This is a genomic window from Ramlibacter agri (assembly GCF_012927085.1).
Taxonomy (GTDB): domain Bacteria; phylum Pseudomonadota; class Gammaproteobacteria; order Burkholderiales; family Burkholderiaceae_C; genus Ramlibacter; species Ramlibacter agri.
The window spans coordinates 1,118,475-1,230,662 of the sequence record NZ_JABBFX010000002.1 but is presented as its reverse complement, the minus strand read 5'-3'; the positions used below and the strand labels follow the sequence as shown (position 1 = coordinate 1,230,662).

At 68.9% G+C, this 112,188-nt stretch carries 105 protein-coding genes (2 of these 105 running past the window's edge); 47 read left to right on the top strand and 58 right to left on the bottom strand.

The window, feature by feature from the left end:
- The 10 genes from HHL11_RS24350 to nagZ form a co-directional block, all read left to right on the top strand.
- Positions 1-1,008, top strand: the 3' portion of a protein-coding gene (locus tag HHL11_RS24350; RefSeq protein WP_169421141.1) for a DegQ family serine endoprotease. It extends 555 nt beyond the left edge of the window; only the last 1,008 of its 1,563 coding nucleotides appear in the window; its start codon lies off the left edge, out of view; its stop codon occupies positions 1,006-1,008.
- Positions 1,009-1,522: 514 nt separating this feature from the next.
- Entirely contained in the window at positions 1,523-3,334 is a 1,812-nt protein-coding gene (gene lepA, locus HHL11_RS24345; protein WP_169421140.1) for a translation elongation factor 4, read from the top strand.
- 3 nt (positions 3,335-3,337) lie between these two features.
- Entirely contained in the window at positions 3,338-4,303 is a 966-nt protein-coding gene (gene lepB, locus HHL11_RS24340) for a signal peptidase I (RefSeq protein ID WP_169421139.1), read from the top strand.
- Between the two features lie 26 nt (positions 4,304-4,329).
- Entirely contained in the window at positions 4,330-4,686 is a 357-nt protein-coding gene (locus tag HHL11_RS24335; RefSeq protein WP_169421138.1) for a DUF4845 domain-containing protein, read from the top strand.
- A gap of 2 nt (positions 4,687-4,688) precedes the next feature.
- On the top strand, positions 4,689-5,378 hold the full coding sequence (gene rnc / locus HHL11_RS24330) for a ribonuclease III (RefSeq protein ID WP_169421137.1): 690 nt from the start codon (positions 4,689-4,691) through the stop codon (positions 5,376-5,378).
- Positions 5,375-6,316 (top strand): GTPase Era, encoded by a 942-nt coding sequence (gene era / locus HHL11_RS24325; protein ID WP_169421136.1) that lies wholly within the window; start codon positions 5,375-5,377, stop codon positions 6,314-6,316. Before rnc ends, era begins: the two co-directional genes overlap by 4 nt.
- Positions 6,313-7,059 (top strand): DNA repair protein RecO, encoded by a 747-nt coding sequence (gene recO / locus HHL11_RS24320; protein WP_169421135.1) that lies wholly within the window; start codon positions 6,313-6,315, stop codon positions 7,057-7,059. Before era ends, recO begins: the two co-directional genes overlap by 4 nt.
- A gap of 55 nt (positions 7,060-7,114) precedes the next feature.
- Positions 7,115-7,867 (top strand): pyridoxine 5'-phosphate synthase, encoded by a 753-nt coding sequence (locus HHL11_RS24315; protein WP_169421134.1) that lies wholly within the window; start codon positions 7,115-7,117, stop codon positions 7,865-7,867.
- Positions 7,864-8,265: a holo-ACP synthase gene (acpS, locus tag HHL11_RS24310; protein ID WP_169421133.1), complete on the top strand. Its 402-nt coding sequence runs from the start codon at positions 7,864-7,866 to the stop codon at positions 8,263-8,265. The genes HHL11_RS24315 and acpS overlap by 4 nt, the downstream gene beginning before the upstream one ends.
- Positions 8,262-9,350, top strand: a complete 1,089-nt coding sequence (gene nagZ, locus HHL11_RS24305; protein ID WP_169421132.1) for a beta-N-acetylhexosaminidase — start codon at positions 8,262-8,264, stop codon at positions 9,348-9,350. The genes acpS and nagZ overlap by 4 nt, the downstream gene beginning before the upstream one ends.
- A 143-nt stretch (positions 9,351-9,493) precedes the next feature.
- Here nagZ and lysS read toward each other — a convergent pair whose 3' ends face one another.
- A complete protein-coding gene (lysS, locus tag HHL11_RS24300; protein WP_169421131.1) occupies positions 9,494-11,020 on the bottom strand; it encodes a lysine--tRNA ligase in 1,527 nt (508 codons plus the stop codon).
- A 94-nt stretch (positions 11,021-11,114) separates the two neighbouring features.
- On the opposite strand from lysS, the gene HHL11_RS24295 reads away from it, so the two are divergent.
- The 16 genes from HHL11_RS24295 to HHL11_RS24220 are packed head-to-tail and all read left to right on the top strand — an operon-like array spanning position 11,115 to position 27,517.
- Positions 11,115-12,572 (top strand): lipid II flippase MurJ, encoded by a 1,458-nt coding sequence (locus tag HHL11_RS24295; protein ID WP_169421130.1) that lies wholly within the window; start codon positions 11,115-11,117, stop codon positions 12,570-12,572.
- Between the two features lie 9 nt (positions 12,573-12,581).
- Positions 12,582-13,388 carry an aldolase/citrate lyase family protein gene (locus HHL11_RS24290; protein WP_169421129.1) on the top strand — a complete coding sequence of 269 codons (807 nt, stop codon included), beginning with the start codon at positions 12,582-12,584 and terminating at the stop codon, positions 13,386-13,388.
- An 8-nt stretch (positions 13,389-13,396) separates the two neighbouring features.
- Positions 13,397-13,939 (top strand): sugar transferase, encoded by a 543-nt coding sequence (locus HHL11_RS24285; RefSeq protein ID WP_240980376.1) that lies wholly within the window; start codon positions 13,397-13,399, stop codon positions 13,937-13,939.
- Positions 13,940-13,941: 2 nt separating this feature from the next.
- The gene (asnB, locus tag HHL11_RS24280; RefSeq protein WP_169421127.1) at positions 13,942-15,729 is read left to right on the top strand and encodes an asparagine synthase (glutamine-hydrolyzing); all 1,788 of its coding nucleotides are present in this window, start codon (positions 13,942-13,944) and stop codon (positions 15,727-15,729) included.
- An 8-nt stretch (positions 15,730-15,737) separates the two neighbouring features.
- Entirely contained in the window at positions 15,738-16,976 is a 1,239-nt protein-coding gene (locus HHL11_RS24275; protein ID WP_169421126.1) for a hypothetical protein, read from the top strand.
- Between the two features lie 3 nt (positions 16,977-16,979).
- Positions 16,980-17,966 (top strand): NAD-dependent 4,6-dehydratase LegB, encoded by a 987-nt coding sequence (locus HHL11_RS24270; protein ID WP_169421125.1) that lies wholly within the window; start codon positions 16,980-16,982, stop codon positions 17,964-17,966.
- Positions 17,959-19,116, top strand: a complete 1,158-nt coding sequence (locus tag HHL11_RS24265) for a LegC family aminotransferase (RefSeq protein WP_169421124.1) — start codon at positions 17,959-17,961, stop codon at positions 19,114-19,116. The genes HHL11_RS24270 and HHL11_RS24265 overlap by 8 nt, the downstream gene beginning before the upstream one ends.
- Positions 19,113-19,730, top strand: coding sequence for a NeuD/PglB/VioB family sugar acetyltransferase (locus tag HHL11_RS24260; protein ID WP_169421123.1), 618 nt, complete (start codon positions 19,113-19,115; stop codon positions 19,728-19,730). Before HHL11_RS24265 ends, HHL11_RS24260 begins: the two co-directional genes overlap by 4 nt.
- On the top strand, positions 19,727-20,749 hold the full coding sequence (neuB, locus tag HHL11_RS24255; protein ID WP_169421122.1) for an N-acetylneuraminate synthase: 1,023 nt from the start codon (positions 19,727-19,729) through the stop codon (positions 20,747-20,749). Before HHL11_RS24260 ends, neuB begins: the two co-directional genes overlap by 4 nt.
- Positions 20,746-21,444: a WbqC family protein gene (locus HHL11_RS24250; RefSeq protein ID WP_169421121.1), complete on the top strand. Its 699-nt coding sequence runs from the start codon at positions 20,746-20,748 to the stop codon at positions 21,442-21,444. Before neuB ends, HHL11_RS24250 begins: the two co-directional genes overlap by 4 nt.
- Positions 21,441-22,613 (top strand): UDP-N-acetylglucosamine 2-epimerase, encoded by a 1,173-nt coding sequence (gene neuC / locus HHL11_RS24245; protein WP_205964539.1) that lies wholly within the window; start codon positions 21,441-21,443, stop codon positions 22,611-22,613. Before HHL11_RS24250 ends, neuC begins: the two co-directional genes overlap by 4 nt.
- Complete coding sequence (locus HHL11_RS24240) at positions 22,610-23,269, top strand: class I SAM-dependent methyltransferase (RefSeq protein ID WP_169421120.1); 660 nt, start codon at positions 22,610-22,612, stop codon at positions 23,267-23,269. The genes neuC and HHL11_RS24240 overlap by 4 nt, the downstream gene beginning before the upstream one ends.
- Positions 23,266-23,934 carry a PIG-L deacetylase family protein gene (locus HHL11_RS24235; protein WP_169421119.1) on the top strand — a complete coding sequence of 223 codons (669 nt, stop codon included), beginning with the start codon at positions 23,266-23,268 and terminating at the stop codon, positions 23,932-23,934. Before HHL11_RS24240 ends, HHL11_RS24235 begins: the two co-directional genes overlap by 4 nt.
- A gap of 9 nt (positions 23,935-23,943) precedes the next feature.
- Positions 23,944-24,993, top strand: coding sequence for a sugar phosphate nucleotidyltransferase (locus HHL11_RS24230; protein ID WP_169421118.1), 1,050 nt, complete (start codon positions 23,944-23,946; stop codon positions 24,991-24,993).
- Entirely contained in the window at positions 24,990-25,700 is a 711-nt protein-coding gene (locus HHL11_RS24225) for a cytidylyltransferase domain-containing protein (protein WP_169421117.1), read from the top strand. The genes HHL11_RS24230 and HHL11_RS24225 overlap by 4 nt, the downstream gene beginning before the upstream one ends.
- Positions 25,697-27,517 (top strand): polysaccharide biosynthesis protein, encoded by a 1,821-nt coding sequence (locus HHL11_RS24220; protein WP_169421116.1) that lies wholly within the window; start codon positions 25,697-25,699, stop codon positions 27,515-27,517. The genes HHL11_RS24225 and HHL11_RS24220 overlap by 4 nt, the downstream gene beginning before the upstream one ends.
- Before the next feature lie 13 nt (positions 27,518-27,530).
- Here the strand turns inward: HHL11_RS24220 and HHL11_RS24215 are convergent, their stop codons facing one another.
- Positions 27,531-28,190: an LON peptidase substrate-binding domain-containing protein gene (locus HHL11_RS24215; RefSeq protein ID WP_169421115.1), complete on the bottom strand. Its 660-nt coding sequence runs from the start codon at positions 28,188-28,190 to the stop codon at positions 27,531-27,533.
- A gap of 26 nt (positions 28,191-28,216) precedes the next feature.
- Here HHL11_RS24215 and HHL11_RS24210 point away from each other — a divergent pair, with 26 nt between their 5' ends.
- Positions 28,217-28,759: a YggT family protein gene (locus HHL11_RS24210; protein ID WP_169421114.1), complete on the top strand. Its 543-nt coding sequence runs from the start codon at positions 28,217-28,219 to the stop codon at positions 28,757-28,759.
- A gap of 147 nt (positions 28,760-28,906) precedes the next feature.
- Here the strand turns inward: HHL11_RS24210 and accD are convergent, their stop codons facing one another.
- From accD to HHL11_RS24040, 34 genes are all read right to left on the bottom strand, one after another.
- The gene (accD, locus tag HHL11_RS24205) at positions 28,907-29,779 is read right to left on the bottom strand and encodes an acetyl-CoA carboxylase, carboxyltransferase subunit beta (protein WP_169421113.1); all 873 of its coding nucleotides are present in this window, start codon (positions 29,777-29,779) and stop codon (positions 28,907-28,909) included.
- A 70-nt stretch (positions 29,780-29,849) separates the two neighbouring features.
- A complete protein-coding gene (gene trpA / locus HHL11_RS24200; RefSeq protein WP_169421112.1) occupies positions 29,850-30,662 on the bottom strand; it encodes a tryptophan synthase subunit alpha in 813 nt (270 codons plus the stop codon).
- A complete protein-coding gene (gene trpB / locus HHL11_RS24195) occupies positions 30,659-31,912 on the bottom strand; it encodes a tryptophan synthase subunit beta (RefSeq protein ID WP_169421111.1) in 1,254 nt (417 codons plus the stop codon). The genes trpA and trpB overlap by 4 nt, the downstream gene beginning before the upstream one ends.
- The gene (locus tag HHL11_RS24190; RefSeq protein WP_169421110.1) at positions 31,890-32,588 is read right to left on the bottom strand and encodes a phosphoribosylanthranilate isomerase; all 699 of its coding nucleotides are present in this window, start codon (positions 32,586-32,588) and stop codon (positions 31,890-31,892) included. Before HHL11_RS24190 ends, trpB begins: the two co-directional genes overlap by 23 nt.
- Complete coding sequence (gene truA, locus HHL11_RS24185; protein WP_169421109.1) at positions 32,585-33,367, bottom strand: tRNA pseudouridine(38-40) synthase TruA; 783 nt, start codon at positions 33,365-33,367, stop codon at positions 32,585-32,587. The genes HHL11_RS24190 and truA overlap by 4 nt, the downstream gene beginning before the upstream one ends.
- 54 nt (positions 33,368-33,421) lie before the next feature.
- Positions 33,422-36,325, bottom strand: a complete 2,904-nt coding sequence (locus tag HHL11_RS24180; RefSeq protein ID WP_240980375.1) for a FimV/HubP family polar landmark protein — start codon at positions 36,323-36,325, stop codon at positions 33,422-33,424.
- Positions 36,326-36,605: 280 nt separating this feature from the next.
- Positions 36,606-37,754 (bottom strand): aspartate-semialdehyde dehydrogenase, encoded by a 1,149-nt coding sequence (gene asd / locus HHL11_RS24175; protein WP_169421107.1) that lies wholly within the window; start codon positions 37,752-37,754, stop codon positions 36,606-36,608.
- A gap of 84 nt (positions 37,755-37,838) precedes the next feature.
- Positions 37,839-38,930 (bottom strand): 3-isopropylmalate dehydrogenase, encoded by a 1,092-nt coding sequence (gene leuB / locus HHL11_RS24170; protein WP_169421106.1) that lies wholly within the window; start codon positions 38,928-38,930, stop codon positions 37,839-37,841.
- 151 nt (positions 38,931-39,081) lie between these two features.
- A complete protein-coding gene (gene leuD, locus HHL11_RS24165) occupies positions 39,082-39,726 on the bottom strand; it encodes a 3-isopropylmalate dehydratase small subunit (protein WP_169421105.1) in 645 nt (214 codons plus the stop codon).
- A 2-nt stretch (positions 39,727-39,728) separates the two neighbouring features.
- On the bottom strand, positions 39,729-39,851 hold the full coding sequence (locus HHL11_RS24160; RefSeq protein ID WP_169421104.1) for an entericidin A/B family lipoprotein: 123 nt from the start codon (positions 39,849-39,851) through the stop codon (positions 39,729-39,731).
- A gap of 26 nt (positions 39,852-39,877) precedes the next feature.
- Positions 39,878-41,299, bottom strand: coding sequence for a 3-isopropylmalate dehydratase large subunit (gene leuC, locus HHL11_RS24155; RefSeq protein ID WP_169421103.1), 1,422 nt, complete (start codon positions 41,297-41,299; stop codon positions 39,878-39,880).
- Between the two features lie 25 nt (positions 41,300-41,324).
- A complete protein-coding gene (locus HHL11_RS24150) occupies positions 41,325-42,269 on the bottom strand; it encodes a LysR family transcriptional regulator (protein WP_169421102.1) in 945 nt (314 codons plus the stop codon).
- A gap of 101 nt (positions 42,270-42,370) precedes the next feature.
- Positions 42,371-43,933 (bottom strand): DUF6519 domain-containing protein, encoded by a 1,563-nt coding sequence (locus HHL11_RS24145; protein WP_169421101.1) that lies wholly within the window; start codon positions 43,931-43,933, stop codon positions 42,371-42,373.
- A gap of 30 nt (positions 43,934-43,963) precedes the next feature.
- Positions 43,964-46,153: a hypothetical protein gene (locus HHL11_RS24140; RefSeq protein ID WP_169421100.1), complete on the bottom strand. Its 2,190-nt coding sequence runs from the start codon at positions 46,151-46,153 to the stop codon at positions 43,964-43,966.
- Positions 46,150-49,371 carry a putative baseplate assembly protein gene (locus HHL11_RS24135; RefSeq protein ID WP_169421099.1) on the bottom strand — a complete coding sequence of 1,074 codons (3,222 nt, stop codon included), beginning with the start codon at positions 49,369-49,371 and terminating at the stop codon, positions 46,150-46,152. The genes HHL11_RS24140 and HHL11_RS24135 overlap by 4 nt, the downstream gene beginning before the upstream one ends.
- Positions 49,372-49,380: 9 nt before the next feature.
- Positions 49,381-51,921, bottom strand: coding sequence for a putative baseplate assembly protein (locus tag HHL11_RS24130; RefSeq protein WP_169421098.1), 2,541 nt, complete (start codon positions 51,919-51,921; stop codon positions 49,381-49,383).
- A 15-nt stretch (positions 51,922-51,936) separates the two neighbouring features.
- Complete coding sequence (locus tag HHL11_RS24125) at positions 51,937-52,293, bottom strand: GPW/gp25 family protein (RefSeq protein WP_169421097.1); 357 nt, start codon at positions 52,291-52,293, stop codon at positions 51,937-51,939.
- Between the two features lie 7 nt (positions 52,294-52,300).
- Positions 52,301-52,648 (bottom strand): hypothetical protein, encoded by a 348-nt coding sequence (locus tag HHL11_RS24120; protein ID WP_169421096.1) that lies wholly within the window; start codon positions 52,646-52,648, stop codon positions 52,301-52,303.
- A 12-nt stretch (positions 52,649-52,660) separates the two neighbouring features.
- On the bottom strand, positions 52,661-53,203 hold the full coding sequence (locus tag HHL11_RS24115; RefSeq protein ID WP_169421095.1) for a phage baseplate assembly protein V: 543 nt from the start codon (positions 53,201-53,203) through the stop codon (positions 52,661-52,663).
- On the bottom strand, positions 53,200-54,327 hold the full coding sequence (locus HHL11_RS24110; protein ID WP_169421094.1) for a hypothetical protein: 1,128 nt from the start codon (positions 54,325-54,327) through the stop codon (positions 53,200-53,202). Before HHL11_RS24110 ends, HHL11_RS24115 begins: the two co-directional genes overlap by 4 nt.
- A gap of 6 nt (positions 54,328-54,333) precedes the next feature.
- Complete coding sequence (locus HHL11_RS24105; RefSeq protein ID WP_169421093.1) at positions 54,334-54,660, bottom strand: LysM domain-containing protein; 327 nt, start codon at positions 54,658-54,660, stop codon at positions 54,334-54,336.
- An 11-nt stretch (positions 54,661-54,671) separates the two neighbouring features.
- Entirely contained in the window at positions 54,672-55,328 is a 657-nt protein-coding gene (locus HHL11_RS24100) for a hypothetical protein (protein ID WP_169421092.1), read from the bottom strand.
- Complete coding sequence (locus tag HHL11_RS24095; RefSeq protein ID WP_169421091.1) at positions 55,325-56,587, bottom strand: eCIS core domain-containing protein; 1,263 nt, start codon at positions 56,585-56,587, stop codon at positions 55,325-55,327. Before HHL11_RS24095 ends, HHL11_RS24100 begins: the two co-directional genes overlap by 4 nt.
- Complete coding sequence (locus HHL11_RS24090; protein ID WP_169421090.1) at positions 56,584-64,752, bottom strand: eCIS core domain-containing protein; 8,169 nt, start codon at positions 64,750-64,752, stop codon at positions 56,584-56,586. Before HHL11_RS24090 ends, HHL11_RS24095 begins: the two co-directional genes overlap by 4 nt.
- A complete protein-coding gene (locus HHL11_RS24085; RefSeq protein WP_169421089.1) occupies positions 64,749-65,012 on the bottom strand; it encodes a hypothetical protein in 264 nt (87 codons plus the stop codon). The genes HHL11_RS24090 and HHL11_RS24085 overlap by 4 nt, the downstream gene beginning before the upstream one ends.
- The gene (locus HHL11_RS24080; protein WP_169421088.1) at positions 65,009-67,132 is read right to left on the bottom strand and encodes an ATP-binding protein; all 2,124 of its coding nucleotides are present in this window, start codon (positions 67,130-67,132) and stop codon (positions 65,009-65,011) included. Before HHL11_RS24080 ends, HHL11_RS24085 begins: the two co-directional genes overlap by 4 nt.
- Positions 67,129-68,442, bottom strand: a complete 1,314-nt coding sequence (locus tag HHL11_RS24075) for a Pvc16 family protein (protein WP_169421087.1) — start codon at positions 68,440-68,442, stop codon at positions 67,129-67,131. The genes HHL11_RS24080 and HHL11_RS24075 overlap by 4 nt, the downstream gene beginning before the upstream one ends.
- Positions 68,439-69,263 (bottom strand): hypothetical protein, encoded by an 825-nt coding sequence (locus HHL11_RS24070; protein ID WP_169421086.1) that lies wholly within the window; start codon positions 69,261-69,263, stop codon positions 68,439-68,441. The genes HHL11_RS24075 and HHL11_RS24070 overlap by 4 nt, the downstream gene beginning before the upstream one ends.
- Positions 69,260-69,994, bottom strand: coding sequence for a T4 family baseplate hub assembly chaperone (locus tag HHL11_RS24065; protein ID WP_169421085.1), 735 nt, complete (start codon positions 69,992-69,994; stop codon positions 69,260-69,262). Before HHL11_RS24065 ends, HHL11_RS24070 begins: the two co-directional genes overlap by 4 nt.
- Positions 69,995-70,016: 22 nt before the next feature.
- Positions 70,017-70,541 carry a phage tail protein gene (locus HHL11_RS24060; protein ID WP_169421084.1) on the bottom strand — a complete coding sequence of 175 codons (525 nt, stop codon included), beginning with the start codon at positions 70,539-70,541 and terminating at the stop codon, positions 70,017-70,019.
- Between the two features lie 19 nt (positions 70,542-70,560).
- Positions 70,561-72,138, bottom strand: coding sequence for a phage tail sheath family protein (locus HHL11_RS24055; RefSeq protein WP_169421083.1), 1,578 nt, complete (start codon positions 72,136-72,138; stop codon positions 70,561-70,563).
- Positions 72,139-72,176: 38 nt separating this feature from the next.
- Positions 72,177-72,419, bottom strand: coding sequence for a hypothetical protein (locus HHL11_RS24050; RefSeq protein WP_169421082.1), 243 nt, complete (start codon positions 72,417-72,419; stop codon positions 72,177-72,179).
- A 175-nt stretch (positions 72,420-72,594) separates the two neighbouring features.
- Positions 72,595-73,587 (bottom strand): sigma 54-interacting transcriptional regulator, encoded by a 993-nt coding sequence (locus HHL11_RS24045; RefSeq protein ID WP_169421081.1) that lies wholly within the window; start codon positions 73,585-73,587, stop codon positions 72,595-72,597.
- Between the two features lie 224 nt (positions 73,588-73,811).
- Positions 73,812-74,576: a PIG-L family deacetylase gene (locus tag HHL11_RS24040; RefSeq protein ID WP_169421080.1), complete on the bottom strand. Its 765-nt coding sequence runs from the start codon at positions 74,574-74,576 to the stop codon at positions 73,812-73,814.
- Positions 74,577-74,757: 181 nt separating this feature from the next.
- Here HHL11_RS24040 and HHL11_RS24035 point away from each other — a divergent pair, with 181 nt between their 5' ends.
- Positions 74,758-75,234, top strand: coding sequence for a BON domain-containing protein (locus tag HHL11_RS24035; protein WP_169421079.1), 477 nt, complete (start codon positions 74,758-74,760; stop codon positions 75,232-75,234).
- Here the strand turns inward: HHL11_RS24035 and HHL11_RS24030 are convergent.
- From HHL11_RS24030 to HHL11_RS23980, 11 genes are all read right to left on the bottom strand, one after another.
- Positions 75,182-75,700, bottom strand: a complete 519-nt coding sequence (locus tag HHL11_RS24030) for a hypothetical protein (protein WP_169421078.1) — start codon at positions 75,698-75,700, stop codon at positions 75,182-75,184. The two genes, HHL11_RS24035 and HHL11_RS24030, sit on opposite strands and share 53 nt — an antisense overlap.
- Before the next feature lie 17 nt (positions 75,701-75,717).
- Positions 75,718-76,767, bottom strand: coding sequence for an extracellular catalytic domain type 2 short-chain-length polyhydroxyalkanoate depolymerase (locus tag HHL11_RS24025; RefSeq protein WP_169421077.1), 1,050 nt, complete (start codon positions 76,765-76,767; stop codon positions 75,718-75,720).
- Between the two features lie 81 nt (positions 76,768-76,848).
- Complete coding sequence (locus HHL11_RS24020; protein ID WP_169421076.1) at positions 76,849-77,217, bottom strand: VOC family protein; 369 nt, start codon at positions 77,215-77,217, stop codon at positions 76,849-76,851.
- 68 nt (positions 77,218-77,285) lie between these two features.
- Positions 77,286-77,978, bottom strand: a complete 693-nt coding sequence (locus HHL11_RS24015; protein ID WP_169421075.1) for a helix-turn-helix transcriptional regulator — start codon at positions 77,976-77,978, stop codon at positions 77,286-77,288.
- A gap of 92 nt (positions 77,979-78,070) precedes the next feature.
- Positions 78,071-79,381: a citrate synthase gene (gene gltA, locus HHL11_RS24010; RefSeq protein WP_169421074.1), complete on the bottom strand. Its 1,311-nt coding sequence runs from the start codon at positions 79,379-79,381 to the stop codon at positions 78,071-78,073.
- Positions 79,382-79,400: 19 nt separating this feature from the next.
- A complete protein-coding gene (locus tag HHL11_RS24005; protein WP_169421073.1) occupies positions 79,401-79,694 on the bottom strand; it encodes an FAD assembly factor SdhE in 294 nt (97 codons plus the stop codon).
- A 14-nt stretch (positions 79,695-79,708) separates the two neighbouring features.
- A complete protein-coding gene (locus HHL11_RS24000; protein WP_169421072.1) occupies positions 79,709-80,413 on the bottom strand; it encodes a succinate dehydrogenase iron-sulfur subunit in 705 nt (234 codons plus the stop codon).
- Positions 80,414-80,461: 48 nt separating this feature from the next.
- Positions 80,462-82,270, bottom strand: coding sequence for a succinate dehydrogenase flavoprotein subunit (gene sdhA, locus HHL11_RS23995; protein ID WP_169421071.1), 1,809 nt, complete (start codon positions 82,268-82,270; stop codon positions 80,462-80,464).
- 6 nt (positions 82,271-82,276) lie between these two features.
- Positions 82,277-82,642 (bottom strand): succinate dehydrogenase, hydrophobic membrane anchor protein, encoded by a 366-nt coding sequence (gene sdhD, locus HHL11_RS23990; RefSeq protein WP_169421070.1) that lies wholly within the window; start codon positions 82,640-82,642, stop codon positions 82,277-82,279.
- A gap of 10 nt (positions 82,643-82,652) precedes the next feature.
- The gene (gene sdhC / locus HHL11_RS23985; protein WP_169421069.1) at positions 82,653-83,084 is read right to left on the bottom strand and encodes a succinate dehydrogenase, cytochrome b556 subunit; all 432 of its coding nucleotides are present in this window, start codon (positions 83,082-83,084) and stop codon (positions 82,653-82,655) included.
- A 99-nt stretch (positions 83,085-83,183) separates the two neighbouring features.
- Positions 83,184-83,966 carry a GntR family transcriptional regulator gene (locus HHL11_RS23980; protein ID WP_169421068.1) on the bottom strand — a complete coding sequence of 261 codons (783 nt, stop codon included), beginning with the start codon at positions 83,964-83,966 and terminating at the stop codon, positions 83,184-83,186.
- Positions 83,967-84,124: 158 nt separating this feature from the next.
- On the opposite strand from HHL11_RS23980, the gene HHL11_RS23975 reads away from it, so the two are divergent.
- Genes HHL11_RS23975 through acnB form a run of 5 tightly spaced genes read left to right on the top strand, consistent with a single transcriptional unit; the run spans position 84,125 to position 90,078 of the window.
- Positions 84,125-85,111 (top strand): malate dehydrogenase, encoded by a 987-nt coding sequence (locus tag HHL11_RS23975; RefSeq protein WP_169421067.1) that lies wholly within the window; start codon positions 84,125-84,127, stop codon positions 85,109-85,111.
- Between the two features lie 12 nt (positions 85,112-85,123).
- Positions 85,124-85,900: a trans-aconitate 2-methyltransferase gene (tam, locus tag HHL11_RS23970; RefSeq protein ID WP_169421066.1), complete on the top strand. Its 777-nt coding sequence runs from the start codon at positions 85,124-85,126 to the stop codon at positions 85,898-85,900.
- Positions 85,897-86,889, top strand: coding sequence for an HpcH/HpaI aldolase/citrate lyase family protein (locus tag HHL11_RS23965; protein WP_169421065.1), 993 nt, complete (start codon positions 85,897-85,899; stop codon positions 86,887-86,889). Before tam ends, HHL11_RS23965 begins: the two co-directional genes overlap by 4 nt.
- A gap of 21 nt (positions 86,890-86,910) precedes the next feature.
- Positions 86,911-87,459, top strand: coding sequence for a hypothetical protein (locus HHL11_RS23960; RefSeq protein ID WP_169421064.1), 549 nt, complete (start codon positions 86,911-86,913; stop codon positions 87,457-87,459).
- A 27-nt stretch (positions 87,460-87,486) separates the two neighbouring features.
- The gene (gene acnB, locus HHL11_RS23955; RefSeq protein ID WP_169421063.1) at positions 87,487-90,078 is read left to right on the top strand and encodes a bifunctional aconitate hydratase 2/2-methylisocitrate dehydratase; all 2,592 of its coding nucleotides are present in this window, start codon (positions 87,487-87,489) and stop codon (positions 90,076-90,078) included.
- A gap of 54 nt (positions 90,079-90,132) precedes the next feature.
- On the opposite strand, the gene HHL11_RS23950 is transcribed toward acnB, so the two are convergent.
- A complete protein-coding gene (locus tag HHL11_RS23950) occupies positions 90,133-91,002 on the bottom strand; it encodes an amino acid ABC transporter substrate-binding protein (RefSeq protein ID WP_169421062.1) in 870 nt (289 codons plus the stop codon).
- A gap of 304 nt (positions 91,003-91,306) precedes the next feature.
- Between HHL11_RS23950 and sbmA the strand changes: the two genes are divergently transcribed.
- Positions 91,307-92,311, top strand: coding sequence for a peptide antibiotic transporter SbmA (sbmA, locus tag HHL11_RS23945; RefSeq protein ID WP_169421061.1), 1,005 nt, complete (start codon positions 91,307-91,309; stop codon positions 92,309-92,311).
- On the opposite strand, the gene HHL11_RS23940 is transcribed toward sbmA, so the two are convergent.
- Complete coding sequence (locus HHL11_RS23940; RefSeq protein ID WP_169421060.1) at positions 92,308-93,129, bottom strand: helix-turn-helix domain-containing protein; 822 nt, start codon at positions 93,127-93,129, stop codon at positions 92,308-92,310. The two genes, sbmA and HHL11_RS23940, sit on opposite strands and share 4 nt — an antisense overlap.
- Before the next feature lie 135 nt (positions 93,130-93,264).
- Here HHL11_RS23940 and serC point away from each other — a divergent pair, with 135 nt between their 5' ends.
- From serC to HHL11_RS23920, 4 genes are all read left to right on the top strand, one after another.
- Positions 93,265-94,338: a 3-phosphoserine/phosphohydroxythreonine transaminase gene (serC, locus tag HHL11_RS23935; protein ID WP_169421059.1), complete on the top strand. Its 1,074-nt coding sequence runs from the start codon at positions 93,265-93,267 to the stop codon at positions 94,336-94,338.
- Positions 94,331-95,512 (top strand): phosphoglycerate dehydrogenase, encoded by a 1,182-nt coding sequence (locus tag HHL11_RS23930; protein WP_169421058.1) that lies wholly within the window; start codon positions 94,331-94,333, stop codon positions 95,510-95,512. Before serC ends, HHL11_RS23930 begins: the two co-directional genes overlap by 8 nt.
- An 82-nt stretch (positions 95,513-95,594) precedes the next feature.
- The gene (locus HHL11_RS23925; RefSeq protein WP_169421057.1) at positions 95,595-98,456 is read left to right on the top strand and encodes an aconitate hydratase; all 2,862 of its coding nucleotides are present in this window, start codon (positions 95,595-95,597) and stop codon (positions 98,454-98,456) included.
- Positions 98,453-99,640, top strand: a complete 1,188-nt coding sequence (locus HHL11_RS23920; RefSeq protein WP_169421056.1) for an FAD-dependent monooxygenase — start codon at positions 98,453-98,455, stop codon at positions 99,638-99,640. Before HHL11_RS23925 ends, HHL11_RS23920 begins: the two co-directional genes overlap by 4 nt.
- Here the strand turns inward: HHL11_RS23920 and HHL11_RS23915 are convergent.
- From HHL11_RS23915 to HHL11_RS23895, 5 genes are all read right to left on the bottom strand, one after another.
- Positions 99,637-100,425 carry a hypothetical protein gene (locus HHL11_RS23915; RefSeq protein WP_169421055.1) on the bottom strand — a complete coding sequence of 263 codons (789 nt, stop codon included), beginning with the start codon at positions 100,423-100,425 and terminating at the stop codon, positions 99,637-99,639. The genes HHL11_RS23920 and HHL11_RS23915 overlap by 4 nt on opposite strands.
- A gap of 108 nt (positions 100,426-100,533) precedes the next feature.
- Positions 100,534-101,382, bottom strand: a complete 849-nt coding sequence (gene kynA, locus HHL11_RS23910) for a tryptophan 2,3-dioxygenase (RefSeq protein ID WP_169421054.1) — start codon at positions 101,380-101,382, stop codon at positions 100,534-100,536.
- 1 nt (position 101,383) lies between these two features.
- Positions 101,384-102,646 carry a kynureninase gene (kynU, locus tag HHL11_RS23905; RefSeq protein ID WP_169421053.1) on the bottom strand — a complete coding sequence of 421 codons (1,263 nt, stop codon included), beginning with the start codon at positions 102,644-102,646 and terminating at the stop codon, positions 101,384-101,386.
- Positions 102,643-103,278, bottom strand: coding sequence for an arylformamidase (gene kynB / locus HHL11_RS23900; RefSeq protein ID WP_169421052.1), 636 nt, complete (start codon positions 103,276-103,278; stop codon positions 102,643-102,645). The genes kynU and kynB overlap by 4 nt, the downstream gene beginning before the upstream one ends.
- Positions 103,279-103,351: 73 nt before the next feature.
- Positions 103,352-103,672, bottom strand: coding sequence for a YkgJ family cysteine cluster protein (locus tag HHL11_RS23895; protein WP_342593265.1), 321 nt, complete (start codon positions 103,670-103,672; stop codon positions 103,352-103,354).
- Positions 103,673-103,752: 80 nt separating this feature from the next.
- Here HHL11_RS23895 and HHL11_RS23890 point away from each other — a divergent pair, with 80 nt between their 5' ends.
- Positions 103,753-104,139 carry a hypothetical protein gene (locus HHL11_RS23890; protein ID WP_169421051.1) on the top strand — a complete coding sequence of 129 codons (387 nt, stop codon included), beginning with the start codon at positions 103,753-103,755 and terminating at the stop codon, positions 104,137-104,139.
- Positions 104,140-104,250: 111 nt separating this feature from the next.
- On the opposite strand, the gene HHL11_RS23885 is transcribed toward HHL11_RS23890, so the two are convergent.
- Entirely contained in the window at positions 104,251-104,709 is a 459-nt protein-coding gene (locus HHL11_RS23885; RefSeq protein WP_169421050.1) for a hypothetical protein, read from the bottom strand.
- A gap of 110 nt (positions 104,710-104,819) precedes the next feature.
- On the opposite strand from HHL11_RS23885, the gene HHL11_RS34730 reads away from it, so the two are divergent.
- Genes HHL11_RS34730 through HHL11_RS23870 form a run of 3 tightly spaced genes read left to right on the top strand, consistent with a single transcriptional unit; the run spans position 104,820 to position 106,732 of the window.
- Positions 104,820-104,936, top strand: coding sequence for an NAD(P)-dependent oxidoreductase (locus HHL11_RS34730; RefSeq protein WP_169421049.1), 117 nt, complete (start codon positions 104,820-104,822; stop codon positions 104,934-104,936).
- Positions 104,933-105,826: an NAD(P)/FAD-dependent oxidoreductase gene (locus HHL11_RS23875; protein WP_169421048.1), complete on the top strand. Its 894-nt coding sequence runs from the start codon at positions 104,933-104,935 to the stop codon at positions 105,824-105,826. Before HHL11_RS34730 ends, HHL11_RS23875 begins: the two co-directional genes overlap by 4 nt.
- A 24-nt stretch (positions 105,827-105,850) precedes the next feature.
- Positions 105,851-106,732 (top strand): ion transporter, encoded by an 882-nt coding sequence (locus tag HHL11_RS23870; RefSeq protein ID WP_169421047.1) that lies wholly within the window; start codon positions 105,851-105,853, stop codon positions 106,730-106,732.
- A gap of 30 nt (positions 106,733-106,762) precedes the next feature.
- Here the strand turns inward: HHL11_RS23870 and HHL11_RS23865 are convergent, their stop codons facing one another.
- Positions 106,763-107,149 (bottom strand): DUF488 domain-containing protein, encoded by a 387-nt coding sequence (locus tag HHL11_RS23865; RefSeq protein ID WP_169421046.1) that lies wholly within the window; start codon positions 107,147-107,149, stop codon positions 106,763-106,765.
- A gap of 57 nt (positions 107,150-107,206) precedes the next feature.
- Here HHL11_RS23865 and HHL11_RS23860 point away from each other — a divergent pair, with 57 nt between their 5' ends.
- A complete protein-coding gene (locus HHL11_RS23860; protein ID WP_169421045.1) occupies positions 107,207-107,473 on the top strand; it encodes a YciI family protein in 267 nt (88 codons plus the stop codon).
- 3 nt (positions 107,474-107,476) lie between these two features.
- Here HHL11_RS23860 and HHL11_RS23855 read toward each other — a convergent pair whose 3' ends face one another.
- Complete coding sequence (locus HHL11_RS23855) at positions 107,477-108,811, bottom strand: NAD(P)/FAD-dependent oxidoreductase (RefSeq protein WP_169421044.1); 1,335 nt, start codon at positions 108,809-108,811, stop codon at positions 107,477-107,479.
- A gap of 55 nt (positions 108,812-108,866) precedes the next feature.
- On the opposite strand from HHL11_RS23855, the gene HHL11_RS23850 reads away from it, so the two are divergent.
- The gene (locus tag HHL11_RS23850; protein ID WP_240980374.1) at positions 108,867-109,874 is read left to right on the top strand and encodes an LLM class flavin-dependent oxidoreductase; all 1,008 of its coding nucleotides are present in this window, start codon (positions 108,867-108,869) and stop codon (positions 109,872-109,874) included.
- Here HHL11_RS23850 and HHL11_RS23845 read toward each other — a convergent pair whose 3' ends face one another.
- Positions 109,875-110,282: a response regulator gene (locus tag HHL11_RS23845; protein WP_240980424.1), complete on the bottom strand. Its 408-nt coding sequence runs from the start codon at positions 110,280-110,282 to the stop codon at positions 109,875-109,877. It lies immediately after the preceding gene.
- A gap of 81 nt (positions 110,283-110,363) precedes the next feature.
- On the opposite strand from HHL11_RS23845, the gene HHL11_RS23840 reads away from it, so the two are divergent.
- From HHL11_RS23840 to egtB, 3 genes are all read left to right on the top strand, one after another.
- The gene (locus tag HHL11_RS23840) at positions 110,364-111,383 is read left to right on the top strand and encodes a methionine synthase (protein ID WP_169421042.1); all 1,020 of its coding nucleotides are present in this window, start codon (positions 110,364-110,366) and stop codon (positions 111,381-111,383) included.
- A 112-nt stretch (positions 111,384-111,495) separates the two neighbouring features.
- Positions 111,496-111,897: a hypothetical protein gene (locus HHL11_RS23835; protein WP_169421041.1), complete on the top strand. Its 402-nt coding sequence runs from the start codon at positions 111,496-111,498 to the stop codon at positions 111,895-111,897.
- 52 nt (positions 111,898-111,949) lie between these two features.
- Positions 111,950-112,188: the 5' portion of an ergothioneine biosynthesis protein EgtB gene (egtB, locus tag HHL11_RS23830; protein WP_169421040.1), read on the top strand. The gene runs 1,024 nt beyond the window's last position; 239 of the gene's 1,263 nt are visible here — the first part of the coding sequence; the start codon lies at positions 111,950-111,952; the stop codon falls past the right edge of the window.

The following is a 112,188-nucleotide window of genomic DNA, read 5'->3' as shown; positions in this document are numbered from 1 at the left end:
GACGTGGCGGTCGTGAAGATCGAAGCCACCGGCCTGCCGGCCGTGCGCTTCGGCGACGTCAGCAAGCTGAAGGTGGGCGAATGGGTGATGGCCATCGGCTCGCCCTTCGGCCTGGAGAACACCGTCACGGCGGGCATCGTCAGCGCCAAGGGGCGCGACACCGGCGACTACCTGCCCTTCATCCAGACCGACGTCGCGATCAACCCCGGCAACTCCGGCGGCCCGCTGATCAACATGCGTGGCGAGGTGGTCGGCATCAACAGCCAGATCTACTCGCGCTCGGGCGGCTTCATGGGCATCTCCTTCGCGATCCCGATCGACGAAGCCACCCGCGTCGCCGAGCAGCTGCGCGTGAGCGGCCGCGTGCAGCGCGGGCGCATCGGCGTGCAGATCGACCAGGTCTCGCGCGACGTCGCCGAATCGCTGGGCCTGGGCCGCCCGCAGGGCGCGCTGGTGCGCAGCGTCGAGACCGGCTCGCCGGCCGACAAGGCGGGCGTGGAAGCGGGCGACATCATCACCAAGTTCAACGGCCAGGTGATCGACCGCGCGACCGACCTGCCGCGCCTGGTGGGCAACACCAAGCCGGGCAGCCGCGCCAATCTCACGGTGTTCCGCCGCGGCGGCACCCACGACCTGAACGTGACGGTCGCCGAGTTCGAGGCCGACAAGCCCGCCATGCGGCCCGCGCGCGCGACGCCGGAGGACAAGCCCAAGGCTGCGTCGCCCGCGGCTGCCTCGCTGGGCCTGACCGTGAGCGAACTCACCGATGCGCAGAAGCGCGAGCTGCACGTGAAGGGCGGCGTGAAGGTCGACTCCGTCACCGAGAGCGCGCAGCGCGCCGGCATCCGCGAGGGCGACATCATCGTGGCGATCGGCAACACGGACATCAACAGCGTCAAGGAGTTCGACGCCGTGATCGCCCGCGTCGACAAGAGCAAGGCCATCCCGGTGCTGCTGCGCCGGGGCGAGCTGGCCACCTACCTGGTCATCCGGCCGGCCCGGGGTTAACCCGCAAGCGAAATCCGTAAAGCCCCAGGCCCCGAGTCGGGTTTGGGGCTTCGCTTTTGGGGCACTGGTCAAAAAAAGACAGGCGGCAGAAAAAAAGTGGTGAGCGGTTTCTCCCAGGCTGCTGGTTGGCAGGCGCTAACTTGAAGCCGTCCTTAACAACGCCAGCGGATAGAATCTGGGGCAAGACGCCGGTATTGAGGCATATCGAACTGGCCACTCACCACGATGCGAGATGGTTTTGGGCTATCCCCGGCACATCCACAAGCGGCCCACAACTTGTCCAAAAGAAGACAGGTCGATTTTGTTGAAAAGCTGTGGATAAGACACGCGTGGCCCGCCTGCAACGGCCCAGTTGGAGAGACCCGTCGGGTGTACGCCCGGGGCTTTTTGCCTACAATGAAGCTCCAACTATCGCAGTTGCCATAGATTGTTGGTTTAGGGCGCGTCACCTTCAGGGCGCGCCCTTTTTTCTTTGTGCGCGCCTTTTGAATCAATCACTTGAACGTTCCCGTTGATGAATCACATCAGAAACTTTTCGATCATCGCGCACATCGACCACGGCAAATCGACGCTCGCTGACCGCTTGATCCAGCGTTGCGGCGGACTCTCCGATCGCGAGATGGAAGAGCAGGTGCTCGACTCGATGGATCTCGAAAAGGAGCGTGGGATAACCATCAAGGCGCAGACCGCTGCGCTCACGTACAAGGCGCGCGATGGACAGGTCTACAACCTCAATCTGATCGACACGCCGGGCCACGTCGACTTCTCGTATGAAGTCTCGCGCTCGCTCTCCGCATGCGAAGGCGCATTGCTCGTCGTCGATGCGAGCCAGGGTGTCGAAGCGCAGACCGTGGCGAACTGCTACACCGCTCTCGAACTCGGCGTCGAAGTGGTGCCGGTCCTGAACAAGATGGACCTGCCGCAAGCCGACCCCGAGAACGCGAAGGCGGAAGTCGAGGACGTGATCGGCATCGACGCGAGCAACGCGATTCCGTGCTCGGCGAAGACCGGCATGGGCATCGACGAGATCCTCGAGGCGATCGTCGCGCGCATCCCCGCGCCCAAGGGCAATCCACAGGGGCCGCTGCGCGCGATGATCATCGACAGCTGGTTCGACAGCTACGTCGGCGTCGTGATGCTGGTGCGCGTCGTGGACGGCCGCCTCGCCAAGGGCGACCGCATCAAGCTGATGGCGACCGAAGCCACCTACGAGGCCAACCAGCTCGGCGTGTTCACGCCCTCGAACGTGCAGCGCGAGTCGCTGGAAGCGGGCGAGGTGGGCTACATCATCGCCGGCATCAAGGAACTGCAGGCCGCCAAGGTCGGCGACACGGTCACCATGATCAAGGCCGGCACCGGCGGCGCGGCCTTCACGGCAACCGAGCCGCTGCCCGGCTTCAAGGAAATCCAGCCGCAGGTGTTCGCCGGCCTCTACCCGGTGGAGGCGAACCAGTACGACTCGCTGCGCGACAGCCTGGAGAAGTTGAAGCTCAACGACGCGTCGCTGCACTACGAGCCGGAAGTGAGCCAGGCGCTCGGCTTCGGCTTCCGCTGCGGCTTCCTGGGCCTGCTGCACATGGACATCGTGCAGGAACGCCTGGAGCGCGAGTTCGACCAGGACCTGATCACCACCGCGCCCAGCGTGGTCTACCAGGTGCTGCGCGGCGACGGCGAAGTGCTGATGGTGGAGAACCCGTCCAAGATGCCGGACCAGGGGCAGATCCAGGAGATCCGCGAGCCGATCGTGACCGTGCACCTGTACATGCCGCAGGAATACGTGGGCGCGGTGATGACGCTGGCCAACCAGAAGCGCGGCGTGCAGTTGAACATGGCCTACCACGGCCGCCAGGTGATGCTCACGTACGAGCTGCCGCTGGGCGAGATCGTGCTGGACTTCTTCGACAAGCTGAAGTCGGTGAGCCGCGGCTACGCTTCCATGGACTACGAGTTCAAGGAATACCGCGCCTCCGACGTGGTGAAGGTCGACATCCTGCTCAACGGCGAGAAGGTCGACGCGCTGTCCATCATCGTGCACCGCAGCCAGTCGCAGTACCGGGGCCGGGCGGTCGCCGCCAAGATGCGGGAGATCATCAGCCGCCAGATGTTCGACGTGGCGATCCAGGCCGCCATCGGCGCCAACGTCATCGCCCGCGAGAACATCAAGGCGCTGCGCAAGAACGTGCTGGCAAAATGCTACGGCGGCGACATCACCCGCAAGCGCAAGCTTCTTGAAAAACAAAAAGCTGGCAAGAAACGCATGAAGCAGATCGGCTCGGTCGAAGTGCCTCAGGAAGCGTTCCTGGCCATCCTCCAAGTCGAAGAATAGAACATGCCTTTCCTCACTGCCGCCGTTCTGGCGGCCTTCGTCGGTTATGCCGGCGCCTGGTACTTCGAGATGATCGAAGGCAACTTCGCGCTGCTGCTGTTCCTGGCCACCATCGTCACCGGCCTGTACTGGCTGGCGGAACGCTTCTGGTACCTGCCGCGGCGCGAGCGCGCGGCGGCGCAGCTGGAAGCCAGCGCCGCCGAGCGCAACACGCGCCTGGCTTCGCAGGGCATCGCCCCGGTGGAACCGCAGGTCGCCGAGGCCAGGCAGAAGATCCTGGCGCAGCCCTGGTGGCTGGATTGGACCGCCGGCCTGTTCCCGGTGATCCTGTCCGTGTTCGTGCTGCGCTCCTTCGTGGTCGAACCGTTCAAGATCCCGTCCGGGTCGATGATGCCGACGCTGCTGGTCGGCGACCTGATCCTCGTGAACAAGTTCACCTATGGCCTGCGGCTGCCGGTGTTGAACACCAAGCTGACCGAAGGCACGCCGCCCAAGCGCGGCGACGTGATGGTGTTCCGCTACCCGCCCAAGCCGAGCCTGGACTACATCAAGCGCGTGGTGGGCGTGCCGGGCGACACCGTGGCTTACCTGAACAAGCGGCTGACCATCAACGGCCAGCCGGTGCCGGTGTCCAACCCGCGCGAGTTCCTGGATAGCGACACCATGCGCTACCTGAAGCAGTTCGACGAGCAGCTCGGGGAGCGCAAGCACAGCATGCTGAACGACGACGAGCGGCCCGCCTTCGTGCCCGGCGTCGAGGACTTTCCTTACCGGGACAATTGCAAGTACAGTGTCGAGGGGGTCGTCTGCAAGGTGCCGGAGGGGCACTACTTCATGATGGGCGACAACCGGGACAATTCGCTGGATTCGCGGTACTGGGGCTTCGTCCCCGACAAGAACATCGTCGGACGGGCGTTCTTCATCTGGATGAACTTCGGCGACCTGAAGCGCATTGGCTCGTTCAAATAATCAAGACACGTTGGAGAGGGTGAGCAATGGCAGGCAAAGCTAGGCAGAGGGGCATCTCCTTTTTTACGCTGATCTTCATCATCGCCGTGCTGGCGGGCGTGGGCCTGCTCGCGGCGCAGGCATTCCCGACGGTGGTGGAGTACCAGGCGGCGCTGAAGGCGATCAACAAGGCCAAGGAAGGCTCCACGGTCATCGAAGTGCGCAAGATCTTCGACAAGGCGGCGGACGTCGACAGCATCACGTCCATCAAGGGCGACGACCTGGAGATCACCAAGGTCGGCGACGAGATCCAGGTGTCCTTCGCCTACGACAAGGAATTCCACATGTTCGGCCCGGCCTACATGGTCCTGAAGTACCGGGGCACCTCGAAGCCCGGCCGCTGACCTTGCCCGAGCCCGATTCGCTGCCGGCGCTGCAGGGGCGCCTGCAGCACCAATTTTCCAACCCGCGGCTGCTGGCGCGGGCCCTGACCCACCGGAGCTTTTCGGCCGAGCACAACGAGCGGCTGGAGTTCCTGGGCGATTCCGTCCTCAACCTCGCGGTCGCTTCCCTGCTTTACGAAAGCCTGCAGTCGCTGCCCGAGGGCGACCTGAGCAAGGTGCGTGCTTCCCTGGTCAAGCAGGAGCCTCTGCACCAGCTGGCGCTGGGCCTGGGCCTGCCGCAGCTGCTGAAGCTGGGGGAGGGCGAAGCCAAGTCCGGCGGCTACAAGCGGCCGTCCATCCTGGCCGACGCCCTGGAGGCCATCATCGGCGCCGTCTACCTGGACGCGGGCTACGCCGCGGCCGAAGCGCTGGTGCGGCGCCTGTTCCAGGACGTCGAGCTGAAGCCCTCCATCGCCATCGCGGCCAAGGACGCCAAGACCGAGCTGCAGGAACTGCTGCAGGGCCACAAGATGCATCTGCCCGTCTATCGCGTGGTCGGCACGCTGGGCGCTGCCCACAAGCAGACATTCGACGTAGAGTGCGAGGTGGGCGAACTGGGGCTGGTCGAACGCGGCATCGGAGCCTCGCGCCGGGCCGGCGAACAGGCGGCCGCGGCGGCCATGCTGCTGGCATTGAAATCAAGGCTGAAATGAGCGAGCAAGGCGAAACAACGAGCGCCCCCGATAGCGCGGGCGCGGGGCAGCGCTGTGGCCTGGTGGCGATCGTCGGCAAGCCCAACGTGGGCAAGTCGACGCTGCTGAACGCCCTGGTGGGCCAGAAGATCAGCATCACTTCGCGCAAGGCGCAGACCACGCGCCACCGCATTACCGGCGTGCGCACGCAGGGCCAGACGCAGTACGTCTTCGTCGACACGCCCGGCTTCCAGACCAAGCACAGTTCGGCGCTGAACCGCTCCCTGAACAAGGCGGTGACCGGCGTGGTGGGCGACGTCGACGTGGTGCTGTTCGTCGTCGAGGCGGGCAACTTCACGCTGGCCGATGCCAAGGTGCTGGCGCTGCTGAAAGCGGGCATCCCGGCCATCCTGGTGGCGAACAAGCTGGACGAGGTGCACCGCCGCTCGGAGCTGGCGCCCTGGCTGCGCGACATGCAGGAGCGGCACCCGTTCGCCGAGTTCATGCCGATGTCGGCCAAGAACGGCAAGGACATCGAGCGCCTGCTGGAAGTCTGCTCCAGGTACCTGCCCGAGCAGCCCTGGTGGTACGGCGAGGACGAACTCACCGACCGCAGCGAGCGCTTCCTGGCCGGCGAGATGATCCGCGAGAAGCTGTTCCGCCTGACCGGCGAGGAGCTGCCCTACACCTCCACCGTCATCATCGACAAGTTCGAGGAAGAGCCCAGCCCCAAGTTCGGGCGCATGGTGCGCATCGCCGCGACCATCGTGGTGGAGCGTGACAGCCACAAGTCGATGATCATCGGCGAGGGTGGCGAAAAGCTGAAGCGCATCGGCACCGAGGCCCGCCAGGAGCTGGAAAGGCTGATGGAAGCCAAGGTGTTCCTGCAGACCTTCGTGAAGGTACGCACCGGCTGGGCGGACGACGAGGCCCGCGTGCGCAGCTTCGGCTACGAATGAAGCGCATCGCGGACGAACCCGCCTTCGTCCTGCACCGCTACGACTGGAGCGAGTCGAGCCTCATCCTCGACCTCTTCACGCGGCACTTCGGCCGCATCGCCGTGGTGGCCAGGGGCGTCAAGAAGCCCAGCTCCAGTTTCCGGCCCGTGCTGCTGCCCATGCAGCCGTTGCACGTGGCCTTCGGCGGCGACGCCGAGATCCGCACCCTGAAGTCGGCCGAGTGGCTGGGCGGGCAGGTCATGCCCTCCGGCGACCAGCTGCTGTCCGGTTACTACCTCAACGAGCTGCTGCTGCGCCTGCTGGCGCGTGACGACCCCCATCCGGCGCTGTTCGACGCCTACGCCGCCACCGTGCGGGTGCTGGCGGGCGAGGGCACGGAACACGCCCTGCAGCCGGCCCTGCGCGCCTTCGAACTGCTGCTGCTGCGCGAGATCGGCCTGCTGCCGACCCTGGACCTGCAGACGCTCACCCTGGCACCTCTAGCGGACGACCAGCGCTACAGCCTGAGGCCCGAAGGCGGCCTGGTGGAGAACTTCGACCCGGACAGCCGCGGCAGCCTCACCGGCGCCCAGTGGCGGGCCCTGCAGGCGGCCCTGGACGACCCGGCGCCCTTCAACGCGACCTTGCAGCTGGCCGCCCATGCCGGCGAGCTGAAGACGCAGCTGCGCGCGCTCCTCCACTACCATTGCGGCGTCGCCACGCTGCGCACCCGCCAGCTGATGATCGACCTCCAGGCCTTATGAAGCCAGCACGGCCGCCCGAAGGGCTTCGCGCCACAATGCGTAGCATTGAGGCCTCATGATGCTTACAGCGCTTTCCGTCAACGTCAACAAGGTCGCCCTGGTGCGCAACACGCGCCACCTGGGCATCCCCAGCGTCACGCGCGCCGCGCAGCTGTGCCTGGAGGCCGGCGCGCACGGCATCACCGTGCACCCGCGGCCCGACGCCCGCCACATCCGCGCCGATGACGTGCGCGAGCTGCACGTGCTGCTGAAAACCTCCTGGCCGCAGGCGGAGTTCAACATCGAGGGCAACCCCTTCCACAACCTGATGGACTTCGTGCGCGAGCTGAAGCCGCAGCAGGTGACCTTCGTGCCGGACAGCGAAGGCCAGTTCACCAGCGACCACGGCTGGAACCTGAAGCAGGACGCCGGGCGTGTGCGCCCCCTGATCGCCGAAGCCAGGGCCCTGGGCGTGCGCGTCAGCCTGTTCATGGACGCCGACCCCGAGCAGATGGCGCTGGCGAAGGCCGTCGGCGCTGACCGCATCGAGCTCTATACCGAACCCTATGCCGCAGCCTGGGGCACGCCGCGCCAGCAGGGCGAGCTGGATCGCTTCGCCGCCGCCGCCCGCGCCGCGCTGGCCGCGGGCCTGGGCGTGAACGCCGGCCACGACCTGAGCCGCGACAACCTGCCGGACTTCGTCCGCGCCGTGCCTGGCCTGCAGGAAGTCTCGATCGGCCACGCGCTGGTTGCCGATGCGCTGGAGCTGGGCTACGCCGAGACGGTGCGCCAGTACCTGCAAGCCATCGAGCGCGGCGCCGCCAAGTGATCTACGGCATCGGCACCGACATCTGCGACGTCCGCCGGATCAAGGAATCGCTGGCGAAGCACGGTGACCGCTTCGCGCAGAAGATCCTGAGCGAAGCGGAGCTCGCCACCTGGCGCGCCCGCAGCGCCCGCTGGCCCGAGCGCGGCGTGCGCTACCTGGCCACCCGTTTCTCGGCCAAGGAAGCTTTCAGCAAAGCCGTGGGACTGGGCATGCGCATGCCCATGACCTGGCGCAACTGCGAAGTGGGCAAGCTGGCGAGCGGCAAGCCCGTGATCGTGCTGCATGGCGCCCTGAAGGACTGGTGCGAGGCGCGCGGCCTCACGGCCATGGTGAGCGTCACCGACGAAACCGACTACGCGGCCAGCTTCGTGGTCGTCGAACAGAAAGAGAAACCATGAGCGAACACGCCCCCGTGATCATCGACGTCGCCGGCCTGGCGCTGAGCGCCGCCGACCGCCGCCGCCTGGCCCACCCGCTGGTGGGCGGCATGATCCTGTTCGGCCGCAACTGGCAGGACCGCGAACAATTGTCGGAACTGTGCGCCGAGATCAAGTCCATCCGCGGCGACCTGCTGATCTGCGTGGACCACGAAGGCGGCCGCGTGCAGCGCTTCCGCACCGACGGCTTCACCCACCTCGCGCCGATGCGCGCCTTCGGCGAGCAGTGGATGCGGGACGCGAAGGGCAGCGAAGGCAGCGGCGCGATGAACGCCATGGCTGCGGCCACCGCCGCCGGCTATGTGCTGGGCGCGGAGCTGCGCGCCTGCGGCGTGGACTTCAGCTTCACGCCGGTGCTGGACCTGGACTTCGGCGCCAGCTCCGTCATCGGCGACCGCTCCTTCCAGCGCGACTCGCGCGTGGTGACCGCGCTTTCCCGTTGCCTGATGCAGGGCCTGCTGCAGGCGGGCATGGCCAACTGCGGCAAGCATTTCCCCGGGCATGGCTACGTGCGCGCGGATTCGCACCTGGAGATTCCCGAGGACGATCGCGAACTGGAAGAGATACTGGGCGACGACGCCCGGCCCTACGAATGGCTGGCGACGGCGCTGACCAGCGTGATGCCGGCCCACGTGATCTATCCGCGGGTGGATGGCCGGCCAGCCGGCTTCTCGCATCGCTGGCTGAACGGCATCCTGCGCGAGCGCCTGCATTTCGACGGCGCGATCTTCAGCGACGACCTGAGCATGGCCGGCGCCCGCCAGGTCGACGGCCGCGAAGTGACTTACACCGAAGCTGCCGTCGTGGCGCTGGAAGCAGGTTGCGACATGGTGCTGCTGTGCAACGAGTCGGTGAACAGCCCGGGCGGCACGGCGATCGACGAGATGCTGGATGGCCTGGCGCAGGCGCAGGAAACCGGCGATTGGCAGCCCAGCGAGGTGAGCGAACAGAGGCGCCTGGCCCTGCTGCCGGTCACGCCGCCGTCTTCGTGGGACGCCTTGATGACGGAGCCGCGGTATATGCGGGCGCTGCAACTGCTGCCCTGAAGGAAGCCGGACTTCCGAACGCAAAGGGCGCAAAAGGGCGCAAAACGCGCAAAAAATTCAAAGCTGTTTTTTGCGTCCTTCGCGCCCTTTTGCGCCCTTTGCGTCCCGGAAGTTCGGAAGTTCGGAAGTTCGGAAGTTCCCCCTCAGCCTTCGCGGCGCAGCGCCGGGAACAGGATCACGTCGCGGATGCTGCTGCTGTCCGTCAGCAGCATCATCAGGCGGTCGATGCCGATGCCGCAGCCGCCGGCCGGCGGCATGCCGTATTCCAGCGCCCGGACGAAGTCGTGGTCGAAGAACATCGCTTCGTCGTCACCGGCGTCCTTGGCGCTCACCTGCGCCTGGAAGCGCGCGGCCTGGTCCTCGGCGTCGTTCAGCTCGGAGAAGCCGTTGCCGAACTCGCGGCCGGTGATGTACAGCTCGAAGCGCTCGGTGACTTCGGGGCGCTCATCGTTGGCGCGCGCCAGCGGCGAGATCTCGGTGGGGTGCTCCATGATGAAGGTCGGCTGCCACAGCTTCTCCTCCACCGTCTCCTCGAAGTACATCACCTGCAGCGAAGCCAGCGAGCGGCCGGACAGGCGATCCTTCTCCTCGGACTTCCCGAGCTTGCGCAGCTGCTGCACCAGCCAGTCGCGGTCGTCGACGTTCGCGCCGGCTTCGGTGTGCTTCAGGATCGCTTCGCGGATCGTCAGGCGCTCGAAGGGCTGCGCCAGGTCCACCGGCTTGCCGCCGTAAGTGAGCTGCAGCGTGCCCACGGCCTTCTGCGCGGCGTCGCGCACCAGCGCCTCGGTGAAGTCCATCAGGTCGCGGTAGTTCCAGTAGGCCGCGTAGAACTCCATCATCGTGAACTCGGGGTTGTGGCGCACCGAGATGCCTTCGTTGCGGAAGTTCCGGTTGATCTCGAACACCCGCTCGAAGCCGCCCACCAGCAGCCGCTTCAGGTAAAGCTCCGGCGCGATGCGCAGGTACATCTCCTGGTCCAGCGCGTTGTGGTGGGTGATGAAGGGCTTGGCGTTGGCGCCGCCGGGAATCGGGTGGAGCATGGGCGTCTCCACTTCCAGGAAGTTGTGCTGCACCATGAAGTCGCGGATGCCGGAGATCGCCTTGCTGCGCGCGATGAAGCGCTTGCGGGCTTCTTCGTCCGTCATCAGGTCGACGTAGCGCTGGCGGTACTTCTGCTCCTGGTCCTGCATGCCGTGGAACTTGTCCGGCATCGGGCGCAGGCTCTTCGTCAGCAGGCGGATCGACGTGGCGTGCAGCGACAGCTCGCCGGTGCGCGTCTTGAACATCTTGCCCTCGGCGCCGACGATGTCACCCAGGTCCCAGCGCTTGAAATCGGCATAGGCTTCCTCGCCCACCGCGTCGCGCGTCACGTAGATCTGGACGCGGCCGCTGGCGTCCTGCAGGGTGGCGAAGCTGGCCTTGCCCATCACGCGCTTGAGCATCATGCGACCGGCCACCTTGGCCACCATGCCCTCAGCTTCCAGCTGCTCGGCGGCCTTGGCGCCGTGGGCGCCGTGCAGCGCGGCGGCCTGGTCGCCCGGCTTGAAGTCGTTGGGGAAAGCCGGGCCCGCGCCCTGTTTGTGGGCCTCGCGCAGCGCTTTCAGCTTCTCGCGGCGTTCCGCAATGAGCTGGTTCTCGTCGGTGGGCGGGGTGGTTTGCTGTTCGGACATGCTGGGAGCCGGACGTGCCGGCGCGGGGTGGGCGGAACCCTCCATTGTAGTTTTTGCCCGGCGAGTCGCTCGCCGAGCTCGATAATCCCCACCCATGTTCCTCAAGGCCGGCCTTCTCTCCCTCTGCCTGCTGCTGGCGAGCCGCCTGCTGGGCCTGCTGCGCGAGACGACGCAGGCCGCGGCTTTCGGCGCCACGGGCCTGGGCGACGTCGCCGTCCTGATGCTGACCCTGCCGGACTGGCTGGTGGGCGTGTTCGCCAGCGGCGGCCTGGCCTACGTGCTGTTGCCGGCCTGGGCGACCCTGAACAAGGGCCAGATCGCCGCCAGCCAGCGCCGCGCCGGCCACGGCCTGGTGCTGGCGGGCTGCGTGGCGGCCACGTCCCTGGCGGCTGCCAACCGCCTGGCGGTCGACTGGCTGGCCGGCGGCCTGCCCAACGAGCTGCTGTCGCCCGCGGCGCGGGCCTTGCTGTGGAGCGCCGGCGCCGTGCCCTTCGCGCTGCTGGCGGCGCTGTGGGCGTCGCGGCTGCAGTTCGAACGCGACTTCCTCGGGCTTTATGCCGCCAACCTGGTGGTCAACGTCGTCCTGATCGCCACGCTGTACCTGGTCGCGCGCCATGTGAGCGGCGCGCCCCTGGTGGCGGTCGACCGGCTGGGTTGGGGCCTGATGGCCGCCATGCTGGCGCGGCTGGTATGGCTGTCCTGGCGCAACCGACGTTTCTCGCGCTCGATCCCGCAGGAGGAGGGCGCCGACCTGCCGCCTACGCCGATCTGGTTCTGGGCCATCGCCGCTGCCGGCCTGCCGCTGGCGCTGCCCTTCGCCGCCCGTTCGCTGGCCTCGGACCAGGGGCCAGGCGCGCTGGCCACGTTCAACTACGGCTGGAAGCTCGCGGAGCTGCCCCTGATGCTGGCGATCCAGCTGGTCGCCACGCTGGCTCTGGGCCCGATTGCGTCGGCGCTGGCGCGCGCGTCCTCGCGCGAACAGGCGGCCAGCGTCATCCGGCGCGGCTTCGCGCTGTCCTGGGTGCTCGCCTGCGCCTGCGCGGCGGGGCTCGTGGTGGCGGCGCCGGCCCTGGCCCGGCTGCTGTTCGGCTGGGGCCGCATGCAGCCCGAGGCCTTGCAGGACGTGGCGACCTGGGGCCGCATCGCCGCCTGGGGCCTGCTGCCGCAAGCCTTGACCGCGATCGCGCTGACCATCCTGGCCGCGCAGAAGCGCATGCGGGCCGCCGTCTTCGCCTATGGCTTCGCGCTGGCCCTGCTGCTGGCCTACGGGCCGCACGAAGGCGGCCTGCTCATGGCCTGGCTCAACGTGCTGTTCACCGGCATCTGCCTCGTCACGCTGGGCGCCGTCGGTGGCGGCCTGCGGCTGTGGCTGCCCTGGCGCGCGCTGGTCGTCGGCGGCGTATGCCTGCTGGCGGTCTACATCCTGTTCCAGATCCTTGGCGTGCCGGAGCAACTGCCCTGGCAACTCGTTGCCGGTGTCGTTGCCGGCGTCGCGGTGCTGGCCGTCAGCTACGCCCTGAGCCCGGACCTGCGCGCATCCCTGCGGCGATAATTCCGCCACATGCTCGAGCTGATCCAGATCACCAACGATCCGGCGTTTGCGCAACGCTGCGACGCGTTGGGCGGCTTCCGGCTGTTCGTCGACCTCGAGCGCACAGGCAAGGCCGAGCGCCAGGCCGGCCGCAACACCTTCATCAGCACGCATGGCCTGGAAGACGTGGGCCGCGTGAAGCGCACCTTGCGTGCCTCGCGCCTGATGGCGCGCGTGAATCCCCTGCATGCCGGCAGCGCCGCCGAAGTGGCCGGCGTGCTGGCGCAGGGCGCCGATTGCGTCATGCTGCCGATGTTCACGCAGGCGGCGGAGCTGGCCGAATTCATCCGGATCGTCGATGGCCGCGCGCCAGTAGTGGCGCTGCTGGAGACCGCCGGTGCTCTTGCGACCGTCGAAGACTGGGCCGGCCTGGCTGGCCTGCAGGAGGTCTATGTCGGCCTCAACGACCTGCACCTTTCGCTGGGCCAGCGCTTCATGTTCCAGCCGCTGGCCGAAGGCGCGGTGGAGCGCGTGGCTCGCATCGCGCAGGCGCGCGGCAAGCGCTTCGGCTTCGGCGGCATCGCGCGTGTGGACGAAGGCCTGCTGCCGGGGCGCGACGTGCTCGGCGAGCACCTGCGCCTGGGCTCCGGCGCCGTGATCCTCTCGCGCACCTTCCACGGTGGCAACGCGGAAGCGGTGTTCGAAGACGAAGTGGCCGCGCTGCGCAGCGCCGAGGCGCAGCTGGCGCTCCGCAGCCCGCAGCAGGTGCAGGCGGACGCCGAACGCGTCCGCGCCACCATCGCGCGCATCGCCACCGAGCTCGCCGCGCGCGCATGAAGCGGGCCATGGACGTCCTGCTGGCCGCAATCGCGCTGGTGCTGCTGTCGCCGGTGCTGCTGCTCGTGGCGCTGGCCGTGGCCCTGGAAAGCGGCTGGCCGGTGCTGTTCAAGCAGCAGCGGGTGGGGCAGGGCGAGCGCGAGTTCGGCATCTACAAGTTCCGCAGCATGGTCAAGAACGCGGCGGCGATCGGCCCGTACCACACGTCGGCGAACGACCCGCGCATCACCCGCGTGGGCCGCTTCATCCGCCGTACCAGCCTGGACGAACTGCCGCAACTGCTGAACGTGCTGAAGGGCGACATGAGCCTGGTCGGCCCGCGCCCGGACGTGCCAGCGCAGCGTGCCCTGTACACGCCGCAGGACTGGCGCCTGCGCTGCAGCGTGCGACCGGGCATCACCGGCCTGGCGCAGGCGCTGCTGCGCTCCGAGGCAACGACCGAGCAGCGGCGGGACCTCGACCTGCGTTACGTGCGCGAACACAGCGTCGGCATGGACCTGCGCATCATGGCGCTGACCGTGGGCCGGCTCGCCGGCAAGGGAAGCAACTAGCCATGTGCGGCATCTTCGGCTACTGGGACCGGCAGCGGCGCGCCCTCTCGCCCGAGGACCTGGCCGCCATGGGCGAGCGCCTGCGGCACCGCGGGCCGGACGACGCCGGCATCGCCTCGCAGCCGGGGCGCGGTGTCGCGGTCGGCAACCGGCGCCTGTCCATCATCGACCTCGCCGGCGGCCACCAGCCCTTCGTGTCCGACGACGGCCAGGTCGCCGTGGTGCAGAACGGCGAGATCTTCAACTACGTGGAACTGGCGGCCGAACTGCGCGCCCAGGGCGTGGCCCTGCACACGCATTCGGACACCGAGGTCATCCTGCGCCTGTACGAGCGGGAGGGCATCGCCTGCCTGCGCCGGCTGAACGGCATGTTCGCGATCGCGATCGACGATGCGCGGGAAGACGCGGTCTACCTGGCGCGCGATCGCATCGGCGTCAAGCCGCTGTACTTCCACGACGACGGCCGGCGCATGCTGTTCGCGTCCGAGCTGAAGGCGCTGCGCGCCGGCGGCCTGCAGCCGGCGCTGGACCTGGAAGCAGTCCACCACTACCTCACCTTCAACTACATTCCCGCGCCCTGGACCATCTGGCAGGGGGTGAAGCACGTCATGCCTGGCTGCTGGATGCGCTTCACGCGCAGCGGCGTGCACAGCGAGCGCTGGTGGGACCTGTCGGCGCAGCGCGAGCAGGACCACGACTTCGGTGCGTGGGCCGAGGAGTTCCTCGCCATCCTCGACGATGCGACCCGGATCCGCCTGCGCGCCGACGTGCCCTGGGGCGCCTTCCTTTCCGGCGGCGTCGATTCGAGCACCATCGTCGCCCTGATGGCGCGCCACGTGAAGGAGCCGGTCAAGACCTTCTGCATCGGCTTTGCCGACCCGCGCTTCGACGAGTCGCGCTATGCGGCGGAGGCGGCGGCGCGCTTCGGCTGCGCCCACACCATGGAAGTGGCGGAGCTGAACATGCTGGATCGCTGGCCGCAGGTGCTGTACCACCTGGACCAGCCGCATGGCGACGCTTCCTTCATGCCGACCTTGCGCGTGAGCGAGCTCGCAGCGAAGCACGTGAAGGTGGTGCTCACCGGCGACGGCGGCGACGAGCTGTTTGCCGGCTACGAGAAGTACGAGGATTTCTTCGCGCGCCCAGAGGCGGCCGCGATGGACGAAGAAGCCTTCCGCCGTGCCTATTTCGATTCCATCTCGCTGTTCGCGCCGCAGGACAAGCAGTCGCTGTACCGGCCCGAGGTGGCGGCGCAGCTGGCCGGCATCGACAGCTACACCGTCGCGGCGCGGCCCTGGTTCGAGCAGGCGGCGCATTACGACCGCGTGAACCAGGCGCTGTACCTGGACATGCAGCTGCTGCTTTCGGGCAACAACCTGGTCAAGCCGGACCGCATGGGCATGGCGGTGTCGATCGAGGCGCGCACGCCCTTCCTCGACTGGCGGATGATGGAGTTCGCCTTCCGCGCCCGCGGCGCCACCAAGCTGGCGGCCGATGGCGACAAGAAGCACTGGTACAAGAAGGCCGTGGAGCCGCTGATCGGCCACGACCTCGCCTACCGGAAGAAGCAGATGTTCACGGTGCCGGTGGGCGAGTGGTTCCGCAAGGAGAGCTATCCCTGGCTGGCCGGCCTGCTGCAAGGCAGCCCGCTGCTGCAGCGCCTGTTCCGCCCGGCCGCCGTGCAGGGCCTGCTGGAGCGGCATCGCGAAGGCAAGGCCAACCACACCCGCGAGTTGCGCGCCCTGGCGGCCCTGGCCTTGTGGGATCACGGCGAAGGGGGTGCCGGATAATCGGCCGCATGCCGGTCCCCAAGATCCTGTTCGTTGCCTATGGCGGAGCCCACATCCAGATGGTGCTTCCCGTGGCGCGGGCGCTGGGGGAATCGGGGCTGGCCCAGCCGGTGATCCTGGGGCTCACCACCGCGGCGGCCGCCGTGCGCGAGGCCGGCCTGCCGCTGCTGCAATTCAAGGATTTCCTGGCGCCCGCGGACCACGAGGCGCGCCGCTGGGGCGAGCAGCTGCTGGGGCAGACCGCGAACGCCGCCATCGAGCGCGAGGAATCGATCGCCTACCTGGGGCTGTCCTTCGCCGAACTGGTCGCGCAGCACGGCGAGGCCGGGGCCTTGCGCGAATACGCCGAGAAAGGGCGCCACAGCTTCCTGCCCGTGGGCGTGCTGCGGCGCGTCCTGCAGGAGGTGCAGCCCGAGCTGCTGGTGAGCACGGCCTCGCCGCGCGCCGAACAGGCGGCTTTCCTGGCGGCGCGGGAGCTGGGCATCCCTTCGCTGTGCCTCATCGATTCCTTCATCGAGCGCGACGCGGCCGCGCGCTTTGCCGCGCCCGGCTATGCCGATGCGATCTGCGTGCTGAACGAGCACGTGAAGAAGGTGCTGGTGGAATGCGGCGCAGCGCCGGAAGCCGTGCACTGCACGGGCAACCCCGCCTTCGACGTGCTGCGCCAACCCGCGAGCCGGTCTGCCGGCCGGGCTCTGCGCGAGAAGATGGGCTGGGGTGGCAAGCGCGTGGTGCTGTACCCGGTGCAGGAATTCCCGGCCTACCACCCGGTCGCAGGCGCCTGGGGCGGCACCGACCTGCCCGGGCAACTGCGCGCGGCCTTGCTGGCGTGGGCAGCGCCGCAGGAGGATGTGGTGGTCTGCATCCGGCCGCGGCCGGGTGACGCCTCGCACCGGCTGGAGGACCAGCCGCGCCTGCAACTCACCGGCGGGCCCGACTGGCCCTTGCCGCCCCTGCTGAACGCGGTGGACCTGGTGGTGACGGTGAATTCGACGGTAGGCATCGAAGGCGGCCTGGCCGGTGCGCGCGTCATCCGCGTCCTGGGGACGCCCTGGGACGCGGAGACGCCCTGGGAGCGTTTCGGCCTGGCCGACGGCGCGGTGGATTTGCCGCGGCTGGCGCCGGCGCTGGACGCCGTGAGCCGCCTGCCGCGGCGGGACGCGACTGGCGACGCGCCGCTGGCGACCGCGGCGGTGCTGGGAGTGGTGCGGGACATGCTGCGCGCGCAGCGCGCGGGAGGACAGTAGGACATGGGCAAGGCAAAGGCATTGGTGACGGGGGGCGATGGCTTCATCGGCTCGCACCTGGTGGAACTGCTGGTGGCGTCGGGCTACGACGTGACGGCGCTGGCGGTCTACAACTCGAACAACGACTGGGGCTGGCTGGAGACGGTCGATTGCCGCGACCGCATCCGCGTGGTCAGCGGCGACGTGCGCGACCCGCACTTCTGCCGCACCCTGGTCGCGGGGCAGGACATCGTCTTCAACCTGGCGGCGCTGATCGCGATTCCCTATTCCTACGTCGCGCCGGACAGCTACGTCGACACCAACGTCAAGGGCACGCTGAACCTGTGCCAGGCGGCGAAGGAGCACGGCGTGAAGCGCTTCATCCAGACCTCCACCTCCGAGGTCTATGGCAGCGCCCTCTACGTTCCCATCGACGAGAAGCATCCGTTGCAGCCGCAGTCGCCGTACAGCGCCAGCAAGATCGGCTCCGACGCGATGGCGATGAGCTTCCACTACGCCTTCGGCCTGCCGGTGACGGTGGCGCGGCCGTTCAACACCTACGGGCCGCGCCAGAGCGCGCGGGCCGTGATCCCGACCATCATCACGCAGATCGCCGCCGGCCGCACCCGCATCGAGCTGGGCGACACGCGGCCCACGCGCGACTTCAACTACGTCGAGGACACCTGCCGCGGCCTGCTGCTGCTGGCCGAATGCGAGGCGGCCATCGGCAAGACGGTGAACATCGGTTCCAACTACGAGATTTCCGTTGGCGACACGCTGGAGACCATCCGTCGGCTGATGGGTTCCGAGGTGGAATTCGTATGCGATCCTGCCCGCCTGCGGCCCGAGAACTCCGAGGTCCAGCGCCTCTGGTGCGACAACACGCTGATCCGCAGCCTCACGGGCTTCGAGCCGCGGTACACGCTGGAACAGGGGCTGGCGCGCAGCATCGAATGGTTCCGCCAGCCTGCCAACCTCACGCGCTACAAGGCTGATCTCTACAATGTCTGAGCTCCGGGCGCCGCTGCGGGAACTGCTTGCCTTCGTGCGCGAGCTCTATGGCGCCGCCGGTCCCATTCCCCTGCACGCGCCGGTGTTCGCCGGCAACGAGAAGCGCTACCTGGCAGAGTGCATCGACACGACCTTCGTGTCCTCGGTCGGGCCTTTCGTGGACTGCTTCGAGCAGATGATGCAGGACATCACCGGCGCGAAGTACGCCGTCGCCACCATGAACGGCACCGCGGCGCTGCACATGGCGCTGATCCTGGCCGGCGTGACGGACGGCGACGAGGTGATCACGCAGCCGCTGTCCTTCGTCGCGACCTGCAACGCGCTGGCCTACCAGCGGGCGCAGCCGGTGTTCGTCGACATCGATCCCGACACCTTGAGCCTGTCGCCCGCGGCGCTGAAGGAATTTCTGGAAAGCCGTTGCGAGCGCGTGGCCGGCGCCTGCCGCCACCGCGAGACCGGCCGCCGCATCGCCGCCGTCGTGCCCATGCACACCTTCGGCCTGCCGGGCCGCGCGCAGGAACTGGCCGAGATCTGCGAACGCTGGCACCTGGTGCTGGTCGAGGATGCCGCCGAGTCGCTGGGCTCCACCATTGGCGGCCGCCACACCGGCACCTTCGGAAAGCTCGGCACCTTCAGCTTCAACGGCAACAAGACGGTCACCAGCGGCGGCGGCGGCGCGGTGGTCACCGACGACCCGGCGCTGGCACGGCGCGCCAAGCACCTCACCACCACCGCGAAGGTGCCGCACCGCTGGGATTTCTTCCACGACGAGGTCGGCTTCAACTACCGGCTGCCCAACCTCAATGCGGCGGTCGCGTGCGCGCAGCTGGAGCAGCTGGAAGGCTTCCTGGCGAACAAGCGCGCGACGGCGCAGGCCTATGCGGCGCGCTGCGCGCAGCTGGGGATTCCGTTCGCGCAGGAGCTTGCGGGCACCCGTTCCAATTTCTGGCTCAATGCGATCCTGGTCGACGACGCCGCGGAACGCGACGCCTTCCTGCAGGCCGCCAACGACGGCGGCATCCAGGCGCGGCCGGTCTGGCAGCTGATGCCGGAGCTGCCGGCTTTCGCCTCGGCGACCTGCGGGCCGCTGGACCACGCGCGCGCGGCCGCCGCGCGCATCGTCAACCTTCCCAGCAGCGTGCGGCCATGAAGATCGTTCTGGTGGGAGGCGGCGGACATTGCCTGGCTTGCGCGGACGTCATCGCGGCCGCCGGGCGCGAGGCCGCCGGCGTGCTCGATGCGCGCGAGGGCACGGCGCCCGCGGGCCTGGCCTGGCTGGGCGACGACCGCTGGATGGCATCGCCCGAAGCCGCGGCCATGGAATTCATCGTCACGGTGGGCCAGACCGGCAGCGCCGACCTGCGGCGCCGCCTGTTCGAGCGCATCCTGGCCGCTGGCCGGCCGCTCGCCACCGTCCGTTCGCCGCATGCCGTGATCGGGCGCGAGGCGCAGCTGGGCGCGGGCAGCATCGCCATGCACCGCGCCGTGCTGAACGCGAATGCGCGCGTGGGGCGCAACTGCATCGTGAACACCGGCGCGATCGTGGAACACGACGCGGTGGTGGCGGACCACTGCCACGTCTCCACCGGCGCCATCCTCAATGGCGGCGTGATCGTGGAAGAGGGCGTGCTGGTGGGCAGCGGCGCGGTGGTGCTGCAAGGTCTGCGCATCGGCGCCGGCGCGATCATCGGGGCCGGCGCGGTCGTCACGCACGACCTGCCGGCCGGAACCTGGGTCGGCGTGCCCGCAAGGAGGCAGGCATGACGCCCTGGGACCAGAAAGTTTTCGTGATCGGCGAGGCCGGGGTCAACCACAACGGCGATCTCGGCATGGCGCTGCGCCTGGTCGACGCCGCCGCCGATGCCGGCTGCGACGCGGTCAAGTTCCAGACCTTCCGGGCCGAGGCGCTCGTGACCCGCGCGGCGCGGATGGCCGATTACCAGCAGGCGAACACCGGCCGCGCCGAGACCCAGTTCGAGATGTTGCAGCGCCTGGAGCTGAGCCAGGAAGCGCATCACAAGCTGCTCGCGCATGCGGCCAGGCGCGGCATCCTGCTGTTCTCCACCGCCTTCGACCTGGACAGCGTGGAGTTCCTGGCGAGCCTGAAGCTGCCGCTGTGGAAGATCCCGTCCGGCGAGATCACGAACCTGCCTTACCTGGAGCGCATCGGCCGCCAGCGCCAGCCCGTGATCCTGTCCACCGGCATGGCGAACCTGGCCGAAGCGGCGCAGGCGCTGGACGTGCTGCTGGCCCAGGGCTGCAGCCGCGAGCAGGTCTGCGTGCTCCACTGCAACACCGAATACCCGACGCCCTTCGGGGACGTGAACCTGCGCGCCATGGCGCGCATGGGCGAGGCGCTGGGCACGGCCTATGGCTACTCGGACCACACGAGCGGCATCGCCATCGCCTGCGGCGCCGTGGCCTTGGGCGCGCGCTGCATCGAAAAGCATTTCACGCTGGATCGCAACTTGCCGGGCCCGGACCACGTGGCGAGCCTGGAGCCGGCGGAACTGGCCGCGATGGTCGCCGGCATCCGCGCGGTGGAAGCCGGCCTGGGTGACGGCATCAAGAGGCCTTCGCCCAGCGAGGCCAAGAACGTGGCGGTGGCCCGCAAGTCCATCGTCGCGGCGCGCGCGATCGCCGCGGGCGAACTGCTGGACGAACAGAACCTGACGGTGAAGCGGCCGGGCACTGGCATTTCGCCGATGCGCTGGCATGAAGTCGTGGGACGCCGCGCGCAACGCGACTACGCGGCCGACGAACCGATCGAGCCCGGCGCATGATCGTGTCCATCCACCAGCCCGGTTACTTTCCGTGGCTTGGGCTGCTGCACAAGATCGCCGGCAGCGACACGCTGGTCGTCATGGACGAAGTGCAGCTGAGCGACAGCCTGTACCAGCACCGCAACCTGTTCCTCACGGCGCAGGGCGAGGCGAAGTACCTGTCCATTCCGTTCGTGCGCAAAGGCTACCTGCAGCGGCGCTTTCGCGACATCGAACTGGCCGACCCCGCCTGGGCCCGCAAGCACCGGGATTTCCTGCAGGCCAATTACCGGCGCCACCCGGCCTATGGCGAAGTGATGCCCAAGGTCGAAGCCTTCCTGGCGATGCCCCATGCGACACTGTTCGACGTGGTGTTCGCTTCGATGCGGCTGGCGCTGGAGTGGCTGGAGATCCCGACCCGCCTGGTGCTGCAAAGCAGCCTGGACTACGACCGCGCCGCGAAGCGCGGCGAGCTCGTCGTCGCCCTGGCGCAAGCCGCCGGCGCGAGCTGCTATCTCTCCGGCACCGGGGCCCAGGCCTACCAGGACGAGTCCGCTTTCGGCTCCATGGCCCTGCGCTACGATCGCTTCGTGCATCCCGAGTACCCCCAGAAGAACGCTGCCACCTTCGTGCCCGGCCTGTCCTGCCTGGACCTGCTGTTCAACGTCGGTTGCGAGCGTGCGCGCAGTTTTCTCGGCGTGGAGGAAGCGGCGTGAAGAAGATCCTGGCCATCACCGGCATCCGGTCCGACTACGACCTCATGAGCGCGCTGTACCGGCGGCTGCAGGCCGATCCGCAGGCAGATCTGCGCCTGCTGGTCGGCGGCGCGCATCTCTCGCGCACCTACGGGCACAGCATCGACCAGATCCGCGCCGATGGCCTGCAGGTGCTGCTGGCCGTCGAAAGCCTGATCGATTCGGACACGCCGTCCTCGCGGCTGAAGTCCGCGAGCATCCTGCTGCAAGGCGCCATCGATGCCGTCGCGTCCTGGCAGCCCGATGCCATCGTCTACGCCGGTGACCGCGAGGAAGTGTGGATAGGCGCGATGCTGGGCGCCTACCTCGAGATCCCGACCGTCCATTTCTACGGCGGCGACCACACGATGAGCGGCTACGTGGACAACCCGGTGCGGCACGCGGCCTCCAAGCTCTCCACCTACCACCTGGTGGCCGTCGAGGCCCATCGCCAGCGCCTGCTGCGCCTGGGCGAGCCCGACGAGCGCATCCGCGTGGTCGGCAACCTGTCGCTGGACAATTTCCGTGCCCACCGCGCGATCCCGCGCGAACAATTGCAGCAGCGCCTCGGCCTGCCGGCGGCGCTGGGCGACTACGCGCTGGTCATGTTCCACCCGGACCCGGTGGAGCGAGACATCGCGCCGCAAGTTCTGGGACGCATGCTCGACGCACTGGCGGCACACGGCCTCGGCGCGGTGGTCGGCTACCCCAATTCGGATCCGGCCAATCGCGGCCTGGTCGAGGCCATCGAGCAGCGGCGCGACCAGCCGCGCTTCTTCGCCTACCGCAACCTCGAGCGCGACGATTTCCTGTCGGTCTACAAGAACGCCCGCCTCATCATCGGCAATTCGTCCTCGGGCATCCTGGAGGCGGCCAGCGTGCCGCTGGCGGCGGTCGACGTGGGCGTGCGCCAGCGGGGCCGCCTCGCCGGTGCCAACGTCGTCTTCTGCGATGCCGATCGCGCCGCGATCGATGCCGCGATTGCGCGCGTGCTGTCGCCGGCGTTCGGTGCGATCGTCGCCCAGGTCGTGAACCCCTATGGCAGCGGCGATGCCAGCGAGCGCGCCGCGCAATTCCTGTTGCACACCGACCTGCGCGCGCTGCGCCCCAAGACCGAAGACCCGCTAGTCGCGGGCGGAAGGAATCCATGAGCGCCGCCGCCCACAACGCCCAGGTCTGGGAGAACCTCTACGCCACGGGCCGCAACGACCTGCGCTACCCGAACGAGATGCTGGTGCGGCTGGCCGCCGGCCTGCTGCCTTCGTCGCAGCCGGTGCGCGTGCTCGATTACGGCTGCGGCACCGGCGCCAACACGGCACACCTGGCGAGCCTGGGCCATGAAATGCATGGCACCGAGGTCTCGGCCAGCGCGCTGGAGATCGCGCGCGCCCGCCTGCAAGCCGCGGGGCGCGAGGCGGCGCTGCGACTCGTCACGCCGGGCGCGCCGCTGCCCTTTGACCATGGCTTCTTCGATGCGGTGATCGCCTGGCAGGTCATCTACTACAACGACCGCCAGGGCTGGGCCGGCGCGGTCTCCGAGATCGAGCGGGTGCTGCGTCCCGGCGGGATCGTGCTGGTGGCGACGGCCGCGCCCGGGGACGTGTCCCAGCGCGAAGCGCAGCCGCTCGGCAACTCCATGTACCGCTCCGAGGTCACCGGCCAGGCCGGCTGCACGCTCACCATTCCCGAGCGTGAAGAACTCGACGCGCTGTTCCCCGGACGCACGCTGGACGTGGGCGAGTACCTGTTCCGTTTCGGCCCCCGGCAGGCGCATCACTGGATCATCAGCTACCGGACGCCGACATGACGACACGAACCCTGGTGGTCGCCCCCCATCCCGACGACGAGATCCTCGGTTGCGGCGGCACGCTGCTGCGCCGGCGCGCCGAAGGCGGCGAGGTCGACTGGCTGCTGGTGACCGGCATGTCCGTGGCTGCCGGCTGGCCCGCCGAGCGCGTGCGCCAGCGCGATGAAGAGATCGCGCGCGCTGCTTCGATGGTGGGCTTTCGCAAGGTGGTGCAGCTGGGCCTGCCGCCCACGCGGCTCGATGCCGCGCCGCTGGGCGACCTGGTGGGCCGCATCGGCGACGTCATCCGCGACTGCCAGCCCGACGAGATCTTCGTGCCTTCGCCGGCCGACGTGCATTCCGACCATCGCGTCGTGTTCGACGCGGTCAGCAGCTGCACCAAGTGGTTCCGCTACCCGTCGGTGCGCCGCGTGCTCGCCTACGAGGCGCTTTCCGAGACCGACTTTGCCCTGCATCCCGACATCGCCTTCCGCCCCAACGTTTTCGTCGACATCTCGGGCCAGCTCGAACGCAAGCTGGAGATCCTGCGCGTCTACGCTTCCGAATTCGCGCCGCATCCCTTCCCGCGCAGCGAGGAAGCCGTGCGGGCGCTCGCCCTGCTGCGCGGCGCCGCGTCCGGCTTCGCCGCGGCCGAGGCTTTCCAGCTGCTGCGTGAGCGCAGCTGAGGGGCAGACGTGAACGACTGGCGCCAGACCCTGCTCGAACCCGAGCGCACGGTGCGCGAAGCGATCGCCTGCATCGACCGCAGCGCCTTGCAGATCGCGCTGGTCGTGGGGCCGCAGCAGCGCCTGCTGGGGACCGTCACGGACGGCGACGTGCGCCGCGCCATCCTGCGCGGCTCCTCGCTGGACGCGCCGGTGAGCGAAGTGATGAACAAGGCACCCACCGTGGCGCAAGCCGGCGAGGACCTGCGCACGCGGCTGCCGGAGTTCCGCACGCGGCAGATCCATCGCATCCCGATCGTGGATGCGGCGGGCAGCGTCGTCGGCCTGCAGCTGCTGGAGGAGCTGGCGGCGCCGCAGCAGCGTGACAACTGCGTCGTGTTGATGGCCGGCGGCCTGGGCGCGCGGCTGCGCCCGCTGACCGACGAATGTCCCAAGCCCATGCTGCGCATCGGCGAGCGGCCGATCCTGGAAACCATCCTGCTCGGTTTCATCGAGCAGGGCTTCCACGACTTCTACATCTCCATCAACTACATGGGCGAGATGGTCCGCTCGCATTTCGGCGACGGTTCGCGCTGGGGCGTGCGCATCCGTTATCTCGAGGAAGACCAGCGCCTGGGCACGGCCGGTGCGCTGTCGCTGCTGCCCGCGCGGCCGCAGCTGCCTTTCTTCGTGATGAACGGCGACATCCTCGCCAAGGTCAACTACCAGGCGATGCTGGACTTCCACGCCCATGCCGGCGCGTCGGCTTCGGTGGGCGTGCGCCAGATCACGCACGCCATCCCCTACGGCGTGGTGCGGCTGGACGGCCACAAGCTGGTCGACATCGTGGAGAAGCCGCAGGAGAAGCTGTTCGTCAGCGCCGGCATCTACCTGCTGGCGCCGCAGGTGCTGGACCTGGTGCCGGGCGGCAGCTACTTCGACATGCCGACCTTGCTGCAGGCCCTGGTGGGGCGCGGCGAGCTCACCGCGGGCTTCCCCATCCACGAGTACTGGCTCGACATCGGGCGCATGGAGGACTATGCGCGGGCGCACGAGGATTTCGGGATGACCTTCCAGTGATCGCGGGACGCTCGGTCCTGGCCTTGATCCCGGCGCGCGGCGGCTCCAAGCGGCTCCCGCGCAAGAACCTGCTGCCCTTGGGCGGCGTGCCGCTCATTGGCTGGTCGATTCGCAACGCGTTGGCGCTGCCCGAAGTCGACCAGGTGCTGGTGTCCACCGACGATGCGGAGATCGCCGACACGGCGCGCGAGCTCGGTGCCGACGTGCCCTGGCTGCGGCCGGCCGAACTGGCGACCGACACGGCCTCGTCCAACGACGCCATCCTGCACGCGCTGGACCAGTGCGCCGCCGCGGGCCGCCCGCACGACGTGCTGCTGCTGCTGCAACCCACCTCGCCTTTCCGCGACCCCGCGCAACTGGCCGAGGCGCTGGCGCTCTGCGCAAGCTTGAATGGCGCGCCGGTGGTCGGCTTCGCGCCGGCGCGCTCGAACCCGGCCTGGTGCTTCACTCGCCAGGCGGACGGCAAGGTGCGCCCCGTGCTGGACGCCGACGGTACGCGAAAGCGCTCGCAGGACCTGCCCGAAGTGCTGGAGATCAGCGGCAACTTCTACGCGATCGGCGTCGACGTGTTCCGCCGCGAGCGCAGCTTCTTCACGCCCGAAACGCGGGCGCTGGTAAGCGAACAGCGCGAGCTTGCGCTGGACATCGACGACGCCTTCGACTGGCTGGTGGCGGAGGCGGTCGCGGCGCGCCGGCCGGCGCCATGAAGGCGCCCTGGACCTGGCGCAGCCCGGTGCCCGCGTTGCTGGCCGTCGACCTGGCGCTGGTGGCGCTGGCCTGGTGGCTGGCCTTCTGGCTGCGCTTCAACCTCGACGTGCCGCCGGAGTTCGCCGCGCTGGGCCTGCGCTCCACGCCGCTGGCGCTGGTCGCCTATGGCGTGGTGCTGCTCGCATTGCGCGTGCATCGCCACGTCTGGAAGTACACGAGCCTGCCGGAACTGCGGCGCCTCGCGGCCGCGGTGGGCCTGGGCGCGGCGCTCACGGCGGTCAGCGTGCTGATGGTGCGGCTGCCGCAGTTTCCGCGTTCCGTGCTGCTGCTGCATCCGGTGCTCGTGGTGCTGTTGCTGGGCGCGGTGCGGGCCGGCTGGCGCTCGCTGGTGGAGCGTACCGAGCGGCTGGCCGGCGGCGCGCGGCCGCTGCTGGTGCTCGGCTCGCTGCAGGACGCGGCCGGCGCCTTGCGCGCGCTCAAGGGCTCGTCCAACTGGCTGCCGGTCGGCATCCTCACGCCGCTCGCCAGCGAGCGCTGGCGCTCGCTGCAGGACATCGCCGTGGTCGGGACCCTCTCCGAGCTGGCGCAGGCGGCCACGCGCTCCGGCGTGCACACGGCGCTGGTGGCCAGCCCGGTCGGCTCGGACGCGCGCCGCCAGGCACTGCAGCTGGCCGCCGAAGCACGCATCACCTTGCTCACCTTGCCGCGGCCCGACGAGTTCCTGCGGGCCGAAGGCTCCGCGGGGCTGCGCAAGATCCAGCTGGAAGACCTGCTGGGGCGGGCGCCGGTGGCGCTGGATGCCGAGAACCTGGCCGAGATGTTCTCGGGCCACGTGGTGGCGATCACCGGCGCGGGTGGCTCGATCGGTTCCGAGCTGTGCCGCCAGGTCGCGCGGCTGGGCGTCGGGCGGCTCGTGTGCATCGACATCTCCGAGTACGCCATCTACCAGCTGGAACAGGAGCTGCGCCAGGCCCATCCGCAGATGCAGGGCGTCTACTACACGGCCAACATCCGCGACGAGGCGCGGCTGCGCGCGATCCTCGACCAGCACCGGCCGGCCGTGGTGTTCCACGCCGCGGCCTACAAGCACGTGCCGCTGATGGAGGAGCACAACGAGGTGGAGGCGCTGCGCACCAACGTGCTGGGCACGCTGAACGTCGCGCGTGCGGCCGCCGCCTGCGGCGCCCGGCGCTTCGTGATGATCTCCACCGACAAGGCCGTGAACCCCACCAACGTGATGGGCGCCAGCAAGCGGCTCGCCGAGATGGTGGTGCAGGCCGTGGCCGCGCGCGAGCCGCGCACGGATTTCGTGTCGGTGCGCTTCGGCAACGTGCTGGGCTCCAGCGGCTCGGTGGTGCCGCTGTTCAACGCGCAGATCGCGCGCGGCGGGCCGGTGACCGTCACCCACCCGGACATCGTGCGCTACTTCATGACCATTCCGGAGGCCGCGCAGCTGGTGCTGCAGGCCGGCCTGATGGGCCGCTCGGGCCAGATCTTCGTGCTGGACATGGGCGACGCGGTGAAGATCGTCGAACTCGCGCGCATGCTTATCCGCCTGCACGGCAAGACGGAGGAAGAGGTTCCCATCAGCTACATCGGGCTGCGGCCCGGCGAGAAGCTGTTCGAGGAACTGCTGGCCAACGACGAGACGACGGAACCGACGCCGCACGCGAAGCTGCGCATCGCGAAGACCAACGGGGCTCTGCTTGGGGTCGAAGAAATCGTCCGGTGGGTCGACCAGGCGGGACCGCAGCCCGATGCGCGCGCGCTGCGCGACTGGCTGCAGGCTCAGGTGCCGGAGTACAAGCCGCGCTAGCGGCTGGCGCCGCTCAGGTGGTGATGCCGGTGCGGGTGAGCACGTCGCTCACCAGCTCCAGCCGGACCAGCGGGTTGTCCAGCTCCATCAGGCGCTGTTTCAGGCCCACGGGCAAGGGCAGCAGCTCGCACCAGCGGTTGGCCACCCAGCCGCAGTCGTCCAGCTTGAAAGGCGGCTGCAGCGGCATGGGGCCGGGCTGGTCGGCCTTCAGCTGCAGCGACTGGATCAGGCGGTTCAGCGCGTCGCTGGTGGGCTGCAGGTCCTCGGGGATGGGCACCGCCATGTCTGGCGCCATGCCCTCGACGTCGGCGACCCAGAGGCCGTGCTTCAACTGGTCGCTGGAGGTGATGCGGAAACGCTGCGCGCCGGTGGCGCGCACCAGCATCAGGCCGGCCTGCGGTTGCTCGAAGTCGAGGATGGTGGCCAGGGTGCCGACCGGCGCGAAGCTTTCGCTGGCGCCCGGCGTGCGCACCTCGTTGCCCTGCGTCAGCGACACCACGCCGAACGGCGCGCCGGCCTTGCGGCACTTGGCGATCATGTCCAGGTAGCGGACCTCGAAGATGCGCAGCGACAGCAGCCCGTCCGGGTAGAGCACGGCGCTCAGAGGAAACAGGGGCAGGGACTGCAGGGTAAGGGCGGCGGGCACAGCGGTTCCAGTGGCTGCCGCTATCATCCCACGACCCAGCTGAACCTGTGGCCATGCTGTTCAAAATCATCAGTTTCCTGCTCGACGTTATTGGCGGCCTCCTCGGAGGCGCCTGCCTGCTGCGGCTGTACATGCAGTACCAGCGCATTCCCTTCGGCAACCCGGTGGGGAGGTTCGTGTTCGCGCTCACGGACTGGCTCATCCTGCCCTTGCGCAAAGTGCTGCCCAAGACGCGCTGGATCGACCTGTCCAGCCTGCTGGCCGCCTACCTGATCGAGCTGGCGCAGTTCGGCATCCTGTGGGCGATGGGCTATGGCCGCCCGTCCGCGATCCCGGTGGAGGCGCTGTTCGGCCTGGTCCGGCTGGCGATCTCGGGAATGATCGGGCTGGTGATCGTCTATGCGATCCTGTCCTGGGTGCAGGCCGACTCGCCGATCGTCGACGTCATCGACCGCCTGTGCGCGCCCTTGCTGCGGCCCTTCCGCCGCCTGATCCCGCTGGTGGGCGGCTTCGACCTGTCACCGCTGGCGCTGCTGGTGGTGCTGCAGATCTGCACTTTCCTGCTGGCGGGGCTGCAGGACGCGGTGCTGCGCTGATCGCGATCGCCGCGGGGACTTCCGGAACGCAAAGGTCGCAAAAGCGCAAAGGACGCAAAAGACTCCTTTGAATCTTTTGCGTCCTTTGCGGATCCTTTGCGTCTTTTGCGTCTTTTGCGTCTTTTGCGTCCGGAAGTTCGGAAGTCCCTATTCCACCGCGTCCGCCGGCTGCCGTTGCAGCATCGCCAGCACGTTGGCCACAGTCTTGCGGAGTTCGCGGCGGTCGCAGATGAAGTCGACCGCGCCCTTTTCCTGCAGGAACTCGGCGCGCTGGAAGCCTTCGGGCAGTTTCACGCGCACGGTGGATTCGATCACGCGCGGGCCGGCGAAGCCGATCAGCGCCTTCGGTTCGGCGATCACCACGTCGCCCACGAAGGCGAAACCGGCGCTCACGCCGCCCATGGTGGGATCGGTCAGCACGCTGATGTAAGGCAGGCCCTTCTTGGCCAGCTTGGTCAGCGCCGAATTGGTCTTGGCCATCTGCATCAGCGACAGCAGGCCTTCCTGCATGCGCGCGCCGCCGGTGGCGGTGAAGCAGAGGAAGGGCACCTTCTGCTCGATGGCCGTCTCGACGCCGCGCACGAAGCGCTCGCCGACCACGCTGCCCATCGAGCCGCCCATGAAGTCGAACTCGAAGGCCGCCGCCACCAGGCTGATGCTGTGCACCGCGCCGCCCATCACGACTAGCGCGTCGGTCTCGCCGGTGTTTTCCAGCGCTTCCTTCAGCCGCTCGGGGTAGCGGCGGCTGTCCTTGAACTTCAGCGCGTCGACCGGCAGCACTTCCTGGCCGATCTCGTAGCGGCCTTCGGGGTCGAGGAAGGAGTTCAGGCGCGCGCGGGCGCCGATGCGGTGGTGGTGGCCGCAGGTGGGGCAGACGTTCTGGTTCTGCTCCAGGTCGGTCTTGTACAGGACCGTCTCGCAGCTCGGGCACTTGATCCACAGGCCTTCCGGCACGCTGCGGCGTTCATTGGGATCCGTATGCTGGATCTTGGGCGGCAGCAGTTTTTCCAACCAGCTCATCGTCTCTCCTGGGTTTCCGTTCAGAGGGGACAGAGCAGGCGCTTCGCTCCCCTGGTCTGTCCCCTGGACATTATCTATCGTCCAGCGCCTGCCGGACTTCGCGCAGGAAAGCGCCGAGCGCTGTAAGCACCCGCTCACGCGGTTCATCTTCCACGACCTGGATGACCTTGGTGCCGATGATCACCGCGTCAGCCACCCGGCCGATGCTTTTCGCGGTGGCAGCGTCGCGGATGCCGAAACCGACGCCGACGGGAATCTTCACGTGCTGGCGGATCCGGGGCAGGGCCTGTTCGACCGCGGAGGTGTCGAGGTTGCCGGCGCCGGTGATGCCCTTCAGTGAAACGTAGTACACGTAGCCGCTGGCGATGCGCGCCACCTGCTGGATGCGTTCGCTGGTGCTGGTCGGGGCCAGCAGGAAGATCAGGTCCAGGCCGTTGGCCTTCAGCTCCGCGGCGAAGGCTTCGCATTCCTCCGGCGGGTAGTCAACCACCAGCACGCCGTCGACGCCCGACCCGGCGGCGTCGCGGACGAAGGCATTGCGGCCGTGCGTCAGGTCGTAGCGCTCGATCGGGTTGGCATATCCCATCAGCACCACGGGCGTCTTGTCGTCGCCCTGGCGGAAGGTCTTCACCATCTCCAGCACGTGTGCCATGCCGATGCCGAAGGTCAGCGCCTTCTCGCCGGCGCGCTGGATCACCGGGCCGTCGGCCATCGGGTCGGAGAAGGGCACGCCCAGCTCGATCACGTCGGCGCCCGCGGCCACCATGCCGTGCATCAGCTCCGGCGTGATGTCGGCAAAGGGGAAGCCGGCCGTGATGTAGGGGATGAGGGCCTTGCGCTTTTCATTCGCGAGGCGCTCGAAGGTGGCGGGGATGCGGCTCATTGCTTGGGCCCTCCCTTCAGCGTGAGGCCACGCATGGAAGGCCGGTCGTAGAAGTCCACGCCGGCGAGGTCGGCCACCGTGCCGATGTCCTTGTCGCCGCGGCCGGACAGGTTCACCAGGATGCTCTGCTCGGGCTTCATCGTCTTCGCCAGCTTCATCGCGTAGGCGATGGCGTGGCTGGATTCCAGCGCCGGGATGATGCCTTCGGTGCGGCACAGGTAGTGGAAGGCTTCCAGCGCCTCGGCGTCGGTGATGCCCACGTATTCGGCACGGCCGATGTCCTTGAGCCACGCGTGCTCGGGGCCCACGCCGGGGTAGTCGAGGCCCGCGCTCACGCTGTGCGTCTCGATGATCTGGCCGTTGGCGTCCTGCAGGATGTAGGTGCGGTTGCCGTGCAGCACGCCGGGCGAGCCGCGTTGCAGCGAGGCCGAGTGCTTGCCGCTGTCCAGCCCTTCGCCCGCCGCTTCCACGCCGACCAGGCGCGTGTTCTCGAACGGGATGTACGGGTAGAAGATGCCCATGGCGTTGCTGCCGCCGCCGACGCAGGCGACCACCGCATCGGGCTGGCGGCCGTTGTTGAGGCCGGGCATCTGCTCGATCGACTCGGTGCCGATCACGCTCTGGAAATCGCGCACCATCATCGGGTAGGGGTGCGGTCCCGCCACCGTGCCGATGATGTAGAACGTGTTCTCGACGTTGGTGACCCAGTCGCGCATCGCCTCGTTCAGCGCGTCCTTCAGCGTCTTGCTGCCGCTTTCCACCGGCACCACGCGGGCGCCCAGCAGGTTCATGCGGTAGACGTTGGGGCTCTGGCGCTTGACGTCGTTGCTGCCCATGTAGACCACGCATTCCAGGCCGTAGCGGGCGCAGATGGTGGCCGTGGCCACGCCGTGCTGGCCGGCGCCGGTTTCGGCGATCACGCGCGGCTTGCCCATGCGCCTGGCGAGCATGGCCTGGCCGATCACGTTGTTGATCTTGTGGGCGCCGGTGTGGTTCAGGTCTTCGCGCTTCAGGAAGATCTGCGCGCCGCCCTGTTCGCGACTCATGCGCTGCGCGTGGTAGATGGGCGAGGGCCGGCCCACGAAGTGCTTGAGCTCGTACTCGAACTCGCGCAGGAACTCGGGGTCGTCCTTGAACTTCGCGTAGGCGTCGCGCAGCTCGCGGATGGCGTGGGTCAGCGTTTCGCTGGCGAAGGTGCCGCCGTAGATGCCGAAGTGGCCGGCGGCGTCAGGTTGCTGGTAAGAGGGCATGGGGAGACTCTGCAAGAAGCTGGTCGGCGGCACGCACGGCCGCGACGAACCGATGGATCTTCTCCGGGTCCTTCACACCTTTCGATGCTTCGACGCCGGAACTCACATCAACGGCCAGCGTCCGGAAACGCGGCCGTACTTGCACGATGCCATCGCCCACGTTTGCAGGTGTGAGCCCACCAGACAAAACGGCGTGACAGTTGACGCTTGGTGGAAGCCGTGACCAATGGAATGCTTTCCCGCCCCCGCCGTAGCCCTCGACGTGGGCGTCGAGCAGCAGGGCCTGGGCCTGTGGGTGTTCGGAGGCGAATTTTAGCAAGTCGAAGGGCGAGGCCTCGTCCAGCGGGATGCGGGCGGCGCGCAGGTAGGGCCGGCCGGCGCTCAGGCAGTCCGGCTCGCTTTCGTCGCCATGGAATTGCAGGGTGGCGGTGGGCACCTGGTCGACGGCGGCCTTGATCGCGTCCAGCGACGCGTTGACGAACAGCAGCACCGGCGTGACGAACGGCGGCAGCCGGCGCGCCAGTTCGCCCGCGCGCTGCGGCGTGACGTAGCGGGGGCTCTTGGGGTACAGCACCAGGCCGATGGCATCGGCGCCGGCTTCGACGGCTGCGTCCACGTCCTGTTCGCGCGTCAGGCCGCAGATCTTGATGCGGGTGCGTGGATGGGCAAGGGTCATGGCAACCAATGATAGGCGGGCACTTCCTTCGGCAGGCCCCAATGGTCTTCGTAGACCGGGCCCAGGAAGTACAGCCCGTCCGGGGAGAAGGTGGGGGCGGCGGCGTCGCGGCTCTTCGCTGCCAGCACTTCCCTCATCCAGCCCGGCGGCTGCAGGCCCTGGCCCACGACCAGCAGGCAGCCCATGAGGTTGCGGATCATGTGGTGCAGGAAGGCGTTGGCCTCGAACTCGAAGCGCCAGTACGGCCCGTTGCGGCTGATCTTCACGGGCTGCAGCGTCTTCACCGGGCTCTTCGCCTGGCAGGCGGAGGCGCGGAAGGAGGTGAAGTCGTGTTCGCCGACCAGGTGCGCGGCCGCTTCCTGCATCGCCTCCAGGTCCAGCGGCCGGAACACCCAGCCGGTCCGTCCGGCTTCGACGCTGGGGCGCACCGGCGACTCCAGCAGCACGTAGGCATAGCGCCGCGCCTTGGCACTGGCGCGCGAGTGGAAGGCGTCGGGCACGGGCCTGGCCCATTGCACGGCGATGTCGGGCGGCAGGAAAGTGTTGGTGCCGCGCACCCAGGAGAACTCGGCCCGCTGCACCTCGGTGTCGAAGTGCACCACCTGCATGAGGCCGTGCACGCCGGCATCGGTGCGGCCGGCGCAGATGGTGTTGACGGGGCGGGCGGCGAACCGCGCCAGGGCGGACTCGAGGTGGTCCTGCACGGTGCGGCCCGACGGCTGGCTTTGCCAGCCGTCGTAGGCTTGTCCGTTGTAGCTGATGCCGAGAGCCAGCCTCATGGTGATGCCGCGTCCTCGCGCGGTGCGCAGCGGAGCTGCGCACCCTAAGTGAACTCAGCCGATCTCGGCGAGCAGCTTCTGCGCCCGCGACTTCAGGTCACCCGAGGCTTCGGCCAGCACTTCCTCGGCCAGGCTGCGGGCGCCGTCGGCGTCGCCGATGGCGTTGAACTCTTCGGCCAGGGCCAGCTTGGTCGCCAGCGGGCTGTCCGCGGCGCCGACGTCGGGCGAGCCACCCAGGTCCATGACGGGCAGCGGCTCCAGCGCCGGCATGGCCGGGGCTGCAGCAGGCGGCGCCTTGGGTGCGGCGGCCGCCGGCGCGGGGGCCGGTGCCGGTGCGGAACCGGGCAGGTCCAGCGACAGCGAGCCGAGGTCGAACTCCATCAGGCCGTCGGCCGGCGCAGGGGCCGGAGCGGCCTTGGGCGCGGGCGCCGGAGCCGGCGAGGGCTCGAAGTTCAGGCTGTTCTCGTCCAGCGTGAGGCCGGGGGCGTCGAGCCGGACCGGTTCCAGAGCGGGCGCCGGCGCCGCGGGCGGCATGCCGAAGTCCATTTCCAGCGGCGGCACTTCCGCCGGCGCGGGCGCCGGGGCAGGGCGCGCCACCAGCGCGGGGGCGGCGGCTACGGGTGCAGGTGCGGGCGCCGCCGGCTCGTCACCGAGGGAAAAATCCAGGTCGAGGTCCAGGTCGCCCGCCGGCGCCGCGGCTTGCGGCGCGGGTGCGGCGGAGATGGGCTGGGTCGAACCGAAGGCAGCGGCGCCGGCCGTGGCCGCCGCAGCAGCCGCGGCTGCACCGGCGCCAGGCTCGCCGCCCGGGCGGTACATCGGGTTGGACGCATCCAGCTCGCGGCCCAGTTCGGTGATGTGGTCCCACTCGGGACCGGTGCCGTGCGTGAGGTTGTAGGCCTCGGCGGCAACGGTCTCGAAGGCCTTGGCGTCGCGGCGCTTGGCGTAGATCTCCAGCAGCTTGGCATGGATCGCCACGCGCTGCGGGTTGATGCGCAGGGCTTCCTTGAGGATTTCCTCGGCCTGCAGGTCGCGGCCGTAGGCGAGGTACACGTCCGCTTCGGCCACCGGGTCGACGTCGCCGGCCGCGTCGAGCTGGCTGGGCGAGTAGACCATCGAGGAGCCGGTCGGGTTGTTGGCCTCGGCCGTGTCGATGCGCTGGCCACCGCTGGCGCCGAAGAAGGAATCGGGCTGCAGGCGGCTTTCCAGGAAGGAACTGTCGACCGCGGCCGTCTTGCGCTTCTGGCGCATCTTGTAGAAGCCCAGGCCCAGCAGGACGGCCAGCAGGCCGACGCCCAGCGCGGGCACCAGCGGGTTGTCCAGCACGTCCTCGAGGAAGCTGGGTTCCGGTGGCGGGGGCGGCGACGGGGCCTTCTTGGCCACGGGCTTCGGCGCGGGAGCCGGGGCCGGGGCAGGCGCCGCAGCGACGGGGGTGGCTTCGCCGGCAGCCGGTGCGCTGGCGGCTGCAACCGGAGCGCTGGCGGCGGAAGTAGCGGGAGCGCTGGGCGCCGAGGCGGCGGAGGTCACGGCCGCAGCGGCAGGCGCGGGAGCCGGAGCAGCGGCCGGCGCGGACGCAGGCGCTGCCGGCGTCACGGCCGCCGCGGAGGCGACGGAAGCGGGCTTGGCCGGCGTGGCGGCAGCGGCGACCGACGCGGGATGGGCAGCAGGCGTCGCGGCGGCAAGCACGGGCGCCGAAGCGGCACGGCCGGCCGGCGTGGTCGCGCCAGGAGCGGAAGCCGGACGCGCGTTGGTGGCGACACCCGCGGGCACGGTGACGCCGGGACCCGACTTCGCGCCGGCGCCACCGGGCGCAGCGCCCGGGGTGGTGCCGGTCAGGCGGTTCAGGTCCTGGATGTTCTTGTTCAGCTCGGCGACGCGGTTGGAAGCGTCCTGCGCGGCGCGTTCCTTGGCGATGCGGTCGGCGCTGCCCTTGCCTGCGACGGCGCCCTTGGACAGCGTCAGCTTGTCGGGCGAGCCGGTCTGGGCTTTCTTGTCCTCGACCTGCGCCTGCACGCGGCCGGAGGCTTCGCGCTGCGCGGCGGGGGTCTTCGCCGCCGGCAGGCCTTCGGCCAGGCGGTGGCGGAACTCGTTGAAGTCGCGGCTCTGCGCCACCAGGGTCTGGTGGGCGTCCGTCGGCTGCACCTGGCTGGCCTGCTCGTTGCTGGGCATGTCCAGCACGGCGCCGGCCTTCAGGCGGTTGACGTTGCCATCGACGAAGGCGTCCGGGTTGGAGCGCAGCAGCGCCACCAGCATCTGGTCCAGCGAGATGCTCGCGGGCTTGTTGGCCGAGGCGATCTTGCCGGCGGTGTCGCCAGCCTGCACGGTGACCTTCTTGCCTTCGCCGCCGCCACCACCGGTGGAGGGTGCGGGCGTGGTGGCCGCGCGCGGCGCCGGTGCTGGGCTGGGCGTGCTGGAAGCGGTGCCGGTGCCGGCGCGCGGCGCGGGCGCGGCCGGAGCGGGCCGAGCAGCGGGCGGCAGCGGCGTGCCGGCGGCCGGGGCGGTGCCGCGCGAAGGCGCGGGCGCCACCTGGGCCTGCAACGGCGCAGCGGGCTGGCGCTGGCTCGGCGGATCCAGCAGCAGCGTGAAATCACGCTGGATGCGGCCGGAGGACCAGCTCGCTTCCAGGATCACGTCCACGAAGGGATCCGTGGTCGGGCGGTCGCCCGCCAGGCGCAGGAAGTAGCTGCCGTTGGGACGGCGCTGCAAGGTGATGTTTACGCCCTGCAGCGACGGGCTCAAGTCCACGCCTCGGGACTGGAACACTGTCACCGGCGCGATGTTCGCCTTCAGCGACGACACTTCCTCCGCCGTGATCTCCGGCAGGTCGATGTCGGCGCGCAGGGGTTCTCCCAGCGCGGATTGCACGGTGACGCGGCCCAACGCCAGGGCGAGGGCATCGGGCGCGAAAGTCAGGGTGAGTGCTGCCGCGAGGGCCAGCGCGGACAGCCGAGCCTTGGGCATGCTCATCATTTTTGGCGTCCCCACTGCTCGTTCTGCAGGCAGTCTTGTTCTCTTCATTCGGCTGGTCGCCTCGAGGGCTAAATTCGAAAAAGTACCTTAGCAGCAATGTCTTAGACTGACAAGCTGAGACACCTCTTAATGTCCGTGGAACGCTGTGACACTTCGTACACGGCAGTAGGCTGTTGGCGCGGAACAACGCGCCGTAACGCCGTGATACAGGTGGCCTGCCAGCAAAAAAGCGGTCCGCGGACCGCTTTTTCGTGAGGCCGGAAGCGCCCTGTTACGCGTCCAGCAGGATGCGCAGCATGCGGCGCAGCGGCTCCGCCGCGCCCCACAGCAGCTGGTCGCCGATGGTGAAGGCGCCGACGTAGTCCGGGCCCATCGCCAGCTTGCGCACGCGGCCCACCGGGATGTCCAGCGTGCCGGTGACGGCCACCGGCGTCAGGCCCTGCATGGTGGCTTCGCGGGTGTTCGGGACGACCTTCGCCCAGGGGTTGTCGGCGGCGATCATGGCCTCGATGTCGGCCACCGGCACGTCCTTCTTCAGCTTGAAGGTCAGGGCCTGCGAGTGGCAGCGCATGGCGCCCACGCGCACGCAGAAGCCGTCCACCGGGACCGCCCGGGTGCCGAAGCCTTCGCCCTGGCCCAGGATCTTGTTGGTCTCGGCGCCGGCCTTCCACTCTTCGCGGGAGACACCGTTGCCCAGGTCCTTGTCGATCCAGGGGATCAGCGAGCCACCCAGCGGCACGCCGAAGTTCGCGGTCTCTTCGCCGGTCATGGACTGCTGGCGCGCCAGCACCTTGCGGTCGATCTCCAGGATGGCCGACTTGGGGTCGTCGAGCAGGCCGCGCACCTCGGCATTGAGAGTGCCGAATTGCGTGAGCAGTTCACGCATGTGTTGCGCGCCGCCGCCGGAAGCGGCCTGGTAGGTCATGCTGGTCATCCACTCGACCAGGCCGGCCTTGTACAGCGCGCCCACGCCCATCAGCATGCAGCTGACGGTGCAGTTGCCGCCGATCCAGTTGCGGCCGCCCTTGGCGAGGGCGTTCTTGATCACCGGCAGGTTGACCGGGTCGAGGATGATGACGGCGTCGTCCTTCATGCGCAGCGTGGAGGCCGCGTCGATCCAGTGGCCGTTCCAGCCGGCCGCGCGCAGCTTGGGGAACACCTCGGTGGTGTAGTCGCCGCCCTGGGCCGTGATGACGATGTCGCACTTCTTCAGTGCGTCGATGTCGAAGGCGTCCTTGAGCGTGCTCTCGTTCTTCGCCTGGGCGGGCGCCTTGCCGCCGGCATTGGAAGTGGAGAAGAAGACCGGCTCGATCAGGCCGAAGTCGCCTTCGGCCTGCATCCGGTCCATGAGGACCGAGCCGACCATGCCGCGCCAGCCGACGAGGCCGACCAGCGGTTGTTGTCCGTTCGAGAGTTTCATCGCGTCGCGCCTTTCAGTTTTGAAAACTTTCCTTTGCTCCCGGCTCGTCGAGCCGGGAGAAGGCGCGCGACGAACCGGAGCTAGCTAGCTCTTAATGGTCTTCTTCGTGGTGATCGCGGCCACGACGGCGTCGCCCATCTGCTGGGTGCCGACTTTCGTGGTGCCTTCGGAATGGATGTCCGCCGTCCGCAGCCCTTGCGACAGCACGTCCTTGACCGCAGACTCGATACGGTCGGCGGCCTGGGGCTGGTTGAGGGAGAAGCGGAGCATCATGGCGGCAGACAGTATTGTAGCCAAAGGATTCGCAATCCCCTTGCCGGCGATGTCGGGCGCGCTGCCGTGGGACGGCTCGTACAGGCCCTGGCTGGTGGCGTTCATGCTGCCGGAGGGCAGCATGCCGATGGAGCCGGTCAGCATGGATGCCTCATCGGACAGGATGTCGCCGAACATGTTGCCGGTGACGATGACGTCGAAGGACTTGGGCTGCTTCACCAGCTGCATGGCGGCGTTGTCCACGTACATGTGGTCCAGCTTCACGTCCGGGTAGTGCTGGCCCACTTCCGTGACCACGTCCTTCCAGAACTGGAAGGTCTCCAGCACGTTGGCCTTGTCGACCGAGGTCACCTTCTTGCTGCGCTTGCGCGCGGCCTGGAAGGCGACGTGAGCGATGCGCTCGATCTCCGGGCGCGAGTAGCGCATGGTGTCGAAGGCCTCCTCGGCGCCGGGGAAGTGACCGTCGACGGCCGTGCGGCGGCCGCGCGGCTGGCCGAAGTAGATGTCGCCGGTCAGCTCGCGGATGATCAGGATGTCCAGGCCGGCGACCAGTTCCGGCTTCAGGCTGGAAGCGTGGGTCAGCTGCTCGTAGCAGATGGCCGGACGGAAATTGGCGAACAGGCCCAGGTTCTTGCGCAGGCCCAGGATGGCCTGCTCGGGGCGGAACTGGCGTTCCAGCTTGTCGTACTTCCAGTCGCCGACGGCGCCGAACAGCACGGCGTCGGCTTCCTTGGCGAGCTTCAGCGTGGCTTCGGGCAGCGGGTGGCCATGCTTGTCATAGGCGACGCCGCCGACGTCGGCGGTTTCCATCTCGAACTTCAGGTCCAGGACGTTCAGGACCTTGACCGCCTCGGTGACGATCTCCTTGCCGATGCCATCGCCGGGCAGGACTGCGATTTTCATGGGTGTTCTTTCTTGAAGACGGGATCGGACTTCCGAGCGCAAAGGGCGCAAAAACTACGCAAAGGTCGCAAAAGAAGAAAACGACTTTTGTTGAGTCCTTTTGCGACCTTTGTGAAACCTTTGCGTCTTTTGCGTCCGGAAGTCCCGGTATTTAAAGCGTATGCGCCAGCCAGGGCTTGGTCGCCAGGCGCTCGGCTTCGTATTGCTTGATGGTGTCGGCGTGGCGCAGGGTCAGGCCGATGTCGTCGAAGCCATTGAGCAGGCAGTACTTGCGGAATGGCTGCACGTCGAAGGCGATCTCCTCGCCCTGCGCCTTCACGATCACCTGGCGCTCCAGGTCCACCGTCAGCTCGTAGCCGGGGAAGGCCGCCACCTCGTCGAACAGCTGGGCCACCGTGGCTTCGGGCAGCACGATGGGCAGCAGGCCGTTCTTGAAGGTGTTGTTGAAGAAGATGTCGGCGAAGCTGGGCGCGATCAGCGCGCGGAACCCGTACTGCTGCAGGGCCCAGGGCGCGTGTTCGCGCGAGGAGCCGCAGCCGAAGTTCTTGCGCGCGATCAGGATCGACGCGCCCTTGTAGCGCGGCTGGTTCAGCACGAAGTCCGGGTTGGGCTTGCGGTCGGCCAGGACCGAGTCCGGCTCGCCGTGGTCCAGGAAGCGCCACTCGTCGAACAGGTTGTCGCCGAAGCCGGACTTGGTGATCCGCTTCAGGAACTGCTTGGGAATGATCGCGTCCGTGTCGACGTTTTCGCGATCCATCGGGGCAACGAGGCCCTTATGAACAGTGAACTTATCCATGATTATTTTTTGGCGGCGCTCTCGAGCTTTTCGCCTGCCTTCTGCACGTCCTGGCCGAAGCCGCGGACGGTGTTGCAGCCGGCGAGAAGAAAAGCGGCGGCAAGCAGGACAGCGATCGATTTCATGAGAGCACTCCTAAAGTGGTGTGGGTTCAGGCAAAAGCCCGGATGTCGACGAAATGCCCGTGCACGGCGGCGGCGGCGGCCATGGCGGGGCTCACGAGGTGGGTGCGGCCGCCGGCGCCCTGGCGGCCTTCGAAGTTGCGGTTGCTGGTGGAGGCGCAGCGCTCGCCCGGCTCCAGCCGGTCGGCGTTCATGGCCAGGCACATGGAGCAGCCCGGCTCGCGCCATTCGAAGCCCGCAGCCTGGAAGATCTTGTCCAGGCCTTCGCGCTCCGCCTGTTCCTTGACGACGCCCGAGCCCGGCACCACCAGCGCCGCCTTGACGTTGGAGGCGACCTTGCGGCCCAGTTTCTTCACCACGGCGGCGGCGTCGCGCAGGTCCTCGATGCGGCTGTTGGTGCAGGAGCCGATGAACACCTTGTCGACGAAGATGTCGTTCATCGGCTTGCCCGGTTGCAGGCCCATGTAGGTCAGCGCGCGCTCCATGGCGTTGCGCTTGTTCGGGTCTTTTTCCTTGTCCGGGTCCGGCACGCGGCCGTCGACGGTGGTCACCATCTCCGGCGAGGTGCCCCAAGTGACCTGCGGCACGATCTGTGAGGCATCCAGCTTGACCACGGCGTCGAACTTGGCGTCCGCGTCGGAGAACAGCGTGCGCCAGTAAGTGACGGCCTGGTCCCACTCCACGCCGTTGGGCGCGAGCGGCTTGCCCTTGACGTAGGCGAAGGTGGTCTCGTCCGGGGCCACCAGGCCGGCGCGCGCGCCCGCCTCGATGGCCATGTTGCAGACGGTCATGCGGCCTTCCATCGTCAGGCCGCGGATCGCGGAGCCGGCGAACTCGATGGTGTAGCCGGTGCCGCCGGCGGTGCCGATCTTGCCGATGATGGCCAGCACGATGTCCTTGGCGGTGATGCCGGGAGCGAGCTTGCCGTCCACCTGCACCAGCAGGTTCTTCGCCTTCCGCTGCAGCAGCGTCTGGGTGGCCAGCACGTGCTCCACTTCGGAGGTGCCGATGCCGTGCGCCAGCGCGCCGAAAGCGCCGTGGGTGGAGGTGTGCGAGTCGCCGCAGACGACCGTCATGCCGGGCAGGGTCGCGCCTTCCTCGGGGCCGATGACGTGGACGATGCCCTGGCGCTTGTTCAGGAACGGGAAGTAGGCGCCGGCGCCGAACTCCGCGATGTTCTTGTCCAGCGTCGTGACCTGCTGCTTGGAGATCGGGTCCTCGATGCCGTCGTAGCCGCGCTCCCAGCCGGTGGTGGGCGTGTTGTGGTCGGCGGTGGCGACCACGGAACTGATGCGCCAGACCTTGCGGCCGGCCTCGCGCAGGCCTTCGAAGGCCTGCGGGCTGGTCACTTCGTGCACCAGGTGGCGGTCGATGTAGAGGACGGCGGTGCCGTCTTCCTCGGAGCGGACGACGTGCTCGTCCCAGATCTTGTCGTACAGGGTGCGTCCCATGGGGGCTTTCCTTTGGAGAGAAATTCTATGCGGCGAGAGGCTGCTGCTCCTGCGCGCGGGCCCGCAGGTGGTCGACCAGCAGGCGCGCCGTGAGCGGCAGGGTGGAGAAATCGCGGGCCACGAGGCGGATGTCGCGCCGGGCCCAGTCGTCGGTGAGGGCGACGCATTCGAGCTCGCCCGCCCCGTTCATGAGGGTGAAGGCGCGGCGCGGCATCACGCCGACGCCGAGGCCGTTCTGGATCATCCGGCCCATGGCGTCGAGGCCGGTGACGTGGATGCGCAGGCGGATCGTGCGGCCGGCGGCCGCGGCGGCCTCGCGCATCGCGAGGTAGATCGAGCTGTTGGAGTGCAGGCCCACGTGGTCGAAGTCCAGCGTGTCCTCGAAGGCGACCGCCTTCTTCCTTGCCAGCACATGCTGGCGCGGCACGATCAGCACCAGTTCGTCCTGCCGGTAGGGCAAGGTCTGCAGTTCGTGGCCGTTGTTGCCGCTCGTGACGTTACAGATGCCCAGGTCGGCCGCGCCTTCCTGCACGGCGCGGACCACCTCGGTGCTGAGGTGCTCCTCGAGGTCGATCTTGACCTGCGGGTGCGCCTGGCTGAACGAGCCCAGGTCCTCCGGCAGGAACTGCACGATCGCCGAGATGTTGGCGTGGATGCGCACGTGCCCCTTGACGCCGTCGGCGTACTCGGAGAGCTCCGCCTGCATCTTCTCCAGGCTGAACAGCACCGAGCGGGCGTGGTGCAGCAGGCTTTCGCCGGCCGGCGTGAGCTTGACGCCGCGCGTGTGGCGATAGAGCAGGGGCGTTTCCAGCGTCGCTTCCAGGTCCGACAGGCGCTTGCTCACCGCCGAGGCGGCGATGAATTCGCGTTCGGCGGCGCGGCCGATGGAGCCGAGCTCGCAGACAGCGACGAAAAGCTGCAGCGAGGTCAGGTCGATCCGGCGGGCGAAGGAGCGTTCGGAGGGGCGCATGGCGGCTCGGGCATCGCCGTGGGCGATGGCGAACCGCGATTTTCGCAGGAAATGAATGCCCCGCCATCGCGATCCACGATGGCGGCCTTCTTGGAGGGCAGCTATTTCCGCTTCGTGGCGCCGCTCTTCGGGCGCACGCGCGGCTTGGGGGCCTGCTTCGGCCGCACCACGTCCCGGTTCGCCAGGGCGCAGGAGTTGATCGAGCGCAGCTGGCACAGGCAGGAGGACGACACGCTCAGGCGGTTGTCGGAATTGCCGCCGACGAAGCCCAGCGGCGCGTAATGGTGCTGGGTGCCGGCCGGCGGCTCCGATTGCCATTCGACGTCGCCGCTGCTCGCCACGGTGTGCGGCCACTCGATGCTGCCGGTGGCCACCCGCGCCGGGATCAGCCAGTAGTCGCCGCTGCGGTAGCTGCCTCCGGCCGTGAACTGCACCTGGATGCCGTCTTCCAGCGTGATCCAGTTCGGCTGGGTGTCGCTCGCCTCCAGCAGCGGCACCGCGCCTTGGTCCAGCGTGATGTCGTCGGTTTCCGCCTGGTCCCAGCGGCGCACCTTGGCATGCGTCATCGAGGCGGTCAGCGCGATCGACCCGTCCGCCGGGATGCTCGCCGGGTCGACGCTGAGCCGGTCGCCATCCACCTTGACCAGCTTCACCAGCAGCCCCGGCTCGCCGGAGAAGTCGTTCGAATCGGCCGCCAGCTCGACCCAGGTGCCGGCGGTGAAGCCCCGGCTGCTGGCGACGAGCAGGTCGTTGCCCTCGGTGCCCAGCCAGCGGGTGGCGACGCTGCCGTTGTCGCGCGACCACTTGAAGGTGGGTGAAACGCCGGCGGCGCTGCCGCGATGGATTTCGACCCGATAGAGCTGGTTCTCGGCGCCGCGGTACAGGGCGTCGGGCGCGATCGAGCACGGGTCCTTGATCTGCTGGCCCGGGTCGAGCCGGGCGACCATGTGGGCATCGCTGAGGCCCGTGAGTGCATCGAGTCCGGCGGTGCAATCGTTGCCGCTCTGGCCATTGGCTTGCGAGAGTCCGTTCAGGTCCTGCTGCAACTGGTCGAGGCGTGCCTGCAGCACGGCCCGTTCGTCGTCGGTGAGGTTGGGATCCTGCAGCTTCTGCTGCGCCGCGTCGCGCTCGTCGCCCAAGGTCTTGAGGAGCGTGTCGCGGGCGAGCGCGCGCACCTGCCAGACGACCTGCGCGCGCGAGCAGGTGTCCGGCCCGCCCAGCGCCGGCTCGCGGATGCTGTCGTCCTCGATCGCGCTCACGTGGCGTTCCCAGACGTCGAGGTAAAGCCAGAAATCCTCGCCGCTTTGCGAGGCCAGCCGCTGCAGCAGCGGGTCGTCGTCGGCCGCGGTGAAGTCCGGCTGCGCGGCGTAGTCGCAGTCGCTGTCGTTCTCCACCAGGATGCCGTCGACGTAGTAGCGGCCGGCGCCTATCGTCAGGTGCGGATGGCTGGCGTCGGTGGTGTCCAGCGCCAGCTGGAAGCCCAGGTTGTCGGCCGGCCCGCCGCAGGGGCCGATGAGGTCGCGCGCCAGCGTGCGGATCACGTGCAGCAGGATCGCGCCCTGTTCGTTCGGATCGGCGTCCAGCGTGACACGGCCCTGCTGCAGCAGCACCTGGCTGAAGTGCTTGCTCGGATCGAAGCCGATGCGTGAGAAGTCGCCCTTCATGTCGCGGTCCCTTTCGGTGTCTGGTGTGCGTCAGTTCGCGAAGAACAGGCCGACGTCCATGCCCGCCGGCGTGTATTCCGCGAGCCGCGCCCGCAGGTTGGCCGCGCGCTGCGGCTGGAAGAGGTCGTGGTAGGCCCCCATCTCGGATTCGTCGTCGGCGCCGCGCACGATCTCGATGGCGCAGTCCGCGCCGAGCTGCGCATAGGCCGGCGCGCCGTAGCGGCGCGCGGTGTACTGCGGCGTGACGCGCAGGCTCTCGTTGGCGATCTCCGCCTGCTGCTTGGCCGCGTCGTCGGTGATGCGTTCCTTGACCGCGGCGATGACGCCATCCGGCTGGCAGCGGTAGCGGCGCGGCGTGCGGCATTCCACCGGCACGTAGCAGAAGCGCATGCAGCCGACCTGCCGGCGCGCGACGTTCACGCAGCCGCTGAAGACGCTGTTTTCACCGAGCGCCATCGCGTGCACGTCGACGATGCCGAACACGGTGCAGCGCGCGATGGCCAGCGTGACGTGCGCCCAAGCGCCGCCGGCGGCCGCGATGGCCTGCCGGTCGTCCGCGGTGGCGTCGAGGATGCTGTCGGTGATGCACAGCGGGATCGGGTCGAGCGCGACCTCGTCCTCCTGCACCTGGATCGCGCCGATGATGCTGTGCTCGATGGTCACGCGCGCGCGCACGCCGGACAGCTCCAGGCTGGGCTCCGAGGGGCGCTTGGGTTCGCAATCGCAATCGATCGCCCAGCCGGGCACCAGCGTGCAGTGGCGGATCGCCAGTTCGGCGCCGCAGACGCTGGCCGGCGCGCCGTCCTCGCCGGCCCCGACCACGCTGATCGGTCGGCCCGTGACGATCAGGCCGTCGAAGGCCATGCGGCTGGCGTTGCCCAGCGTGACGCTCAGGGCGTCGGGCAGGTCGGTCTGCCAGTCGATCAGCCGCAGCACCGGCCGCACGCGGACGCCCGCGCGGATCTGCAAGGTCTGCGAGTCGGCCAGCGCAACCTGCAGCGGTTCGACGTAGACGCCGCTGCTGGTGATTTCGATGACCGCATGCATCGGGTTGTCCGCCCGCCAGCGGGCCAGGGCATCCTCGATGCGCTTGCAGTCTTCGTCATCGCCGACGCGATAGAGCGTGAACGCTTCCGCCGGGTCGAGCAGCGGCCGCTCGTACTCGCCGCCGCCGATATCCGCCGGGAAACCGTACTGGTAGCTGACCCGCACGCCGCGCTTGGGCAGTTGCCCGGGCGGGAAGGCGAGCCGGCCCAGTACCGGGTCGACGGCGATCTTGCCGCGCGGCGGCACGTAGACCCAGCCGCTCAGGTCCGCCGGCAGGATCTGCGCCACGGGGACGACCTCGCCCGGCGGCGCGCCGCCCCAGCCGTCGGTGCGGATCGCGAGGCTGAGGCCTGCGCCGTAGAAGTCGCGCGGGCTGCTGTCGAAGGCCAGCCGCCGGATCGCCGCCGGCAGGTTCATCTCGCCGGCAATGTGCGAAGGATCGGTCTCCGGTTGCGGCTTGACGAACAGCGGCGCATCCTGGCCCAGCACGCTGAAGGTGAAGCACTGCGGCCCCACGTCCTCGATGCAACAAGCCGGCGTGTCGGTGACCGGGTGGCTGCCCAGCCGCCAGGCGAACACGCCGACGCTCGGAATGTTGCTGCGGCCGATGGTGTGCATCGAGTTGATGCGGCGCACGTCGACGCAGTGGGTGACGCTGTCGAAAGGCCCGTCCAGGCGGTCCAGCGCATCGACCTCGCGCAGGTCCACCAGCAGATGCCGGTCCAGGTGCGGGTGGTCGATGTTCTGCGCCCAGGCCAGCAGCCGGAAAGACTCCACCGCGCGCCCCGGCCAGCCGGCGATGTCGTGCGCCAGCTGCTCCAGCAGCGCCAGCGTGCCCTTGCGGCGGCGTGTGCGGATCAGGTTGGCGATCTCGCGCCGCGGCACCAGCGCGCGGGCCTCGCGGCATCCGCTCGCATCGGCCGGCGGTCCGGCGTCTGCCACGGGGCGGTAGCCGACGAGGTCGCCGAGATAGGGCACGGCCCAATCGGCGGCCGTCTCGATGAACTCGTTCTCATAGAGCTGCGCGATGTCGTCCTCGACGAGGTTCACCTGTTCGGCGATCACCTGCAGCAGCGCCTTCAGCGGGTAGCCGCGCTCCGCGTCGCGCAGCCGGTGGATGGCCGGCAGCAGCGCATAGAGCCGGTCGTTGCGCGGATCGTTGGTGGCGTTCATGGCACCTGGTTCAGGATGAGGGTGTCGGGGACTTCGGGCGTGAAGGCGACGATCTCCGCGGGCCGCAGCGCGCCCTGGTCCAGCCCGCCGGCAAACGCGGCCACGCTGGGTGGCATCCGGTCGACGAGGTTCTGCGGCTGCGCCTGCGCGATGATGTCGGCGATGGTGGCGAGGATGTCGTCCTGCGTCAGCAGCTCGCGGGTGCGGTGCACCGTGCCGTCGGCATCGGTGCTGGTCGTCCACACGCGCTCGGGTACGGCGCCGAAGCTGTCGACGTCCACCCAGGCGACGCCGCGCACGCCCTGGATCGCGGCGATCACCTCGCTGAGCAGGGCCCACTGGCCCAGCCTGCGGCGGTCGAAGCCGAAGGCGTCGAGCAGGGCAGCGCGCGCCGTAGCCACGACGTCGTCCCAGACGTAGTCCGGCAGCAGTTTGATGCGCGCGCTCAGCACCAGCGCCTGGCGCTCGCGCAGGTCCACCCGCAGCGGCAGGTCGGCGTCGCCCTGCTCGCGCAAGGCTTTCAGCAGGTTCTGGTACAGGTCGGAGCTGGCGTCGATGGGCACGTCGCCGGTGCCGGCGATCGTCAGGTACACGAGCTCGTGCCGGCCGTCGCTGGTGCGCTGCGCCAGGGCTTTCGCTATGCCGGCGAAGCGGCGGGTGAAGTCCTCGTAGTCCTGCACCGAGACCAGCCGGTCCAGCGGCATCACCGACAGCGGCGCGTTCTCGCGCGCGAGGTCGCGGCTTTCCTTGTCGGCCCCGCCCGCAGCGCGCAGCGGGTTGAGCACTTCCTTCACGCCGAGCGGCCGCGACTGCAGCACGGTGATCTGGCCGGCATCGACGTTGCCGCCGGCGCCGATGCCGCTGCGGTACACCGCCTGCACGTTCTCCACGCCGGTGGCAAGCCGGGCGCCGTGCGCGCCGTTGCCGAACACCACCGTCGTGCCGGCGTCGTCGTCGGTCAGCGTGACAAAGCCGCGGCTCTTGGGGCCCAGCGCCGCGAGCGAGTCCGACTCGTGCCACTCGATGCCGTCGACATACACATGCAGCGTGCTTGCCGCGCCGGCGGCCGTGGGCGCGGCGACGAAGGTCAGTGGCGGCTGCTTGAGCGCAAAAGACTGCAGCGCCTGCGCGCCATTGCCGCTGCCCATCGTCTCCTTGCGCGTGGCGCCCTGCGTGGCCTTGACGACGTTGCCGTAGATCTTCAAGGTGTCGCGCTTGTACTGGTGCGCCGGCGGCGTCGCGAGCACCAGCGTCGTGTGGATGGTGTCGCCGGGCAAGGTGGGATCGACGCCGTGGCTGAGGCCCGAGATCATCTGCAGCTCGGACACCGTCACACCATCGACCCCAGCTATGTCGGCGCGCTCGCCGGACAGGATGACCCAGCGGCCCGAGACGAGCTCCTTGTACAGGCGGTCGAGCGTGATCTGCTGCGACGCGATCGGCGCCGTCAGCGGATCCTCGAGCAGCGTGAGCGGCTCGCTCTGCACATAGAGCTTGGTCTTGCGCAGGCCCGTGAGGAACGTATTCGTGCCGGCATTGCGCCAGGCGCCCTCGGCGGGCAGCACGAAGCCGAGCTCGGTGGACTGGCCGCTGAGGCCATAGGCCGAGCGCGGCGTAGTGCTGGCCGTGGCCACGCGCAGCACGAGCCGTGCGCCCGAAACTTCCGCGACCGCATAGCTGCCTTCGACGATGGCTTCGTTGGCCTGGTCGAGGAAGGCGTTCTGGCTGGTCTCGTCGCTGTCCATCGTCCAGTCGGTCCAGGCGTTCTGCGGGTTCAGGATGCCGGCGGGGGTGTAGGTCGGCAGCCTGGCGGCCGTCGCGCCGAACAGCGAAGCGCGCGCGCGCAGCACGTGCACCGCCTTCAGCGGGGCCTGCGCCGGATTGAGCCGCGCTCCCGACCAGGCGGTGTAGTAGCTGGACGCCAGGTGCGGGACAAAGCTCACCAGCAACTGCGTGCTGACGTCGGCATAGGGCCGCAGTACCTTTGCCGCCGCGCCCAGGCCCTCGCCGCCGAGGATCAGCGGCGCGCCTGTGGGCGAGAAGGCCTGCTGCAGGCTGCGCGGCAGCGCGACGCTGTTGCGCACCTGCGGAACGGGCGGCTGCAGCAGCTTCTGGACGAACTCCGCCGGGTTCGTGACCGGCAGGTTGACGGACTGCCCGAGCGCCGTCAGCGCCGCGACGATGTCGGCCAGCAAGGTGGCGATGATGGCCTGCACCGCGGCCGACAGCGTGCCGTCGGCCGCCCACTCGATCTCCTGCGGCCAGGTGACCGGCAGCGGCAAGGTCGGCATCGCCAGCCAGGCGGCGTCCAGAATCTCCTTGGCGCGCGCGAACGAGCGGCGCTCGGAACCGGGGCTGTTCGCGTCGACGACCAGCGCCAGCGCCTGCACCGCCTTCATCAGCGCCGGCACGCAGGCCACGACCCCGGGAGGAACGGGACGCAAGGTCACCTGCGTGCGCTGGTCGGCGACCTGCGTGTCGATGGAAGCGACGCTGCGCAGCACGGCGGGCGAACCGTCGGCGCTGAACAGGAGCAGCAGCTTGTCGCCGGGCCGCAGGTTGGTCGCGGTCCCCGCGACCTGCAAGGTGACTATGGCCAGCGCGTTCTGCAGCGTGATGTTCGGCGGCTGCGACATGCGCACCTGCAGGTTGTTCCACTCGGAGGCGGCCAGCAGCGGCTCGAAGGTCTCGAAGGTCTGCGGTTGCTCGCCGGGGTTGGGCACGCTTTGCGCCGCCGTGCCGACCGGCAAGGTGACCGGCGCGACCTGCTTGTCGTCGATGGTGTAGGCGAGGAACACCGAGGCCGCCACGCCGGGCCGCGGCGTGTAGCCCACCAGCCGCGACAGCTCCAGCACCGAACGCCGCTCGGTGGCGGTGCGCAGGTAATTCTCGTTGGCGATGCGTTCCTGGTAGAAGCCCAGCACGTCGCCGACGGTGGCCCAGGCATCCAGCAGCGCGATCGACGGGTCGGCAGGGTCGCGGGTGGTGAGGCCTTGCAAGGGGCGGAAGTCCGCCAGCGTCTGGCCGTCGCTGCCCACGCCTTGCACGACCATCGTCGATAGCCGTGCCTGCATGGACTGCATGAACTCCGCATGCGTGCCGACGCGATAGCGCAGCGCCGGCAGCCCCGGGCGATTGCATTCGTCGGCCGGCGTCCTCGCCTGCACGCCTTCGCAGCAGCCGCAGGGTTGGGTCAGGCATCCGCAGGCTGGTTTCATGGCGCCCTCCTAGCGGCCCCCGGCGACGCGGATGGACAGCTGTCCGCGCTCCGGATGGTCGGGGTCGTTCTCGAGCTGCGCGATCTCGTTGGCGGCCAGCGGCAGCACGCCGTCGTCGATCTCGTGCCGGGCCGGCTCGAAGCAGCGGTGGAATGCGGTCACCTGCACGCACTGCACGCCGGGGACGGCCTGCGCGGCGGCGATGACCTGGCTCAGGAACACCGACTCGCCGAAGCTCAGGGCGTCGGGATGGAAGAAGGCGCGCTGGCCGCCCGGCAGCAGGCCGGTGCCGAAGCGTGCCAGCAGCGCCGCCTTGACATGGCCACGCTCGTAGCCGGGCAGGGCGCAGACGTCCAGCGAGAGCGTCAAGGGCACCCGGACCCCGGGCAGGATGTGCAGGTCGTGCCCCATGCGGCGATAGCGATACAGCTGCCCGGCGACGGCCTGCAGCAGCTCGGGGCTGGACGGCGCGCCGCCCAGGGGATCGAGCGCGACATCGGCCTCGTACCAGCTGCCGGTCCACGCGAGCTGCGCCGCGGCCCGCTGCAGCAGCGGGTTGCGGCCGGCGATCTCGGCATAGTCGGCGGCCGTGATCGCGCGCTCGATCTGCTGGCGGAAGGCGAGCGGCGCGAACATCCGGGCATCGTCTATGGGTTCGGGCGCGATACCTCCGAAGGCGGGCAAGGGGTTGCGCACGGTCACCGTGACGCCGCTGACACTGAAGTCGCTGAGCACCAGCACCGAGATCGCCTCCGCGCCCACGTTGCCGGCGGTGCCGCCGCCGATGCGGTAGCTGGCGCTGAAGCTGCTGTCTACTGTCGGCGCGCGCCCGAGCTCGCCGTCGCCGAAGCGCAGGTGGGCCACGCCCTCGTTGTCGATCTCGGCCACGCAGTCGCGGTCATCGGCAACGCTGGCGAGCAGGTCGGCCTGCGGCGTCCAGGCCTGGCCATCGCTGTCGATGAGGGCGAGCGCCGGCACCGCCGCGCGCGGGTCCTGCGTGAGACTCTGTGCCGCGGCGCCGGGTGGCTGCGGCAGCGGCTGCGCGAACAGCAGCGGCGCTTGCGCCAGCGTCGGGCGATAGCGCCCCGCCTGCGTGCTGACGTCGCGCGGCTGGCCTTCGCAGTCGCAGCAGCCTGCGTCGGTGACGCCGGGCACCGGCGGCAGTGGCTCGGGCGGGAGCGTGCGACCGTGGTCGACCAGCAGGATGTTGCCGCGCGCCACCGAGATGCCGACCAGGTAAGCACAGTCCGGCGCGGCGCCCAGTGTCGACAGGCACAGGGGGAAAGGCAGGGCGTCGTCCACCGCCCAGGCGATCTCGACGACAGGCGTGGCCACGGAATCCGCGCCTTCCTGCACCACCTGCGGGTACAGCGAATCCTCCGAGGCTTCGACGCTGGTGAGCCGGACGGCCCAGCGGCGCGACGGGTCGGCATCGTCCGGGTTGCCGGTCTTCGCGCCGATCACTTCTTCGAACACCAGCACGTCGCCCACCTGCAGCGCGAGGGCGCGCGTGAGCGTCCCCTCGGCATCGCCGTCGCCACCTGTGACGATCCATTGATCGAGCAGCGTCGCGCTGGTCGCGCCAGCCAGCAGGCAGCATTCGCGCCGGCCCCAGGTGTAGAAGGCGATGCTGTTGTGGGCCGGCAGCAGCATCAGCGTGCCTGGCGGCTGCGAAGGCAGGGGCTCGAAGAACTCGTAGCTGCCAGCAGGCAGGCGGTCGACCGCCTCGATCGCCATCATCGGTTGCCGCAGCGAGTCCGGCACGTTGAGGCCGGTGATGAAGGCCGTCTGCGCCGAGGGCAGTTCGAGCTGGCCCGAGACCTGCAGTTGCACCCAGGCCCGCGCATTGCAGCCTTCGTGCATGCGGTAGTCCACCAGCCGCGCGTGCCGGCGCATCGAGATCCTCTGGCGCGCCGTGCCGATGTAGGCCTCGGTGGCGACGGCGTCCTGGTAGTAGCTGAGGTAGTCGCCAACATAGGCCAGGATCTCCACCAAGGTCACGCCGAGATCGGGCACGTGGCGCTCGGTCCAGCCTGGCATCGTCACGGCGAGCCGGTCGAACAGCAGCTGGCGGAAGCTCGCGTAGTCCTTGGCGAGGTAGTTGGCCTGGGGCTCGTCCAGCTCCGGCTGCGGACAGGCGCAGGAGCCCTTGCAGTCGACCTCCGCCGGACAGCAGACCTTGAAATGGAAGTCCGCGCTGGCGTAGCGCGGGTCGATGTTCGCCACCCCGACCAGGCTGAGCGTGTAGGTGGAGAAATCGCCCGTGCGGTCCAGCGTGATGACGAGGTAGTCGTCGCGCCCGGGATCGTCGGCCACCTGCGGGTCGACGTCCAGGATGCGCAGCCCGGTGATGCGATCGCCGCCGGCCAGCGCCAGGTATTGCTCCAGGCCCGGCTGGTTCACCTGCAGTTCGGGCGGCAGCTTGCCGAGGAACCAGGCGTACAGCGTCGGCGCATCGTGGTCGCCGACTTCGACGTAGTCGAGGCCGTTGCGTCCCGGCGTGCGGCGCACCGCGTCGCGGCGGGGGTCGACCAGGCAGGCAAGGTCCATGGCTGCTCCTCGCGGCTAGACCGGCCGGGCGAAGGTCGCGCTGCGCTCTTCGCCGGTTTCGGTGACCAGGTAGGTGAGGGAGATGCTCAGCGTCGCGTCGTCCGCCGTGACCTCGAGGTCGGTGACCTGGATCACGTCGCCCAGCCAGCGTTGCAGCGCCGCCTGCAGCGTGAATTGCACGGTGGCCGCCAGCTCCGGGCTGTTGGGGCCGAACACCAGCTGCAGCAGGCCGCTGCCGAAGTCGGGCCGGTTGACGCGCTCGCCCGGGTTGGTGAACACGAGCTGCTCGATCATGTCGCGGACGTGGTCGTCGCGATCGGCCAGCGCGGTGCGGCCGCGACTGTCGAAGTGGAAGGGGTAGTCGATGTCCATGGCGGGCTCACAGGGCGATGACGCGCGGCTGCACCGTGCTGACGATGGGCGGCCCTTGCGGGATCTGCTCGGGGCTCTGGCACAGGCCCGGGCCGACGCCCGGCGCCGGAATGACCATCGCCGGCTGGCCCATCACCAGCACGCGGGCCGAGGGCATCAGCCACTTGACCGTCACGCAGGGCTGCGGCTTCGGGCCGGGGATGGTGAAGGGGCAGCCGGCGACCATGATCTGCGCCGTCATCGTCGCCACCGGCTGGCCCATGACCAGCACGCGCGGCTGCGTCGGCACGATGGTGGCGGGCGCCGCGTGCGTGCACTGGCAGACGGCGTTGGCGTGCAGGAGGAGTCCGGGCATGGCGGCGTCTCCTCAGGTGATGGTCAGGGCACCGACGTTGAAGTCGATGCTGGGGCCGATCATCGTGATCATCGCGCCCTTGCCGTTCGAGATGTAGATGCCCGAATCGTTGACGACGATCATCGCGCCCGTCGTGCTTTTCAGGATGATGCCGCCGGTGACGGGCGAGGGCGGCATGTCGCTGATCATCAGCGTGTGCTGCAGCAGCGACTGGAAGCAGATGTTGGGGTCGGCGGGGTTGCCCAGCAGCGCGAGCGGCGGGATGTCGCTGGGCAGGCCCCAGCGGCATCCCATCCACACCGGCTTGTTGGAGTCGCCGTGCTCGAACATGATCCAGACGCCCGCGCCCGGCGGCGGCACCATGTACACGCCCATCGGCGGCCCGCTCGGCCCGGCCAGCGGCACGCTGGGTTCGGCCCAGGTGGTGGGGATGAAGCTGTGCACGTCGGGCACCATCACCTGCAGGCGGCCGCGCAGCATCGGGTCGACGTTGAGCGTCACCGTGGCCTGGTAGATGCCGTAGTACTTGTCGTCCTGGCTGCTGCTGTCGCTCATACCGGCACCTTGGGCGTGTTGGAGATGAGGCCATCGCGACTGAGCTGGAAGCTCTGCTTGTACTGGCCGCGCTGGATGTTGTGGGTGACGCTGTCGACGTAGTACAGGCCGTCGTAGGCCAGGCCGGCGCCGCGCACGCCGACCAGCAGCTTGGAGCGCAGCACCTGGCCATAGCGCAGTACGTCGAGCGAGCCGCTCACGGTGATCGCGTTGGCCGCGCCCTTGAGCAGTTCGCCCACCACGTCGTTCAGCACCTCGGGCACCGACTTGTCGGCCACGTTCTTCGCGAAGCGCACCTTGGAGGGCAGGGTGGGCCGCGCGCCCAGCGGCGGCTGGAAGATGCTGATGTTGGGGATCGGAATGGGCAGCGGGATCTTGTGCGTGATGGGGTCCATCACCGTCACGATCATCACTTCCTTGGCCAGGCCGTCCAGCGAGAAGCTCATGGACTCCACGTTGGTCTGCGCGTCCATGTTGATCGACAGCGCCGGCTGCGGCACCGGGATGCGGATGTTGGGGCCGCAATAGGCGATGCTGGCGCCCGGCGCCGGCCCGGGCTCCACGTAGAACACGTAGCCGTTGGCGTTGGCGATCTTCTTGATCAACTGCAGGTCGGTGCCGGTCTGCGTCTTCCAGCCCTCGGTGGGCGGCGTGATGTAGGTGAAGATCGGCGGCAGCACCAGCGGCACCACGCCGAAGGCCGCGTAGGGCGCGAGCACCTCGTACAGGGTCAGCGTGTCGTCGAGCGCGATGAAGGGCCGCTTGATCTCGATGATGTCCATCAGCACGCTCAGGTCCTCGCCGGTGATGGTGAGCGTCGACTGCCCGGGTTCGCTGCTGGGCGACATCTCCTGCCGCGTGACGATGCCGTCGAGGATGACGTTGGGGAAGCCGCCCAGGGTCACGATCAGCAGCACGCGCGTGGAGATGGGGTCGAAGTAGCCGGCCGGCAGCAGCGTCGTCTGCAGCGGCGAGTTCTTGCCCACGGCGAAGGTGAGCTGGAAACCCGTCTTGTCCTTGCCCGAAGTCACCTGCACGGTGCGCAGCGCATCGACGACCGCCTTCGGCGCCGGCACCGGCACGGCCGGCCCGATCATCAAGGTGAGGTGGATGCCTTGCAGCATGGCGTCTTAGGTCAGCGAGGGCCCGGGGATGCCTTCGGGCAGCGTGATGCGCAGCCGCCGGCCGGCTACCTCGGTCAGCGCATCGGGACGCATCGCGTCGTTGGCGTCGCAGATGCGCCAGAAGGCCTCGGGATCGCCCACTTCCGCGGCGGCGATGCGATCCAGGCGCTCGCCATCGGCGACCAGGTGCATGCGCAGCAGCGCGAAGCTGGAAGAGGGCGGCAGGAAGCGGCGGCGCAGGTAGATGCGCTGCTCGCCATCGGCCAGGACCAGCGTGACCAACTCGATCCCGGAATAGCGACTGGTCGGCGGAAAGTTGAAGGTGGTGGCCATCGCTTGCGTCCTCAGGGAATGCCGTTGATCCCGAGCAGGGCGAAGCTGCCGCCGGGCGCGCCTTGCGCCAGCTGCTCCTTCGCCTGCAGGTAGCTCATGAACAGCCCGCCGCCCTTGGCCTCGAAGCCCAGGTCGTCGACGGTCAGCACGCGCAGGCCCAGGCTCACCTTGGCGCGGATCGGGTTCAGCGCGGCGTCGAAGGCTTCCTCGGTGATCGACAGCTCGGTGATGCGCACCGGCGCGATCCGCTTGGGGCCGAACACGAACAGCGGCAGCGGCGCCTGCGCCGGCGCGATCTCGATGGAGCCGCCCGAGGCTTCGCTGTTCACCGACTGCAGGTGCGCGCTGCTCGGGTAGACGAGGGTCTCGATGGCGGCCAGCTGCGGATGCAGCCCCGACTGCAAGGCCTGCGAGTCGCCGCCTTCCAGCGAGTCGGTGGCGTCGATCTCCGCTTCCACCTTGATCGTCTCCACCGGCGGCCCCTTGAGCCGCAGCGCCTCGAGGTGGTCGCCGGTGTCGGCGCTCGCGGCCTTGATCTGCAGGCTGCGCGTCAAGGTGTCGGGGTTGTATTGCAGCGCGATGATCTTCAGCACCGCGCCGGTGGTCGGGTCCACCAGCACGAGGCCGCCGCGCAGCAGCCGGGGGGTGTTGGGGGGGAAGCTGCTCATTTGGCCTTGTCCTTCTTCTTTTTCGGCAGCAGGTCCAGGAGGTTCGGCGAGGTGATGATGTGCGCGCCGACCTCCTGGTTCGACTGCTCGATCGGGGTCGGGTCGTTGCGCTCGTGGTAGGCCTGGATGCTGTTGGTGACTTCCTTGTTGGCGAGCGCACCGGCGCCGAGGTCGATGGGGCCCAGCTTCAGTTCGTCGGGGATGCCCAGCCCCTTGTATTTCAGGTAGGCCGAGTCCCATTGCTCGACGACGTTGCCGGTGGTGCCCGGCGACACGCCGTGGAAGGTGCTGGGCGCGAGGAGGCCGGCGTTGTCCATCAGGTGGCGCGGCGTGGTGATGACTGGCGGCGCCACCAGCCAGGGCGTGACCGGCGCCGGGTCGGTGATGCGGGGCGCCAGCGGCCCGCCGGGCAGCACGCCGGTGCTGCCCAGGCCGGGTGCCGGCACGACGACCACGCCCGGCGTCCCGCTTGGCAACTGCGGCGGCGTCAGGTCGAACTGCAGGCCGAGATTCAGCTTGGGCTTGTAGCCGCCGTCCGCCACCGGTCCCATCAGCGAAATGCCGGCGCGCCGGTTGTTGCCGGCGGGGCCGAAGTGCTTGCTCTGGCCGTGCGCGAACACGAACACCTTGGAGCCCGCCGGCAGCAGCGACTCCAGCAGGTGCTTGACGGCGACGGCGCGGTGCGCGGACAGGTTCAGGTTGTAGCCGGCCGGCCCTTCCAGGCTGGCGTAGCCGTGCACGTGCACGTAGATCGCCTGCTTCTGCTTCGCGGCGAGGTCGCCGATGGCCTTCTCGTCGCCGCCGTCGAGCGCCGCATCGTCCTGCTCGAACAGCACCTTGCCGTCTTCGGCGCCCCAGTTGTCCGGGTCCCGGATGAAGTCTTCTTCCGGCGGCGAGGCGCCGATGCCGGCCTTCTGGTCCTTGGGCTGGCACTGCACGCCGGCTCCCTGGCTCGCCTGCTGCTGCACGTGGCCCAGTTCGTGGGTCAGCAACTGCAGGCCGGCCGGCGTGCCCGGCGCGAAGTTGCCCGCGCCGAAGTAGATGTCCTGGCCCTGGGCGAAGGCGCTCGCGCCCACGGCGTCGGCCTGGTGCGCGGCGTCGGCATCGGCGTGCAGTCGCACGTTGCTGAAGTCGCCGCCGCCGGCCAGCCACTGGGCGCCTTGCTGCGTGGCATCGCGCTCGGCGGCCGGCTGCTGCGTGCGTGCCGGCGAGGCGTCGCCGGCCCGGCGGCTGCGGAGGAACTGCTGCACCCGGCTCATGGCGCGCCCTCCTCGCCCTTGGGGTTGACCTGCTTCAGCGTCGGGTCGGGCAGGGCCTTCACCTTGGCGCGGTCCACGGCGTCGGCGGTATTGAGCTTGCCGGCGTCGAGGAAGGTGACGTCGCCGAACTCGATGTCGTCCACTTCGCCGGACTTGACCTTCACCCGCACCACGAACTCGAACTTCGCGAGCCCGGTGACGGTGATCCTGATGTCGTTGAAGTTGATCTCGCCGGTCTTGCCGGTCTGCTCGCCCACCTTGAAGCCGGCGCCCTTGGCGTGGACGCGCGGGATGTTCACAGCCAGCTCCTTGCCCACGACCTGGCTCGGGATGTCGACGGTGTTGTCCTTGGAGTCCGCGGCGCTGAGCTCGATGTAGTTGTCGCCTTCGCCCAGCTTGCCGTCGCCGTCGAGGTCGTAGCCCATGCGGCCTTCGCCCAGCGTCAGGTGGCCGCCGGCGGTGAGGTTGTTCAGCTTGGAGAGGTCGCCCGGGGGACCGCTCTTGGCGTCCTTCGCTGCACCGGTGTCGGTGAGCATGGTCTCCAGCATCTCCTGGAAGTCGATCTTGCCGTACTTGCCCAGTTCCGGATGCATGCCGCCCGTCTTGGGCACGGTGACGATGTCGTAGAGGGAACCGTAGTTGCCCAGCGTGAGCTTCGCCTCCTCGGGCTTGTCGCCCTGTTCCAGGTTCACCGCGAAGGGATGCACGTTCTCGAAGTTCAGCACACCGCCCGACACCGGCAGGTGCAGCCACGCGTTCGGCCCGGTGTTCTCGTACTCGATGTCGAACTGGCCGCTCATCTTGCCCAGCGGGTCGCCGGCCATGAACTTCGGGCCCGGGTCGTGCGCGGACACGGCCTTGCTCTTCTCGGTGCGATCGACCGAGATCACCACCTCCAGGCCCTTGCCGAGGAGCAGCTTCTTCGCGCGGGCGACGATCAGCTCCACGCCCTTGTCGGTGCCCATGCCCTTGAGCCCCATGCTGAAATCCTGCAGCTCCGCCAGCGGGATGTAGACCGCGGTGCCGCCGCGCGTGATCTTGAGCTGCTGGGCCAGGATGGACTGGATGGGCACCACCGCCGCGCCATTGGGCAGCAGCTGCGGCTGGATGTTCTTGATGTCGATGCGGCCGAAGGAGCCGCCGTCGTAGTAGGTCGAGACCTTGGTGGTGTTGCCGTCCTCGTCGGTCAGCGTGAGGTTGGGATTGATCAGGCCGATGCGATTGAGGATGAACTTGCCGTCGATGGCGGTGCGCTCCACCGGCGCGTAGCTGCCATCAGCCTTCTTCACCTTGCCGAGCGACACGGTCTTCAGCTGGATGTCGTCGCCGTAGATGGCGTCGCCGTCGACGTCGGTCGCGAAGGAGGTGACAGTCGTCTTCTTGCCGAAGGTCTTGATGATGTCGCCCGACAACCCGGTCGCGGTGAAGGCCTGCTTGGACTTGTCCTTGTCGCGGGCGGTGAGCTCGAAGCTCAGTTTCGTCAGCCTGGACTTCTGGTCGTGCGTCAGCTTGGAAACCTGGAAGCGGCCGATGGTCGCGCCCCAGCCGCGGATGCCCTGCGTGACTTCGCCTTCCTCACCCTTGTCGTTCACGGCCTTGGCCTTGCCGTGGTAGTCGAAGCTGCCGGCCTTGATGCCGGTGAATTCCAGGTTCTCGAGGCTCAGGTCCTTCAGCTGCTGCGTGTCCTTGCCGTCCTCGTCCTTCACGGTCTCGAAGTTGGCGTGCACCTTGTCCAGGGTGATCTTCTCGACGTTGGCCGAATCCAGCACGAGGCTCTTGCCGTCGTCGCTGGTGTAGGTGGTCTTGCCCAGGTAGGCCGCATCGACCTGCAGCCCGGTGAGTTCGATGTAGTCCTTGCCGAAGGTGACGGCGCCGACCACCTGCCCGGTGCCGAAGGTGGTGTCCAGCGACTTGTCCTTCAGGTAGCCGCCGGTCTTCTCGATGACGCCCAGGCTCATCACCCGCATGTCCGGGCCGACAAAGCTGGTGCCCATGTCTACGCCCTTGAGGGCGAAGCCGGCCTTCAGGCCGTCCTTGAAGCGCTCGAAGTGCACCGCGGCGTCGAACTTCTTGACGTCGATGTCGCCGGCGGTGAGGCCGCCGCCGCGGGACCAGTCCAGGTCCTTGATGCTGAAGTCCTGCAGGTACAGCGGGCGGAAGTCCTTCATCGTCGCGGCATCGGTCGCCGGGTCGAAGGGCTTGATCTCCACCTTCACCTTGTCGTCCTGGTAGATCAGGTGTTCCGCCTGGATGGTGTCGATGTGGAAGTCCTTGACCTTCACCTTCTGCAGCTGGGTCTTCTTCGCCGGCGTGCCGTCGGCGGCGGGCTTGGCGTCCTTGTCCGGGACCTGCTCGGTGGCGATGTCCGCGGTGACGCGCAGGTTGGCCAGGGTCGCGGGCTTGTCGGCCTTCACGCGGCCCTTCTCGCCCACCGCCCAGTCGATGCCCTTGACCGAGAGGCTGCCCAGGTGCACGTCCTTCAGCGCGTAGTTGCCGCCCTTGATGCCGATCTTCCCGGACAGGTGGTTCAGGTCGAAGCGCGCCCAGCCATCCGGCCCGCGCAGCGAGAAGGCGTTGGCGTTCAGGTCGCCGATGGTTGCCTGGAGCTCGCCTTCCTTCAGGAAGTCCAACTGCAGCTTCTTGCCGCTGATGCGCCCGTCGGCATGGCGGACCATGCCGTCGGCGAGCGCCGCGGACATGTCGACATCGCTGATCTTGTCGATGCCGGCCGAGCCGAGGATGGACGTCTTGCCCCCGTCCTCCGGAAAATCGATGGAGACGCCCTGCGCCCACACGCCTTCGACGGAGCCGGACTTGATGCGCACCTCGATCTGGTCCGGGATGCTGGCGTAGCTGAGGCCGTCGGCGCGGATCGCACCGACGTGGAGGTCCGTGATCTCGGCATGCGCGAAGCGGAAATCCTGCGGGAACTTGCCTTCGCCTTCGACCTTGGGCTTCTTGTCCAGCCGCACCTTGCCGCTCAGGCTCACGTCCTCGATGCTGCTCTTGCCGGTGGAACCCACCTGGAAGCCGACGCCGGCCTCGTCGGTGGTGAACAGCATCTGCGCGAGCGTGAGGGAGGCGATGCCGAACTGGTCGAGGTCGATGAAGGCCGAGTCCCCGACGCGCTGCGCGTGCAGGTTCAGCTTCGTCTCCCCGAGCTCGAAGTCGCCCTTGCCGACGTAGCTGCTGTCAGCCTGGTCGTCCTTGGCATTGGCGCCGCTGACCTTCAGGCGGCGCAGCACGCGGTTGTCCGGCCCCGTGCCCTGGACCCGCACGCCGCGCTTGAGGATGCGGTCGACGTCCAGGCCGGAGCCGAGCATGTCGGTCACCACGTCGCCGGCGCCGGTCACCTTGACGCCGAAGTCGTCCAGCTCGGCGCTCGACGCGCCGTATTGCGCCAGGCCGAGGGCGATCGCGGTGTCGGATTCGGCGACCGCGTCCTTGGCCGCCTCGATGTCTTCCGGCGTCTTGGCCGCTTCGAGGCGGCGGTAGGCCGCGACGCGCGCGTCCTGCAAGGCCTGCAGTTCGGCGATCTTGCCGGCGAGCTTGGTGACCTCAGCCTCGATCACCGGCTTCTGCTTGTCGTCGGCCAGCTTCGCCTTTTCCTGCAGGCCCGCGAGACGCTGGTTCAGGAGGCCGATGCGCGGCGCGACGCCCAGGCCTTCCACCGTCAGCTTCTTCAGGCCCGCCTCGAGCACGTCGCCGCGGTCCTTCATCCTGGCGTAGGCGCCGGTCAAGGTCGCTTTCTCGAACAGCAGGCCGTGGTACTTGCTGCGCACGCCGGAAACGGTGAGTTCGTCGACCTTGCCGTCGGCGTCCTGCAGGTTCTTCTTCCATTCTCCCCACTTCAGCAGGCCGCCGGCGGGCAGGGCGCCCACGCCCAGGCCGCGCGCGACGACCTCGTCGATGTCGATCCCCTTGTCGGGAAGCTGCACGCCGGCCAGCCGCACGGCTTCGGCGCCCACGCCGATGCGGCCGGTGGCGACGTCGACATCGATCTTCGCGTGCGTGAGGTCGATGGACTGGGCGACCAGGCTGGCCTTCGCGCGCAGCTGTTCGCGCAAGACCCGGAACTCTTCCAGCTGCGGGCCGCTGAGCGCCGACACGCCGTGGCGCAGCATCAGCTCGTAGCGTTCGGCCAGGCCGCGCAGCGTGTGCAGGCTGTCGAGGAGCGGGGCGACTTCCTCCTTGGCCTTCAGCGGCTCGAGGTCCTTGATCTTCTGGTCGATGTCTTCCACGGTCTGCAGGCCGCCGCCGAAGGAGATCCTGCCGGTGTGCACGGTGTCGATCTCGAGCGACACCGTGCCGTCCTGGCCGCTCAGCGGCGCGGCGGGACGCTCGCCCGCGCCCGAGCGGCGCGACAGCTCCGCCGCCGTCGCCGTCGGCAGCGCGACCATCTGCGTCAGCACGGCGCTGCCGCCTTCGCCATGGATGCCCGAGAGGTGGATGGGCTCCTCGCTGGTCACGGTACCGCGCACGTCCGAGGCGTCGACCGAGCCGATGTCGATGAAGGCGCCGCCCTTGTCCTCGAAATCCAGCGCATTCAGGCGCTTCTGCAAGCTCGCCTGCTGCTCCGCGGAGAGGCCGCCGGCCAGGATCTGCTGCTGGATCTGCAGGTACTCCTGTTCGTCCTTCTCCACCTGCTGCTGCTGGCCCACGAGCACGGCCTGGCGGGCCTTCAGCTTGGCGACCGCCTCGCCGGCCTGCGGCTGGCCCTCCAGCGCCTTCAGGCGCTGGGCGATGGAGGCCAGCTCCGCGCGCAGGCGGGTGGCCTTGTTCAAGCCAAGGCGCACGGCGAAGTCGCGCACGCCGACGTGGCCCACATGCTGGCCGCCACTGGTGGTGATGCTGTCGACGTCCAGGCTGTCGAAGCTGAAGTCGATGGCCTTGGTGCGGGTCGCGACGTCGCCGGCAAACTTCTCCGCGGGATTGGACTCCAGGCCCTCGCTGACCCAGCCGGCGATCTTCTTGTACAGGTAGATCGGCAATGCCAGCAGCACGAACATGGCCAGCAGCGGCACCACCAGCAGCGGGAAGGGCACGGAGCGTCCCTGGCGTTCCTTGGTGCCGCCGGTGACCGTGTCGATGGTGCCGGCCGCCAGCCGCAGCATGCTGACGGCGAGCCGGGTCACCGTGATCATGCTGTTGCTCTTGGCGATCAGCACGTCGTTGGCTTCCACCGATTGCAGCGAGACGTGCGCCTGCGTCGGCTGGCCCAGGTCTTCCTGGTCGTAGGCCGCGTGGATGTGCAAGCCCTTGAGGTTGATCGCGCCCGATTGCAGCGTGGTACTGGCGAGCTGCACGTTCGCCGAGTCGATCAGCAGCTCCGGCAGGATCAGTTCCGCCGACTTCATGTCGGTGCCGACCAGCAAGGTGAGCTTGTTGGCGTCCGGCCCGGGCGGCGTCGCGCTGGCGCCCTGCTTCTTCGGGTCGCCCAGGCGGGCGCCGCCGAGGTCGCCGCCCTTGAAGCTCTGGACGTCGTTCAGGTCGACCTTGAGGCCGATCTTGTTCTCGATGAAGAGGACGTCCAGGTTCCACAGCGTGACCAGGCCGGACCACAAGGTGCGCAGGTCCGAAAAGATGCCTTCCTCGTACCAGCGCGTGCCCTGCAGGATGTCCGCCTTGTATTCGGGCCGCTTCTGCGGGTCCCACAGGCGGTACTTCTCGACCAGCGGCTGCAGCTTCGGCTTCTCGATCGCCTTGAATTCCTGCGAGCGCTCGAAGGCGAAGCGGTGCTCGGTCATCGCGATGGCCATGCGCACCAGGTCGCCCAGCAGCGCGGCGTTCGGCTCCGTCCAGGTCGCCGACTCGGCCAGCTGCCCCAGCACCGATCCGCGGTCGGTACCGGCCTTGTCGCCGATATAGAGATTGAGGTCCCGCGACTGCCGCATGGACTCGCTCATCTCGCCCTGGATGCGCTCCCACTCCGTGGCGTTGTCGCGCACGAAAGCCTCGCGCTCGTCGGCCGGCAGCGCCTTCACGCACAGGTAGGCGAGGTAGGCTTCCTTGTCGGTGACCATCCAGTCGGTGAAGCTGCGGCTAACCAGCTCGCGTGCATGCGCCTGCGCACGCGCCGGGTCGCGGGCCAGCATGATCTTGACCGTGCTGATGCGGTTTTCCTCGGCGAAGAGGAAGCTGTCCTTCAGGTCCCCGAACAGGCGGTCGATGTAGCCCAGGCCATCGAGCTCGTGGATGATGGAGGCGCGCAGCAACTCGTCGCCCGGCGTTTCCTTGCCCTTCTCCAGCGAGGAGCCGCCCAGCAGCACCAGCTCCTTGTAAAGCTCCGTGGCCTCCTTCTTGTTCTCCTTGAAGTCGGTGAGCAGCGCAGCCAGCGTGGTCTTGGCGCCCGGGTCTTTTTCGAGCTTTGCTTCGTAGAGCTGCGAGGCGTTGAAGAACAGCCTGGTCTCGCCGTTCTCCTTGACTTCCTCCACGCCAAGGCCGCCTGCGTCGTCCGGCTTCAAGGCCTGGTACTTCGCCTTCATCTCGTCCAGCTCGCGCTGGCTTTCGGCGACGCGGATCTCCAGGCCGGGATAGCGCTGGTCGTCGGGCAGGTTCTCCAGCAGCCGCAGGTACCACTTGCCGCTGTCGCGCAGGCGGAACTTGTACTGCTGCGCCAGCGGCATCAGCTTGAGCAGCTTGTACGCGAACAGCGCCTCGTAATCGCGGATGGCCCAATCGAAGAGGCCATAGGACAACAGGCTTTCGACCAGTTTCTCGTTCTTGTACGGCAGGCGCGAGCGCACCAGCGCGATGAGCGTCGCCGAATGGCTTGGCTTGTCGAAGTAGCTGTCGGCGGGCAGCAGGTCCAGCAGCTGGTCGACCAGCGTCTCCAGCTCCATCTGCTCGGCGACGTAGAGGAACAGCGACTCGTTCCCGCGCGCGCCATCCAGCAGGTCCAGCGCCTGGATGGCGAGCTGGCCGGCGGGCTGCTGGTCACTGTTGTCCGAGGACGGCGGCGCCAGCAGGCTGCGCACCTGCTGCAGGAGTGTGTTGGCCGCCGGGTCTGTCTTGTGCGCGAGGATGGCCCTGCGCTTCTCCGCCAGCGCCGCCTCGCTGGCGGCGGCTTCGGTGGCGTCCTTCTGGATGCGCCGCAGTTCCTCGGCCGAGGGCTGCGGCGCCGAGATGATGCGCTTGATCGCCGGCCCGTTGTCCGATTCGAGCAGTTCCTGCCGTTGCTTGTCCTGCAGGTGCCGCAGCGTCCAGGCGGCCGCTTCGGTCTCCTCGGTCGACATGCCGGAGATGGGCAGGGCGCGGAACACCTTGAGGTCCACCGCATCCTGCAGGCGGTTGTCGTCGAGCGTGTGGTAGTAGCACACCAGCACCGAGCGGCGGTTCTGGTACACGTGCGGCGGGTTGATGTTGTCGGCCAGGCCGTAGCGATCGCCTTCGTCCAGGCTGCGCACGATCGCGCTGGCGACGGCAAAGGGCACGCTGTCCAGGATGCGCAGCACGTCGAAGACGTCGCCATCCGAGATCCACAGGCCGGCCAGCGACTTGCGGATTTCCGAGATCTCGCGCGAGCGGCTCTCGGCCACCACGCTGGTGCTCACCAGCTGGATCGAATCGTCCACCGTGACTGGCGGCGCTTCTTCGCCGCTGTCCGCGGCCGGTGCCAGGCCCAGGGGCTGCTGCGGGCGTCGCAGCGCCCGCTTTTGCGCGAAGGCCTGCCCCAGTTCGGCGGCCTCGCGTTCCGCTTCCTCCACCCGGACCGCTCCGCCCAGCCCGCGCTGGGCGGCGTGCACCGCCTCGTGCGCCAGCAGGTAGCGGCCCTGCGGGTCCTGCGGCCGGAAGCGGGCCGGGTGCAGGTAGATGGTCGCGCCTTCCTGCAGGCCGCTGGCGCCGGCGGCATTGACGCGTGCCTCGGCGCCCGCGTTCACCTCGATGCGAATGCGCGCGGGGTCCAGCCCGAGCCGCGGGGCCAGTTCGTCCAGCAGCAGGCGCGTGACGAGCATGCGGGCCAGGTCGGCATCGGCAATGTTCCGGCCGGGCGGGCGCGGGTCGAGCGCGGTGAAGGGCAGGCCGCCGTGGGGGAAGGGCGCGTTGGCGGCGCTCTCGCGTTCCTCGGCCTGCAGCGCTGCTTCCTGGGCCTGCTGCCGCACCGCGACCGGCACCGGCCGCAGCACCGGCGCCGGCTTGGCCGGGGCAAGCGCGCGCTGGCTCATGGGGCGCCCCGCAAGGTCGCGAACAGGCTGCGTGCCAGTTCGCGGCCCACGCGCGCGGGCTGCGGCGGCCCGGCCAGGCGCAATGCCGGCGCAGCGGCCACGCGCTGGGCCCCGGCCTGCCAGGGGCCCGGGCGTGCCGCGAGGCGGGTGAGCTCGCGTTCCATCGCCCGCTGCACCAGCGCGCCCTGCGCCGGCGTGAAGCCCAGGCCCTCGAGCACCAGGCGCTCGATGTGCAGGGCGACGGGGCGTTCGGCCTTCACCGGAATTCCGCCTCGTTGACCGGCTTGTCCAGCTTGCGCAGCTCGTTGCGCACCGCCGCCAGCAGCATGGCCTGGCTGACGGCGGAGCCGCGCTGCGCCGCCATGAAGGCGGCGTTCAGCGCGATGCTGTGGATGTTGCCGCCCGACACGTTGAATCGCGCGAGCCGCGCCGTGTCCACGTCCTCCTGCGGCACTTCGGGCGGCAGCGCCTTCTGCCACATCTGCCGGCGCTCGGTGGGGCCCGGGAAGGGGAAGTTGACGATGAAGCGCAGCCGCCGCATGAAGGCCGGGTCCAGCGCGCTCTTCATGTTGGTGGCCAGGATGGCCAGGCCGCTGAACGCCTCCATGCGTTGCAGCAGGTAGTTGATCTCGATGTTGGCGTAGCGGTCGTGGCTGTCCTTCACCTCGCTGCGCTTGCCGAACAGCGCATCGGCTTCGTCGAAGAACAGGATCGCGCCGCCCTGTTCGGCGGCGTCGAACAGCTTGCGCAGGTTCTTCTCGGTCTCGCCGATGTACTTGCTGACCACAGCGGACAGGTCGATGCGGTACAGGTGCAGCTGCAGCTCGTTGGCAATGACCTCCGCGGCCATGGTCTTGCCGGTGCCGCTCTCGCCGGCGAACAGCGCGTTGATGCCCAGGCCGCGCGTCATGCGCCGCCCGTAGCCCCATTCCTCGTAGACCCGGTAGCGCTCGCGCACCTGGGCGGCGATCTGCCGCAACAGGCGCAGGGATTCGTCGGACAGCACCAGCTCGTCCCAGGTGGCCTTGGGCTCGATGCGTTGCGCGAGCTGGTCGAGGCTGGGCTGCGCCAGCGCCCGGCAGCTGGCCCACACCGTGGCGGCGGGGCTCACGCCAGGCGCCGGCGTGGCGGCCTGCGCGGCGGTTACGCGGATCTCGTCGAGGTCCAGGTCGAACTGGCCGGCCAGCAGCCGCGCCGTCGCTTCCGCCTCGTCGTCGGCCAGCGTGCCGTGCAAGGCTTCGCGCCAGGCATCGTGTTGCTCCACGCCGGTCGGCTTGTCGACCTCGATCTCCAGGCTGGCGGCGGCGGCGCGCGTCGGGGCTTCGCGCCGGCCGGCGAACCCCAGTCCGAGTTCGCGGCCCACGAAGGTCTCGAAAGCCAGGGCGGGCTCGGAGCGGCCGCCATCGATCTGCTCCGCGTCGATGTAGAGAGCGACGGGCAACAGCACGCATTCGCGCTGCCACAGGCGTGCGAGCGTCTCCAGCTCTGCGCGCTGCGTCGGGAGCGCGTCTGCGTTCAGGCGAAAGAGCTGGCGATCGAGCGCGCTGCAGACCTGGCGGGCGACAGCGAACTTGCTGCGGGCGTCCGGGCCCAGCAACTGCACCAGCGGCACCGTGGATTCGCTGGCGGTGATGCCCAGCCGGCGCAGGATCTCGTCGGCGGTGGCCTGCTGCGAGGCCGCGAGCACGGGCGGCGGTCCACTGGCCGGCTTCATCAGTGCCGCCAGCCGCTCGTCGAGCACGTTGAGGCCCTTGAGGTAGTTGACGATGCGCTCGTCGGCACGCAGCGCACTCGCAGTCAGCGGCGTGGCGCCCGCTTGCGTGATTTCCAGCAGGCGCGCGTAGCGCAGGGGACGTTGGGGCGACAGGGCGTCCCAGGCGCGCTCGTCCAGCGCCTCGAAGGCCTGCAGCGCCAGCGCGAACGTGGGCGCGCTGCGCGATGGGTGTCCTTGCGCGGCGGCAAGGAGCGGGGCCAGCGCCGGATCGAACTCCGGGGCGGCGCATAGCAGCAATGTGTCGCGCTCGAAGGCGGTCAGCCGGAAGCGCTGCGCAAGCAGCACCAGCGCGGGCGGCGGGTCACTGGCGGCTGCGGTTTCGCGGTCCTCGGCGGCCTGCTTCAGCACGTCGGCCTGCGACTGGCCGGACAGCAAAGCCACGGGCTCGACGCCCGCCGCGGCGGCCGCCGCCGCGGCGGGCGTCCGCGGCGGGAACCAGGAGCGCGGGCCCGTGGCCGCAGGCGCTGCGGCGGCGACGGGTACCACCGCCATGGGAGCCGGCGCAGCCGCCGGTGCGGGGGCAAGCTGCTGCAGCCGCATGCGCAGCCACTTCAGCGAGGCCGCCAGGTAGCGGTTGTTGTCTTCGACCCAGGTTTCGGCGCTCATGTCACATGCACCGTTTGCTGCGTGTCGAACTCGAAGCTCGGTGGCGAACCCGTGTAGACGGCCGGCAGGCTGTCGATGCCTTCGACGCGCAGGCGCAGCACGTAGTCGCCTGCCACCACGCCCGGCACGGCGAAGGTCAGCGTCGTCGGCAGCGCCGGATTGACCGGGGTGTTGACCGTCGCCGGCAGCACCTCGGTATCCCCGAACAGCAGCCGCACGGAAGACTCCTGCGAGGTCCGCAGGCGTGGCGTGCAGGTCAGCGTGAGATTGAGCGTGCCGGCAGCGGCATTGAGCGGACTGACGGTGATCAGCGGCGACAGCGCCATCGGCACGCTGTTGGTCGTCCAGGAAGGCTGGCCGGGATCGCTGATCGTCAGCGACACCGCGTAGACGCCGACCGCCCAGTCCGCCATGCCGCTGGCAACCTCGGCGATGCTGGGCAGGTGCACGCCGAGTTGCTGGGCGTCGATGGGCAAAGGCGTCAGCGTCTGCACGACGGCCAGCCGCGATTGCTCGAATCGCACCGCCAGCGTGCTGTTGCTCAGGAGATTGGTGCCCGAGAGCAGCAGGTCCTCGCCCAGGCGCAGCGCGGGTTGCAAGGGCGTCGCCGCGGCCCGTGCGCCGATGAGGGTCGGAGCCGGCGCGCCATGCGCAGTCGCGCCGCGGTCGGCCGGGCCGCGCTTGATGACAGGCAATGCCGAGCGGGCCGGGCCCTGGGCCTGGATCAGGACGACGGAGACCAGGTAAGCCATCGAGGGCCGGTAGCGAGCCTGCATCGCGGTCCACAGCTTGGAGAGGTCCTCCGAGCCGAGGAACACCGGCGTCACCTTGATCATCTCCACCTGGTCGGCGAGGTCGACGGCCGACAGCGAGCCGAAGGGGCCGGGCAGCAGCGAGCCATCGACCGGCGGCGGCGAGCCGAGCGCCGTGCGCAGCTGCGCGCGCGTGAGGACCGAGGTCTCGTGCAGCACCTGCATCGCGTAGCCCAGGAGGACTTCGGCGTTCAGGTCCTGCGCCCCGTAGGCGGTCAGCAGGTAGTGCAGGTCCAGCGCCAGCGGCGCGTTGGTGAGGCGCTCGCCGGCGCGGTCGCGCGAAGGCAGGCCCACGTTGCGCCAGCCGCTGTTGGCGGTGACCTGGTAGAGGAACAGGTTGAGCTGGTTGTTCTCGGTGGTGCCGGTGGTGACGCGGTCCGGCGGCTGCGCGGTCACCGTGAAGCTGCCGACGGTGGACAGGTCGTGGTCCATCAGCCCGTCGTTGAGGAGGTCCTTCAACGAGGCCGTGACGGCGGCGATGGCGAGGGCACTGCTCATCGCGAGGCTCCGTTGCGGCGCCGCAGGTATTCGTCCAGCGACAGGCGCGGCGCGGCCGGTGCAGGGGCACGTGGTCGATCCGGCTGCGCGGCCGGGACTGCGCGCACTTCGACGCGGCCGATGGTGATCTGCACCGGAGCCGGTTGCGCGGAGGCCGGCGCCGGGTCGCGGCGGGCCGCCGGCGGCTGCGCGGCACGGGCCATCAGGACGGCGCGGGACGGCGTGGCGGACGTCGTACGTGCAGGCGCCTGCACGGTGGTGTGGTGGTGCACGTGCTGCACGGTCGACAGGATCGGCGCGGCGGGCTTCGCCGCAATGGCGGGGCGAACTGCGGCCTCGCTCGTCGTGGCGGGGAGGGCGGCCTGGGCTTTCCTGGTGACGGCTGTTTCCGTGCCGGGGGATGAAGTGCGCCGCGTGGGGACCTGGGCGGGCTCGCGCACGCGCTGCGGCTTGGACTGCGCGCGGCGAGACGGCTCCGTCGCTGCAGGCAGCGTGCGAGGGCCGGGTCGTGTCTCCAGTGAAGGCAGCCCCGGCCGATCCGGCGCCGGAGCGCGTGGCGAAGCGACGCGCTCGTGCTTTGCGGGAAGCAGTGGGGCCTCGGGAGGGACCGCAGGGCGATCGACGGCCCGCGCGACCGGCTGCGGCTCGACCCGCACGGCCTGCACCTGCGCGCGCGGTGCCTCGGCACCCACCAGCTGTTCCACCACTTCGACACCGCCCGCACCAGCCTGCCGCGGCTCGAACAGGAAACGCGGCCTGCGCTCCAGCACGGGCGCGCGCCCTTGCGCCCGATCGACCAGCCCGGCGAGGAAGGCGTTCATGCGGCCACCATCTCGAGATAGGCCTGCCGCCGCGTCGCGCTCAGCGCCAGGATGTCGCGCTCGCTCCAGCCGTAGGCGCTGGCCAGCTGGTGCACGTCGGCCAGCATGCGTTGCGCCCAGTCGTCGAGTTCGCTCCAGAAGTGCGACACGATGTCGAAGCGCAGCGACCAGGCGGCGCCGCAGGCGGGGCAGGCGAGACCCACCTGCACGTCCGCGTCCGGGTCCTGCGTGGCCATGCCGTCGGCGATGCGGTCGATGACGGCCTCGGGCAGCGCACCGGGGTCGACCGCGACGCCACCGCGCAAGGCGCTGCGCACGCAACGCCGCAGCAGGCGCATCGCCTCGTCGCCTGCATCCGCACGTTCGGCCGCGAGCTGCAGCAGGTCCTCGCTGGTGGGCAGGCGATATTCGACGTCGAAGTCCTGGTCCTGCAGGCGCAAGGCGGAGGCCGGTCCATCGTTCGAGCCGGCGACGATGTCGCCCACCCGGAAGTCCGACTCGAGCCGCTCGCCGCAACCCGGGCAATGGGCCGTGGTGTGCAGTTCGCCGCCGAACATCTCTTCGTGCAGCCGCAGCAGGGCGCGATCGCGCGCGCCGATCGGGGCCTGCGCCCAGGCCTGGCCGCCAGCCACGGGCGCGGCCAGCGCCAGCGCCTGCAGCGCGCGCTGCACCGGGTGCGCGCGCTGGTTGTCCTCCCAGAGCCGCAGCAGGTCGTCGGTGTTGGCAGCCATGGTCGTGCGGCCCGGGCGGGGCTCAGCTCGGGTCGGTGAAGGTGATCTCGCTGGGCTCGGTGGTTTCCGTGTCGCGCACCCAGCCTTCGTTTTCCAGCTTGATGTGCTGGATGGCGATCGCGTTCGCATTGGCGTCCAGGTCCGGCAGCGCCTGGAACTCCGAGACCCAGGCGCGGAACACCTTGTAGGCGATCGCGAGCTGGCCGGTCTCGTTGTAGACCTCGATGATCAGGTCCTTGCGGAAGTCCTTCAGCGAGGCCTCCGCGCCCGGCAGCGCGCCGAAGTTCCAGACCTTGTTGGCCCACTGCTCGAAGTCCTTGTCGTGCGTGACGCCGCGCTCCAGGGTGATCGCCTCGAACTCGGTGCGCCCCGGCGACTTGCGGCTGCTGCTGGGGTCGCCGCCGTCGCGGTGCTTCACCACCTCGGTGGTGCGCTTCAGCGCGCTGACCTTGCTGATGCCGGCGACATAGCGCCCGTCCCACTTGACCCGGAATTTGAAGTTCTTGTACGGATCGAAGCGCTGGGAGTTGACCGAAAACTGTGCCATTCGTGTTCTCCTTGCCCGCTCAGGTCGGGATGTTTCCGGCGATCTGCTGCAGCTTGATCACGACGAACTCGGCCGGCTTCAGCGGGGCGAAGCCGACGATGATGTTGACGATGCCCAGGTTGATGTCCGTCTGCGTCGTCGTCGTGCCGTCGCAGCGGACGAAGTAGGCGTCCTTGGCCGACGCGCCCTGGAAGGCGCCCTGGCGGAACAGGCCCTGCATGAAGGCGCCGACGTTGAGGCGAATCTGCGCCCACAGCGGTTCGTCGTTGGGTTCGAACACCACCCACTGCAGCCCGCGGTACAGGCTCTCCTCGAGGAACAGGGCCACCCGCCGCACCGCGATGTACTTCCACTCGCTGGCGATGGCATCGGCGCCCTTCAAGGTGCGGGCGCCCCACACCGTGGGTCCGGTGTTCGGGAAGTTGCGCAGGCAGTTCACGCCCAGCTGGTTGATCGCGCCGTTCTCGGGGTCGTTCAGCGGCACGGTGAGGCCGATCACGCCTGACAGCGTGGCCTCCATGCCGGCAGGCGATTTCCAGACGCCGCGGTTGGCGTCGGTGCGCGCCATCACGCCGGCGATGGCGCCGCCGGCGGCGAAGCTGTCGATGCGGTTGTCGCGCAGCGGGTTGCTGATGTTCAAGCGCGGGAAGAACATCGCGGCGTTCTCGCTGCGCGTGGCGACGTTGGCGATGGCGCCGGCGCCCGTGGCTGCCGAAGCATCGGCCCAGGCGGATGGCGCATCGACCACGACCAATGCGCGCCGGTCGTGCGCATACGAGATCACCGCATCCCAATCGGCCTTGGCGAGGTCGTTGAGGGACGTGTAGGGCGGGATCACCACCAAGTTGAACAGGTCGGCCTTCTCCAGCTGGTACAGGCCCTGCTTGTTGGTGCGCATGTTGGCGGCCGAATACAGCTCGTTGGCCGTGACCGCCGCGCCGTCGGGATTGGCGCCGACCGTCACCGCGGTGGCGCTCGGGTCGTCGAAGGGATCGGGCGCGTTCGGTACGGGCGCGCCGTTGGCGCTCGGCTGCGCACCGATCGTCGCCGGGCCTCGCAGCAGCTGGCTGGCCTGCGCCAGCACGGCGGTCGCGAAGCGCGGGTGCGTGCCGGTGATCGAGACATTGCGGTGCACCTCGGTGGTCCCGCTGCCGAGGTCCTTCACCGCCAGGTTGAACATCGTGTTGGCCGGGTTCGCGGCGACCACGTCGGGGTCGAGGTCGAGGTCGACCCGGATGCGCAGTTGCGCCGCCCAGCCGCCGGGCGAAGCCGCGGTGAAGGTCGCGGTGCCGCCCCCGGACAGCGGCACCGCCGCATTGCCCGTCAGCGCGCCGTTGTGGATGCGCACGATGATCGCGTCCGACCCGCCGTTCTGGAAGTACTGGTTGACGGCGAACGACATCGTGCTGTCGGCCCACAGGCCGCCGAACTGGCGCTCGTAGTCGGCGAAGCTGAAGATGCGCACCGGCGCATCGACCGGCCCGCGCATCGCCCGCCCGGCGAACGCGGTGATCGAGGTCGCCACGCCGGTGATGGTGCGCACGCCGCTGGGCAGCTCTTCGATGTAGACACCGGGGTAGGAGAGGGCAACGGGCATTCTGGGCTCCTTGGGTTCAGCGGTGGAAAGTGCGCGGGTCAGGGCGCAAGCCCGCGATAGATGGCGGTGCCGTCGGGCAGCACGGTGCGCTGCACGTCCCCGCGCTGCACCAGCGCCCGCAGCGCCGACTGCACGTCGGCCAGCGGAACTTCGACGCCCACCTGCGGCAGCCACCATTGCGCGATGCCGTGCTCGGTATCCGCCGCGTGGGGATGGTCATGGAGGTAGGCCCGGATCCCCGATGCCGCGCGCGCTCGTCTCGTGTTGGCCTCATGAAGCACGACCTCTCCAGCAAAAGTCCTGCGGGCCTGTTGCGAGAGTCGTGCCTGCCCGTGAGGACCGCGCAAGTGCTTGATTTGCAAGGAAGAGGGGCCGTGGGAATCCGCAAGGCGGGTTCCTGTCCACCCGGGTGGGCCACCCGGTGCGCGTGCCGCGACCCGCTCCGGATGGAGGGTGCTACAGGCGCGCCGCCGTGAAGTCGTCGCGCTCGATGCCGTGCTTCTTGAGCAGCTTGCCGAGCGCGCGCCGCTCCTTGCCTGCCAGGCGCGCGGCGTGCGTCACGTTGCCCGCGGCGACTTCCATCAGGCGCTCCAGGTAGGCGCGCTCGAAGCCGTGCACCGTGCGCTCGCGCGCTTCGTTGAAGGTGCGCAAGGGGTCGAGCGCGGCGGACGCCGTGCTGGCGGGCACCGCCACCGATGGCCCGGAGACGAGTTCGAGTGCCGGACCATCCGACAGCAGCAAGGCCCGCCGCACCCGGTTGTCGAGTTCACGCACGTTGCCGGGCCACGGATGGCTGGCGATCCATTCGATGCTGGCCGGCGAGAGCCGCCGCGGTGGCACGTGGTACTGCCGCGCGTGCCTCTCGATGAAATGCTCGGCCAGCAGCTGCGCATCGCCCGGCCGCTGCCGCAGGGGCGGCATCTCGAGCAGCATCACGTTGAGGCGGAACGCCAGGTCGTCGCGGAAGGCGCCGGATTCCAGCAGGCTGTCGAGGCGCGGACTGGCGGCGGCGATGACCCGCACGTCGCCGCGGCATTCGCGCGTGCCGCCGACGCGGCGGTAGCTGTAGTCCTGCAGGAAGCGCAGCAGCGACACCTGCGCGCGCGGCGGCAGCGAATCGAGCTCGTCGAGGAACAGCGTGCCGCCTTCGGCCGCGGCGATGAGGCCGGACCGCCCCTGGTGCGCATCGGTGAAGGCGCCGCGCTCGCAGCCGAAGAGTTCGCTCTCCATCAGCGCGTCCGGCACCGCGCCGCAATTGAGCGGGACGAAAGGCGCGTCGCGCCGGGCCGAGCGGTAGTGGATGGCGTGCGCGGCCAGTTCCTTGCCGGTGCCCGTCTCACCCTGGATGAGGACCGGGACGTCGTAGCGCGACATGCGATCGATGAGGTCCAGCGCGTGGAGAAACGCAGGCGCGCGGCCGATCAGCTGGTGCGAGCTGCCGCTCTCCATCACAGGGCCTCCGCTACAGCATTTGGCAGGCGAACCTCGCACCGGGTGCGAGCCGTTCCCGTTGACATGGCTGTTCCTGGTCTCTCTGCGCCGTTGTTGCAGCGCACCGCGACAACGTAAGGCACGGCGACTTACCGCGTCAACTATCCATTCGGTTGGTTGTGCAACAAATGGCTCAGGTCGAGCTGTGCGCAGGCACCGGGCGATGCCGTGTACCGCCAGGCTTACAGGTGCGCTGCGACGCCCAGTTCCTCCAGCGCGGCGGCGGCCAGCGCGCGGAAGCGCTCGCCGTTCATGCCCCAGGGATGGCGTTCGTAGTACAGCTCGCCGGCATGCGGCGCCTGCAGGAAGTCGTGATGCGGCGCGATGCGGAAGCGTTCCGTGTCCAGCGGGTACTGGCGCAGCGTCTGCTCCTGGCTGGCATGGCAGGCCAGGAGCGCGCGCTTGTGCACCTGTTCCTCGGGCGTGAGCCGCACCATCACCTCGTCGGGCGTCTCGTCACGCGCGGGCAGGAAGGCGCCGGCCCGCAGGCCTTCGGGGCCCCAGTGGTAGCCGGCCATCTCCACGACGGCAGGCGCCTCGGCGCTGCGCTTGCGCAGCAGCCGGCAGGCCGCGTGCACGCCGAAGGCGCAGGCGTCGTGGTCCGGATGGCCGCCCTCGTAGGCGTGGGTGAGCACGGCCTGCGCGCCGGTTTCCACGAACAGGTCTGCGAGCGAGTGGGCAAGCTGCGCGAGGCTCAGCGAGGCCTGCTGGTCCGGGATGCCCAGACACACGAGCTGCGAGGGTTCGATGCCGCACAGCGCCAGCGCGGCTTCGAGCTCGCGGTGGCGCAGCTTTGCATAGGACCCGAGATCCAGCCCGTTGCGCGCCGCGTCGCGGCCATCGCGCGGCGGGCCATCGGTCACGCAGGCGAAGCGCGCATCGCGCAGCCGCGCGAGCCGCGTTCCGACGCTCGCGCTCGCGTCGTCCGGATGCGCGACGACCAGCACGGTGCGCGGCGCCGGCGGCCAGGGGCGGCCGGCCGGCGCGCCCAGCGTCGCCAGCAGCGCGGCGCCGGCGGCGATGCTTCGCGGTTCGATGCCTTGCTCCTTCCGTGCGTGGCGAGGGCCAATATAGCCCGCCCGCGTTTCCGCGGGGGCGCCTCCCGGGTTTCGTGCTTAACATCGCGCCATGAACCGGACCGTGGCCTGGCTGATGCTGGCACTGGGCGCCTGCTGCGCTCACGCGCAGGAGCGCCGCAATGCGTTCGACGATCCTTTCCTGCAGGTGACGCAGGCGCTGCCCGGTTGCCCGGTGCCGCGCGGGCCCGGCTACACCGAGGATGAGGTGCGCAAGGAGGAGCACGTGCGCGCGCAGCACGGCACCTCGTGCTATCACTCCGGCCGCTGCCGGCTGCCCAACTCCTATCTCTACGACAAGGAGATCATCCCGCGCGTGCAGCAGTACATCCGCCGCGATGGCCGCTTCGACGACACCTCGGTGTGGATCCTCGGCGAGCGCCGCCTCGTCACGCTGATGGGATGCGTGAAGACCCAGGAGCAGGCCGAGCAGATGGAGAAGGCGGTGCTGCTGGTCGACGACGTGATGGGCGTGGTCAACTACCTGCAGGTCGGCGCAAGCGCAAAGCCCCGCTACCCGACGAAGTGACTTCCTCCAGCTTCTGCGCCACCCAGTAGCCGTAGTCCACCTGCACGTTCTCCTGCAGGTCCAGCAGGTCGCTGGCCTGGCTCTTGAGGAGCGCGGTGAACTGCTCGGTGATGTTGTACTGCTGTTCCAGCTGCTCCGACATCGTGTTGGCGCGCCCGAGCTGCCCGAATTCGGCCAGCCACGCGTTCCAGGCGTCCCACCACTCCTGCTGCAGGCGCTGCATGCGTCCGGCCACGGCAAGTTGCAGCTCCAGCAGTTCGGCCCCGGTGTCGGGCCGCAGCGCGAGCGGCAGCACCGCCGCAGTGGCCGCGCCGTTGCCGGCGCTGCGCGCGACTGCTTCGCCGAGCAGCGCGCTGAAGTTCCCGGCCTGCTGCATGGCCGCCGGCGCGGCGGGCAGGGCCTGGACGGCCAGGGCGCCTTTGCCCTGCGATGTGGTGAACTGCGGGCGTTGCTTGAGCATCTTCATCGCCAGGTCTCCTGCGTTCAGCCGCCCAGGCGTTCCAGCATGCCGTGGATGGCCTTGATCTGGATCGCGTCGCGCGAGTAGTAGTCGGGCGCCTGCGGGTCGCTGCCGCTGTAGCCCCACCAGTCCCAGCAGCCGTCGGGGTTCTGCGTCCTGCCGTCGTCGACGCCTTCCGCCTGCGGATAGAGCACGATGATGTTGTTGGCGTCGGCCAGCTCGTTGTAGCCGGTGGTGGTGAAGTAGCGGTTGCCGTAAGGCGGGTTGTTGCCCTGGTCCGGCCGGCCGTTGACGTAGTCCACGTAGGCATAGCCCTGCTTGCAGCCATGCAGCGCGATGTGCACGCGGGCCGGCGCACCTTCGGCCACCGCGCGCGGCACGTAGGCGTAGCCGTAGGGACTCATGCTGGCCCGCGGCTCGCCGGCGAAGAACTCGGTCTGGTCGAAGCGCACGAAGCTGCCGGTGAGCTGCGCCGAGGCCGGCTTCAGCCGGCCGTAGATGTGGTCCAGGATGGCGTGCGACTGCCAGAAGCTGCCCTGGTTGATGTAGGGCGGCTGGTTCAGCGGCAGCTGCGAGTCCTCCGGGTTGCGCGTGATGATGGCGTGGCCGGCCGGCTGCGTGTCGTCGTACAGGATGTCGCGCGCCCCGAGCAGCTCGTAGAAACGCCGCGTGCGCGCCACGACCATCGAGGCGACCACGCGGTCCTCGCTGCCGGTGAAGATGTAGATGCGCTGGTTGACGATGTGGTCGACGTCGTCGATCAGGCCTTGCGCCGCCGTGTCGCGGGCCAGCTGCGCGAGCCGCTCGGCATCGGGCGCCGTGCGCTCGGTCAGCGGGCTCATGCAGATGTAGAGCGCGCCTTGCGCGTAGGCGTCCTGGGCATAGATGGCGCCCTGGCGGTAGGCCTGCGCGCAGCGATAGGGGCCGCCGGCGATGATGCCCGCCCCGGCGAAGGAGGCGGAATGCGCCAGGTGCAGCTGCACCGTCATGAAGGCGCCGGAGGAAAGGCCCGAGACGGAGCTCTGGCCCTTCTTCACCTGGTACGCGCCGAGCTGGACGACGTCGTTGGCCATCGCATCCCCTTCCCTGGATTGTGCGGTGCAACAATCGTGAGGGAGGAGGGGGCGCGCTGTCAACGACGTCCGGCGGCTGCCTCAGCCCGCGGGAGTAAACGCGCGCAGGCGGTGCCCGTCCGGGTCCAGCGCGACGCAGGTGTAGCCGAAGTCCATGCGCGTGGGCGCCTGCGCGACCGGCACGCCCAGTTCGCGCCAGCGCGCGTGGAAGGCGTCGACTTCCTGGTCGCTGGGCAGCGCGATGCACAGCTCGGACGCGCCCGGCTCGGAGGTCGCCGCCGGCTGCACGCCGTCGCGCTTCCAGAGGCCCAGCATCAGCTGGTCGGTGAGCGCGAAGAGGGCGAAGGTGGGCGAGTTCTCCACCGGCTCGCGGCCGAGCAGGCGGGTGTAGAAGCGCGCGCTGGCCTCGGGTTGCGCGACGTAGAGCAGGACGAAGTGCTTGGGGTTCATGGGGGACTCCTTTCGTTGCAGGAGCCACCCATGCTAGGCAGGCGAGTGACAGGAACTGGCAGCAGCGATCAATCGAGCGTGACCTGGATGCCTTCGGAGGCCTGCCATTCCTTCAGCAGCTGCTGGCGCCGCCGTGGGTAGCGGTCGTCCAGCACCTCCAGCCCCGCGATGCGGTCGACGCGAAAGTGCCGGTAGTCCGCGCGGTGCTCGCACCAGGCGGCCACCACGCGCTTCTGCTGGAAGAAGCCCAGCGCGAAGGGCCAGATGACCCGCTGTGATTCCTCGCCCTTGGCGTCGCGGTAAGCGAGCCGCAGCTTGTGCTCGCGCCGGATCGCGCGGCGCACGTCGGCCAGTTCCGGTTCGGGGTCGCCCTGAGCCGTGCCGGGTACCAGCAGCGCGCTCGTCTCCAGCTCCAGCCGCAGCGCCGGCGGCAGCACGGCGTGGATCTTGGCCAGCGCGTTGCGGGCGGCCGCAGCCAGCTCCGGGTCGGTGTGGCGCGCGACCCAGCGCGAGCCGAGCACCAGCGCTTCGATCTCTTCCTCGGACAGCATCAGCGGCGGCAAGGTGAAGCCGGGCCGCAGCACGTATCCGACGCCGGCCTCGCCTTCGATCGCGGCGCCCTGCGCCTGCAGCGAGGCGATGTCGCGGTACAGCGTGCGCAGGCTCACGCCCAGCTCCTGGGACAGCGCGGCGCCGCTGGCGGGCGCGCGCTGCCGGCGCAGGACCTGCATCAGCTGCAGGAGGCGTTCGGCGCGGGACATGGGCGCAGCATAGCGCCGCGCAAAAGCAAAGGCCCGCCGAGGCGGGCCTTTGTGAATTGCGGCTCAGGGCCGCAATGGCAAGGGTGCAGGGATCAGCGCTGGCCGATCGCCTGCACGTCGCGGCGGGTGGCGCCGGTGTACAGCTGGCGGGGACGGCCGATCTTGTACTCGGGGTCGCTGATCATCTCGTTCAGCTGCGCGATCCAGCCCACGGTGCGGGCCAGCGCGAAGATGGCGGTGAACAGGGACACCGGGATGCCGATGGCGCGCTGCACGATGCCGGAGTAGAAGTCCACGTTCGGGTACAGCTTGCGGGAAACGAAGTATTCGTCTTCCAGCGCCACCTTCTCCAGGGCCATGGCCAGCTTGAACAGCGGGTCGTTGTGCAGGCCCAGCGCGTCCAGCACTTCGTGGCAGGTCTCGCGCATCAGCTTGGCGCGCGGGTCGTAGTTCTTGTACACGCGGTGGCCGAAGCCCATCAGCTTGACGTTGGAGTTCTTGTCCTTGACCTTGGCCACGAACTCGCCGATCTTGGCCACGCCGCCCATGCGCTGGATGTCTTCCAGCATGTTCAGCGCCGCTTCGTTGGCGCCGCCGTGGGCCGGGCCCCACAGGCAGGCCACGCCGGCCGCGATGGCCGCGAACGGGTTGGTGCCGGAGGAACCGCACAGGCGCACCGTGGAGGTGGAGGCGTTCTGCTCGTGGTCCGCGTGCAGGATGAAGATGCGGTCCATGGCGCGCACCAGCACGTCGTTGGGCTCGTACTCTTCGCAGGGCGTCGCGAACATCATGTGCATGAAGTTCGAGGTGTAGCCCAGCTTGTTCTTCGGGTACATGTAGGGCTGGCCCATGGAGTACTTGTACGCCATGGACACCAGCGTCGGCATCTTCGCGATCAGGCGGATCGCGGAGATCTCGCGGTGCTCGGGATTGTTGATGTCCGTGCTGTCGTGGTAGAAGGCCGACAGGGCGCCGACCAGGCCCGTCATGACGGCCATCGGGTGCGCGTCACGGCGGAAGCCGCGCAGGAAGAACTGCATCTGCTCGTTGACCATCGTGTGGTTGGTCACGCGGCCGACGAAGTCCTTCTTCTGGACGTCGTTGGGCAGTTCGCCGTACAGCAGCAGGTAGCAGGTCTCGAGGTAGTCGCACTGGGTGGCCAGCTGCTCGATGGGGTAGCCGCGGTACAGCAGTTCGCCCTTGTCGCCGTCGATGTAGGTGATGGCGGACTGGCACGAGCCGGTCGACATGAAGCCGGGGTCGTACGTGAACATGCCGGTCTGCGCATACAGCTTGCGGATGTCGATCACGTCGGGGCCGATGGTGCCCTGGTAGACAGGCATCTCGACGCTGGGGCTGCCGTTGCTGAAGGACAGCGTGGCCTTGTTGTCAGCGAGTTTCATGGGTTCTTCCTAACGTATGTCAATGCCCGGATTGGTTTGATGCCGCCTGGGGCACGCGCAGCATCTCCAGCACTTTCCTCACCTCGACCTGGTCCAGATCGCCGGCCGGTTCCTTGCGCCGCAGCAGCAGGTCCAGCAGGTCGTTGTCGGCCAGGTCCATCAAAGCGCCCATCGCCTCGGCCTGCTTCACAGTCAGGCTGGAGGCGTGTTTCTCGAAGAACCGCTCGATCAGCAGGTCGTTCTCCAGCAGCCCGCGGCGACAGCGCCAGCGCAGCTTGCTGAGGGACCTCTCGTCGAGTAGCGGTTCTTCCATTGTGTCTCTGTTCTTCAGACCGCGCGGCGGACCATCAATTCCTTGATCTTGCCGATCGCCATCGTGGGGTTCAGCCCCTTCGGGCAGACATCCACGCAGTTCATGATGGTGTGGCAGCGGAACAGGCGGTACGGGTCTTCCAGGTTGTCCAGCCGGTCGCCGGTGGCCGTGTCGCGGCTGTCGGCGATGAAGCGGTAGGCCTGCAGCAGGCCGGCGGGGCCCACGAACTTGTCGGGGTTCCACCAGAAGCTGGGGCAGCTGGTGGAGCAGCTGGCGCACAGGATGCACTCGTACAGGCCGTTGAGCTCTTCGCGTTCCTCGGGCGACTGCAGGCGCTCCTTCTCGGGCGGGATGCTGTCGTTGACGAGGTAGGGCTTGATCGAGTGGTACTGCTTGAAGAACTGCGTCATGTCCACGATCAGGTCGCGGATGACCGGCAGGCCCGGCAGCGGCTTCAGGACGATGGGGTCCTTCAGCGTGCGCAGGTTGGTGAGGCAGGCCAGGCCGTTCTTGCCGTTGATGTTCATGGCATCCGAGCCGCAGACGCCTTCGCGGCAGGAGCGGCGGAAGGCGATGGACGGGTCCACGGCCTTGAGCTTCATCAGGGCGTCGAGCAGCATGCGCTCGTTGCCCTCCAGCTCGATTTCCACCGTCTGCATGTAGGGCTTGGCGTCCTTGTCCGGGTCGTAGCGGTAAATCTGGAACGTGCGCTTTTGCATGGATGTGTCCGTATCTTGAATCTAGTCGCGGTCAGCAGGACTACGTAATCAGAAAGTCCGGACCTTGGGAGGCACGGTCTCGACGGTGAGCGGCTTCATCTGCACCGGCTTGTAGTCCAGGCGGCTGCCTTCGGCGTACCAGAGCGTGTGCTTCATCCACTCGGCGTCGTTGCGGCCCAGCGGGGCGACCGGGTCGTCCGCCGGACGCTCGTAGTCGTCCACCGTGTGGGCGCCGCGGCATTCCTTGCGGGCGGCCGCCGAGACCATGGTGGCCTGCGCCACTTCGATCAGGTTCTCGACTTCCAGCGCCTCGATGCGGGCGGTGTTGAAGACGGCCGACTTGTCCTTCAGCTCGATGCTGCCGATGCGCTCGCGGATGGCGGCGATCTTCTTCACGCCTTCGTCCATGCTCGCCTGGCTGCGGAACACGCCCGCGTGGGCCTGCATCGTCGCGCGGATGTCGTTGGCGACGTCCTGCGAGTATTCGCCCTTGGCGCGCGACTCCAGCTTGTTCAGGCGTTCCAGCGAGAAGTCGGCGGCGTTGGCCGGCAGCGGCTTGTGCGCCTTGGTCTTGCTCGCGTAGTCGACGATGTGGTTGCCGGCGGCCTTGCCGAACACCAGCAGGTCCAGCAGCGAGTTGGTGCCCAGGCGGTTGGCGCCGTGCACCGACACGCAGGAGCACTCGCCGACGGCGTACAGGCCGTTCAGCGGGTCGACGTGGCTGCCATTGCGCTGCAGGACCACCTGGCCGTGGATGTTGGTCGGGATGCCGCCCATCTGGTAGTGGATGGTGGGCACCACGGGAATGGGCTCGCGCGTGATGTCGACGTTGGCGAAGTTCACGCCGATTTCGTACACCGAGGGCAGGCGCTTGTGGATGGTCTCGGCACCGAGGTGGTCGAGCTTCAGCAGCACGTAGTCCTTGTTGGGACCGCAGCCGCGGCCTTCCTTGATCTCCTGGTCCATCGAACGGGAGACGAAGTCGCGCGGGGCCAGGTCCTTCAGCGTCGGGGCATAGCGCTCCATGAAGCGCTCGCCGTTGCTGTTCAACAGGATGGCGCCTTCGCCGCGGCAGCCTTCGGTCAGCAGCACGCCCGCGCCGGCCACGCCGGTGGGGTGGAACTGCCAGAACTCCATGTCCTGCAGCGGAATGCCGGCGCGCGCCGCCATGCCCATGCCGTCGCCCGTGTTGATGAAGGCGTTGGTCGAGGCCTGGAAAATGCGGCCCGCGCCGCCGGTGGCCAGCAGCACGGTCTTGGCGTGCAGCACGTGCAGGTCGCCGGTTTCCATTTCCAGCGCGGTCACGCCGACCACGTCGCCTTCGGCGTCGCGGATCAGGTCCAGTGCCATCCACTCGACGAAGAACGAGGTCTTCGCGCGGACGTTCTGCTGGTACAGCGTGTGCAGCATGGCGTGGCCGGTGCGGTCGGCCGCGGCGCAGGCGCGCTGCACCGGCTTCTCGCCGTAGTTGGCCGTGTGGCCGCCGAACGGACGCTGGTAGATCGTGCCGTCGGGGTTGCGGTCGAACGGCATGCCGAAGTGCTCGAGTTCGTACACGACCTTCGGCGCCTCGCGGCACATGAATTCGATCGCGTCCTGGTCACCCAGCCAGTCGCCGCCCTTGACGGTGTCGTAGAAGTGGTAGTGCCAGTTGTCCTCGGACATGTTGCCCAGCGACGCGCCGATGCCGCCTTGCGCGGCCACCGTGTGCGAACGGGTGGGGAACACCTTGGACAGCACGGCCACGTTCAGGCCCGCCAGGGAAAGTTGCAGGGAGGCGCGCATGCCGGAGCCGCCGGCGCCCACGATGACGACGTCGAACTTGCGCGTCGTGACGTTCTTGCTCGTATATGCCATGTTCGTTCAAACCCTCCAGAGGACCTGGATCGCCCAGCCCATGCAGCCCAGCAGCCACACGATGACCAGGAACTGCAGCACCAGCCGCGCGCCCACGGGCTTGACGTAGTCCATGAGCACGTCGCGCATGCCGACCCAGGCGTGGTACGCCAGGCCGAGGATGGTCGCGAAGGTGAGCATCTTCATCGGCTGGCTGGCAAAGATGCCCGCCCACTTTTCGTAGCCGATGGGCCCGCGGGAGAAGATCACCTGCAGCAGCACGACGAGGGTGAAGACCGCCATCAGGGCCGCGGTGACGCGCTGCGCGAGCCAGTCGCGGGTGCCGTAGTGGGCGCCGACGACTTCGCGCTTGGAACCGTAGTTCACTGCCATTTGTTTTTCCTTAGTAGACGCCAAAGAGCTTCAGGCCGAGGACGACCGTCAGCAGAAGGCTCAGCACCAGCGTGGTCTTGGCGGTGGTCGCGCCGACGGACTTGCTCACCGCCTTGTGGCTCACGTCCATCCACAGGTGGCGGAGACCGGCGATGAAGTGGTGCAGGAAGGCCCACAGCAGCGCCAGCGCCACCAGCTTGGCGACGATGCCCACCGCGCCGTTCGCGAAGGCGAAGCGGAAACGCGCGAACGAGATCTCCGACGACACCGAGGTGTCGAACATCCAGATGATGAAGGGCAGCAGCACGAACATCAGCACGCCGCTCACGCGGTGCAGGATGGAGACCCAGCCCGCGGCCGGCAGCCGGTAGCTGGGCAGGTCCGTCAGGGCGTTGATGTTGCGGAACTCGGGCCGCTTCTTGGCGAGCTCTGTCGTCGTCATTGCGTTTCTTTCAGGGAAGGCATGCGCTGGGAATGGGTGGAAGGGATGCGGGACAACCCTAAATTCTAGGGCAACGCAACAAGCTGCTACGGAAGGGCACTAACTCAGGTCGTTGCGGTAGTGGTGCGTGTCGGTGCGATAGAGGCCGCGGCGCAGCTCCATCGGTACGTCGTTATACGTATAGGAAAGGCGCTCGACCGAGAGGAGCGGGGCGCCTTGCGGCAGCGCAAGCAGGGCCGCCTGCGGCGCGTCCGCGGCGACGGCGCGGATCTTTTCCTCGGCGCGCACCATGCGCACGCCGAACTCGTGCTCGAACAGCACGTAGGTCGGGCCGACGTGGGTGGCGAGCTGGTCGGCGCTGAGGCCCTTGAAGTTGGCGCCCGGCAGCCAGAAGTCTTCCAGGATGGTGGGCACGCCGCCGAAGGCCAGCACGCGCCGCACCTGGATGACGGCGTCGCCGGTGCGCAGCTGCAGCGCCCGCGCGATCTCGGCGCTGGCGCGCACGCGCTTGCAGTCGAGGATGGAGCGGGTGGCCGGGCCTTCCTCCTCGCGGTCGCCGGCGTCCGGCATCAGCTTGAGGAAGCGGTAGCGCACGTGCTGTTCGGCGTGCGTGGAGACGAAGGTGCCCTTGCCCTGGCGGCGCACCACCAGGTTCTCGGCGGCGAGCTCGTCGATGGCCTTGCGCACCGTGCCCTGGCTCACGCGGAAGCGCGCGGCCAGCTCCATTTCGCTGGGGATTGCTTCGCCCGGCTTCCATTCGCCGGCCTGCAGGCTTTGCAGGATGAGGCCCTTGATCTGCTGGTAAAGCGGGCTGAACGCCGGTGTCCCCACCTCGGGGGCGGACGCGGCGTAGTCGGGCGGTGGCATCTGCGGGGCGGCCATTTGACTTTGCCGCAATCATATCTTATATAAGACATAAGACAAATTGACCCGGCCGGGGGCGTAGGGGTAAACTCGCGGGCTGTCCCGCAGGGCCAGGCGAGCTCGCCACCCGCCCCTCTCGACTTCGTATTCGCAACTTCCCTTCTCGGAGATTCCCCATGAGCAAGAAGCCCGTCCGCGTTGCCGTCACCGGTGCCGCAGGCCAGATCGGTTACGCCCTGCTGTTCCGCATCGCCTCCGGCGAGATGCTGGGCAAGGACCAGCCCGTCATCCTGCAACTGCTGGAGATCCCCGACGAGAAGGCCCAGAAGGCCCTCAAGGGCGTGATGATGGAGCTGGAAGACTGCGCCTTCCCGTTGCTGGCCGGCATGGAAGCCCACAGCGACCCGATGACCGCCTTCAAGGACACCGACTACGCGCTGCTGGTCGGCGCCCGTCCGCGCGGCCCCGGCATGGAGCGCAAGGACCTGCTGTCCGCCAACGCGCAGATCTTCACGGCCCAGGGCAAGGCGCTGGACAAGGTCGCTTCCCGCAATGTCAAGGTGCTGGTCGTCGGCAACCCCGCCAACACCAACGCCTACATCGCGATGAAGAGCGCGCCCAGCCTGCCGCGCGAGAACTTCACCGCCATGCTGCGCCTGGACCACAACCGCGCGCTCTCGCAAGTGGCCGCCAAGACCGGCACGCAAGTGAAGGACATCGAGAAGCTGACGGTGTGGGGCAACCACTCGCCCACCATGTACGCCGACTACCGCTTCGCCACTGTGAACGGCAAGGCCGTCAAGGACCTGATCAACGACCAGGAATGGAACAAGAACGTGTTCCTGCCCACCGTCGGCAAGCGCGGCGCCGCCATCATCGAAGCGCGCGGCCTGTCCTCCGCCGCATCGGCTGCCAACGCCGCCATCGACCACATGCACGACTGGGCCCTGGGCACCAACGGCAAGTGGGTCACCATGGGCATCCCGTCCAATGGCGACTACGGCATTCCGAAGGACACGATGTTCGGCTTCCCCGTCACCACCAAGGACGGCAAGTACGAGGTCGTGAAGGGCCTGGAGATCGACGCCTTCTCGCAAGAGCGCATCAACCTCACGCTGAACGAGCTGCAGGAAGAGCAGCAAGGCGTGGCCCACCTGCTGTAAGGCAAAGACAGCATGGCCGACTGGAACCCCGCGCTCTACAGCCGCTTCGAGGACGAACGCACGCGTCCGGCCCGTGAATTGCTGGCGCGGGTTCCGCTGGCCCATGCGAAACACGTGGTGGACCTGGGCTGCGGCCCGGGCAACTCCACGGAGCTGCTGGTGCAGCGCTTTCCGGATGCGGAAGTCGTCGGTGTCGACAACTCGCCCGCCATGGTGGAAAGCGCGTGCCAGCGCCTGCCCGGAACGCGCTTCGAGCTGGCCGACATCGGCAGCTGGCAGCCGGCGCAGGCCCCGGACCTGATCTACGCCAACGCGGCGCTGCAATGGGTGCCGGGCCACGAGGCCCTGTTCCCGCGCCTGTTCTCGCTGTTGGCGCCCGGCGGCGTGCTGGCCGTGCAGATGCCGGACAACTGGGACGAGCCCACCCACGCCGAGATGCGCAACGTGGCCTTGCTGCCGGCGTTCGCGTCCACCATCGGCGACCCGGGCAAGCTGCGCATCGGCCGCTTGCCCCTCACGACTTACTACGACCTGCTCGCGCCGCTGGCGCAGGAGGTCGACACCTGGCACACCATCTACCAGCACCGCATGGAAACGCCTGCGGCCATCGTGGAATGGGTCAGTGCCACCGGGCTGAAGCCCTTCGTCGCGCGGCTGGACGACCAGCAGCGCAAGGACTACCTGGCGGAGTACCAGCGGCGCATCGCCGCGGACTACCCCGTGCGCGCGGACGGCAAGCTCCTGCTGGCCTTCCCGCGGCTGTTCATCATCGCGAAGAGGGCGGCATGAGCCAACACCCGCGCGACGTCCTTCTTGGAGCCCAGGCCCGCACCGGCACGCTGCCGGTGTGCGACCACTACAGCGGCGTCGAAGCCCGCATGCGCAAGAGCCTGCAGTTGCAGGCGGAGCTGGCGCAGGAGTTCGGCTCGGTGGTGTTCGACGTCACGCTCGATTGCGAGGACGGCGCGCCGGTCGGCGGCGAGAAGGAGCACGCGGCGCTGGTCACCGAACTCGCGCTGGGCGCGGCGCCCGATGCGCGCGTCGCGGTGCGCGTGCACCCGGTCGACCATCCGGCTTTCGAGGACGACATCGCCACCATCGTCGGCCAGGCGGGCCACAAGCTGGTGCACGTGATGCTGCCCAAGGTGGAGACGGTGCAGGACGTCGAGCGCGCCGCCCGCGCGCTGGACGCCGCCGGCGCGAAGAACCTGGCGCTGCAAGGCCTGATCGAATCGCCCGCGGCCGTGCATCGCGCCTTCGACATCGCCGCGCACCCGCGCATGCAGTCCCTCAGCTTCGGGCTGATGGATTTCGTCTCCGCGCACGGCGGCGCCATCCCCAGCGCGGGAATGGGCGTGCAGGGCCAGTTCACGCACCCGCTGGTGGTGCGTGCCAAGCTCGAAATATCGTCCGCGTGCCATGCCCATGGCAAGGTGCCTTCGCATGGCGTCGTGACGGAATTCAAGGACCAGGCGGCTTTCCGCGCCGCGGCGTCGCGTGCGGCCAACGAGTTCGGTTACACGCGCATGTGGTCGATCCACCCCGACCAGATCAGGGCGATCGTCGAAGTGTTCGCTCCGACGGCAAACGAAATTCACAAGGCGTCACAACTCCTCGCGGCCGCGGAGGCCGCGGGCTGGGCACCGATCAGTTTCGACGGCAAACTCGAGGACCGGGCCAGCTACCGCTACTACTGGCAGGTGCTCGAAAGAGCGCATGCCACCGGGCGGCAGCTCCCGGATGATGCGCGCGGGTGGTTCGCCACCGCGCGTCCCTAAACGTCAATGGGAGACCATTCCATGAAGGTCCTGTTCGCCTCGTTCCTGATCGCCTCGCTGTCCGCCGCCGCCTTTGCGCAGGAGCCGGCGAAGCCCGCCGCCAAGCCCACCCGCGCCGAAACCAAGAAGGCGCTGGCCAAGCCAGCCGCGAGCCGCCGCCAGGCGATCGAGGAAAACACCCCGGTCGAAGAAAACGATCCGGCCGACAAGCTCAATGCCGCGGAACTGGATGTCGCCAAGCGTGTCTACACCGGCGAGATCAAGTGCGAGCTCGGCGCCCACGTCAAGGTCACGCCGCGCCGCCGCGAGGGCTACTTCCTCGTGTCCGCCGGCCTCAACCGCTTCGTGATGCACCCGGTCGAAAGCAAGACCGGCGCGATCCGCCTCGAGGACACGGTGCGCGGCGCCCTGTGGCTGCAGCTTGGCAACAAGTCCATGCTGATGAGCCAGAAGGAAGGCCGCCGCCTGGCCGACGAGTGCCAGAGCCCCGAACAGGTGAAGTTCGCGGAAGAAATGAAGACCCGGCCGCCGGTGAACCTGCTGGAGCCGGCGCCCAAGACCGCGCAATAGCGCGAGAGATTTGTACGGAGAGACCCCATGTTGCAAGCCTACGTTGACCACGTTGCCGAACGCGCCGCGCTCGGCATCCCCCCGCTGCCGCTGTCCGCGAAGCAGACCGCCGACCTGATCGAGCTGATCAAGTCGGCCCCGGCGAAGGAAGAAGCCTTCCTGCTGGACCTGCTGGCGAACCGCGTGCCGCCGGGCGTGGACGACGCGGCCAAGGTGAAGGCGAGCTTCCTCGCCGCCGTGGCGCATGGGGATTTCCAGGTCAACGCGATTTCCCGGGCCTTGGCCACCGAGCTGCTCGGCACCATGGTCGGCGGCTACAACGTCAAGCCCCTGATCGACCTGCTGGACGACGCGGAGGTGGCGCAGGTCGCCGCCGACGGCCTGAAGAAGACGCTGCTGATGTTCGATTACTTCCACGACGTCGCGGCCAAGGCGAAGGCCAACAACGCGTTCGCCAAGGAAGTGATCCAGTCCTGGGCCGACGCCGAGTGGTTCACCAGCCGCCAGGAAGTGCCGCAGAAGATCACCGTCACCGTCTTCAAGGTGCCCGGTGAAACCAACACCGACGACCTGTCGCCCGCCCCGGACGCCTGGTCGCGCCCCGACATCCCGCTGCATGCGCTGGCCATGCTGAAGAACACGCGCCCCGGCACGGCTTTCAAGCCGGAAGAAGACGGCAAGCGCGGCCCGATGAAGTTCGTCGAGGAACTCAAGGCCAAGGGCCACGTGGTCGCCTACGTGGGCGACGTGGTCGGCACCGGTTCTTCCCGCAAGTCCGCCACCAACAGCGTGGTCTGGATGACCGGCCAGGACATCCCCTTCGTGCCGAACAAGCGCTTCGGCGGCGTCACGCTGGGCGGCAAGATCGCCCCCATCTTCTTCAACACGCAGGAAGACTCCGGCTGCCTGCCGATCGAAGTGGACGTCGCCAAGCTGGAGATGGGCGACGTCATCGACATCTTCCCCTACGAGGGCACCATCGAGAAGGCCGGCGAGGTCGTCGAGCGCTTCGCGCTCAAGAGCGACGTGCTGCTGGACGAAGTGCGCGCCGGCGGCCGCATCAACCTGATCATCGGCCGCTCGCTGACCGCCAGCGCCCGCCAGTTCCTGGGCCTCGGCGCTTCCACCACCTTCCGCCTGCCCAAGGCGCCGGTCGACTCCGGCAAGGGCTTCACGCTGGCGCAGAAGATGGTGGGCCGCGCCTGCCACCTGCCGGCAGGCCAGGGCATCCGTCCCGGCACGTATTGCGAGCCGCGCATGACCACCGTCGGTTCTCAGGACACGACGGGTCCGATGACCCGCGACGAGCTGAAGGACCTGGCCTGCCTGGGCTTCAGCGCCGACATGGTGATGCAGTCCTTCTGCCACACCGCGGCCTACCCGAAGCCCGTGGACGTCAAGACGCACCGCGAGCTGCCCGCCTTCATCTCCAACCGCGGCGGCGTGGCCCTGCGTCCCGGTGACGGCGTCATCCACAGCTGGCTGAACCGCCTGCTGCTGCCCGATACCGTGGGCACCGGCGGCGACAGCCACACCCGCTTCCCGATCGGCATCAGCTTCCCGGCCGGCTCCGGCCTGGTGGCCTTCGCCGCCGCCACCGGCGTGATGCCGCTGGACATGCCCGAATCCGTGCTGGTGCGCTTCAAGGGCGAGATGCAGCCCGGCATCACGCTGCGCGACCTGGTGCATGCCATCCCCTACTACGGCATCAAGAAGGGCCTGCTGACGGTCGCCAAGGCCGGCAAGATCAACGAGTTCTCGGGCCGCATCCTGGAAATCGAAGGCCTGCCGAACCTGAAGGTGGAACAGGCTTTCGAGCTGTCCGACGCCTCCGCCGAGCGCTCCGCCGCCGGCTGCACGGTCAAGCTGAACAAGGAACCGGTCCTCGAGTACCTGCAGTCCAACGTGGTCCTGATGAAGAACATGATCGCGCAGGGCTACGCGGACAAGCGCACGCTGGAGCGCCGCATCCAGGCCGTCGAGGCCTGGATGGCCAACCCGGACCTGCTGGAAGCGGACAAGGACGCCGAGTACGCCCACGTGATCGAGATCGACCTGGCCGAGATCACCGAGCCGCTGCTGTGCTGCCCGAACGACCCGGACGACGTGAAGCCGCTGTCCGAAGTGCAGAACACCAAGATCGACGAAGCCTTCATCGGCTCGTGCATGACCAACATCGGCCACTTCCGCGCCGCTTCGCTGCTGCTCGAAGGCAAGCGCGACATCCCGGTCAAGCTGTGGGTCGCCCCGCCGACCAAGATGGACCAGGAGGAGCTGACCAAGGAAGGCCATTACGCCAACTTCGGCGGCGCCGGCGCGCGCACCGAAATGCCCGGCTGCTCGCTGTGCATGGGCAACCAGGCGCAGGTGCGGGAAGGCGCCACCGTCATCTCCACGTCGACCCGCAACTTCCCGAACCGCCTGGGCAAGAACACGCAGGTGTTCCTGGGCTCCGCGGAGCTGGCGGCCATCGCCTCCAAGCTGGGCCGCCTGCCGACGGTGGCGGAGTACCAGGCCGACATGGGTGTGATCAACGCCAATGGCGCCAAGGTCTACCGCTACATGAACTTCGACCAGATCCAGGAATACGCGGACGCGGCGAAGGAAGTGACGGTCTGAGGACCCCCGCTCCATGAAGAACGGCCCCGCGGGGCCGTTTTTTCATGGCGCGCCTCAGCGGGCGCGGGCGAATTCCGCCTTCAGCTGAGGCGACAGCGGGAATTTCAGGCCCGCAGCCGCAGCCGGATTCGGCTGGACGAACCATCGCTCGTAGATGGCCTCCAGCCGGCCCGAGCGCGCGAGTTCCGCGAGGGCTTCGTTGGCCACGCGCTGCAGCTGCGCGTCCTGCGGCATGGCGAGCGCGATGGTTTCCGTCGAGAGCGTGTCGGGCAACAGCGTGAACTTCCGCGCATCGGACTCGCGCGCCAGCGCGCCCAGCAGCAGGACCTCGTCGCGGGCCCAGGCATCGGCCTGGTGCAGGCGCAGCTGCGACAGGGCTGCTTCCGGGCTGACGACCGGGGCGACCTGCAGGCCCAGGCCCTGCTGCTTGTTGATAGCGTTCACCGCCGCTTCGGCCGTGGTCCGGCCCAGGAGCGCCACGGTGCGGCCCTTGAGAGCCTGCAGCGACTGCGGCCCGTCCTCGCTGCGCACCAGCAGCTTCACCGAGGAGAAGAAGATCGGGGAGGAAAAGGCCATCGTCACGCGGCGGGCGGGCGTGTCGGAGACGCCGGCGCACAGCAGGTCGACCGAATTGGCGGCCACCAGGCGCGCGACGGAATCCTGGTCCACGGGCACGAAACGGACTGGCAACTGCTGGACGCCCAGCTCGCGTTTCAGGCGCTCCACGACCGCGACGCACAGTTCGACCGCATAGCCGGATGGACCGCCCGCGGTCCGGAAGGAAAACGGCGCCGCGTTCTCGGCGTAGCCGAGGTTCACCTGCTGGCGTGCGGCGATGCGTTTCAGGACGTCCTGTGCCGCCAGCGGCAGGCAGGTGCACACGAGCGCGCAGGCCAACACCGCACGCAGCAGGGCAGGGGACATGATGAACTCCCTCGGCAGAGCTTCGGTGGGCCGAGGGTAGTCGACGGGTGATGGCCGGGAGCATTGGACCTTGGGCCAGCAGGAGGCTTTGCGCAGGCCGGCAGAACCAATCCGGATTTGCCGGGTCGCATGGTGCATCCCGTTGCGTAGTCGGGCGCCGGCCGGTCCTGTCCGACAGGTCCGACGCCCCCGGCAAGCCCGCGGCCAGCCTCCCCGGCCTGCTATCGAAAAAGCACAGCTCCGCGCGGCCGGGCCGCGAACCGCTAGCATCCCGCAACGCCCGAAAGCAAAACCTAGGACAACAATGTTCCGTTCCTTCTTCCTGTCGCGCCGCTGGCTTCCCTGGTCGGTGTTCGGCACGGCCCTGATCCTGTACGCCACCTGGTACCGCGTGCAGCTGGACGTCCGGATCAACGAGTGGTTCGGCACCTTCTACGACCTGCTGCAGAAGGCGCTCGACAAGCCGGGTTCCATCGACGCTTCGCAGTACTGGAAGCAGGTGGCCACCTTCCTGTCCATCGCCATGGTCTACGTGACGGTGGCCGTGGTGGTCGACTTCTTCGTCAAGCACTACGTGTTCCGCTGGCGCCAGGCGATGAACCAGTACTACATGGCCCACTGGGACACGCTGCGCACCGTCGAAGGGGCGGCGCAGCGCGTGCAGGAGGACACGATGCGCTTCGCCTCCATCATGCAAGGCCTGGGCGTGGACCTCATGCGCAGCCTGATGACCTTGGCTGCGTTCCTTCCGATCCTCTGGACGCTCTCGGACAAGATCACGTCGATCCCCATCCTCGGCGCCGTCCCGCACTCGCTGGTGTGGGTGTCGCTCGGCTGGGCAGCCCTCGGCACCGTGGTGCTGGCCTTCACCGGCATCCTGCTGCCCGGGCTGGAGTTCAACAACCAGCGCGTGGAAGCGGCCTACCGCAAGGAGCTGGTCTACGGCGAAGACGACGTGGCGCGCGCTACGCCCCCGGTGGCGCAGTCGCTGTTCCTGGGCGTGCGCCGCAACTACTTCCGCCTGTTCTTCCACTACCTCTACTTCGACGTGGTGAAGTGGTCCTACCTGCAGGCCAGCGTGCTGGTGCCGCTGGTGGCGATGGGGCCCACCGTCATCGCGGGTGTCATCACGCTGGGCGTCTACCAGCAGATCGCGCGTGCCTTCGACAAGGTGACCGAGTCCTTCCAGTACCTCGTGTACAGCTGGAGCACGATCGTGGAACTGATCTCCGTCTACAAGCGCCTGCGGGCCTTCGAGGCGCGCATCCACCAGCCGCCGGTGGCGCGGCCGGCCGAGGCGACGGTCTAAGCAGCCGAAGCCGCCAGGGCGCGCAGGGCCGCGCCCGTTTCCGGGTCCGCCGGGAAGAAGGTCTCCAGCGCCAGCTCCTGCAGGGTCACGTCCACCGGCGAGCCGAACACGGTGGTGGTGCTGATGAAGGACAGGATGGGGCCTTGCGGCGTGCGGAAGCGCAGCGGCATCGCCACGCCCAGCAGTTCGCCGGCCAGCCGGGTGTCGTCGGCGCCCGGAGGGACCGGATAGGACTCCAGCTCCTTCTGCAGCGCGATGAGGCCCGCGTCGCCGGTGGCAGCGACCTGCTGGCGCAGGCGCTCGAACAGGTGGTGCCGCCACTGGCCCAGGTTGACGATGCGCTTGGCCAGCCCGCGCGGGTGCAGGCTCAGGCGCAGCACGTTCACCGGCCCTTGCAGCAGGGCGGGGTCCTCGGCGGCCGCCAGCAGGTGCGGCACCATGGCGTTGTGGGCCACCAGGTTCCAGTGCCGGTCCACCGCCAGCGCGGGCCAGGGTTCGTGGCCGGACAGGATCAGCTGCACCGCCTCGCGGGCGGGCGCCAGGGCAGGGTCCGAGAGCGGCCGCTCGCGGTACATGGGCGCGTAGCCGGCCGCCACCAGCAGCGCATTGCGTTCGCGCAGCGGCACGTCCAGCCGCTCGGCCAGCCTCAGCACCATCTCGCGGCTGGGCACGGAGCGGCCGGTTTCCACGAAACTCAGGTGGCGGGTCGAGATGTCCGCCTCGCCGGCCAGGTCCAGCTGGCTCATGCGGCGGTGCTGGCGCCAGAAGCGCAGGTGCTCGCCGAAGGGCTTGCGCCGGGCAGGATCCAAATTCTGCATGGCGGGGATGTTAGGGCCTGCGCAGCCGCGCTTCCATGACCTCCCAGGTCATGGAACGCCCCGGGCCCGGCGGGGTTTGCCGCATCTTGTATGCTGGCTGCCCCGTTTCCCCGAATTTCCCGAAAGAGCCTTGCCATGACCCGCGTCTTCAATTTCAGCCCCGGTCCCGCCACCCTGCCCGAAGCGGTGCTGCGGCAGGCCGCCGAGGAAATGCTGGATTGGCACGGCTGCGGCATGTCCGTCATGGAGATGAGCCACCGCGGCAAGGAGTTCATGGGCATCTACGCCGAGGCCGAAGGCCTGCTGCGCGAGCTGATGGGCGTGCCCTCGAACTACAAGGTGCTGTTCATGCAGGGCGGCGCGATCGGCGAGAACGCCATCGTCCCGATGAACCTGATCGGCCGCAACGGCAAGGCCGACTACGCCATCACCGGCGACTGGTCGAAGAAGTCGCACAAGGAAGCCACGCGCTACGGCCAGGCCCAGGTCGCGGTGCAGGGCGACAACGTCTCCATTCCCAAGCAGTCCGCCTGGAAGCTGGACCCCGCCGCCAGCTACGTGCACATCTGTTCCAACGAAACCATCGGCGGCGTGCAGTACCACTGGACGCCCGACACCGGCCGCGTGCCGCTGGTGGCCGACATGTCCTCGGACATCCTGTCGCGCCCCATCGACGTCAGCAAGTACGGCCTGATCTACGCCGGCGCGCAGAAGAACATCGGCCCCTCGGGCCTGACCATCGTCGTCGTGCGCGACGACATGCTGGGCCACGCGCTGCCCATCACGCCCTCGGCCTTCAACTACCAGGTGCAGGGCGAGAACGACTCGATGTACAACACGCCGCCCACCTACGCGATCTACATCGTGGGCCTGGTGCTGAAGCACTTCAAGGCCAACGGCGGCATCGCGGCGGTCGAGGCGCACAACGCCCGCAAGGCGAAGATCCTGTACGACTTCCTGGACGCCAGCAGCTTCTTCCGCAACCCGGTGGCGAAGGAAGACCGCTCGCTGATGAACGTGCCCTTCAAGCTGAAGGACGAGACGCTGGACGAGGCCTTCCTCAAGGGCGCGGCCGCGGGCGGCATGATCCAGCTGAAGGGCCACCGCTCGGTCGGCGGCATGCGCGCCTCCATCTACAACGCCATGTCGATCGAGGGCGTGCAGGCCCTCGTGAAGTACATGCAGGACTTCGAGAGACAACATGCCTGACAGACCTTTCGGGATACTGGTTCTCAATTCCATATCCCGAAGCGGTCTCGACCGGCTGCCGCCCGGCAGCTTCGTCGTGGGCAAGGACATCGCGGAGCCGGACGCCATCCTGGTGCGCTCCGCCGACCTGCATGCGATGTCCATCCCTTCCTCCGTGCTGGCCATCGCGCGCGCCGGCGCCGGCACCAACAACATCCCGGTCAAGGACCTGAGCGCCCGCGGCGTGCCGGTGTTCAACGCGCCCGGCGGCAATGCCAACGCGGTCAAGGAACTGGTGCTCGCCGGCATGCTGATGGCGGCGCGCAACCTGGCGCCGGCGCAGCGCTTCGTCGCCGGCCTGCAGGGCGCGGGCGGCCCGCTCGAGAAAGCCATCGAGGACGGCAAGAAGGCCTTTGCCGGCGCCGAACTGGCCAACCAGACGCTAGGCGTCATCGGGCTGGGCAAGGTGGGCTGCCTCGTGGCCGACGCCGCCATCAAGCTGGGCATGCAGGTGCTGGGCTACGACCCGGAGATCACGGTCGACGCGGCCTGGAGCCTGCCTTCGCAGGTGAAGCGGGCCGCCAGCGTCAACGAGGTGCTGAAGAACGCCACTTTCGTTTCATTGCACGTGCCGCTGGTGCCGGCGACCCGCCACCTGGTGAACGCGGACAACCTGCGGCTGCTGAAGCCCGAATCCGTGCTGCTGAACTTTTCGCGCGAAGGCGTGGTCGACGACGGGGCGGCGCTGCAGGCGCTGGACGCGCAGCAGCTGGCCTGGTACGTCTGCGATTTCCCGCATCCAGGCATCCTGGCGCATGCGAAAGTGCTCGCTTTTCCGCACCTGGGCGCTTCCACGCGCGAGGCCGAAGACAACTGCGCCGCCATGGTGGCGGACCAGCTGCGCGAGTTCCTGGAGCACGGCACGATCCGCAACGCGGTCAACTTCCCGCAGGTGGAGATGGGGCGCGAGTCGCGCTGGCGCGTAGCCATTGCCAACGCCAACGTGCCCAACATGGTGGGCCAGATCTCCACTGCGCTGGCGCGTGCCGGCCTCAACATCCACAACATGGTCAACAAGTCGCGCGGCGACATGGCCTATACCCTGGTGGACGTGGACAGCGCGGTGAACGCGCAGCTGCTCGCGGAAATTCGCGCGATAGCAGGGGTGCTGTCTGTGCGCTATCTCCCGGCGTAAAGACCGACTGTCACGGGGCGTTGTTCCCCCGTCGCCGCAAGTGACGGCACAATCGGGCAAACGAACAACGCCGAGGCCCAGAATGTCACAAAACGCGTTCGACCACACCCTGCAGAACTTCCGTCCCGCCACCGGCAAATCCGGCAAGTTCTACTCCCTGCCCAAGCTGGCAGAGCAATTTCCCAAGATCAAGCGGCTGCCGGTTTCCATGCGCATCGTGCTGGAATCCGTGCTGCGCAACTGCGATGGCCAGAAGGTCACGGCCGAGCACGTGCAGCAGGTCGCCAACTGGTTCCCCAACGCCGACCGCACCACCGAGATCCCGTTCACGGTGGCGCGCGTGGTGCTGCAGGACTTCACCGGCGTGCCGCTGCTGGCCGACCTGGCCGCGATGCGCAGCGCCGCACAGCGGCTCGGCAAGAACGTCAACGCCATCGAACCGCTGGTGCCCGTGGACCTGGTCGTGGACCACTCGGTGATGGTGGACTACTACGGCACGCGCGACGCGCTGGACCTGAACATGAAGCTGGAGTTCCAGCGCAACCGCGAGCGCTACCAGTTCATGAAGTGGGGCATGCAGGCCTTCGACACCTTCGGCGTCGTGCCGCCCGGCTTCGGCATCGTGCACCAGGTCAACCTCGAGTACCTGGCACGCGGCGTGCACAAGACCGGCGACGACGTCTACTACTTCGACTCGCTGGTCGGCACCGACAGCCACACGACGATGATCAACGGCATCGGCGTGGTGGGTTGGGGCGTTGGCGGCATTGAGGGCGAAGCGGCCATGCTGGGCCAGCCGGTCTACTTCCTGACGCCGGACGTCGTCGGCTTCGAGTTCAAGGGCCGCCTGCGCGAAGGCTGCACCGCGACCGACCTGGTGCTGACGGTCACCGAGCTGCTGCGCAAGCACAAGGTGGTGGGCAAGTTCGTCGAGTTCTTCGGCGAGGGCACGCGCAGCCTGTCGGTGCCGGACCGGGCCACCATCGGCAACATGGCGCCCGAGTACGGCGCCACCATGGGCTTCTTCCCGGTGGACGAGAAGACCATCGAATACTTCGAGGGCACCGGCCGCAGCAAGGAAGAAGTGAAGGCGCTGGAAGCCTACTTCCGCGCGCAGCAGATGTTCGGCGTGCCGGCGGCCGGCGAGATCGACTACAGCTCGGTGGTAACGCTGGACCTGGGCACGGTGACGCCGAGCCTGTCGGGCCCGAAGCGCCCGCAGGACCGCATCGAGATCGGCAAGGTGGCCAGCACCTTCAAGTCGCTGTTCTCCAAGCCGGTGGCGGACAACGGCTTCAACCAGGCGCCCGAGCTGCTGCTGACGCGCCACCTGCTGGACGCGCCGGACCAGGAACACGGCACGCACACGCCGGACAGCCCGCCGACGCCGGTGGCGGCGCCCCGCTTCGAGATGGAGATGGAGGCCAACAAGCCGACCTTGACGGCCTCGCACGCGATGTCCGTGCCGCCGGTGGAAGTGGGCCCCATCACCATCGGCAACGGCGACGTGCTGATCGCCGCCATCACCAGCTGCACCAACACGTCCAACCCCGGCGTGATGCTGGCCGCGGGCCTGCTGGCGAAGAAGGCGGTGGAGAAGGGCCTGAGGGTCAAGCCGCACGTCAAGACCTCGCTGGCGCCCGGCTCGCGCATCGTCACCGAGTACCTCACCAAGTCGGGCCTGCTGCCTTACCTGGAGCAGCTGGGCTTCACGGTGGCCGGCTACGGCTGCACCACCTGCATCGGCAATGCTGGCGACCTGACGCCGGAGATCAACGAGGCGATCACCAAGAGCGATCTCGTGTGCGCCGCCGTGCTTTCGGGCAACCGCAACTTCGAGGCGCGCATCCACCCGAACCTGAAGGCCAACTTCCTCGCCAGCCCGCCGCTGGTGGTGGCCTACGCCATTGCCGGCACCGTGCTGAAGGACCTGATGACGGAGCCGGTCGGCCAGGGCGAGGACGGCAAGGACGTCTGGCTGGGCGACATCTGGCCGTCCAGCGACGAGATCCACAAGCTGATGAAGTACGCCATGAACGGCAAGGCCTTCGGCGCCAACTACAGCAAGGTGCAGTCGGACCCGGGCGCGCTGTGGGAGCAGATCCACGGGGTCAGCGGCGAGACCTACAGCTGGCCCAAGAGCACGTACATCGCCGAGCCGCCCTTCTTCGACGGCTTCGCGCTGGCGGAACCCGAGGCGGGCTCGGTGGAGATCCGCCAGGCGCGCGTGATGGCGATGTTCGGCGACTCCATCACCACCGACCACATCTCGCCGGCCGGCTCCATCAAGGAAAGCTCGCCCGCGGGCCGCTGGCTGATCGAGCACGGCGTGCTGAAGCCGGACTTCAACAGCTACGGCGCGCGGCGCGGCAACCATGAGGTGATGATGCGCGGCACCTTCGCCAACGTGCGCATCAAGAACCTGATGATCCCGGCGCGCGCCGACGGCTCGCGCGAGGAGGGCGGCGTCACGCTGTACCGCGACGCCCAGGGCAACACGGAGAAGATGTTCATCTACGACGCGGCGATGAAGTACATCGCCGAGGGCCGGCCCACGGTGGTGTTCGCCGGCGAGGAGTACGGCACGGGCTCGTCGCGTGACTGGGCGGCCAAGGGCACGCTGCTGCTGGGGATCAAGGCCGTGGTGGCGCGCAGCTTCGAGCGCATCCACCGCAGCAACCTGGTGGGCATGGGCGTGCTGCCGCTGCAGTTCCAGGGCAGCACCACCTGGCAATCGCTGCGCCTCGACGGCTCGGAACTGATAGCCGTCATTCCGGACCCGGACCTGCGGCCGCAAAGCGATGCGCAATTGATCGTGACGCGCGCCGACGGCAGCACCGAAGAACACACGGTGACACTGCGCATCGACACGCCGATCGAGGTCGAGTACTACCGCAACGGCGGCATCCTTCCGTTCGTGATGCGCCAGTTGCTGCAGGAGTGACGCGCGAGCTGCTGATCGCCGGCGGCGGCATCGGCGGGCTGGCGGCGGCGCTGGCGGCACGCCGGGCCGGCTGGGAGGCGCGCCTGTTCGAACAGGCGGCCGCGTTTTCCGAGGTGGGCGCCGGCATCCAGCTGGGGCCCAACGTCACGCGCATCCTGCGCGCCTGGGGCCTGCTGGACGGCCCGCTCGCGCAGCAGGTGTGGCAGCCGCCGCGGCTGCGCGTGCGCGATGCCGTGGGCGGTGGCGAACTCGCCGCCATGGAGCTGGCGGATTTCGAGGCGCGCTACGGCGCGCCTTACCTCACCGTGCACCGCGCCGACCTGCACGCGGCGCTGCTGGAGCGCGCGCAGCAGTCCGGCGTGCGCCTGCATGCGGGGCGCAAGGTGCTCGGCGCGAGCAGCGCCGAAGGCTGCGTGCGGCTGCGCGCCGAGGGCGGGCCGGAGGTGGAAGGCGATGCGCTGGCCGCCGCGGACGGTCTGTGGAGCCCGATCCGCGCCGTGGTGTGCGGAGATGCGCCGCCCGAGCGCACCGGGCATCTCGCCTACCGCGGCCTGGCGCATCGCGCCGGCTTGCCGGCGGAATTGCGCGGGCCCGAGGTGAGCGTGTGGCTGGCGCCCCGCATGCACCTGGTCGCGTACCCGGTGCGCGGCGGCGACTGGCTCAACGTGGTCTGCGTGGTGGAAGGCGAAGTGGTCGGCGACCCGCGCGACTGGAATCATGCCGCGGTGGCCGCCGAACTGCATGCCGCCACCGGCGCCATCAGCAGCGCGGCGCGAGCCCTCTTGCAGGCCGTGCCGCAATGGCGCTTGTGGGCGCTGCATGACCGCGCTCCGGTGGCGGGCGACGAGGCGCTGGCGCGCGGCCGCATCGCGTTGCTGGGCGATGCCGCGCATCCGATGCGGCCTTACCTCGCCCAGGGCGCGGGCATGGCGATCGAGGATGCCTGCGAGCTGGAGAAGCTGCTGGGCGTGGCCGACGAACGCGTGCTGGACGTGCCCACCCTGCTGCGCCGCTATGCGCTCAATCGCTGGGAGCGGGTGGCGCGGGTGCAGCAGGCGTCGCGCCGCAACGGCGCGATCTTCCACGCGGCAGGGCCGCTGCGCTGGGGCCGCAACCTGGCGCTGCGCGCGCGCGGGGCGGCGCTGATGGACCAGCCCTGGCTGTACGGCGGCGGGCCGGCCTAGTTGCGCATGGGCGCTTCTTCGTAGCTGCGCCCGGTGAACACGTAGCGCGTGTCGGTTGCCGTCACCACGCGGTCCTGGTCGTCCTGCATGGTGCCTTCGCGGTCAACCCGCAGGTCCGGGTAGCGCCCGGAGCCGGGCACCATCGAGATGCTGCCGCTGAAGCGGTAGGGCTCTTCCTCGCTGCCGGTCGCGCTTTCGTTGTCGCCGCCGGTCTGGACGTAGCCGAGGTCATGCCAGGCGCCGTTCGCGAAGGCCCAGACGCTCTTGCCGACCTGGGTGTCGCCCAGGCTTTCTCCCGCCTCGTCGACGAAGAAAGCCACGGCACCGTCGGGAAACTGCATCACCTGCAGGGGGCCGCGCGGCGCCGGGGCTTCGCCCCAGGCCCTCGCGTGCGCGAAGTCGCGGCTGGCGCCGGCCAGTTTCCAGCGGCCGTCGGACAGGCGGTAGACCGCGGCGCTGATGCTGGGCGCCTCGGCCCGGGCGAGCGCCGGCCGGCCGTCGGGGGCCAGCCGCTGGGTCTGCGTGAACACCACCAGCGCCGGATCGCCAGCCAGCAGGAAGCCCTGCTGGTGCCACAGGCTGGTGCTCTCGCGGGGCCCGGTGGGCAGCACCGTGGCGGCCGTGGACACGCCGAACAGGTCGCCAAAGGCGCGGGTGGGTTCGAAGGGGGCGGCGGCATCGACGCCGGGGATGTGCAGGGCGAGCCGCAGCACGGGCGAGCTGGGCGCGACCAGCGGCTGGTGGTTCCAGGTCCGGAAGCCGGCGGCCGCGAACGTGGCCAGCACGATGCCTCCCGTGATCCAACCTGATCGCCCCACTCGCACCGCCCCGACCTCCTGCTTTCGGGTAAATCCTACCTCAACCGTTCCAGAAGGCATACCAAAAAGGAGGTATCAAAGGTCCGTTCGCAGCTTCCAGATTTCCGGGAACAACACCACGTCCAACATTTTCCGCAGGTAGCTGACGCCGCCGGTGCCACCGGTGCCGCGCTTGAAGCCGATCACGCGCTCCACGGTCGTGACATGGCGGAAACGCCATAGGCGGAAGGCATCTTCGAGGTCCGTCAGCTCCTCGCCCAGCTGGTAGAGGTCCCAGTGCTGTTCCGGCTTGCGGTAGGCCACCAGCCAGGCCTGCTCCACGCCGTCGCTGGACTCGTAAGGCTGGGTCCAGTCGCGCTCCACGTGGTCGGCCGGCACCGGCAGGCCCCGGCGGGCCAGCAGCCGCAGACATTCGTCGTACAGCGACGGCAACTCGAAGGCCTGCTGCACCGCCGCCAGCCGCTCGGCGTGGTGTGCGTGCGGCTTCAGCATGGCGGCGTTCTTGTTTCCGAGGCGGAACTCGATGCAGCGGTATTGCCAGCTCTGGAAGCCGCTGGAGTTGGCCAGGTAGGGCCGGATGGCGCTGTACTCGGGCGGCGTCATCGTGGCCAGCACGTCCCAGGCGTGCACCAGCTGCTCCATGATGCGCGAGACGCGTGCCAGCATCTTGAAGGCCGGCGGCAGTTCGTCGCGGGCGATGCATGCGATGGCGGCCGACAGCTCGTGCAGCATCAGCTTCATCCACAGCTCGCTGGTCTGGTGCTGCACGATGAACAGCATCTCGTTGTGCTCGGGCGAGAGCGGCTTCTGCGCGTTGAGGATCGCGTCGAGCTGCAGGTAGTCGCCATAGCTCATGTCGCGGCTGAAATCCAGCTGCGCGCGCTCGGCGTGGACGATGTCTTCGGGTTTGGCTTGCTGCGTCATTTCAGGTCACCGCGTGCTGGCGGTTGAATTCCTCGCGGCCCCACTCGCCGCTTTCCAGCACCTGGCGCAGGTGCTCCACGGCGTTCCAGCAGTCCTCGAAGCCCAGGTACAGGGGCGTGAAGCCGAAACGCAGGATGTCGGGCCGGCCGGCGCGGAAGTCGCCGATGACGCCGCGCGCGATCAGCGCCTGCACGATGGCGTAGGCGCCGACATCCCGCGTCAGGCACACCTGCGAGCCGCGCAGCGCGTGCTCGCGCGGCGTCGCCAGGCCCAGGCCGTGGCCGGCGCAGCGCTCTTCCACCAGCGCGATGAAGCAGTCGGTGAGCGCGAGCGACTTGCGGCGCAAGGCCGCCATGCCGCCCAGCGGCTGCGCCGCCAGGAAGGTGTCGAGGCCGCATTCCAGCGCGGTGAGGCTCAGGATCGGCTGCGTGCCGCACAGGTAGCGGGCGATGCCCGGCGCCGGCTGGTAGTCCGGCGTGAAAGCAAAGGGCGCGGCGTGGCTCCACCAGCCGGAAAGCGGCTGCCAGAAGCGGTCGGCGTGGCGCGGGTGCACCCAGGCGAAGGCCGGCGCGCCGGGGCCGCCATTGAGGTACTTGTAGCCGCAGCCGATGGCGAAGTCGGCGCCCGCCGCGTGCAGGTCCACTTCCACTGCGCCGGCGCTGTGGCACAGGTCCCAGACGACCAGCGCGCCCGCTTCGTGCGCGCGTCGCGTGACCGCGGCCATGTCGTGCATGGCGCCGGTGCGGTAGTTGACGTGCGTGAGCATCAGCACCGCGGTGTCGGCGCCCAGCGCGCCGGCGATCTCCTCCGCGTCCAGCAAGCGCAGCTCCAGCCCGCGCTCCTTGCACAGGCCTTCGGCGATGTACAGGTCGGTGGGGAAGTTGGTGCGCTCGCTGATGACGACGCGGCGCTGCGGCTGGTCGGCGCGCACGATGGACAACGCGGCGCTCAGCACCTTGAACAGGTTGATCGAGGTGCTGTCGGTGCAGACCACCTCGCCGGCGCGCGCGCCCACCAGCTGTGCGACCTTGTCGCCGAGGCGGCGCGGCGCGTCGTACCAGCCGGCGCTGTTCCACGAGCGGATGAGGCCTTCGCCCCATTCCTGCTGCACGGCCTGCGCCACGCGGGCCGGCGTGGCCTTGGGGCAGGGCCCGAGCGAATTGCCATCGAGATAGATCACGCCTGCGGGCAGCGTGAAGAGGTCCCGCAGCGGGCGCAGCGGGTCCCGCGCGTCGAGCGCGCGGCAGTCTTGCAAGGTCGTCATGGTGGGGGAAGCGAGCGCAGCACGGCGCGCACGGGCGAGGCGTCGGCGGTCATCAGTTTCAGGGGCAGGGCGATCAGTTCGTAGTCGCCCTCGGGCACGTCGTCCAGCACCAGGTTCTCCAGCACGCGCAGGTTGCGGCGGCGGATCACCTGGTGGCTGTCCAGGGTCTTGCTTTCGGCGGGGTCGATGCTCGCCGTGTCGATGCCGACCAGGCGCACGCCGGCGTCGGCGAGGCGCTCGATCGTCTCGGGCGCATAGGCCGTCAGCATCGGGTCCCAGCGGTCCACCGGCATGCGCGCATAGGTGCGCACCAGCACGCGCGGCGGCAGGTCGTGCACGGCATGCGCGATGTGCTCCCAGGTCACGAGCGGTCCGCGGGCGATGGCGTGGATGACGCGGCAGCGGCCGAGGTAGGGCGCGAGGTCCACCAGGCCGATGGACGCGCCTTCCGGGTCGTAGTGCAGGGGCGCGTCGGCGTGGGCGCCGACGTGCGGCGACAAGGTCAGCGTGCTGACGTTGACCGGGCAGCCGGGGCCGAGCTTGGCGGCCCACTGCTGCTGGTAGGGCGTATCGCCCGGGAACACCGGCGTGCCCGGTGCGACCGGCTGCGAGATGTCCCAGAGGTTTTGCATGCGGCGCAGTGTGCGGCGCGTGCAAAAACCATGGTGTCGGTTAATTCCAACAGCGCCGAAAAATAGTTCAGGCTTAAAGGATCAGCGGAGGCAGGCCGTGCCGCGCCCGCGCTTTCTCGCAGCCATTGCTGCCCGGCTCGAGTTCGCGGCAGGGGTTGGGCCGCCACTCGTAGATGCCGCAGGAGGCGCGCTCGCCGATCTTGCCGGTCAGCGCCGCGCAGCGGATCGGCACGTGGTCGGTGCCGCGCATGCGCCAGGTGCTGCCGGTCACTTCGACGGCCACGCCGGACGGAACGCTGCCACCGTTGTCGTCGATTTCGTGGGCGGAGAAATCCACGCGGAAGGCGGCGCAGCAGGCGCCGCACGTCAGGCAGGGGTGCAGGGACTCAGCCACGGCCGTCAACCCCAGGCCGGGCCGGCGCGTTGCGGGATGGCTGTATGCAAATACAGTAAATCACTGGATCAGGAGGAAACATGGAACTGCAGATCGCGCGCCAGATTATCGACACCCTGGCGCAGGGCATCCATCCTGTCACCGGCGAAGCCATGCCGGAGGACAGCCCCTACAACGCGCCGCCGGTCATCCGCGCGCTGCACGCCGTGTCGCGGGCGCTGGAAGGCGCGTCCGCCGAACCGGCCGAGCCCACGCGCCTGCGCCGCACGCCGCCGCCGAACGCCGGCAAGGCATGGACGGCGCAGGAGGACGCGGCGCTGGAGCTTGCCTTCGACGCCGGCATCGCGCTGAAGCAGGTGGCGCAGGAACTGGGCCGCACGACCTTCGCGGTCGAACAGCGCCTGGTCAAGCTCGGCAAGGTCGGCGCGCCCGCAGGTGGCGGGCGCTATGGAGCTGTCACGCAGTAGGCGCGTCACTCGGGGAGGGAGAACGCAGAAGACGCAAAAGCTGGGCAGAAACACAGAACGACAACTGGATCCCTTCCGCGTCTTCTGCGTTCCATCCGGACGCGCGGCGTGTCAGCGCCGGCGCATCAGCTGCGTCCCGATCGCCAGGCCCACCGCGAAGAAGACGTACACGTTCGCGAGTTCGGGCTTGGCGAGGCGGTGCTCGAAGCCGGGCGTCAAGCGCTTGGGCGTGAGCTGGTAGTCGACGAAGCACGCGATGCCCGAGGCGGCGGCCGCCCCGGCGATGGCGGGCAGCCGCTGCTTGTGCTGCACGCCCCACAGCTTCGCGTGCAGCACGCCCCAGAAGATGGAGGCGCTGTGGTGCGTGAGGTAGCCGCCCAGCGTGTAGAGCACGCTGGGTTCGTCGCGGTGCAGCGCGCGGTCGCCGAAGAACCAGTGGCTCACCGCGTTGACCGGCGCGGCGGCGTGCCCGCGCCGGTGGCCGGCCCAGGCCAGCCAGGCGGACGAGAGCAAGGCAGCGATGCTGCCGGACACGGCGCCCTCGCGCAGGGCTTGTTTCCAGGTCGTCATGTCCCGCAGTCTAGGCAGCGCAGGCCGCCTTGGCGCATCGCCCTCTCAAGAGGTAACGAGGCCGGGGCCGACGCCGTGCCCGTGGCCGCGTGGCTAGACTACGCGCCGACATGCGCATCCTGCTCACCGGGGCCTCGGGTTTCATCGGCCAGGCCGTCGCGAAAGCGCTGGCCGGCTTCGACGCGGTGGTCCATGGCGATACCGCCGCGATGCTGCTGGCCGCATGAACGACGTCCTCGACGGCCTCATCATCGGCGGCGGTGCCGCCGGCCTCACGGCCGCCGTCTACCTGGGGCGCTACCGCCGGCGCGCGCTGGTGCTCGATGCCGGCGGCAGCCGGCTGGCGCGCATCCCGAAGTCGCGCAACGTGCCGGGTTTCCCGGACGGCATCGAAGGCCCCGTGCTGTGGCAGCGCATGCAGCAGCACGCCGCGAGCTTCGGCGTGGCTACCGAGCAGGTGCAGGTCGAAGCGCTGGAGCGCGGCGCCGATGGCGTGTTCACCGCACGCGCCGGCCAGCACATTTGGCGCGCCCGCTTCGTCATCCTCGCCACCGGCGCGTGCGACGTCGAGCCGCAGCTCGATGGCCTGGCCGACGCGCTGCGCGCCGGCCAGGTACGCTTCTGTCCGGTGTGCGACGGCTTCGAGACGCAGGGCCAGCGGGTGGCCGTGCTGGGCCGCGCGGGCCACGGCTTGCGCGAGTCGCTGTTCGTCGCGGGTTTCGGCAACCAGGTGACCTGGCTGGCGATGGCCACGCAGGAAGAGGTGGCGGCGCAGGACCTCGCGCGGCTGCGCGACGCCGGCGTCCGCATCGCCGAGAGCCCGCCGCGCCGCATAAGCTGCGGCACGGGCAGCGGCGTGCGCGTGGAGTTGCAGAACGGGCAGTTGCTGGACTTCGAAACGCTCTACCCCGCGCTGGGCATCACGCACCATTGCGAGCTGGCCACCGCGCTCGGCGCCCGCGCCCAGCCCGACGGCCAGCTGGAAGTGGATGCGCACCAGCAGACGACGGTGGACGGCCTTTACGCGGCCGGCGACGTGTCGGTGGACCTGAACCAGATCAGCGTCGCCACCGGCCATGCGGCCATCGCATCGACCGCGATCCATAACCGGCTCTAGCGCGGCAGGCGCTAGCATTCGTCCGTGGACAGCAATACCCCGACTCCCGGTGCCTTGCGCAAGGCGGCGGACCTCGGCCGGCCCGCCGGCGGCTGGCGCCTGCACCTGTACCAGGTGGTCTACGAATCCGACACGCCGGCCGGCCGTGCCTTCGACAAGCTGATCATCGCGGCCATCCTGGTCAGCGTGGCGGTGGTCGTCGCCGACAGCGTGCCCGCCTTGAGCCAGCGCTACCGCACGGCATTCGCCATCGCCGAATGGATCTTCACCGTGCTGTTCACGCTGGAGTACTGCGCGCGCCTCGTCTGCGTGGACCGGCCGGTGCGCTACGCCCGCAGCTTCTTCGGCGTGGTCGACCTGCTGTCGGTGCTGCCCACCTACCTGGCCTTCGTCTTCCCCAACGTGCACGCGCTGCTGAACGTGCGCATCCTGCGGCTGCTGCGCATCTTCCGGATCTTCAAGCTGACCGACTACGTCGTCGAATACCAGCTGCTGGCCGAAGCGCTGGCCGCCAGCCGGCGCAAGATCCTCGTGTTCCTGTCGGTGGTGCTGATGGTCGTGCTGATCCTGGGCACCCTGCTGTACGTGGTGGAAGGGCCGGAGCACGGCTTCAAGGACATCCCGACCTCGGTGTACTGGGCCATCACGACGATCACCACGGTGGGCTTCGGGGACATCACGCCGCGGACGGACATCGGCCGCTTCATCGCCTCCGTGATGATGCTGCTCGGCTGGGGCACCTTGGCCGTGCCGACCGGCATCGTCACCGCGGAACTCGCCGCGCGCCGGCTGGCGGAAGGTCCGCCGCCGTCCCCGCGCACCTGCGCGGCTTGCGGTGCCGGTGGCCATGCCGCGAACGCGCGCTTCTGTGCCATGTGCGGCACGGTCTTGCCGCCGTCTTCGTAGGCTGGGTCGGCCACAGGCCACCCCAGCTGGCTACGCGATCTCCGCCCCGCGCTCTTGCAGCAACTCCCGCAGGATCGAGCGATGGCACCTCGCCTCGTTCTCGCAATAGCAACCCACCGAGAAGGCCCCGTGGCGCGACATCGCGGCCAGGAGGTCGAGCACGCGGCTGGGCTCGGGCTGCTTCATCTCGGCGACGTACTTGCGGCGGAAGGCCTGCCACTCCTTCTCGTCCTCGGCGGCGAGCGCCTGCGTCACCAGCTCGGCGCTGGGCGAGAGGCCGGGCAGCCAGACGTCGTAGAAGTCGCGGCTGGCGAACTCCGCCTTCGGCACGCCGCGCGGCGGCCGGCGGACGGTGCCGATGCGCAGGCCTTCCCCCGGTGCGCGCGGGGTGCCCAAGCGGACGATACGGACGGCCATGGCGCGCAAGCGTAGCAGGTTCCATACTGTGGGGTCCTGTGGCCGAGAGGAGTCGCCATGAAGGTCCTGATGTTCTACGAGCTGGCGGAAGACGGCCTGCCGCGCCTGCCGGCCAACATCGCCGCCCACCAGGCGCGCCTGCGCGAGTTCCATGGCCGTGGCGTGCTGCTGATGGCCGGGCCTTACGGCAGCCCGCCGGTGGGCGCCATGGGCGTGTTCACTTCACGCGCCGCGGCCGAGGAGTTCGCGCGCGACGACCCGTTCATGCTGAATGGCGTGGTCGGCAAGTGCAGCTTCCACGACTGGAACGAGGCGTTGGCTTGAGCGTCAGGGTGAGCGCGCTGGCTTGATGCCTGCCACCACCCGCGCATAGCGCTGCGCGCTCCAGTACGCCGAGGCCCAGTCGAACAGCACGACCAGGCGGTTGCGGAAACCGATCAGGAAGTAGATGTGGGCGAACAGCCAGAACAGCCAGGCGGAGACGCCGCTGAAGCGCACCGGCCCGACCGGCGTGGCCAGGTCCACCACGGCCGAATTGCGGCCGATGGTGGCGAGGTTGCCGTAGTCGCGATAGCGGAAGGCCTGCGTCGCTTCGCCGCGCAGCCGCCGCTCGATGTTGCCGGCCGCCGTGCGGCCCATCTGCTTGGCCGCCGGTGACACGCCCGGCACCGGCCTGGGCTCGCGCCCGGGCGCGTGGCTTTGCGCGGCGGCCAGGTCGCCGATCACGCTGATCTCCGGATGCCCGGGCAGGCTCAGGTCCGGCAGCACCACCACGCGGCCGGCGCGGTCGACCTGCGTGCCCGTCGCCTCGGCCAGCTGGCGGCCCAGCGGCGAGGCCGCGACACCAGCCGCCCACACGATGCAGCGCGCGGCGATGCGATAGGCCGGGGCATCGCCGGCCGGGTCCACGTCCAGCCCTTCGGCGTCGATGCCCGTCACGCGCGCGTTCACGTGCACTTCCACGCCCAGCCGTTCCAGCTGGTGCTGCGCGCTCGCGCTCAGCGACTCGGGCATGGCCTGCAGCACGCGCGGGCTGCCTTCCACCAGCACGATGCGGGCGCGCGCAGGATCGATGTGGCGGAACTCGCCCGGCAAGGTGTGCCGCGCGATCTCCGCCATCGTGCCCGCCATCTCCACGCCGGTCGGGCCGCCGCCGATGACGACGAAGGTGAGCCAGGCCTCGCGCCGCGCCGGATCGCTTTCCTTCTCGGCCGACTCGAAGGCGAGCAGCAGCCGGCGGCGGATCTCGAAGGCATCTTCCAGCGTCTTCAGGCCCGGTGCATGCGCGGACCATTCGTCGTGGCCGAAATAGCTGTGGGTGGCGCCGGCCGCGACGATGAGGTGGTCGTAGGGCAGCGCGCTGCCGTCGATGAGGCGGGCCTGCTTCTGCGCGGCATCGATGGCGCCCACTTCGCCGAGCAGGGAAGTGACGTTGGGCTGCTTGCGGAACAGGAAGCGCACGGGCGCCGCGATGGCGGGCGCCGAGAGGCCGGCGGTCGCCACCTGGTACAGGAGCGGCTGGAACAGGTGGTGGTTGGCGCGGTCCACCAGCGTGATGTCCACCGGCGCGTGGGCCAGGGCCCGCGCGGCCTCCAGGCCGCCGAAGCCGCAACCGACGATCAACACCTTGCTGCGGAGCCCTGGGTTCTCGTTCTTGGGCATGCGGGAATTATGCGGAAAGCCGCGCGTTGCCGCCGGGCACCGCACAATCCGGCGCATGTCGACTCCCTTGAGCCTCTCGGTCCTGGACCAGTCCGTCGCGCGCGCCGGCGTCCCGCAGGACCAGTCCATCCGTGACACCCTGGCGCTGGCACAGCATTGCGAAGCGCTCGGCTACCGCCGCTTCTGGCTCAGCGAGCACCACAGCCTGCCGTCGATCGTCGGCACCGCGCCCGAGGTGCTGATGGCGGCCATCGCCGCGCGCACGCAAAGCATCCGCATCGGCAGCGCCGGCGTGATGCTGCCGCACTATTCGGCCTTCAAGGTCGCGGAACAGTTCCGGGTGCTGGATGCGCTGGCGCCGGGCCGCATCGACCTCGGCGTCGGCCGTGCACCGGGCAGCGACTACCGCACCGCCCAGCTGCTGAACCCGGACCCGCGCGCGTCCGACAACTTCCCGCAGCAGGTGCAGGAGCTGCAGGCCTGGGTGAGCGGAGCCGAGTTGCCGGAAGGCCATCCGGGCCGCGGCATCCATGCGCATCCCATGGGCGCGACCGCGCCGCAACTGTGGATGCTGGGCAGCTCCGGCTATGGCGCGCAGCTGGCCGGCCACTTCGGCATGCCGTATGCGTTCGCGCACTTCATCACCGACGGCGAGGGCTGCGCGCAGGCGCTGGAGCTGTATCGCCACAGCTTCCAGCCCGGGCTGCTGGCGCAACCGGCGGCGACGATCTGCGTGTGGGCACTGGCCGCCGACAGCGAAGAGGAGGCCTGGCACCTGTTCGGCAGCCGCGAGCGTGCGCGCATCGACCGCAACAGCGGCCGCTACGGCCCGCTGCAGCCGCCGCAACTGGCGCAGCGCGCGTACAACGAGGGCGAACAGGCCTATCGCCAGCAGCTGCGGCGCAAGGCGATGGTCGGCACGGGCGCGCAGGTGGCGGCGCGGCTGCGCGCGCTGGCGCAGGAGCTGGAGGTGGACGAGGTCGTGGTGATCACCTGGACCTGGGATCCGGCGGCGCAGCGGCGGTCGTACGAATTGTTGGCGCGCGAATTCGCGCTCGCCTGATCAATCGTCGTCGATGCCCAAGGCCCACGCGATCACCTCGCGCAGTTCCTCGGTGGTCGCGCTCTTGGAGACGGCCGGGTGGTCGCCGAACACGGCGTCGAGTTCCATGCCTTCTTCCGGCGAGACCAGCGCGGTGAGGTAGACGAAGGGGATCTGGGCGGTCGCGATGTCCTGCGACAGCGCGAAAGCCACCTCGTCGCCGGTCATGCGCGGCATGCTGATGTCGCACAGGATGACGCCCGGCCGCAGTTCGCGCGCCAGGGTCACGGCCTGCGACGGGTCGCTCACACCGACCACGCGGAAGTCGCGGCCCAGCCGCCCGGCGATGGCCCAGGCGACCGCCTCGTCATCGTCGATGACGAGCACGCAGGGCTTGGCCCTTTCCGGATCCGGCAGGTCGCGCAGCATGGGAGTCAAGCGGGAATGATACGGGCTGGCGCCGCTTGCGGCCTATCCGCCATGATGGGGAATCGCACGAGGAGACACCCCATGTTCCCCACTTCCATTGCCGGCAGCCTGCCCAAGCCCGCCTGGCTGGCGGAAACCCACAAGCTCTGGCCGCGCTGGCGCGCCGAGGGCGAGGAGCTGCGCCAGGCCAAGGCCGACGCCACGCTGCTGTGGATCAAGGCGCAGGAGGATGCCGGGCTGGACATCGTCACCGACGGCGAACAGTCGCGCCAGCACTTCGTGCACGGTTTCCTGGAGCAGGTCGACGGCATCGACTTCGCTCACAAGGTCGAAATGGGCATCCGCAACGACCGCTACAAGGCGATGGTGCCGCAGGTGGTGGCGCCGCTGCGCCTGAAAGGCCGGGTGCACGCCTTCGAGGCGCAGCTGGCGCGCGCCCACACCAGCCGCAAGCTCAAGTTCACCTTGCCGGGGCCGATGACCATCGTCGACACGGTGGCCGACCGCTACTACGGCGATCGCGTGAAGCTGGCCTTTGCCTTCGCCGAACTGCTGAACCAGGAGGCGCTGGCCTTGCAGGCCGACGGCGTGGACGTGATCCAGTTCGACGAGCCGGCCTTCAACGTCTACATGAAGGAAGCGGCGCAGTGGGGCGTGCAGGCGCTGGAGCGCGCGGCCCAGGGCCTCACCTGCCTGACGGCCGTCCACATCTGCTACGGCTACGGCATCGACGCGAACATCGCCTGGAAGAACACGCTGGGCGAAGAGTGGCGGCAGTACGAGCAGGTGTTCCCGGCGCTGGCGCAAAGCGCGATCCGGCAGGTCAGCCTGGAGTGCTACCACTCGCACGTGCCGCCGGACCTGATGAAGCTGCTGGCCGGCAAGGACGTGCTCGTCGGCGTGATCGACGTGGCGAGCGACACCGTGGAGACGCCCGAGGAGGTTGCCGACACCATCGGCCGCGCGCTGCAGTTCGTCGCCCGCGAGCGCCTGTTCCCCTGCAGCAATTGCGGGCTGGCGCCCATGGACCGCGAAGTGGCGCAGCGCAAGCTGAAGGCGCTGGCGGAGGGCGCGGAACTGGCCCGAAGACGGTACGGCTGAGTACTTTCGGCACTCGGCGCAGGGTTTGTCCTCGCCGGATTGTCCGTCTGGTCCTACATGGCCATTCGGCAGAGCTTGGGTAGAACTGGGCCGTTCCCCAAGGAGCTCTGCGATGAACACGAGCCGCCTGGCCATTTTTTCCAGCCTCGCCCTCCTGGCCACGGTCCCCGCCGCGGCGCAAGGACCCCATGGCGATTACCGCAACCTCACCGCGGGCGGCCCCTTGCGCCCCGGCGTGTACGGCCGCATCGAGGTGCGCGGCCCGGTGCCGCCGCCGGTGATCTACGCCCAGCCCGTGCTGGCGGGCCGCGCCTTCATTCCGGCCAATGCGAAGACGGTCTTCCTCTACGTGCCGCCTGGGCAGGTGCGCAAGTGGAAGGACAACTGCGCCCGCTGGTCGGCCTGCGGCGAAGCCGTGCTGTTCGTGCGGGTCGATGACAGCCCGAGCCGCTGGGGCAACTGGCGCCAATGGCGCGATGAAGTAGCCGTGCATGGCATGGCCAACCGCCAGTGAATCGCCCGCTGTGCTGTAATGGCCCCGGCCGGCGCAAACGACTGTTCCCCACATGTCCTTGAACCCCTCCACCGCTGCGGCGGCAGCGGCCTGCGACCCTGCACGCCGGCCGCTGGCAGATCGCTACGCCGCCGTCCGCGAGCGCAGCATGGCCCTGGCCGCGCCGCTGTCCCCCGAGGACCAGTGCATCCAGTCCATGCCGGATGCCAGCCCGACCAAGTGGCACCTGGCGCACACCAGCTGGTTCTTCGAAGCCGTGGTGCTGCAGCCGCACGCGGCCGGCTACCGGCC

Bases quoted from the DNA above. Each gene is read 5' to 3' on its own strand.
- truA (WP_169421109.1), bottom strand. From the start codon at position 33,367: ATGAGGCTGGCTCTCGGCATCAGCTACAACGGACAAGCCTACGACGGC.
- HHL11_RS24315 (WP_169421134.1), top strand. From the start codon at position 7,115: ATGATGCTTACAGCGCTTTCCGTCAACGTCAACAAGGTCGCCCTGGTG.
- HHL11_RS24275 (WP_169421126.1), top strand. From the start codon at position 15,738: ATGCCGGTCCCCAAGATCCTGTTCGTTGCCTATGGCGGAGCCCACATC.
- accD (WP_169421113.1), bottom strand. From the start codon at position 29,779: ATGAGCTGGTTGGAAAAACTGCTGCCGCCCAAGATCCAGCATACGGAT.
- HHL11_RS24030 (WP_169421078.1), bottom strand. From the start codon at position 75,700: ATGAAGATGCTCAAGCAACGCCCGCAGTTCACCACATCGCAGGGCAAA.
- gltA (WP_169421074.1), bottom strand. From the start codon at position 79,381: ATGAAACTCGCTGACAACAAGGCCACGCTGTCCTTCAGCAACGGCAGC.
- trpB (WP_169421111.1), bottom strand. From the start codon at position 31,912: ATGCCCTCTTACCAGCAACCTGACGCCGCCGGCCACTTCGGCATCTAC.
- HHL11_RS24075 (WP_169421087.1), bottom strand. From the start codon at position 68,442: ATGAGCAGTGCCCTCGCCATCGCCGCCGTCACGGCCTCGTTGAAGGAC.
- HHL11_RS24100 (WP_169421092.1), bottom strand. From the start codon at position 55,328: ATGAGCAGCTTCCCCCCCAACACCCCCCGGCTGCTGCGCGGCGGCCTC.
- HHL11_RS24015 (WP_169421075.1), bottom strand. From the start codon at position 77,978: ATGTCCCGCGCCGAACGCCTCCTGCAGCTGATGCAGGTCCTGCGCCGG.
- recO (WP_169421135.1), top strand. From the start codon at position 6,313: ATGAAGCGCATCGCGGACGAACCCGCCTTCGTCCTGCACCGCTACGAC.
- HHL11_RS23835 (WP_169421041.1), top strand. From the start codon at position 111,496: ATGAACACGAGCCGCCTGGCCATTTTTTCCAGCCTCGCCCTCCTGGCC.
- HHL11_RS23875 (WP_169421048.1), top strand. From the start codon at position 104,933: ATGAACGACGTCCTCGACGGCCTCATCATCGGCGGCGGTGCCGCCGGC.
- HHL11_RS24055 (WP_169421083.1), bottom strand. From the start codon at position 72,138: ATGCCCGTTGCCCTCTCCTACCCCGGTGTCTACATCGAAGAGCTGCCC.
- HHL11_RS23840 (WP_169421042.1), top strand. From the start codon at position 110,364: ATGTTCCCCACTTCCATTGCCGGCAGCCTGCCCAAGCCCGCCTGGCTG.
- era (WP_169421136.1), top strand. From the start codon at position 5,375: ATGAGCGAGCAAGGCGAAACAACGAGCGCCCCCGATAGCGCGGGCGCG.
- acnB (WP_169421063.1), top strand. From the start codon at position 87,487: ATGTTGCAAGCCTACGTTGACCACGTTGCCGAACGCGCCGCGCTCGGC.
- HHL11_RS24125 (WP_169421097.1), bottom strand. From the start codon at position 52,293: ATGGACATCGACTACCCCTTCCACTTCGACAGTCGCGGCCGCACCGCG.
- HHL11_RS24130 (WP_169421098.1), bottom strand. From the start codon at position 51,921: ATGGACCTTGCCTGCCTGGTCGACCCCCGCCGCGACGCGGTGCGCCGC.
- HHL11_RS23860 (WP_169421045.1), top strand. From the start codon at position 107,207: ATGAAGGTCCTGATGTTCTACGAGCTGGCGGAAGACGGCCTGCCGCGC.
- HHL11_RS23845 (WP_240980424.1), bottom strand. From the start codon at position 110,282: ATGCTGCGCGACCTGCCGGATCCGGAAAGGGCCAAGCCCTGCGTGCTC.
- leuB (WP_169421106.1), bottom strand. From the start codon at position 38,930: ATGAAAATCGCAGTCCTGCCCGGCGATGGCATCGGCAAGGAGATCGTC.
- sdhC (WP_169421069.1), bottom strand. From the start codon at position 83,084: ATGACGACGACAGAGCTCGCCAAGAAGCGGCCCGAGTTCCGCAACATC.
- lepA (WP_169421140.1), top strand. From the start codon at position 1,523: ATGAATCACATCAGAAACTTTTCGATCATCGCGCACATCGACCACGGC.
- HHL11_RS23925 (WP_169421057.1), top strand. From the start codon at position 95,595: ATGTCACAAAACGCGTTCGACCACACCCTGCAGAACTTCCGTCCCGCC.
- kynU (WP_169421053.1), bottom strand. From the start codon at position 102,646: ATGACGACCTTGCAAGACTGCCGCGCGCTCGACGCGCGGGACCCGCTG.
- sdhD (WP_169421070.1), bottom strand. From the start codon at position 82,642: ATGGCAGTGAACTACGGTTCCAAGCGCGAAGTCGTCGGCGCCCACTAC.
- HHL11_RS23965 (WP_169421065.1), top strand. From the start codon at position 85,897: ATGAGCCAACACCCGCGCGACGTCCTTCTTGGAGCCCAGGCCCGCACC.
- HHL11_RS24080 (WP_169421088.1), bottom strand. From the start codon at position 67,132: ATGAGCGCCGAAACCTGGGTCGAAGACAACAACCGCTACCTGGCGGCC.
- HHL11_RS23950 (WP_169421062.1), bottom strand. From the start codon at position 91,002: ATGTCCCCTGCCCTGCTGCGTGCGGTGTTGGCCTGCGCGCTCGTGTGC.
- HHL11_RS24335 (WP_169421138.1), top strand. From the start codon at position 4,330: ATGGCAGGCAAAGCTAGGCAGAGGGGCATCTCCTTTTTTACGCTGATC.
- HHL11_RS23960 (WP_169421064.1), top strand. From the start codon at position 86,911: ATGAAGGTCCTGTTCGCCTCGTTCCTGATCGCCTCGCTGTCCGCCGCC.
- HHL11_RS23975 (WP_169421067.1), top strand. From the start codon at position 84,125: ATGAGCAAGAAGCCCGTCCGCGTTGCCGTCACCGGTGCCGCAGGCCAG.
- HHL11_RS24000 (WP_169421072.1), bottom strand. From the start codon at position 80,413: ATGCAAAAGCGCACGTTCCAGATTTACCGCTACGACCCGGACAAGGAC.
- HHL11_RS24285 (WP_240980376.1), top strand. From the start codon at position 13,397: ATGGACGTCCTGCTGGCCGCAATCGCGCTGGTGCTGCTGTCGCCGGTG.
- HHL11_RS24150 (WP_169421102.1), bottom strand. From the start codon at position 42,269: ATGCGCCCCTCCGAACGCTCCTTCGCCCGCCGGATCGACCTGACCTCG.
- trpA (WP_169421112.1), bottom strand. From the start codon at position 30,662: ATGAGCCGCATCCCCGCCACCTTCGAGCGCCTCGCGAATGAAAAGCGC.
- HHL11_RS24220 (WP_169421116.1), top strand. From the start codon at position 25,697: ATGAAGGCGCCCTGGACCTGGCGCAGCCCGGTGCCCGCGTTGCTGGCC.
- HHL11_RS24065 (WP_169421085.1), bottom strand. From the start codon at position 69,994: ATGGCTGCCAACACCGACGACCTGCTGCGGCTCTGGGAGGACAACCAG.
- HHL11_RS24240 (WP_169421120.1), top strand. From the start codon at position 22,610: ATGAGCGCCGCCGCCCACAACGCCCAGGTCTGGGAGAACCTCTACGCC.
- HHL11_RS24005 (WP_169421073.1), bottom strand. From the start codon at position 79,694: ATGGAAGAACCGCTACTCGACGAGAGGTCCCTCAGCAAGCTGCGCTGG.
- HHL11_RS24210 (WP_169421114.1), top strand. From the start codon at position 28,217: ATGCTGTTCAAAATCATCAGTTTCCTGCTCGACGTTATTGGCGGCCTC.
- HHL11_RS24115 (WP_169421095.1), bottom strand. From the start codon at position 53,203: ATGAGCGACAGCAGCAGCCAGGACGACAAGTACTACGGCATCTACCAG.
- HHL11_RS23930 (WP_169421058.1), top strand. From the start codon at position 94,331: ATGCCTGACAGACCTTTCGGGATACTGGTTCTCAATTCCATATCCCGA.
- HHL11_RS24190 (WP_169421110.1), bottom strand. From the start codon at position 32,588: ATGACCCTTGCCCATCCACGCACCCGCATCAAGATCTGCGGCCTGACG.
- HHL11_RS24160 (WP_169421104.1), bottom strand. From the start codon at position 39,851: ATGAAATCGATCGCTGTCCTGCTTGCCGCCGCTTTTCTTCTCGCCGGC.
- HHL11_RS24110 (WP_169421094.1), bottom strand. From the start codon at position 54,327: ATGCTGCAAGGCATCCACCTCACCTTGATGATCGGGCCGGCCGTGCCG.
- HHL11_RS24235 (WP_169421119.1), top strand. From the start codon at position 23,266: ATGACGACACGAACCCTGGTGGTCGCCCCCCATCCCGACGACGAGATC.
- HHL11_RS24120 (WP_169421096.1), bottom strand. From the start codon at position 52,648: ATGCCCGGACTCCTCCTGCACGCCAACGCCGTCTGCCAGTGCACGCAC.
- serC (WP_169421059.1), top strand. From the start codon at position 93,265: ATGACCCGCGTCTTCAATTTCAGCCCCGGTCCCGCCACCCTGCCCGAA.
- leuC (WP_169421103.1), bottom strand. From the start codon at position 41,299: ATGGGACGCACCCTGTACGACAAGATCTGGGACGAGCACGTCGTCCGC.
- HHL11_RS24295 (WP_169421130.1), top strand. From the start codon at position 11,115: ATGTTCCTCAAGGCCGGCCTTCTCTCCCTCTGCCTGCTGCTGGCGAGC.
- HHL11_RS24250 (WP_169421121.1), top strand. From the start codon at position 20,746: ATGATCGTGTCCATCCACCAGCCCGGTTACTTTCCGTGGCTTGGGCTG.
- HHL11_RS24105 (WP_169421093.1), bottom strand. From the start codon at position 54,660: ATGGCCACCACCTTCAACTTTCCGCCGACCAGTCGCTATTCCGGGATC.
- HHL11_RS24090 (WP_169421090.1), bottom strand. From the start codon at position 64,752: ATGAGCCAGCGCGCGCTTGCCCCGGCCAAGCCGGCGCCGGTGCTGCGG.
- HHL11_RS24025 (WP_169421077.1), bottom strand. From the start codon at position 76,767: ATGGCCAACGACGTCGTCCAGCTCGGCGCGTACCAGGTGAAGAAGGGC.
- HHL11_RS24045 (WP_169421081.1), bottom strand. From the start codon at position 73,587: ATGGAGAGCGGCAGCTCGCACCAGCTGATCGGCCGCGCGCCTGCGTTT.
- HHL11_RS23980 (WP_169421068.1), bottom strand. From the start codon at position 83,966: ATGGCCGCCCCGCAGATGCCACCGCCCGACTACGCCGCGTCCGCCCCC.
- kynA (WP_169421054.1), bottom strand. From the start codon at position 101,382: ATGACGCAGCAAGCCAAACCCGAAGACATCGTCCACGCCGAGCGCGCG.
- sdhA (WP_169421071.1), bottom strand. From the start codon at position 82,270: ATGGCATATACGAGCAAGAACGTCACGACGCGCAAGTTCGACGTCGTC.
- HHL11_RS23865 (WP_169421046.1), bottom strand. From the start codon at position 107,149: ATGGCCGTCCGTATCGTCCGCTTGGGCACCCCGCGCGCACCGGGGGAA.
- HHL11_RS24265 (WP_169421124.1), top strand. From the start codon at position 17,959: ATGTCTGAGCTCCGGGCGCCGCTGCGGGAACTGCTTGCCTTCGTGCGC.
- HHL11_RS24180 (WP_240980375.1), bottom strand. From the start codon at position 36,325: ATGCCCAAGGCTCGGCTGTCCGCGCTGGCCCTCGCGGCAGCACTCACC.
- HHL11_RS23940 (WP_169421060.1), bottom strand. From the start codon at position 93,129: ATGCAGAATTTGGATCCTGCCCGGCGCAAGCCCTTCGGCGAGCACCTG.
- HHL11_RS24060 (WP_169421084.1), bottom strand. From the start codon at position 70,541: ATGGCACAGTTTTCGGTCAACTCCCAGCGCTTCGATCCGTACAAGAAC.
- HHL11_RS24035 (WP_169421079.1), top strand. From the start codon at position 74,758: ATGAACCGGACCGTGGCCTGGCTGATGCTGGCACTGGGCGCCTGCTGC.
- HHL11_RS23885 (WP_169421050.1), bottom strand. From the start codon at position 104,709: ATGACGACCTGGAAACAAGCCCTGCGCGAGGGCGCCGTGTCCGGCAGC.
- HHL11_RS24145 (WP_169421101.1), bottom strand. From the start codon at position 43,933: ATGAAGGGCGACTTCTCACGCATCGGCTTCGATCCGAGCAAGCACTTC.
- asnB (WP_169421127.1), top strand. From the start codon at position 13,942: ATGTGCGGCATCTTCGGCTACTGGGACCGGCAGCGGCGCGCCCTCTCG.
- HHL11_RS23850 (WP_240980374.1), top strand. From the start codon at position 108,867: ATGTCGACTCCCTTGAGCCTCTCGGTCCTGGACCAGTCCGTCGCGCGC.
- nagZ (WP_169421132.1), top strand. From the start codon at position 8,262: ATGAGCGAACACGCCCCCGTGATCATCGACGTCGCCGGCCTGGCGCTG.
- kynB (WP_169421052.1), bottom strand. From the start codon at position 103,278: ATGCAAAACCTCTGGGACATCTCGCAGCCGGTCGCACCGGGCACGCCG.
- HHL11_RS24140 (WP_169421100.1), bottom strand. From the start codon at position 46,153: ATGAACGCCACCAACGATCCGCGCAACGACCGGCTCTATGCGCTGCTG.
- HHL11_RS24135 (WP_169421099.1), bottom strand. From the start codon at position 49,371: ATGAAACCAGCCTGCGGATGCCTGACCCAACCCTGCGGCTGCTGCGAA.
- HHL11_RS23890 (WP_169421051.1), top strand. From the start codon at position 103,753: ATGGAACTGCAGATCGCGCGCCAGATTATCGACACCCTGGCGCAGGGC.
- asd (WP_169421107.1), bottom strand. From the start codon at position 37,754: ATGAAACTCTCGAACGGACAACAACCGCTGGTCGGCCTCGTCGGCTGG.
- lepB (WP_169421139.1), top strand. From the start codon at position 3,338: ATGCCTTTCCTCACTGCCGCCGTTCTGGCGGCCTTCGTCGGTTATGCC.
- sbmA (WP_169421061.1), top strand. From the start codon at position 91,307: ATGTTCCGTTCCTTCTTCCTGTCGCGCCGCTGGCTTCCCTGGTCGGTG.
- HHL11_RS24020 (WP_169421076.1), bottom strand. From the start codon at position 77,217: ATGAACCCCAAGCACTTCGTCCTGCTCTACGTCGCGCAACCCGAGGCC.
- HHL11_RS24070 (WP_169421086.1), bottom strand. From the start codon at position 69,263: ATGAACGCCTTCCTCGCCGGGCTGGTCGATCGGGCGCAAGGGCGCGCG.
- lysS (WP_169421131.1), bottom strand. From the start codon at position 11,020: ATGTCCGAACAGCAAACCACCCCGCCCACCGACGAGAACCAGCTCATT.
- leuD (WP_169421105.1), bottom strand. From the start codon at position 39,726: ATGGATAAGTTCACTGTTCATAAGGGCCTCGTTGCCCCGATGGATCGC.
- tam (WP_169421066.1), top strand. From the start codon at position 85,124: ATGGCCGACTGGAACCCCGCGCTCTACAGCCGCTTCGAGGACGAACGC.
- neuB (WP_169421122.1), top strand. From the start codon at position 19,727: ATGACGCCCTGGGACCAGAAAGTTTTCGTGATCGGCGAGGCCGGGGTC.
- HHL11_RS24215 (WP_169421115.1), bottom strand. From the start codon at position 28,190: ATGATAGCGGCAGCCACTGGAACCGCTGTGCCCGCCGCCCTTACCCTG.
- HHL11_RS24290 (WP_169421129.1), top strand. From the start codon at position 12,582: ATGCTCGAGCTGATCCAGATCACCAACGATCCGGCGTTTGCGCAACGC.
- HHL11_RS23855 (WP_169421044.1), bottom strand. From the start codon at position 108,811: ATGCCCAAGAACGAGAACCCAGGGCTCCGCAGCAAGGTGTTGATCGTC.
- HHL11_RS24260 (WP_169421123.1), top strand. From the start codon at position 19,113: ATGAAGATCGTTCTGGTGGGAGGCGGCGGACATTGCCTGGCTTGCGCG.
- HHL11_RS24095 (WP_169421091.1), bottom strand. From the start codon at position 56,587: ATGAGCCGGGTGCAGCAGTTCCTCCGCAGCCGCCGGGCCGGCGACGCC.
- HHL11_RS34730 (WP_169421049.1), top strand. From the start codon at position 104,820: ATGCGCATCCTGCTCACCGGGGCCTCGGGTTTCATCGGCCAGGCCGTC.
- HHL11_RS24270 (WP_169421125.1), top strand. From the start codon at position 16,980: ATGGGCAAGGCAAAGGCATTGGTGACGGGGGGCGATGGCTTCATCGGC.